Here is a 115,343-nt window from a genome sequence, read left to right as displayed (position 1 = left end):
GCCAGCGGATCCTCGAGGCGACGGAGCGGCTCCTGCGCCGGTACGGGCCGGCCAAGACGACCGTCGCCGACATCGCGCGCGAGGCCGAGATCGCGGTCGGCGCCGTGTACCTGGAGTTCGCCTCGAAGGACGCCATCGTCGAGGAGCTCTCCAGCGGGCAGCACCGCGCCGTCATGGCCGCCATGCGCGCCGCGGCCGCCGAGGACCTGCCCTTCTGCGACCGGCTGCGCGCGGTGTTCGACGCCCGCGCGCGCGCCTTCCTGGAGCTCGCCGGCTCCGGCGCGCACGCGTGCGATCTCGTGCATTGCCAGAGCCGCGCCGTGAAGGCGGCGCACGCCCGCTTCCTCGACGAGGAGCGCGCGCTCCTCCGCGATCTCATCGAGCGCGGCGCCCGCGCGGGCGAGCTCGACGCCGCCGACCCCGAGCTCGCCGCGCGCGCGCTCCTCACGGCCTACGCGAGCTTCTCTCCACCATGGCTGTTCCAGATCTCCCGCGAGGAGGTGGCGGCGGTGCTGTCCGCGGTCCACCAGATCGTCCTTTACGGCCTCGCCGGCCGCGATCCCGCGCGCAAGCCGGCGCGCTGACCCCTCGCCGGCGCGACCCCACCTGCGCGGCCGGCCCGCCTGTCGTCGCCGCGCGCCGCGCACCGCGCCCGACATCCCCCCTCGCCGCCAGCGGCCGATCGCGCCGGCGAGGCGCTCTGACGAGCTGCGTTGAGCGCCGACACGGCACGATCGCGCCTCCTGTCGTCCGGGCCTCAACCGCGCACGGCCCGCGCGCCGAGAGGCGTGTTGCGCGCGATCGTCTCGTTGGATGATCTCGATCGCACAGGCGCTGATCTGCCCGGACTCCGGACAATTTCTGTGACACGGACGGATCGCTCGCTTACGATGCGTCGCCTTACCGGGGGCCACTCGGCGCCTCGCCAGAACGGAGCAGAGCCTTGCAAGTAGCGGTGGGCTATCGCAGCGAAGAGGTGCTGCAAACGACGAACGATCGCTGGAGCATCGTGCGCGCCGTGCGCGAGAGCGACGCGCGGCGCGTGCTGCTCAAGGCTCACCTCGACTCACCTCGTCATACGACTGCTCCCGCCGCGGGCGCGCTGCTCAACGAGTTCGAGATCACCCGCTCTCTCGACGCCGCGCAGGTGCTGAGCCCCACGCTGATGGAGCGCTGCGGCGAGGCGCCGGTCCTCGTGTTCGAGGACGAGGATCTCGTGCCCCTCGACTGGCTCCTCGCGCGCTCGCCGCTCCCGATCGACCAGCTCCTCGCGTGGGCCGCGGGCATGGCCGACGCGCTCGCCGAGGTGCACCGCCGCGGCGTCATTCACAAGCACATCCAGCCGCAGAGCTTCTTCGTCGACCCGGAGGCCGGCGCCGTCCGGCTGACCCATTTCATGTTCTCGACGCGGCTCCGGAAGGAGCACCCGCAGGTGCAGAGCACGGTCGAGGAGGGCAGGTTGCCCTACATGTCTCCGGAGCAGACCGGCCGGATGAACCGCGCCCTCGACTGGCGCACAGACCTCTACTCGCTCGGGGTCGTGCTCTACGTGATGCTCGCGGGGCGACTGCCGTTCGACGCCTCGGGGCCGCTCGAGTGGATGCACTCCCACCTCGCCCGACCCCCCGCGCCCCTGCCGGAGGACTCCGTGCCTCCCGCCGTGTCCGCCATCGTCATGAAGCTCCTCGCGAAGGACGCGGAGGAGCGCTACCAGAGCGCAGAAGGTTTGTCGAAAGACCTCCTCAGGTGTCGACGAGCCCTCCTCGAGACAGGGCGAATCGACCCGTTCCCGCTCGGCGAGCACGACGTCTCCGGGCAGTTCCGCATCCCGCACCGCCTCTACGGGCGCGAGGGGGAGGCGCACCAGTACCTGTCGATCTTCGAGCGCGTGCTCGCCGGCAGCCGCGAGATGATCCTGGTCACGGGGTATTCCGGGATCGGCAAGACGTCGCTCGTGCACGAGATCTACAAGCCGCTCACCCGCGAGCACGGCCATTTCATCTCGGGCAAGTTCGACCGGCTCCACCGCGGGATCCCGTACTCCGCCGTGATCCAGGCGCTCCGCGGCCTGCTCCAGCAGGTGCTGGCGGAGAGCGCCGAGCGCGTCGAGGAGGCGCGGCGCTCGCTGCAGAAGCAGCTCGGCAGGAACGCGTCGCTCCTCGTCGACGTGCTGCCCGAGATCGGGATCGTCCTTGGCGCGGGCAACATCCCGCCCGCGCCGCCGGAGCTCGGCCCGGCCGAGGCGCAGCACCGCCTCCTGCTCGCCTTCCGCGGCGTCCTCCGGGCGTTCTGCGGCCGCGGGCGGCCGCTCGTCCTCTTCCTCGACGACCTGCAGTGGGCCGACGCGGGCACGCTCTGGCTCATCGAGGGGCTCCTCGGGGCCGAGGATCTCGGGCCCTTCCTCCTCGTCGGCGCCTACCGCGACAACGAGGTGGACGAGAGCCACCCCCTGCTCATGACGCTGCGGTCGGCGCAGGCGAGCGCCGTGAAGGTGACCACCATCCAGCTCTTCCCGCTCGCGTTCGCGTCGCTGATCCGGCTGGTGGCCGACACCCTGCGGCAGGACCCGTACGCGGTGGAGCCGCTCGCGCGGCTCGTCATGCACAAGACCGAGGGGAACCCGTTCTTCGCGCGGCAGTTCCTCCAGGCGCTCGACGCCGACGGGCTCGTCTACTTCTCCCCGGAGGAGCGCCGCTTCCGCTGGGACCTCGACCGGATCGAGGCGCGCGGGTTCACCGAGAACGTCGTCGAGCTGATGAGCGGCCGGGTGCGCAGCCTCGACGCCGCGACGGTCGAGCTCCTGACGCTGGCCGCGTGCATCGGGAGCACCTTCGATCTGGAGACGCTCGCGGTCATCGCCGGCCTCGACAGGATCGAGGCCGCGCGCCGCCTCGAGCCGGCGATCCGCGACGAGTACGTCCTCGCGAGCGCGGGCGCGCTCGCGGGCGCGCCCGGCGAGGCGGCCGCCGCGACCCGCTTCCGCTTCCTCCACGACCGCGTGCAGCAGGCGGTCTACGGCCTCATCGACGGGCCCCAGCGCGAGGCGGTCCACCTGCGCATCGGCCGCCGGCTCCTCGCGGGCGCGACGCCCGAGGAGCGCGCCGAGCGCGTCTTCGAGATCGTCGAGCAGCTCGATCAGGGGCTCGGCCTCGTGCGCGACGGCGACGAGCGGCTCGCGATCGCGGAGCTCAACCTGGAGGCGGCCGTCCGGGCGAAGCACGCGACCGCCTACGCCGCGGCCCGGCGCTACCTCGAGGCGGGCCGCCGCCTGCTCCCGGCCGGCGCGTTCGCGTCGCGCTACGCGCTCGCGTTCGCCCTGCTGCGGCAGCTCGCCGAGGTGGAGTACCTGCTCGGCGCGATGGACGCCGCCGAGGCGCTCGTCACCGAGGCGCTCGGCCACGCGAGGACCCCGGTCGAGAAGGCCGACCTCCTGAAGCTCCGGATGGTGCAGTACACGATGCGCGGCCGCTTCACCGACACGGTGGAGGCCGGGCGGGAGGCGCTCGCGCTGATCGGCGTCGCGCTGCCTTCCCGCGCGGGTGAGGCGGAGCTCGCGACGCTCGTCGAGGCCGAGGCGGCGCGCGTGCAGCAGCTCCTCGCGGGCCGGGCGCCCGCCTCGCTGATCGACGCACCGGAGATCGCCGACGAGGGCCAGCGGCTCGCCGTCGGCGTGCTCAACGAGCTGATGGCGCCGCTCTACATGCTCAAGCTCGAGAAGCTGAACTTCTTCGCGTGCTGCAGCATCGTGCGGATCTCGCTCGAGCACGGCCTCACCCCCGAGGCGTCCTACGGCTTCGCCATGTACGGCGGCCTGATCGGCCACTTCCACGGCGACTACCGCCAGGGCTACGCGTTCGGGCGGCTGGCCGCCGACATCGGCCTCCGGTTCCGCATGCAGGGCGACTTCTGCCGCGCCTGTTACATCCTCGGCAACAACATCCAGTCGTGGGTGAGGCCGCTCTCGGAGACGGACGCGCTGTTCCGGGACGGCTACCGCGCCGGCCTCGACGCGGGCGATCTCCAGTTCGCGGGCTACTTCCTCATCTACCTGCTCCTCAACCCGCTCTTCCGCGGCGAGAGCGCGCGCGGGCTGCTCGACGAGCTGCCCGGCTCCCTCCGCTTCGCCAAGCGGACCCGGCACACCGTCGCCACGCACAGCCTCCTCGGCCTCCTGCTCGCGCTGCGGGACCTCACCGGCGACGGCGCGGCGGTGCCCGAGGAGTCGCTGACGGAGGAGCAGTTCCTGAAGGACTGCGAGGCGCACCAGACGCGCTACGCGCTCTGCCACTACCAGATCCTCAAGGCGATGTGCCTGTACCTGCACGGCCTCCCCGCGGACGCGGTGCGGGTCGCCGACGAGGCCGAGGAGAACCTCGGCTTCCTCGCCGGGAAGTTCCAGACCGCGGCGCTCCGGTTCTACCGCGCGCTCGCGATCGCCGCGCTCCTGCCCGGCGCGGAGGAGGGCGAGCGGGCGCGGCTGCGGGCCGATCTCGACGCGTGCCGCGAGCGGCTGCGCGGCTGGACCGAGGGCTGCGCGGAGAACTTCTCTCACAAGCACCAGCTCGTCGAGGCGGAGGCGGCGCGCCTCGACGGTCGGCTCGACGACGCGGCCAGGGCCTACGACGAGGCGATCGCGCTCGCGCGCCAGCACGCCTTCCCCAACATCGAGGCCATCGCGTGCGAGCTCGCGGGCCGCTTCTGGATGTCGCGCGGCAGGACGCGCGTCGCGCTCGATTTCCTCACGGACGCGGTCCAGGCCTACAGCCGCTGGGGCGTGGACCGCAAGATCGCGCGGCTCACCGAGGAGTTCCCGCTCATCCGGCCGGGGCGCGACCGGCCCGCGCCGGGGGTCGTGCGGGCGGACGCCTTCGACGTGGAGACGCTGCTCAAGGCGGCGCGCGTCCTCTCCCAGGAGCTCGTGGTCGAGCGGCTGCTCGGCAGCATGGTGCAGGTGCTCGTCGAGAACGCCGGCGCCGAGCGGGGGACGCTGCTCCTCGTCCGCGGCGACGGCCTCGTGCTCGTCGCGCAGGGCGCGGCGCACCCGCCCGAGCCGCGCGCGCTGCCCTCGATCCCGCTCGGCGACGAGAGCGACGAGGTCTGCGCCTCCGTGGTGCGGCTCGCCGTGCGCACGTGCCAGAGCGTGATCTACGCGGACGCCTCCCGGGATCCCGCCCTGCGGGACGACCCCTACGTGAGCTCCCGCAAGGTCCGGTCGATGCTCTGCGCGCCGCTGCTGCTCAAGGGGCAGGTGCTCGGCGCCATCTACCTGGAGAACAACCTGTTCGAGGGGCTCTTCGGGCCCGAGCGCCTCGAGATCCTGCACCTGCTCGCCGCGCAGGCGGCCGTCTCGTTCAACAACGCGCTCGTCTACGAGAACCTCGAGCGCATGGTGGAGGAGCGCACGCACGAGCTCCGGAGCACGCAGCAGAAGCTCGTGGACGCCGCGCGCAGGGCGGGGATGGCCGAGGTCGCGGACAGCGCCATGCACAACGTGGGCAACGCGCTGAACAGCGTCATGGTGCTGCGGATGCAGCTCTCGGAGCGGGTCGCTGGCTCGCGCGTCTCGCGGCTCGCCCAGGTGGCGCAGCTCCTCGAGGCGCACCGGGGCGACCTCGGCGCGTTCCTCACGAGCGACCCGCGGGGCCAGCGGCTCATCGAGTACATCGACGAGCTCGCGCGGCACCTCGCCGCCGAGCAGGAGACCGCGGCCTCCGAGCTCCTGGAGCTCGGCGAGTGCGTGAGCCGCATCCGCGACATCGTCTCCGATCAGCTCCGGAACGCCGGGATGAGAGTCATCGTCGAGCCGGTCTCGGTCGCCTCCGTGATCGAGGACGCCCTGCGCGTCGGGCTGAACCGCGCCGAGCGCGCGCACCACGGCATCGACGTGGTCTGCGAGCTCTCGGACGAGGCGCGGGTCGAGACGGACCGGCACCGGCTGCTCCAGATCGTCACCAACCTCATCACCAACGCGCGGCGCGCTGTGTGCCACGCGGTGGGCCCGGAACGCCGCGTCGTCGTCCGGTGCGCGCCGATCGAGGCCGGCGGCTGCTCCGTGGAGATCGAGGACACCGGCGTGGGCATCGCCTCGGAGCACCTGGCGCGGCTGTTCCAGCAGGGGTTCACGACGTGGCCCGAGGGCACGGGGCTCGGGCTGCACTCGAGCGTGCTGGAGGCCCGCGTCCTCGGCGCGGCGCTCCGCGCGGAGAGCAAGGGCCCCGGCCAGGGCGCGAAGTTCACGCTCGAGCTCCCGGCCGCGGCGCCCCGCAGCGGGCGGATCCGCCGCGCGGCGGTCGACTGAGGGCGGCCCCGCCGACGAGGAGCCGTGCTCTGCCGCGCGTTGCAGCCCCGGCCCGGCCAGAGGATAGGACCGGCGCTGGCCGAGGGTGAGATGAGCAAAGCGAGCGCGCTCCACAAGGCGAGGATCCTTGTCGTCGACGACAACGCCTCGATCCACGGTGATTTCCAGAGGATCCTGAGGGCGGCTCCCGCCAGGACCTCGCTCGATGAGCACGAGGCCGAGCTCTTCGGCGACATCGACGCGCCGAGGACCGCCCCGGCGGTGGAGCTCGACGTGGAGCTCACGCTGGCGCACCAGGGCGAGGAGGGGGTCGAACTCGTGCGGCAGGCGCGGGCGCGCGGGGAGCCGTACGCCGTGGCGTTCGTCGACTTCCGGATGCCTCCCGGGATCGACGGGGTGGAGACGATCCACCGGATCTTCGCCGAGGATCCCGACGTTCAGGCCGTGTTCTGCACCGCGTACACCGACCTGTCGTGGAAGGAGATCGCGAACCGGCTCTCGCACGTGGACCGGTACCTGATCCTCAAGAAGCCGTTCGAGCCGATGGAGGTGCGGCAGATGGCGGCGGCGCTGAGCGCGAAATGGCGGCACGAGCGGGAGCGCGCGAGGGCGCACGCCGCGCTGCTCGACCGCGAGGCGCACCTCCGGGCGCTCCTCGACGCCTGGCCGCAGGAGCTCGTGCGGGTCGATCGGCACGGGCGGTGCCGCCCGGTCCGGCCCCCGCAGGGCATCGCCGCCGTCGCGGTCCCGTCCTCGCTCGAGGAGCTCGTGCCGCCGGCCGAGGTGGCGCGGGCGCTCGATCTGGTGCGGCGCTCGATCGACCAGGGGGCGTCGCAGCGGATGGAGTTCTCCGTGGACGGCGCCGGGGGGCGCCGGCACGTCGACGTGCGCATCACGGCCCTGGGCGGCGAGCGCCCCGAGGCGATCGTCTCGCTGACGGACGTCACCGAGCTCCGGCAGCGCCAGGAGGAGGAGGGCCTGCTGCGGGAGCGGTAGATCGCGCAGCAGGTAGTCCTGCGCCCCGGAGGTTCCGGCTCCGTGATGGAGAAGAATTGGAACCACAGAGGGCACAGAGGGCACAGAGGGAGAGAGAAGAGATGATTTTTTTTCTCTCTCCCTCTGTGCCCTCTGTGCCTCTGTGGTTCCTTCTCTCTGTGACTCCTTATCTCATGAACCAGGCTGGCGGCTCAGGTGCAGGCGCCTTCCACGCACGCGCTGCCGCTCGGGCAGTCGCAGTCCACCTCGCAGGAGATGGCCGGCTCGGGCGGCGGCTCGCAATACCCGCCCTCGCACGACTCGCCCTCTGCGCAGTCGCAAGAGGCCGCGCAGGGCACCTTGCAGGCCCCCTCGACACACTCGTTGCCGCTCGGGCAGTCGCAGTCCGCCTCGCACGCGGCCGTCTCCCCCCCCGCGCCGGAGCTGCTGTTGCCGCCGTCGCCGTCCTCGTTGCGGTCCGGGCGCCCGATACCGGGCGCGTCGGGCGCGTCCGGGGCATCGGGCGCGTCGGGCGCGTCCGGGGCATCGGGCACATCGGGCGCGTCGGGCGCGTCGTGCCCGTCGTCCCAGAAACACTCCTCGTCGTCGTCCCAGTCGCAGTCTCGGTCGGTCTCGATGTAGCAGCCGACCATCGTGGTGGAGAAGACGCACAGAGAGAGGCCAAGGGCCCATTCGAAGGCCGTACGCGTGTTCATGTTCATCGCTCCTGATCCGGGAGGTGGACTCATGGCAGCGGCGCCGACCGTCACCGCGGCGCCCTCTGCCCACCCGATGCTGCGTGCCCGGGGCCACGCGGTCCGTTCAACCGCCCGCGCGCCTCCGCACGATCCCGACGCTTGCCCGCCCCGCACCCCCCGCCGGCGGCCGGATCGACCCCCGCCTGTCGGTCCCGTCCGATTTCGCCCTCCGACGTTGAACGTTCCCGGCCCCCCCGGGCACGAATCGGACGCGCAGCCATGAACGACCCCCTCCATGCCGGGCACGAATCCGCGTGCCTCCCGTCGCCCTGGGCCCTCCGGCGCTCGCTCACCGCAAACGGGCCGCGCCGCGGGGCGCGTTCGGATGTAACCATGATGACGCAGGAATGGACCGAGACGGGACAGAGCAGGCCGCGGGCTTCCCGCGGGGCGAGCCGGAGGGCGCCGTCGACCCGCCGCGCGCGCCGCACGTCGAGGAGCGGAGGGGGCCGATGAGGGCCATCGCGCTCGTCATGCCGTTCCTCTTCTCCCGCGGCGCCGAGCGCGCGCAGGACCCGGAGGAGGCCCTCGTCGAGCGGCTCCGGCGCGGGGAGGCCGCGGCGATCGGCGAGGCGTACGACAGGCACTACGAGGCGGTGCGCGGGTTCGCCCGGCGCCTCACCGGCGACGACGCCGCCGCCGAGGACCTGGCGCACGACGTCTTCGTCAGCCTGCCGCAGGCCGCGCAGCGCTTCCGCGGCGGCTCGTCGCTGAAGACCTTCCTCATCGCGATCGCGGTCAACCACGCCCGCCACCACCTCCGCGCCGCGGCGCGCCGCCGCGCGGCCATGGAGCGCCTCGCCCTCGAGCCGGACGACGACAAGCCGGATAACCCCGAGCGGGCGGCCGGCCGCGCCGACCTCGCCCAGGCCCTGAACCGCGCCCTCGACGCGCTCCCGGACGCGCAGCGCGCGACGTTCGTGCTCTGCGAGGTCGAGGAGCGCAGCGCGCGCGAGGTGTCCGAGATCCTCGGCGTGCCCGAGGCGACGGTGCGCACGCGGCTGTTCCACGCCAAACAGAAGCTCCGCACGCTGCTGGAAGGGAGGACCCCATGAAGGACGACGTGCTCCGCGAGGCCGCGCGCGCGCTGCGCGAGGAGGCCGACGCGTCGCGCGCCCGCCGCGACGAGACGCGCGCCCGCGTGATGAGGAGCATCAAGGCGCAGCGCGCCCGCCGGCTCACCACCGTCCGCGTCGCCGTCCCGCTGGCCGCCGTGCTCGTCGGCTCGGCCGCGTGGGCCTCGGCCGCGCGCTGGTTCCCGGACGCGTGGACCGACATCGCCTCCCAGCTCGGCCTGAGCGTGGCCGATCCGCCCGACGCGCCGCCCGCGCCGCCCACGTCGCGCGCGCTCCGCTCGCCGCGCCGCGCGTCCGACGCCGACCCGCCCGCGCCGCCCGCGCCCGAGGTCGACCCGGCCGCGCCACCGCAGCCCGAGCCCAGCCTCGCCGAGCTCGCCCCGCAGCCGCCGCTCCCCGCGCCCCCGCTGGCCCCCACCGCACCTCCCGAGGTCGCTCCGGCCCCGCGGCGCGCGCCGGTCGTGGCGGTCGCGCCGCCCGCGCGGCCGGCCGTCGCGCCGAGCGCCGCGAGCTCCACGAAGGCCTCGCGTCCGCCGGCGGACGATCCGCAGGCCATCCAGCGCCCGCCCGCCGGGCCCGACGCCGACGCGCTCTACCAGGCCGCGCACCGCGCGCACTTCGTCGATCGCAGCCCCGCCGCGGCGCTCGCCGCCTGGAACGACTACCTCGCCGCCGCGCCGCGCGGCCGCTTCGCGGTCGAGGCGCAGTACAACCGCGCCCTCTGCCTGGTGCGCCTCGGCCGCACCGACGAGGCGCGGCGCGCGCTCGAGCCGTTCGCGCAGGGCGCCTTCGGCGGCTACCGTCAGACCGAGTCGCGCTCGTTGCTCGATGCGATGAGCAGCGCGAGCGAGTGATCGTCTCGCTGGGCGCGCGTGAACGAACGCGCCTCGAGCGGGCACTGCACGGTCGATGAACACACCCGACACCGCTCCTCACCTCGCATCTCGGGGCGGCCTCCCGCGCGCCCTTCGGAAGGCCTCCACGCGCGGCGCCGTCCTCGGCGCGGGCTTCGTCCTGCTGCGCGCGCTCGCGGCCGCGGGCGTGTTCGCCGCGGCCACCGCGCTCCCCGCGGGCGCCCTCGCCGCCGCGCCGAGCGCCGCGGGCGTCGATCTCGTCGTCGACGGCGCCGGGTGGACGCTGGATCCCGAGGCGGTGCGCGCGGCGCTCGGGCGCGAGCTCGGCGGCCCCGTCACGGTGGTCGACGCGGCGGCCGCCGCGCGCCCCACGCTGGTCCTCCGCGGCGAGGCCGACGGCCGCGTCACGCTGACGTACAGCGCCGGCGACGGCCGCCACATCGGGCGCACGATCGACGTCCCCGAGGATCCCGATCGCGCCGCCGAGGCGATCGCGCTGCTCGCGGGCAACCTCGTCCGCGACGAGGCCGCGGAGCTCGCCGCCGCGCTGGGCAAGCGCCCGTCCGACGGGCCGGCCGCGGCGCCGCCGGCGCCCCCCGCAGCACCTGCCGCGGGCAACGCGAGCCCGCCGTCGCGGCCCGCGCGCTCCGCGCCGGAGCCTCCTCCCTGCGCCCTCCCCGGCGCGGAGACCGTCCTCCTCGGCGGCGACGTCGTGCCCTTGGTCGGATCCTCCACGGTCACCGGCACCAACGTCGTCCGCCGCTACTCGCTGAACCTCGTGGGCAGCTACACGGCGGGCGTCACGGGCGTGGAGCTCGCCGCGGGTGTCAACATCCTCTCGTCCTTCCTGTGCGGCGTGCAGTTCTCCTCCGCCGCCAACGTCGTGCTCGGCCCCGCGCGCGGCGTGCAGATCACCGGCGGGCTCAACCTCGCCACGTCGCTGCGCGGCGCGCAGATCGGCTCGTTCAACCTCGCCACCGGTCCGGTCACGGGCGTGCAGGGCGGCGTGCTGAGCGTCGCCCTCGGCGCCGTGGACGGCGCGCAGCTCGGGGTGGCCAACGCCGCCGTGGGCGAGTCGACCGACGTGCAGGTCGGCCTCGCCAACGTCGCCGTGAGCCCGTCGACCGACGTGCAGGTCGGCCTGGCCAACGTCGCCGTGGGCGAGTCGACCGACGTCCAGATCGGCCTCGCCGACGTCGCCGCGGGCAAGACGAGCGACCTTCAGATCAGCCTCGCCAACCTCGCCGCCGGCGAGTCGACCGGCGTGCAGATCGGGATCCTCAACGTGTCCACCGGCAAGGTGCGCGGCGCGCAGATCGGCCTCGTCAACTACGCCGACGATTCGCCGCTCTCGCTCGGGCTCCTCACCATCGTCCGCAACGGCCGCCTCCACATCGACGCCTGGGGCACCGAGTCCGGCCTCGCGATGGCCGGCATCAAGCACGGCAGCGATCACTTTCACAACATCTACGGCATCGGCGTCCGCCTCTCCGGCGACCGCCCCCTCCTCGCATACTCGCTCGGCCTGGGCGGCCGCATCACCCTCGGCAAGCGCACATACCTCGACCTGGACGTGCTCGGGTACTCGCTCCACGAGCCCGCGGCGCTCAAGCCCACGGCCGTGCTGACGCAGGCGCGCGCGCTCCTTGGCCTCCGTCTCCTCCCCGGGTTCGCGGTCTTCGGCGGCCCCAGCTACAACGTCGCGTTCGGCGAGACCCCCGAGGACGCCGGCCTGAGCCCCTACGGCAGCATCCCGCTCCGCATCGACGGCTCCTTCACCCAGCGCGGCTGGCCCGGCGTCGTGCTCGGCGTGCAGGTGCTCTGACCCGGGCGCCGCGCCTTCCGCGCCGACGCTCCGGCCCAGCGCACCGTGCTCGTCGGTGGCGGGTTGACGGACGCATGAACGAATTTACTTTTCGTTCATCGATTCATGGAGCTCGCCCGAGCGGTCGCTCGCGGCGGTCTACGTGAGCCTCCCATCCGCGCGCCGCGCGCCGCCCTGACCGGCGGAGGCGCGGCGCACCTCATCCACCAACCGTCCATCGATTCCGGCAGGGATGGCGCGAGCCGACCGCTGCCACAGGAGTCTGCATGAGCCAGCTTCGCAGCGGCGCCAGCGCGCCTCGCTCTCCATTTCCCCTGCTCCCGCTCCGCACGGGCGTGCTCTTCCCCGGCACCGTGCTCACGCTCCCGGTGGGCCGCGCCCGCTCGGTGGCGCTGCTCAACGGCGTGCACGCCGGCGACGTGATCGGCGTCATCGCGCAGCGCGACCCGAAGCGCGAGGATCCCCGGCGCGAGGACCTCCACGACATCGGCACGTTCGCCCGGGTCGTCGACGTCACGCGCGTCTCGAACGGCTTCCGCCTGGTGATCGAGGGGCTCGATCGCTTCGCGCTCACCGCCCTGGTCGAGACCGAGCCCACCTGGCGGGCCGAGGGCGCCGTCGCGCCCGAGTTCCTCGGCGACGCCGAGGAGGCGCGCCTGCTCGCCGCGTCGCTGCGCGAGCGCGCCCGCGAGATCGGCCCGAAGCTCGCGACCAACCTCGCCGAGATCGCCGCCACGAGCCGCGCCGAGCCCGGCCTCCTCGCCGACCAGATCGCCGGCGCGCTCGGCCTCCCGACCGACAAGGAGATGGAGGTGCTCGCCGAGCTCCGCGTCGCGCCGCGGCTCCAGAAGGTCGCCGCCCTGCTCTCCGAGGCGGCCGCCCTCGCCGATCTGAAGAAGAAGATCGACAGCGACGTGCGGCGCGAGCTCGGCAAGGGGCAGCGCGAGGCGATCCTCCGCGAGCAGCTCCGCGCCATCCAGAAGGAGCTCGCGGGCGGCGAGGAGGGCGAGGACGAGCTGTCGACGCTCCGCCGGCGCCTCGACGAGGCCGGCCTCCCCGAGGAGGCGCGCGCGGTCGCCGATCGGGAGCTCCGCCGGCTCGAGTCGGTCGGCCCGCAGAGCGCCGAGCACAGCGTGATCCGCACCTACCTCGAGTGGATCGCCGACCTGCCGTGGAGCGCGCGGGCGGCGGTGAAGGACGACCTCGACGCCGTCCAGGCGAAGCTCGACGAGGACCACCGCGGACTCGACGACGTGAAGCGCCGCATCCTGGAGCACATGGCGGTGCTCAAGCTGACCGGCCAGCCCCGCGCGACGATCCTCTGCTTCGCGGGCCCGCCCGGCGTGGGCAAGACGTCGCTCGGCCAGTCGATCGCGGACGCCACCGGCCGCCCGTTCGTGCGCATCTCCCTCGGCGGCGTGCACGACGAGGCGGAGCTGCGCGGCCACCGGAGGACGTACGTCGGCGCGCTGCCCGGGCGCATCGTGCACGCGCTGAAGAAGGCGAAGGTGAAGAACCCGGTCGTGCTCCTCGACGAGGTCGACAAGCTCGGCGCCGGCTGGCGCGGCTCGCCCGAGGCGGCGCTCCTGGAGGTGCTCGATCCCGAGCAGAACCGGACGTTCGTCGACCACTACATGGAGCTCCCGTTCGATCTGTCCGAGGTCGTCTTCCTCTGCACGGTGAACGATCTCGGCGCGCTCTCCGCGCCGCTCCGGGACCGGCTCGAGGTCATCGAGCTGTCCGGGTACACGCCGGACGAGAAGATCGCGATCGCGCGGTCGCACCTCGCCCCGAAGCAGCTCAAGGAGCACGCGATCGATCCGGCGCTGCTCACGATCACGGACGACGCGCTCGCCGCGATCGTGCGCGACTACACGCGGGAGGCCGGGGTGCGGCAGCTCGGCCGCGAGATCAAGAAGCTGTGCCGGGCGGTCGCGCTCGAGGTCGCCCGCGCCGCGGACGGCAAGGCCCAGCGCCTGGTCGTCGAGGCGCACGATCTCGGCAAGTACCTCGGCAAGGTCCGGTTCTTCAGCGACGTCGCCGAGCGCACGAGCGTGCCTGGCGTCGCGACGGGGCTGGCCTGGACGCCGGTGGGCGGGGACATCCTGTTCATCGAGACCTCGCGGATGCCGGGGAAGGGGAGGGTCGAGATCACGGGTCAGCTCGGCGACGTGATGAAGGAGTCGGCGAGGGCGGCGCTCTCCTACGTGCGGAGCCACGCTGGCGAGCTCGGCGTCGACACGGCGAAGCTCGAGGCGGAGGACCTGCACATCCACGTCCCGGCGGGCGGCGTGCCCAAGGACGGGCCTTCCGCGGGCGTGACGATGTTCACGGCGCTGACGTCGCTCCTCTCCGGGCGGCGGGTGCGGTCCGACACGGCGATGACGGGTGAGTGCACGCTGCGCGGCCGGGTGCTCCCTGTCGGCGGCATCAAGTCCAAGGTGCTCGCGGCGCACCGCGCCGGCATCACGCGGGTCGTGCTGCCGCAGAAGAACGCGCGCGACGCCGAGGAGATCCCGAAGGAGGTGCGCGCCGAGCTCGAGCTCATCTTCGTCGAGGACATGAGCCAGGTCCTCGCGGCCGCGCTGGAGGAGGCGCCGCTCGAGGCCGCCGCCGCGCCCGCGGCGTCGGGCGTCCCCGCGGCGGAGCCGGCGGCCGCCGCGTAGGCCGAGCCGACGGCCGCCGCGCACGGGGAGGGGGGACATGCCGAGGCGGCCGCGCCGGCGGGGGGCTGTGCGCGGCGGCGCGCGGGCGGGCGCTCGGCCATCCGCCAAGACGGGGGCCGGGGAGCTTGCGCATGCAACACCACCCGGCATGTCTCCCTTCGGGCCATGCCACCTGAAACGTCTCGTTGCGCGCCACACAAGGCGCGCCTGAGACGTAAAGCCTCCTGATACCTCATGGCACCTCGGTCGGTGCTCGCCGCGCCCGCCCGCGCGCCGCCGCGCACAGCCCCCCGCCGGCGCTCACGTCGTCTTGTGGAGCCGGTAAAGCGGTTTGTGGGAGCCGGTAAAGCGGTCGGGCGGAGATCGGGCGGAGCTCACGGTCGCGGGCGCCTTCTCCACAGCGTGCGGGAACCCTGCGCTGCGCTTGTGTGCCGCAGGACGTTCTGTTCCAATGCTCCGAATTTTTTGAAGGCGGCAGGGTGTTCCGCCTGGAGGGGACTATGTCACATCGTCGACTTGCTTCGATCGCTTCGGTGGCCCTGGTGCTCGGCGCCAGCGCGCTCGCCGCGGCCGGGGACCCGAGCCCGGCCGCGCCCGCGGCGCCCGCAGCCCGAGCGGCTGGCGCCGCGCCCGAGGGGGCCGCGCAGCCGGCTGCGGCGGCGCCGTCCGGCGACGCAGAGCGGGAGCCGACGGCGGAGGAGATCGCCGCGGCGATGCAGAAGTTCGATGCCGGGCTGAACCTCCAGAGCGGGAAGGTCACGGTCGGTGACAACCTCGCCGAGCTCGACGTCCCGGAGGCGTTCCGCTTCACGGGCCCGGAGGGCGCCAGGAAAGTGCTCCAGGCCTGGGGCAATCCCCCGGGGTCCGAGGCGCTCGGCATGCTGTTCCCGGCCGGCGTGAGCCCGATCGCGGACGACTCGTGGGGTATCGTGATCAGCTACGTGGAGGAGGGCCACGTCGACGACGACGACGCGAAGGACATCGATTTCGGCGAGCTCCTGTCCGAAATGCAGAAGGATACCAGCGAGAACAACCCGGAGCGCCAGAAGGCGGGCTTCCCCGCCGTGCGCCTGATCGGCTGGGCCGAGCCGCCTCACTACGACCCCGCGTCGAAGAAGCTCTACTGGGCGAAGACGCTCGAGTTCGACGGCAACAAGGACCGCACGCTCAACTACTCGATCCGCGTGCTCGGGCGCAAAGGCGTGCTCGAGCTGAACGCCGTCTCGGGCATGAACCAGCTCGCGACCGTGCGGAGCGAGATGCAGAGCGTGCTGAAGTTCGTCGAGTTCAAGCCCGGCAACCGTTACGAGGACTTCGACGAGAACATCGACCAGGTGGCCGCGTACGGCATCGGCGCCCTGGTCGCGGGCAAGGTGGCGGCCAAGGCGGGGCTGTTCAAGGGATTGCTCGCCGTGCTGCTCGCCAGCAAGAAGCTCGTCGTCGCCGGCCTGGTGGCTGTCGCGGGCGGCGCCAAGGTGTTCTGGGACCGGGTCCGCGGGCGCGCCTGACCAGGCGGTCATCCCCGCCCGGGGTAAGAAGAGTCAATATCGGCCCGAGCAACCTTTGCTTCGTGGCCTGTTCGTCACCCTTGACGTGCTCTTCCATGAAGGCCGAGTGCATCGGCAGGCTGTAAAGCGTCACCAGGGCGGGGAAGTTCCAGACGACGCGGAAGCTCATCCGTCCTGCTCGCGGGCCAGCTCCTCCAGGGCCTGCGGGAGTTCCTCGTGCGCGACGAGGCGCGCTCGGCCCGCCGCCATGTCGGCGAGGTCTTGCTCGAGCTCGGCACACTGCTCTGGCGTGAGCCTGTGCACCCGCGGCGCGCGGTCGATCGTCGCGAGGATGGGGTCGCTCGGCGAGGTATCGGGGCGGGTGGGCATGAATGCGGCGTGAATCGGAAGGGGGCAGAGGAGCAAGGGCACGCGTCGGGGACGACGTCAAAGCGCCGCCGTCCCCACCCGGCGGCCGTCCTGCCTGGCCCCCGGCCGGCCCCGCGTTCCCGCTCTAGAAGAGCTCGCCGATCCGCCGCAGCCAGCTCCCGCTCGAGTAGAGCGCGCGCAGCCCGCGCTTGAACCAGCCGTACGACGCCTCGGTGTACGGGAACCAGATCGGGTCCTTCGACCCCAGCGAGACGCGGTCCGCGTTGATGTGCTTGACGTCGCACATCTGCCGCAGCCCGTCCTCGCCCATCACCCGGCCGAAGCCGCTCTGCTTCACGCCGCCGAACGGCGCGTCGGGGAGGGCGCCGTTCATGAGCACGTCGTTCACCAGCACGCTGCCCGCCTGCAGGCGCTCGGCGAGCCGGCGCGCGTGGTCGGTGTCCTCCGAGAAGACGTACGCGTTCAGGCCGAGGTGCGACTCGTTCGCGAGGCGGATCGCCTCCTCCTCGGTGGCGACCTGCATGAACGGCACGACCGGCCCGAAGATCTCCTCCTTCATCACCGTCATCGCGTGGTCGCAGCCCGCGAGGATCGTCGGCTCGAAGAACTGGCCCTGCCCCTGCGCCCGCTTGCCGCCCACCTTCACGCTGGCGCCCTTCTCGACCGCGTCCTTGATGTGCCGCTCGGCCACCTCGATCTGCGGCGCGAAGATGATCGCCCCCACGTCGACGAACTCCTTGCCCGGATCGCCCTGGTTCAGCCCCCGCGTGATCTCGACGGTGCGCTCGAGCAGCTTGTCGTGGATCTCGCGGTGCGCGTAGACCCGCTCCACCGAGAGGCAGACCTGCCCCGCGTTCGCGAACCCGCCGAACACGATCGCCTGCGCCGTGCGCTCGACGTCGGCGTCCGCGCAGGCGATGAGCGGCGCCTTGCCGCCGAGCTCCATCACGCACGGGATGAGGCGCTCCCCGCAGGCCGCGGCGACCCGCTTGCCGGTGCTGACGCTGCCCGTGAACACGAGCATCTGGATCCCGCTGTCGATCAGCGCCGCGCCGGTCGGCCCGTAGCCGGTGACGACCTGGAAGAGATCCTCCGGCATGCCCGCGCCGTCCCAGATCTCCTTCTGCTTGAGGGCGATGAGCGGCGTCACCTCGCTCGGCTTGAGCACGGCGGCGTTGCCCGCCACGATCGCCGCGAGCACGTCGCGCAGCGCGAGCTGGAACGGGAAGTTCCACGGCGAGATCACGCCGACCACGCCGCGCGGGGCGTAGTGGACCCAGCTGCGCCGGTGCTTGAAGAGGTGGAGCTTGATCTCGCGCGGCTCGAGCGCCTTCGGCGCGATGTCCGCGAAGTACGTCGCCATGTCCGCCGCGACCAGCACCTCGTGGAGGAGCGCCTCGTGGCGCGGCTTGCCGCACTCGCGCGAGAGCAGGTCGACGATCTCGTCGGCGCGATCGACGATGGCGTCGCGGAAGCGGAGGACGCGCTGGCAGCGCTCCTCGACGGGCAGCGCGCCCCAGGCCTCCTGCGCGCGCCGCGCCCGGGCGACCGCGGCCCGCACGTCCTCGGCGCTCGTGTTCGGGACCTCGCCGAGGAGCTCCCCGGTCGCCGGCGCGTAGCTGCGGATCGCCTCGCCCCCGTGCCCGTTCACCCCCGGACCGCTGCCGTTGCCCCCGATCGCGCGTTCGCTCACCACCTGACCCATGATCGATCCCTCCGCCTTTCGAGCCCCGCGTTCTTGCCGGACGGCCCCCGCGGCTCGCTGCTCGGCGCCGGGACCCTACCCCTCTTGCGAAGGTACAGCAAATGAGCATTCGCCCTGTTTCTCGGCCGCTCTGCGCCCGATCGGCCCCCGACGTCCGATGTTGCACCGCGGACAAATGGTGAGCACACCGCGGCCGCGCCAGGGGGGACCTGCGGGCCGGGGCGACGGCGGTACGTCGGGGCGAGCCTGGTTGGCGTCTCGGGCGGACTCTCGACATGACGTCGGCGAGAGGAGCCGGTATAGGCAGACCCCGACATGTTGGAACAACGAGAAGTCGATCTCATCGCCGCTGTAGAGCACCCGGATCCCCACCATGTGCTCGGCCCGCACGAAGAGGAAGACGACCTGGTGGTCCGCGTCTTTCGTCCGGACGCCACCGAGATCACGGTGCTCCCGGCCGATCCGTCGCTGCCGAAGCTGCCGATGGAGCGCGTGCACCCCGCGGGCCTCTTCGAGGCGCGCTTCCCCGGCGTGTCCTACCCGGAGGAGGGCCGCTTCCTTTACCAGCTCGACCTGCGCTATCCGGACGGGAACGCCTCCGTGGAGCTCGATCCGTACGCCATGCGGCCCACGCTCGGCGACATCGATCTTCACCTCCTCGCGGAGGGGAGGCACTGGGAGCTCTACCGCGTCCTCGGCGCGCACGTGCGCGAGGTCGACGGCGTCTCCGGGACGGCGTTCGCGGTCTGGGCCCCGAACGCGCGGCGCGTCAGCGTCATCGGCGACTTCAACTGCTGGGACGGCCGCCGCCACGCCATGCGCCGGATGGGCGAGGGCTTCTGGGAGATCTTCGTCCCCGGCCTCGGCGACGGCGCGCTCTACAAGTACGAGATCAAGACCCCGGCGGGGCACGTCACGGTGAAGAGCGACCCGCTCGGGCAGGCGATGGAGCTCAGGCCCGCCACCGCCTCGCGGGTCACCACGAGCCGCTACACGTTCCAGGACGGCGCGTGGATGCGGGAGCGCGGCCAGCTCGACTCGCGCAAGAAGCCGATCGCGATCTACGAGGTCCACCCCGGCTCCTGGCGGCGCGTGCCGGGCGAGGGCCCGCCGTACGAGCACGGGATGCGCTGGATGACCTACCGCGAGCTCGCCGACCACCTCGTCGAGTACGTGGCCGAGCTCGGCTTCACGCACATCGAGCTGATGCCGGTCATGGAGCACCCCTTCGACGGCTCGTGGGGCTACCAGGTGGCGGGCTACTACGCCCCGACCAGCCGCTACGGCGACCCCGACGACTTCCGCTACTTCGTCGACCGGTGTCACCAGAAGGGCATCGGCGTGATCCTCGACTGGACCCCGGCGCATTTCCCGAAGGACGCGTGGGCGCTCGGCCGCTTCGACGGCACGGCGCTCTACGAGCACCTCGACCCGCGGCTCGGCGAGCACCGCGAGTGGAACACCTACATCTTCAACTACGGCCGGCACGAGGTGCGGAACTTCCTTGTCGCCAACGCCCTCTACTGGCTCGACGAGTTCCACATCGACGGCCTGCGCGTCGACGCGGTCGCCTCGATGCTCTACCTCGACTACGCCGCGCAGGGCGGCGACTGGGTGCCGAACCGGTACGGCGGCCGCGAGAACATCGAGGCCATCGACTTCATCCGCGAGCTGTCGAACCGGGTGCACGAGCGCTGCCCGGGCGCGATCCTGTGCGCCGAGGAGTCCACGGCCTGGCCGTCGGTGACGCACGCGACGTACGTCGGCGGGCTCGGGTTCGACTTCAAGTGGAACATGGGGTGGATGCACGACACGCTCGACTTCTTCAAGCACGAGCCCATCCACCGCGCGTTCCACTATCACCAGCTCACGTTCGGGCTCATCTACGCCTTCTCCGAGAAGTTCCTCCTGCCGCTGAGCCACGACGAGGTCGTCCACCTCAAGAAGGCGCTGCTCTCGAAGATGCCCGGGGATTACTGGCAGATGCTCGCGAACCTGCGCGTGCTCTACGGCTACATGTGGGCGCACCCGGGCAAGAAGCTGCTCTTCATGGGCGGCGAGTTCGGCCAGTTCGCCGAGTGGAGCGAGAAGACGGAGCTCGACTGGGGCCTGCTCAACGTCCCGCAGCACGCCGGGCTGAAGAAGCTGCTCACGGACATCAACGCGCTCTACAAGAAGTACCCGGCGATGTACGAGCTCGACGACGAGCACCACGGCTTCCGGTGGATCGACTGCACCGACACCATGCAGACCGTGATCTCGTTCATCCGCTACGGGGATGGCGCGGGAGATCAGATGTCGCCCTCGGGCGTGCACGTGGTGTTCATCGGCAACTTCACGCCGGTCCCGCGCCACAACTACCGCATCGGCGTCCCGCGCCGCGGCGCCTATCTCGAGGTGCTCAACACCGACGCGACCGAGTACGGCGGCAGCGGCGTGGGCAACATGGGCCGTGTCGAGGTCGAGGACGTCCCCTGTCACGGGTTCCCGCAGTCCATCGTCCTGACGCTCCCGCCCCTCGCGGTGCTCTGGCTCGCCCCCGAGCGCGACGCGTAACCCTGAGCCCCGGTCCTGCGCGCCGTGGAGCACGGCGCGGCGAGGAAGCGCCGCGCTCCTCGGCCAGCCCCCCTGCCGGGCGCCCGTTCATCCCACCTCCTCAGACCTGCTCGCCGCCGCGGCGACGAGGTGCGCCCTCATCCGTTCGGGTCGGAGTATCCGTCTCTCGGGCCAGATCGCAGCGCCCTGTTTCCGTTCAAGTCGAAGAATCACGCCCGCTGATACAGCGCGCGTCGTCTCCTTGTTCAATTGTTCAACATGGCACCACGCGTGCTCGGGGCTTCATGCGTCCGGCCGACTGGAGCGTTCGAAACATACTTGCTTTGAAATAAAAAGTTCTTTACTAAAAGGGTCTTCTCGATGGCTTTGGCGCTGTCGCTCGTCGGAGCGGCTGCGTTCTGAAGGGGGTGGGACTTGTCCAGGCGGCGCCGTTTCACTGTCTGCGATCGGGACGCGAGCGATCTGGAGTCCTCGGTTGCGTCCGGGGCCACGACATCCTGATGAGCAGCCACGACAAGCTCCTCGGTCAGATGAAGGCGACGGTCACCCGGGGGGGCCCGTCGCGCTTCCTGTCGCCGCCGCCCCCCGCCCCCTGGACGGGGCCCGACTCCACGCAAGGAAGCGATGTCCGCAGGGTCCTTGTCATCGACGACAACCCGGCCATTCATCGTGACTTCCAGAAGCTCCTCTGTCCGGACTCCGGGGCGGCGTCGGACCTCGACGCGCTCGACGCGGCGATCTTCGGGGCGCCGGCGCCCGTCGCGAGGACCACGTTCCTGGTGGACGGCGCTTGCCAGGGCCAGGAGGGCTTCGAGAAGGCCAGGCGGATGCAGCGGAGCGGCCGCCCCTATGCGCTGATGTTCGTGGACATGCGGATGCCGCCGGGCTGGGACGGCGTCGAGACGATCGAGCGGATCTGGTGCGAATGTCCGGACATCGAGGCCGTGATCTGCAGCGCTTACTCGGACTATTCGTGGCACGACGTGATCCGGCGCCTCAGGCGGCCCGAGCTGCGGCTCCTGCGCAAGCCGTTCGAGAGCAAGGACGCGCTGGAGCTCGCCTGGTCGCTCACGTCCCGCTGGCTCAAGCGGGGCGCGCGGCGGTGGAAACCACCCAGCTGACGCCCTGCTCAACCTGGTTTGCGAACGATCTCTGGAGCACGGCAAGCGCGATGTCGCGCGTGCTCGACGCCGCCTGGCGCTGGCCAGCCCAGGCTGCGGCTCCCCGGGCCTGGTAGGCGCGCGGCGCGCTCTACGCTGCGTCCGCGGGCGGCGCCGCGTCGCCCCGCCGCGACCGCCTCGGCAGCCACATGTCCACGGTCGAGACGACGGCCATCGCGCCGAGCGACAGCAGCATCGCCACGCCGGAGACCGGCATCAGCGCCGCCGCGCCGGGCGCGCCCCGGACGAGCCACGGCGCCGCCATGTGCAGCCCGCTCGCGACGACCGCGGCCACGACACCCGCGGTGTGCAGCCACGACGGCAGCCTCGCGAGCAGCCAGAGGTGCGCGAGGATCAGCACGTAGACGGGCACGGAGAAGAGGTGGAAGTGGGTCACCTCGAGCAGCTTCCGCTCGGAGATCTGCTCCACGAGGACCCGCGGCGCCTCCGGCGTCGCGGGGAGCTCGAGCTCCGGGCCGAGGTCGAGCGCCGGCCCCTCGGCCGGCGCGGCCGTCTGCGTCGGGGCGGGCGCCGGCGCGACCACCGCCGCGCCCGCATAGTACCCGGCGGAGCCTGCGTCCTGGACCATCGCCCCGTAGAGGCGCCACGACACGAGCAGGCCGATGACGGACGCGACGGTGAACGCCGTGTACAGGAGCTTCGCGCCCAGCGAGAGCGACCTGAGCCGCCCCGCTGCCGCGGCGAAGTCCCTCACAGCCCGCCGCGCTTCAGCGCGAGCTGGAGGACGAGCGTGTCGCGCTTGACGCCGAGCGCCACGGAGCGGGACGAGATCGATGCGCCCGACACGATGTCGATGTCCTTGCCCGCCGTGATCGGGTCGTTCGCGGTCTTGCCGTGGAACTGGGCGCGGAAGCGATCGCCGCGGACCTCGTCGCCGTAGGCCTCGCGGTACTCCAGGATCTCGATCCGCTCCACCGCGCCGGCCGTCGAGAACTTCACGGCGAAGTCGATCGGCTCGTGCATCCCCTTCTCTTCGTCCTTCATCGCGTAGCCGTCGGTCTTGCCGTCCGACTCCGCGACGTACACCACCCACTCGCGCTTGACCGGCGCCCCGAGCTTCTTGCCGATCTCCTGCGCCTCGGTGTCGCTGAGGACGACCTTGCGGTACCCGACCTTCTTCGAGCTCGCGAAGAAGCTCTTCAGGACGGCCGGGACCGTCCAGTACGTCGCGCCGTGGGCGGGGAGCGCCGCGAGCAGGAGCGCGAACGCCGCGGCGGCGGTGAAGTGGCCAGTACGGGAAGGACGCATCAAAGCTCTGACGAACCTGTCACTCGTGAAAGTCAAAGTCAACAGCGTTCAGGCGGTGAATCCCGGGGTTTCCGCGGCCTGGGTGCCTCAATCGCGCACCTGAACGTCGAGGTAGCGCTCCGCGTTCAACACCCACGCTTCCGGGCTCTGGCCGGCCTCGACGTGCGCCACCGCGTCGGCCGCGATGGCGGCGCAGTGGTCCAGGTTGCAGTGCAGGAACAGCGCCTGCCGCCCGAACGGGAGCGCGCCGAGCGCGGCGGCGCTGCGCATCGCCGCGCGCCAGTCCTGAAGCCAGCCGCGCCGGTAGAGCGGGTACACGTTCGGCACGAAGCGCTGCCGGGCCTCGATCGGCGCGACCCCGCGCGGGGCGATGCCCGCGCGGACGAGCTGGTCGAGCAGCGCCTCCAGCGGCCGGCCCGCGGCGAAGTCGCGCCCGCGCCCCCAGGCCCCCTCCGGGATCTCCACGCACAGCACCGTCTCGCCGGGGCGGCGCAGATCGGGCGCGTAGTTCTGCAGCTCGGAGACGCGGCCGAACCAGAAGCGCGGGTCGGGGCAGTAGTACGTCTCCGGCGCGCCTACCCGCGCGCGCGGGTAGGCGAGGTAGACGAGGTAGAGCCCGCGGTGCTCGAGGCGCGCGTCGGGCACGAGGTCCGCGAGGTCGCCCGCGAAGAGGACCGGCGCCGCGCCCGCGCCCGCGCCCGCGCCCAGCGCGGCGAGGTCGAAGGCGGCGCCGCACTCGGCCCGGACGCCGGCCTCCGCGAGCCGCACCTCGAGGTACCCGATGATCGACGAGATGCCGCCCGGCGGGTAGACGAACCGCGCGAGGTCCGCCGCGGCGCCGCCGCGCGCGCGGGCGAGCTCCTTGAAGAGCGCGAGCGGGGTGGTCGTGCTGATCCGCTTCTTCGCGACCGTCTGGGAGAGCTCGGCCGGCGGGATGCCCCAGACCTTCTCGGCGTAGGGCCTGTAGAACGAGGCGTACGCCGCCGCCCCGACGCGATCGCGCACGAACCGCTCGAAGCCGACGTCCTCGCCCGCGCTCGCGCGGTCGTGCTCCCACCGGGCGAAGGCCGCGCGGCGGCCGCGCTGCGCCACGAAGCCGAGGCCCATCGCGGCGCCGGCGCGGAGGCCGAGCGCGCGGAGCATCGAGGGCGCGCTCGGAGGGTAGGGGACATGGCGCTCGCCGAGCACGAGCACCCCGCGCCGCGGGCGCGTGAGGAACGGCGCGCGCGCGTGCACCTCGCGGAAGAGCGGCTGCTCGAGCGCGGCCGGGTGGAGCCGGTGCGAGCCGAGATCGCACGGCAGCCCGCGGAACACCTCGGCGCCCGCGAGCCCGCCGGGGCGCGCCGCGCGCTCGAGGAGGCGCACGCGCCGGCCGGCGCGCGCGAGCAGCAGCGCGGCGTACAGGCCGGAGATGCCGGCGCCGACGACGAGGCGCTCGGGCCCCGCGTCGTCTGGGCGGAGTGACATGGCGTGCCCTCGGCCCGTGCGCTCAGTACATGAACCCGAGCCCGACGTTGAGCTGCGTCTGGTCGAACCCCAGCGTGCGGTCGCGCAGCTGGTAGTCGGCCTTCAGCACGACGCCCTGGGTCGGCCGGTACGAGGCCCCGAGCGTGAGCTCGCGGACGCCGTACGACGCGTTCGCCGCGAAGCCCTCGGGGACCGCGGACTGCGTGTCGTACGCCTCGAGGCGCGCGAACGGCAGCAGCTCGTGGCCGAGGCCGAGCGGGCGGAGCACGTCGTAGGCGGCCTCGACGTAGCCGCCGCGGATCCGGCTGCCGATGGGGCTCGTGGGGTCGATGAAGCTGGGCGCGCCGCTCGCGTTGAACGAGACCATGAGGGCGCGCGCCTCGGGGATGTGCCACTGGGCGAACAGGGCCCGCGCCTCGATGCCGCTCCTGCGCCAACGCGCGTCGAGCGACCAGCCGACGACCGGGATCGTGAGGTCGACCGGTGTGCCGTCACGAAGGAAGAATTTGCCGTCGCCGTTCGGTCCTGCGTCGCTCGCGTACACGGAGGCGCCGGCGATCACGCCGAGCAGCGGCTCGGCCTCGACGCGGGCGACGCCTGCCCACGCGTTGGCGCGGGCGAGCCCGCCGCTCTGCCGCCCGCCGGCGAGGCCGCCGGCGCGGAAGCCGAGCGGATCGAGGCCGGTCATCGCGTAGGCCTCGAAGCGCAGCCAGTCGAGCGGCTGGCCGAAGGCGCCGATCGCGATCTCGCGCCACGTCGAGGGGATGACGACGGTCTCCACCTTGGGCCGGACCACGCCGTGGAACACGGGCGGCTCGTGCCACTGGTTGATGATCCCCATCGGGACGAGCACGAGGCCCGCGCGCAGCCCGAGGGCGCGGCCGGCGACGTTCCACTCGAGGTAGGCCTGCTCGAGCTCCGCGGCGCCGGGGCAGCTCGCGCACGACAGCGAGTGCTCCACCTCGAGCTCGACGTAGGACCGGATGTCGCTCGTGAACTCGTGCGCCACGAAGAGCACGAGCCGGGGGATGTCGGCGACCCACGCGCGCTCGCCCTCGCGGCCCGTCGTGGTGCCGCGGACCTGCACCTCGCCGTAGCCGCCGATGGACGTGCTGCTGGTGCTCGCCGCGGCGCTCCGGAACCGCTGCTCGGTCAGGCCGCGCGCGAGCTCGTGCTCCGGCGCCCGTCCGGCGCCCAGGCCGACGGCGGGCTTCGGCGCCTCGGGCGGCGGCGTGGCGTCCTCGGGGGGGAGATCGAGGACCGGGCCATCCGCAGCGGGCTGAGGGGCGGTGGCGGGCTGAGGTGCCGCGGGCTGAGGTGCCGCGGGTTCCGGGGCCGCCGCGGCCTGCGGGGTCGCTGCGGGCTGAGGTTCCGACGTGGGCGGCGGTGCCGCCGCGGGCGGCGGTGCCGCGGGCTGAGGTGCCGCCGCAGGCTGCGCGGCGGCTGGCGTGGCGGCGGCAAGGGACAGCAGCAGCGCGCTGAGGGCGACACCCGCAGGGCGAGGCCGCAAGGACGAGGTCGCTTTCATGGACGAGGACCGGTCGCCCGACGAGGCGCTCGGCAGGGCGCGAGTCTTCGCGCCCCTGAAAACGGAGGTCAACCTCGTTCTCAGCGCGCGGTCGCGGCGCGCGGCGGACGCGGCTGCGCCTGATCGGCCGGAGGCGCCGAGGGCGCCGCCTCGAGCAGGGCGAGATCGCTCCAGAGCGCGTCGACGTAGCGCGAGCGCGGGCGCGCGAAGCGGATCGAGATCGCGTAGCCGCGGCCGGCGAGCGCGTCGCGCGCCTCCCGGGAGAGCGCCTCGCTGGTGATGAGCGCGCCGGCGGGGCCGGCTTGCTCGACGGCACGGACCAGCGCGGCGTCGCTGCGGACGCGCACCGGCCGCCGGCCCGGCGCGCCCTCCAGGATCATCCGGTCGAGGTCGCGCGTGAGCACGGGCCGCTGCTCGGCGTCGGCGTCGCGCAGGATGCCCACGATCGCGGCCGCCGGTGAGGGCGCCTGGTGCTGGCGCGCGAGGGAGAGCCCGTCCGCGAACCACTGCGCCGCGAGCGCCGCGACGACGACGGCGGGCGCAGCGGCGCGGATCGCGAGCAGGCGCGCCGCGCGCGCCGCGGCCGGGGCGGCAGGTACGAGCGACGCCGCGCCGGCGGCGAGCGCGACGAGGAGGAGCGGGACGAGCGGCAGCCAGTGCCGCGGCTTGTAGGCGATGTTCTGCCCGAGGAGCGCCCACACGAAGTAGGCGAGCGCGGAGGCCCAGATCTCGGGCTGATCGCGCGCCGCGCGCGCCGCGCGGCGGAGGGGCGCGGCGCGGCGCGCCGCAGCGACGAGGAGCGCGATCAGGAGCGGCGCGCCGAGCCACCGCGCCGCCGGGGCGTCCGGCCACGCTCCGCCGAGGCCGTTGGCCCAGAGGCCCCAGACCACGCCGTGGAGGCGATCGAGCGGCGACGAGACGGTGATCGCCGTGCCTCCCCAGCGGGTGAAGTGCCCGAGCCCCTGGACCCACGTCGTCGCGACGAGGTCGCGCGGCGTCGCGATCAGCACGAGCGGCACGAGCCACAGGAGCACGCCGGTCGCGAGGTCGCGGCCGCGCGCGAGCCAGGCGGCGCGGCCGCCCTCGGCGCGGGCGATGGCGGCGAGGCAGGCGAGCGCGAACGGGAAGTACGAGAGCCGCACGCCGAGCCCCACGCCGAGCAGCACGAGCGCGCCCGTGCGCAGACGCGCGGCGCGCGCGTGGAACGGCTCGGCCCCGGGCTGCGCGTCGGGCGGCTCGGCCGAGGGCTGCGCGTCAGGCGGCTCGGCCCCGGGCGGCGCGGCGGACGTGGCGCCCGCTGTGCGGCCGAGGCGCCGGGAGCGCGCGCAGAGCCAGAGCGCCGCGGTCGTCACCGCGGCGCCGGTCATGTCGCTGAGGAGCTTCTCGGAAGAGAGCCACAGGAACGGCGAGGCGAGCGCGAGCACGCCGGCGAACACCGCGGCGCGCCGCCCGGCGACGGCGCGCGCGAGCAGCGCCGTGGAGGCGACGGTGGCCGCGCCCGACACGGCGCTGACGAGGCTCAGCGCGGCGCGCGGCGTCGCGCCGAGCAGCGCGGCCCCCTTCGCCGCCGCGATGAACGCGGGGTAGTACGGCGCGTGCGGGCGGAGCTCGGCCACGTCGAAGCGCTCCACGCCGAGCGCGAACCGGAGCGCGTCGATGTCCTCGTCGTGGTCGATGCGGAACAGCAGGCGTGAGGCGAGCGCGGCGGCGGTGAGCGCGGCGAGGGCGACCGCGTCGCGCCGCTCCTCCCTCACGAGCCCGAGCCGGAGCCCGATCCGGGCGCGTGCGTCGGCGCGCCGCAGTCCGGTTGATCCGCGCCGGGCGCGCCTGCGTCGACGATCGCGCCCGACCCGGATCCCGAGCCGGGCAGCGGCGCCGCGGGCGTGTCGCACTGATCGAACAGCTCCTCGCCCGCGTAGTCGAGGCACGCGGTCGCGAGCGACACGAACACGAACGTGACGCCCGCCACCACGAAGGCGGTGCGCGCGGTGCGAAGCGATGCCCAGGACCCCACGTCGGCCACGCAAGCACCGTGCCGCCAGCGCACATGACTGTCAAGCGCCCGCGCTCCACGGGCCGCGGCCGCGTCGCGGCGCCGGGCGTCGCGCGTTTTTTGCTCCTTCGGGCGCCGGGCGCGTAGGGTCGCGCGCATGAAGTGGCTCGAGTCGATGCACCGCATCCGCGCGCTCAAGCTGGAGCTCGCGCGGATGGATCCGCGGCGGGGGATGCCGATCGCGCCGCCGGCGGGAGCGTCCGAAGCGGCGATCGCCGGCGTCGAGCGTCGCCTCGGGATGCCGCTGCCGCCGAGCTACAGGGAGCTGCTCGCGCGCCACGACGGCTGGCCGCAGCTCTTCGAGGGCGCCAGCTTGCTCGGGGTGCGCGCGCTCGCGCGCGGCTCGTACATGGATGTCGGCCGGATGGTGCTCGAGCACTGCGAGAGCGAGGAGGCGCGCGGCGCAGGCGGTCGCGACGCCGCGCCGACGACGGTGCGCGGCCGCTACGGCGCGCGGAGCGCGCTCGTCCCGTTCGGGATCGACGCGGCGGCCGAGACCGTGTTCGCCTGGGATCCGGAGGCGAAGGCGCCTGACGGGGAGCTCGAGGTGATCCTCTGGACGAACGACGTCGGGCTGCGCCTCTCGGGCCTCCCGGAGCTGCTCGACATGGTGAAGGACATGCTCGCCGCGGAGCTCGACGATCGCCGCCAGCGCGCCGCCGCGCAGCTCGATCTGACGCCGCGCCAGCGCGCCCTCGTCGCGCCGAGGAGCCGCCCGCGCGCCGTGGCGGTGCCGCTCACGCCTGCGCCTCGCTCGTTCGCGAGGAGCGCGCTCACGGGCTGAGCCCGCGCCGCGTCCGGACGCCCGCCCTCGTCGCTGCCCGCGTCGAGAGCGCGTCCTCTGGACCTCGCGCGCGCTCGTGACAGAGCGCACGCCTGCGCGTCGCGCGCAGGGCGCCGGGAGGAAGAGCCGGTTGTTTCCGCGCACAGCGTGGGACGTGATGTACTAGGCGGAGCATGACGGAAGCCCACCAGCAGCAGCGCTATCGGGTCGTCGAGCGGCTCGCTTCGGGCGGCATGGCCGAGGTATTCCTCGCGGAGAGCGCGGGGATCGAGGGGTTCAAGAAGCAGGTCGCGATCAAGCGCGTGCTCCCGCACCTCAGCGAGAAGAAGCGCTTCATCGCGATGTTCCTCGACGAGGCGCGGCTGTCTGCGCACCTCTCCCACTCCAACGTCGCGCAGGTGTTCGACATCGGCGTCGGCGACAACGCGTACTTCATCGTGATGGAGTACGTGGACGGCGCCGACCTGAAGGCCGTCCTCGAGTCGATGCGCAAGGCGGGCCGCACGCTCCCGGTCGAGTCCGCGGTGTTCATCACGGCGAAGCTCTGCGAGGGGCTCACGTACGCCCACGAGCTCAAGGCGGCCGACGGGCACCCGCTCAAGATCGTGCACCGGGACATGTCGCCCCCGAACGTGCTCATCACGAAATACGGCGAGGTGAAGATCGTCGACTTCGGCCTCGCCAAGGCGACGAGCCAGCTCGAGAAGAGCGAGGCGGGGATCATCAAGGGCAAATTCAGCTACCTCTCGCCCGAGGCAGCGCAGGGCCTGGAGGTCGATCACCGCACCGACATCTTCGCGGTGGGCGCCATCCTCTGGGAGATGCTCGCCGGGAAGCGGCTCTTCCTCGGCGACACCGACTACCAGACCGTCAAGCTCGTGCAGCAGGCGCAGATCCCGCCGCTCTCCACGATCAACAAGGCCGTTCCCCCCGAGCTCGATCGCATCATCGCCCGCTCGCTCGCCCGCGAGCCGGGCGAGCGCTACGCCTCCGCGCGCGAGTTCGGCCGCGATCTAACGAACTTCCTCTACAGATTCGGCCGGCCGGTCAGCGCCTACGACATCGCCGAGCACGTCCGCAGCGCCATGGCGCTCCGCAGGCGCGCCCCCGCGTCGGAGAAGGCGTCGTTCATCGACAGGCTCATCGAAGAGACCCTGCTCGAGTTCACGTCGCTCCCGGACGACAAGGCGGCGCCGAGCACCGCGCGGCTGAACGAGCCGCTCAAGATCTCGGCCTTCGAGGACATCGGGAAGTGGGCCGACGAGATCAAGATCTCGGCGCCCGGAGAGGACCTCATGCGGCGGTCCCTGGCCGCGGTGTCGGTCGAGGCGGGCAACCTGGCCGCGCTCGAGGAGCCCGAGCTGCTCGCCCCGCCCCCGACGCTGCCGGCAGCTCCTCCGCCCAGGCCCGCGGAGCCGCCGCCGTTCGCGCTCACGCCGCCGCCGCTCACGCCGCCGCCGCTCACGCCGCCGCCGCTCACGCCGCCGCCGCTCGCCGAGCAGCCCTTCGTGAGGAAGCCCGAGACGACCCTGGCCTCCCCGCAGCACGCGCCCGGGCTCCAGCGCGCTGCGCCGCCCTCGCCGGCGCTGGCGCCGCTCGCCGTGGCGCCCCCGCGCGACCTCGACCCGGGGCCGCTCCCCCCGGCAGGGGGCGGCGCCGTGAAGGCCGTGCTGATCCTCGCCGCGCTGGCGGTCCTCGCCGCGGGCGCGTGGTTCGGCGGTCTGATCCCGCACTGACGCCGCGGCGGGCGCGCACCGACGCCGTGACGGGCGCGCGCTGACGCCGCGGCGGGCGCGCTGACGCCCGCGCCGCGCTGCAGGCGCCGCAAGCGTCGTGGCGCGCTCTCGCCGGGCGCTTTACGCGTTCCCCTCGGCCTCGTCGTCGTCGTCGTCGTCGTCCTGCTCCTCGAGCTGCCTCTCGAGCTTCTCGATCTCCTCGTCCTCCGCGTCGTCCGTCGACGGAGCGGCGCGTCCTTCCTGGAGCGCCTTCTGACGGGCCTTCTCGGCGGCGGCGCGGGCCTGCGCGACCTTCTGCAGGATGGCGGGCTTGGGCGCCATCATCAGCGTCATCGTGCGCTGCTCCATCATCGGGCGCACCTCGACGTTCGCGATCTCCTCGCAGTGCTGGACGATCCAGTCGAGCTGCTCCTGCGCCTTCTCCGGGTGCGTGATCTCGCGGCCGCGGAAGCGCACGGTGAACTTCACCTTGTGACCGGCGCCGAGGAACCGGTGCGCAGCCCTGGTCTTGAACTCGAGATCGTGATCGTCCGTCTTGGGACGGAGCTTGATCTCCTTGATCTCCACCACACTCTGCTTGCGCTTCGCCTCGCGGGCCTTCTTCTTCTCGTCGTACTTGTACTTGCCGAAGTCGAGGATCTTGCAGACCGGAGGATCCGCCTTCGGGTTGACCTCGACGAGATCCAGCCCCTTCTCCTGTGCCCGGCGCAGCGCCTCGTGGGTCTGCATGATGCCGAGCATCTCGCCGTCATCGCCGATGACGCGGATCTCCGGGACGCGGATGCGCTGGTTGATGCGGATCTGCGGCCCCCGCTGGGCCTGCCGGGGGTCGAAGCGTCTCATCGCCATGTGATATTTCCCTGCCTCCTTGTGTTCTGTGATCCTGAAAGCGACGGACCGCCGCTGCGCGACCGAACCCGGTCGCGGCGACCATCACCACGCCAATGTCGCCTGACTCCGCGCCGCAGGCAACGGCAGCAAGCACGACAGCCGCTGCGGCGCACGGGCGTTCCGAGCCCGGGGCTACCGGGCTCGACGGGGGTGGGGGAGGGGCCTGCCGGCGGGAGGATCCGGACGGAACGGCAGGTCACGAACTCGATGAGCTCACGGCGAGGCGAGGGGGCCTCGACTCCGCGGCGAGCCGGTCGGCGAACTCCTCGAGCGGCATCGCCCCGAGGTCCTTGTTCAGGTCGCGCGACCGGGGGGCGACCTTGCGGCCCTCGGCCTCCTTGTCGCCGACGACGACCACGTACGGGACGCGCGTCAGCCGCGCCGCCCGGATCTTTGCGCCGAGCTTGTCGGAGCTGAGGTCGGCCCTCGCCCGGAGCCCGCGGCTCCGGAGATGGGCGACCACCTCCTCGGCGTAGGCGGCCTGCTTCTCGCTGACCGTCACGATGATCGCCTGCTCCGGGGCGAGCCAGGCCGGGAAAGCGCCCCCGATGTGCTCGAGGTACACCGAGAAGAACCGCTCGAGCGAGCCGAGGATCGCCCGGTGGAGCATCACGGGGCGATGGGCGGCCCCGTCGGCGCCGGTGTACTCGAGCTCGAACCGGTCGGGCAGCGCGTAGTCCACCTGGATGGTGCCGAGCTGCCAGCTCCGGCGCAGCGCGTCCTCGACGTGGAACTCGAGCTTCGGACCGTAGAACGCGCCCTCCTCGGGCGCGATCTCGAAGGGGAGGCTGGCCTGCTTCAGCGCGTCCGCGAGCGCCCCCTCGGCGGCGTCCCACTGCGCGTCGGTGCCGATGCGCTTCTTGGGCCGGGTCGCGAGCTTGATGTCGATCCTGGCGAACCGGAACGCCGCGTACACCTCGAGCAGGAGCCGCAGGAACGCCTGGATCTCGCCCTGCATCTGCTCCGGTGCGCAGAAGATGTGGGCGTCGTCCTGGCAGAAGCTCCGCACCCGGGCGAGCCCGTGGACGACGCCGCCGCGCTCGTACCGGTGGAGCCGCCCGAAATCGGCGAGCCGCCACGGCAGCTCGCGGTAGCTGCGCCGCCGCTGCCCGAAGATGAGGCAGTGGCTCGGGCAGTTCATCGGCTTCTGCGCGAGCCGCTCGAGCTCCGCGAGCTGCTCCAGGACGGCCGCGTCGCGCTTCGTGTCGGCCTCCTTGTAGCTCGCCGCGTCTGCCTCCCCCGGGGAGACGCCGAGCCGGAGCGAGAGCCGCGCCGCATCCAGGTGCTCCGCCGTGACCGGCAGGTACATGTTCTCGCGGTAGTTCGGCAGGTGGCCGCTCGTATCGAACAGCCGCTTGTCGAAGATCTGCGGGGTGATGACCTCCTCGTAGCCGTAGTCGACGTAGAGGTCGCGCATGTACTGGACGAGCGCGTTGTAGACGTGTGCGCCGCGCGGCAGGAGGAACGGCATCGCCGGCGCGTACTCGTGGAACATGAAGAGCTCGAGCTCTTTCCCGAGCTTCCTGTGGTCGCGTTCCTTCGCCTCCGCGAGGAGCTTGAGGTGCTCGTCGAGCGCCGCCTGGCTCGGGAACGCCGTGCCGTAGATGCGCTGGAGCATCGGATTGCGCTCGTCGCCGCGCCAGTACGCGCCCGCCACGCTGACGAGCTTGATGGCCTGCAGCACCGAGGCGTCCGGCACGTGCGGCCCCTCGCAGAGGTCGACCCACTCGCGCTCGCCGTCGCTGTGCCGGTAGAGCGAGACGTCCTCGCCCGGCGGGATCGCGTCGATGAGCTCGCGCTTGTACGTCTCGCCCATCTGCGCGAAGAGCGCGTGCGCCGCCTCGCGGTTCACCACGTCGCGCCGGAACGGGCGGCCCGCGGCGATGATCTCGCGCATCTTCGCCTCGATCTTGGCGAGATCCTCGTCCGTGAAGGGGCCGCTCGGCTTGTCGAAGTCGTAATAGAAGCCCGCCTCGATGGCGGGCCCGATCGTGACCTTCGTGCCCGGAAACAGGCGCTGCACGGCGTCGGCCATGATGTGCGCCGTCGAGTGCCGGATGATGCGCAGGCCGTCCGGATCGGTCGTCCGGACCGGCTCGATCCGGGTCGCCTCGTCGCGGAGGATGGGAGTGTGGAGATCGAGGAGGCGCCCGTTGACGCGGGCGCCGATGACAGTGCGGTCCTTGGCGATGTCGTCGGCGAGAGCCTCGCGCACCGTGGTGCGGGCCGCCGAGGCGGCCTGGGCTGTCTGATCGAGGGCCATGAAACCTCGCAGGCTAAGTCTCCTGCTGATTTGTAGGCGCGGCCGGTTTCGAACCGGCGACCCCTACCGTGTCAAGGTAGTGCTCTACCACTGAGCTACGCGCCTATGTCCCGCTCGCTCGGCACGAGGCCGACGAAACGGAGAGCGCCTCCTATCAAGGGCGTACGACTCCGTCAAGCGATCATTTTCCGGCGACCGCGTTTTGGGCGCGGAGGCACGCGCGGCGGCAGCCGTCGGTGCGGCCGGTACGGCGCCCTCGCCGGTGCTGCCCGACGTCCCCGTCTGGGACACCCGAGCTCGAGCGAGCGGTCGCTCGGGGCCATGCGGTCGCTCGGGGCCATGGGAGAGTGCTGCGCGCGGCGCCAGCCGACCGCCCTGCGCTGCGCGCCGTCGCCGAGCGCGGCGCAGGGCCGTTCAAGCGCACCTCTCGGGTTGCCTGAGCCACGCTGAACCACCGATTCACGCCGATGCCCCTTACGTCCAGAGACGGGCGTCGCGATCGCCGCGTCACTCCAGGCCGGTCGTCACGCGCGATCCGATCGCGCTCGCGCTTGACCTCGGATGCGGCTCGGGTGACGAACGGCTGGATGGCAGGACCTGACGGTCTGGGCTCGCCGCCGGATCCGGCGGCGGTGATCGCGGTGGTCGAGGTGGCCGCGGGGGGCGCGCTCTTTGCCGCCCACGCGGCGGTGCCAGGCGATCTGCCGATCGAGCGCGCCGCGAGCGCCACCGAGGCCATCCGCGGCGCCGCGGCGCGCACCCGCGCCGGGCAGCGGGCGAGCGTCGTGCTGGGCGCTCACGAGCTCGTGGGGGCCCTCGCCGCGCTCGGCGAGGCGGCGGCGGTGCGGACGCCGCTCACCGTGCACGTCATCGAGCGGCGCGGCGGGCTCGCCGTGGGGCGCGACGAGCTCGCGCCGGCGCTCGACGTCGGCGCGGGGGTGCTGGTCACGTGGAGCAACCAGGAGGCCGCCGACATGGCGCTCGTGGCGCGGCGCGCCGCCGAGGACAGCGAGACGCCGTTCCTGCACCTGGTCGACGCGCTGCCGTCGTACGTGTCCGGCCTCGGCGGCGCGCGGGAGCTCGCCGCCCGCTTCCTCGGCGCGGAGCGGACCGCGCCGACCTTCACCGACGCGGCGCCCGGCGAGAGCGACGGCGACGGGGGCCCTCGCCCGCAGGGCCGCGGCGTCGTGCGCAAGCGGGCCGAGCGGAGCTTCTGCGCGCGCGTGCCGTTCGCGCTCACCAGCGCCATGAGGGAGCTCTGCGAGCTGACCGGCAGGCCGCTCGGCGTCATCGAGCGCGTCGACACCGCCGACGCGGAGGAGATCATGGTCGTGGTGGGCTGCGCCTTCCCGGCGGCCCGCGAGGTCGTGCGCAGCCTGCGCGCGCAGGGCCGGCGCGTCGGCCTCGTGGGCGTGCGCGCGCTCCGCCCGTTCTTCGGCGCGGAGGTGGTGAAGACCCTCGGGCGGGCGAGGGCCGTCGTGGTGCTCGAGCCGCTCGACGTGCCGCTCGCCCCGTACGGGCCTGTCGCCGCCGGGGTGAAGGCCGCGTTCGCGGACGCGCTCACGTGGGCCCCTGGCTTCCCCGGCGTCGGGCGCATCCCGCCGATCATCTCCGCGACGTTCGCGACGATCGACGGCACGATCACCGAGCGCGACGTGCGCCTCTCGCTCGCGGAGATCGCGAGCGGCGAGCGGGCCCGCCGGCACATGGTCTTCGGCAGCGACGGCTGACGCCGCGCCGCGGCGCTCCCTCGCTGAACCCGCGGCGCTCCGGCGGCGCAGGGCGCGACGGAGCAGGAGCGGAAAAGCCCACAACGCTGGATTCCTGTCGTGCCCGGGTGAGGCTGCCCGCCTAGCTCCTTGCGCGACCCTTGGATCCTGGGTATGGAGGCGGGCCCCGGGGGGTTGGGAGAGGCCCGCAATTTGCGGGCGAGCCCCGTCGGGTCCCGGAGAGACGCGTCACCTTGGCAAGCTCAAACTGGTTCCAGCCGAACGCCGCCCCCGGGCGCGCGGGCAACGCGCCCGCAGCGCCGGTCGAAGGTCAACCGCCGCCGCCGTCCGGAGGGGAGGCGCCGCCTGGGCCGTTCGGCGGGGGGGCCTTCTCGTTCCTCATCCTGGCGCTGCCGCTGCTGCTCATCTTCGTGATGACGCGGAGCCAGAACAAGAAGCAGAAGCAGCTCGAATCGAACCTCAAGGTGGGCGACCGGGTCTACACCCAGTCCGGGATCCTCGGCAGGATCACCGACCTCAGCCCGAACTCACCGAGGGTCAAGCTCGAGATCGCCCCCGGCGTGAACGTGCAGATCCTGAAGAGCGCGATCCAGGGCCCGGACCCGGGCGAGGTCGCGGCGGCAGACGCCAAGGTCGCCGACAAGGCGAAGGAACCGGCGAAGGACAAGAAGTCGTAGGCCGGCGCTCGGCCCAACAGGAAGCTTTTTACCGCCCCCCGCGGCGCCACACTCCATGCTCCTAAACATCTTCCAGTACGGGTTCGCCGGCGTCGCCGGCCTGTGCCTCCTCGGCGCGTGGCTCAGCCGTCCGCGGCGCGGCGTCTTCACCTGGGCGGCGCTCGCCGCGGGCGCCGCCGCGATCGCGGCCCACTACCACGTGTTCTGGGCCCTCGCGACGTTCGGGCTAATGGTGCCGTGGGCGCTGTTCTGCGCCGGCCCGTGGATCGACTTCGCGTGGCGGGCGAAGACCGGCTTCGTGCTGTTCCTCGCGCTCGGCTCGGCGCTCTGCATCTACCCGACCTACCACGACGAGCGGCACGGCCGCCCCGACCACTCGGGCCTGTCGTCCGAGGAGCTGTCGGAGCAGCAGACCAAGGCGCAGCGCGGGGAGCTCGGCTTCAGCCGCTTCCTCACCTCGAACATCCCGTTCCGCCTGGTGCGCGGGCTCGACCTGAAGGGCGGCCTCCGGCTCGTCTACACGGTCGACGTCGACGAGGCGATCAGCGACAAGCGCGACCGGTACTACGACGACCTGCGCGGGGCGCTCGCGAGGTCGTTCGGGTTCACCCAGGGCGACAAGCCGCCGACGATCGAGGAGATGCAGAAGCTCCAGACGAAGCTCCGCATCGAGAAGTCGCGCGAGCAGACCGACACGATCGTCATCACCTTCAACGACCCGGCGGACTCCGCGAAGATCAACGACGAGTTCCTCTCGAAGTTCCTGAGCGAGCTGCAGCTCCAGCGGTCGGCGGACCGCAACGTCGCGCGGTTCCGGATCCGCGACGAGGTGTCGAGCGGCATCCGCGAGCGGGCGGTGACGCAGGCCAAGGAGACGGTGCTCCGCCGCGTCGACGGCCTCGGCCTCAAGGAGGCGAGCGTCTCGACGCGCGACGAGGACGTCATCATCGAGGTCCCCGGCGACGACGAGAACGCCTTCAACACGATCCGCGAGATCATCAGCCAGACGGCGCGCCTCGAGTTCAAGATGGTCGACGACGACCAGGACTTCTTCGAGCCGATCGCCAGGAGCGCCAAGGAGGAGGACCTCCCGAAGGGGCTGACGTTCTCGATCGAGAACGCGCCGGTCGGCCCCGGGAAGACCAAGCCGGTCCACTTCGCCCGCATGGTCCGCGCAGAGCACGAGGAGCTGCGCGACACCCTGAAGCGGCTGCGCGAGTGGGTCGGGACGCTCCAGGTCCCGCCGGACAACGAGGTCGGCTACGGCAAGCTGTACGAGTACAACGAGGAGAAGGACGTCATCGAGGAGATCGGCTGGCGGACGTACTTCCTCTTCAGCAAGGCCGAGATCACGGGCGACATGGTGCGCGACGCCCAGGCGCTGCCCGACCAGAGCGAAGGCGGCCTCGGCGGCTGGTACGTGTCGATGGAGTTCACCCCGCTCGGCGCCGACCGGTTCGAGGACATCACCGGCAGGAACATCAAGCGGCGGTTCGCGATCATCCTCGACGAGAAGGTCGAGAGCGCGCCGGTGATCCAGACGAAGATCGGCGGCGGCCGCGCGCAGATCACGATGGGCTCGCAGAACCCGGATCAGCAGCTCCAGGACGCGCGCAAGCTCGAGCTGGTGCTCCGGTCGGGCGCGCTGCCGGCCCCGATCTCCCCGTCGAACGAGCAGCGCATCGGCCCGTCGCTGGGCAAGGACGCCATCCAGCAGAGCATGAAGGGCGCGATCGCGAGCGGGGTGCTCGTGGTCGTGTTCATGGTGGTGATCTACAGCCGCGCCGGGCTCATCGCGGACGTCGCCGTCATCTTCAACCTCATCCTGCAGATCGCCGTGCTCGCGATGTTCGGCGCCTCGATGACGCTCCCCGGCATCGCCGGCCTGGTGCTCACCATGGGCATCGCGGTCGACGCCAACGTGCTGATCAACGAGCGCATCCGCGAGGAGCTCCGGAACGGCAAGAGCCCCCGGGCGGCGGTCGACGTCGGCTACGACAAGGCGTTCAGCGCCATCCTCGACGGCCACGTGACGACGCTGATCTCGGGGCTCATCCTCGCGCAGTACGGCACGGGCCCGATCAAGGGCTTCGCGATCACGCTGATCGTCGGGATCGCCATCAGCCTGTTCACGGGTGTCGTGTGCACCCGCCTGATGTTCGACTGGGCGGTCCGCGGCCGGAAGGTCAAGACGCTCTCGCTCGGCTGAGGTAGACGCGGGCGCGGGGATCCGCGTCCTGAGGGAGGCCGCGAGCGCGGATCTCCGGCTTTCTGAGGGAGACCGCGGGCGCGGCGCTCCGAGAGTGGGACACGACGATGGAACTCATCAAACCTGGCCGTCAGTTCGACTTCATGAGCAAGCGCTGGCTCTTCATCGGGCTCAGCGGCGTGCTGCTCATCCTGTCGATCATCTCGTTCATCGTGCCGGGGCCGAAGCTCGGGACCGATTTCAAGGGGGGCACCGAGGTCGAGGTGGCCTTCAAGAGCGCGGTCTCGAGCGCCGAGGTCCGCGAGGCCGTCACCAAGTCGGGCTTCGACTCGCCGGACGTCGTGTCCGTCGCGGATCAGGCCAACGCGAACCGCTACCTCATCCGGGTGCACGAGGTCTCTGCCCTGTCGGAGCAGCAGAAGGCGACGCTGCGCGATCGGATGTGCCTGCCGCCCGAGAACGTCCCCGTCCCGGAGGATCGCTGCCCGCCGGCGGTGCGCGCGACCGAGGTCAAGGTCAGCCCCGGCGGCGACAAGATCTCCGCCCGCTATGACGCCGCGCCCGACCTGGAGGGGATCAAGAAGCAGCTCGAGGGCATCGAGGGGGTCGACATCAGGCCCGGCGCGAACAACCCGCTGATCGTCAGCGAGCGCGACCACAAGGTCGAGATCCACCTGAAGTCCAAGGGCGACCAGCTCATGGACGGCCTCCGGCAGCACCTCGGCGCGGACAAGGTGCCGGACCAGGCGCTCCGGGTCGAGTGGATCGGACCGAAGGCGGGCGCGCAGCTCCGCGACGCGGCCATCAAGAGCGTCCTCATCACGATCTTCTTCATCATGGCGTACATCGCGTTCCGGTTCGACATCCGGTTCGCGCCGGGCGGCATTCTCGCGCTGGTCCACGACGTGGGCATCGCGCTCGGCGCCATGGTGATCACGCAGCGCGAAATCACGCTCTCCACTGTCGCCGCGCTGCTCACGATCGTCGGCTACTCGATCACGGACACGGTCGTCGTCTACGACCGTATCCGCGAGAACCTGGCGAAGCACCGCGACATGAGCTTCGCGGCGGTCATCAACTACTCGCTCTCCGAGATGCTCGGCCGCACGATCCTCGTGTCGTTCACGACGTTTCTGTCGCTCGTCATGTTCCTCTTCTACGGGACGGGCGTGATCCGGGACTTCGCCTTCACGCTCGTGGTCGGCATCGTCGTCGGCACGTACTCCTCCATCTACGTCGCCGCGCCGCTCACCGAGTGGATCGATCGCCGGTTCTTCGGCTCGAACGGCGCCAAGCGCAAGAAGGTGAGCCGCGTGCGCGCGCAGAAGCGCGCCGACGCGGTCGTCTGAGCGCCTCGCCCGGCGTCGTTGTCGCGCTCGCTCGCGATGCCCGACCCCAGGCCGTAGACGCCTCCGTGGCGTCGGTGTACCCGTTCCTGCGATGACGAGCACGGCCACGGAGGCCTGGAAAGAGCTCGCCGAGCGCGAGGCGCCGACGCCCGCCGCGCGAGGCGGCGCGGGCGCGCCCTGCGCCGAGCGCATCGCCGATCCGGGCGAGGCGTCGGCCGAGGCGCTCGCGATGGCCCGCGAGCTCGGCCTCTCGATCACGGTGGCGGACATCCTGCACCGGGCCGGCCGCGCTCCGGACGACGCGACCCGGCGCTTCCTCGACCCTCGGCTCTCGCACCTCACCTCTCCCGACGCGATGGCCGACCGCGAGGCGAGCGCCGAGCGGATCGCGCGCGCCGTGCGCGCCGGCGAGCGGATCGCGGTCTTCGGCGACTACGACTGCGACGGGATCACCGCGACGGCGATCATGACCGGCGCGCTGCGCGCCATGTCCGGCCAGGTCGTGCCGCTCCTCGCGACGCGCGCCGAGGGCAGCTACGGCCTCTCGGCGCCCGCGCTGGAGCGCGTGATGCGCGCCTGCCCCACGCTGCTCATCACGTGCGACTGCGGCTCCAGCGACCACGAGCGGCTCGCCGCCGCGCGCGCCGCCGGCATCGACTGCGTCGTCATCGACCACCACCTCGTGCCGGCCGATCCGCTCCCTGCGATCGCGTTCCTGAACCCGCACCGCGCCGACTGCGGCTTCCCGTACAAGGGGCTCGCGTCGTGCGGGCTCGCGCTCTCGTTGCTGGCCGCCGTGCGCAAGAAGCTCGGCTCGTCGCTCGACCTCCGCCCCTACCTCGACCTCGTGGCCATCGGCACCGTCGCCGACGTCGCGCCGCTGACCGGCGACAACCGCGCGCTCGTGCGCGCCGGCCTCGGCGTGCTCCAGACCGGGCCCCGTCCCGGGCTCCGCGCGCTCGCGGCTCTCGCCAACCTCGATCTCGGGCGCGGCGCCTCCGCCGAGGACGTCGCTTTCCGCATCGCGCCGCGCCTCAACGCGCCCGGTCGGCTCGGCGACCCCGACATCTCGCTGGAGCTCCTGCTCGCGCAGGACAGCGTGACCGCCTCGGCGCTCGCGGCGACGGTCGAGCAGGCGCAGATGAAGCGGCGGGCCATCCAGGACGAGATGCTCGCGTCCGCGCTCGCCGAGATCGAGCGCGCCGGCTTCGATCGCGACCCGGCGATCGTCATCGCGCGGCAGGGCTTCCACCCCGGCGTGGTCGGCATCGTCGCGGGCAGGCTCACGGCGCGCTTCGGCAAGCCGACGATCGTCATCGCCCTCGAGGGCGCAAAGGGGCGCGGCTCCGTGCGCGGACCGTCCGGCGCGCGGCTCCACGACGCGCTCGTCCGCTGCAGCGCCGAGCTCGTCGGCTTCGGCGGCCACCAGGCGGCGGCCGGCGTCGAGGTGCGCGCCGACCGCGTCGAGGCGCTCCGGGCGGCGTGGTGCGACGCCTTCCGCGAGCTGGACCTCCCGGGCGCCGCGGGGCTCGCGACCGCCCACGCCCGGCTCGACGACCGCGACGACCCGGCGGCCGTGGCGCGCGACCTGGAGCGGCTCGAGCCGTGCGGCGAGGGGAACCGCGCCGCCCACGTCCTCGTGGCGGGCGCGGCCGTACGCTCGGCGAGGAACCTGAAGGGCCACCTCAAGCTGGAGCTCACCGTCGCCCGCCGCGAGATCGCGTGCTTCGGGTTCGAGCTGGGCGAGCTCGCGTCCCGGTTCGCCGGCGGGCGCGTCGATGTGGTGGGCCGCCTCCGGCGCGACGCGTGGCGGGGCGGGGACGCCGTCGAGATCAGGATCGAGCACATCGCGGCGGCCGACTGAGCGTTCGCGGCGGGCCCGGACGGCGTGCTAGCGTTCGCGCGTGGCTGAGCCGCTGATCCGGTTCTCGCATGTGCGCAAGGCCTTCGGGCCGAAGGTCATCTACCGCGACCTGAACCTCGAGGTGTATCCGGGCGAGACGATCACCGTCATGGGTGGTTCGGGCGTCGGCAAGAGCGTCATGCTCAAGCTGCTGATCCGCCTGCTTGACGCTGACGATGGAAGTATCCAGTTCCATGGTGAAGAGATCACGACCGTGAGCGAGGCGCGCATCGCCGGGGTGCGTCAACGCATCGCGATGCTCTTCCAGGGTGGCGCCCTGTTCGACTCGACCTCGGTCGGCGAGAACGTGGCCTACGGCCTTCACGAGCACTACCGCAAGGAGATGACCGAGGCGCAGATCGCCGAGCGGGTGCACTGGGCGCTGTCGCTCGTCGGCCTGCCTGGCATCGAGCAGATGCGCCCGGGAGACCTCTCCGGCGGCATGAAGAAGCGCGTCGGCCTCGCCCGCGCCATCGCCGTGCAGCCCGAGGTGATCCTCTACGATGAGCCGACGACCGGCCTCGATCCGATCAACACCGAGCGCATCAACCACCTCATCAAGGGGCTCAAGGGGGCGCTCAACGTCACCAGCATCGTGGTGACGCACGACATGAAGAGCGCGTTCTCGATCTCGGATCGGATGGCGATGATCTACCGAGGCGAGGTCATCGCGACGGGCACGCCGGAGGACTTCCGCGCGTCCAAAGATCCTCGTGTCGCCGATTTCATTACCGGGACCGCCCCGGTGAACGAAGACGTCCAGACGCTTCTCGGCGCGTGACGATCCCCCCGAGATAGCGCAAGATGCCGTTCTGCATGGGCAGAGCGCGCGATCTGAAGGTCGGACTCTTTGTGCTGGCGGGGCTTGTACTTTCCGCCGTAGTCATTTTCCTGATAGGCGATGAGCGACGGCTCTTCGACTCCTCGGTCGAGTTCGGGACGAGCTTCGCCGACGTGCAGGGGCTGAAGCCGGGCGCGCCCATCCGGATGGGGGGCATCGATATCGGCCATGTCGCCGAGGTCGGCTACGGCCCCGACCCGAAGGACACGAAGATCTACGTGAAGCTCGAGGTCGTGGAGAGCGAGGCGAGCCGGATCCGGACCGACAGCAGGGCCCAGATCGCGAACAAGGGCCTGCTCGGCGACAAGATGCTCGAGATCACGAAGGGGGAGAGCCAGGATTCGGCCCCCCCGGGCAGCCACATCCCGGGCGAGGTGCCGACCGACGTGATGGGTAAGGTGACCGGCATGGCCGAGAAGGCCGAGGCGACGCTGGACAACATCCAGAAGGTCTCGGAGAATATCGCCGACGAGAAGCTGCACAAGGATCTCCGCGAGACGGTCGCCTCGGCGAACACGCTGATGAAGCAGGTGACGGAGGGGGAGGGCTACCCGCACCGCTTCCTGACCGACCCCGAGGAGGCCGAGCGCATCTCGCGCACCCTGGCGAGCCTCGACCGCGTGAGCACGGAGCTCGCGGGCACGCTGCGCGAGGTGCGGGGGGTCGTCTCCCGCGTCAAGGAGGGGCCGGGGTTCGCGCACGACGTCATCTATGGCGACGGCCCGCAGAAGCAGATCCAGCAGTTCGGGAACGCCGCGGATGAGGTCGCCCTGACGCTGCGTGGCATCCGCGAGAGCGACAGCCTCGCGCACGACGCCCTCTACGGGGGCAAGGGCGACGGCGCCGAGGCGCTCGCCAACGTGACGGCGATGACGGGCGATCTTCGGGCGATCGTGCACGACATGAGGGCGGGCAAGGGGACGCTCGGCGCGCTCCTGGTCGATCCGTCGATCTACGAGGACATGAAGAGCCTGCTCGGAAACGTGCAGCGCAACGACGTGCTCCGCGCGCTGGTGCGCTACTCGATCAAGCAGGACGAGCAGAAGCCCGCGGTCCAGGTCGGCGGCGCGACGCAGTCGCCCTCGCCCTAGAGCGCGGGCCGGCTCCGGAGCGCCGGGCTGGCCGGCGGCGAGCGCCGCGCTCGTCCCATGGCTCTCGGATGACCGAGGCGCAGGGCAGCGGCGCGCGCGGGGCAAGGCACATCCGGGCCGCTTGCGCAACCGCGGGGCGCTAGTGCCTTGCGTCGTCCCGGGCCCCCCTTTATTCCTCGTTGTCTCGATGCCCAGGAAGCTCGCTGACCGTCTCTCGGCCGTCGCGCCGAGCGCAACGCTCGCCATGGCGGCGAGGGCTTCGCGTCTGCGCGCCGAGGGGCACCAGGTCTACTCCTTCAGCGTGGGCGAGCCGGACTTCGACACGCCCGAGCATATCCGCAGCGCGGCGAAGGCGGCGCTGGACGCGGGCGCCACCCATTACACGGCCGTGTCCGGCACACCCGAGCTGAAGTCGGCGATCTGCGCGTCGACGGAGCAGCACCGCGGCTGGCGCCCGCTGCCGAGCCAGATCACCGTGAGCTGCGGCGCGAAGCACGCGCTGTTCAACCTCGCCGCCGCGCTGTTCGAGCCGGGCGACGAGGTCGTGATTCCTGCGCCGTACTGGGTGAGCTACCCCGAGCAGGTGCGCCTGGTCGGCGCCACGCCGGTCATCGTCGAGACCACCGAGGAGGCGGGCTTCCGGCTCACGGCGGAGGCGCTGCAGGCCGCGCTGTCTCCACGGGTGAAGGCGATCGTCCTGTGCACGCCCTCGAACCCGACCGGCTCGGCCTACGCGGAGGAGCACCTGCGCCCGCTCCTCGGCGTGCTGCGGCGCCACGACTGCTGGATCATCGTGGACGAGATCTATGCCGACCTTACCTACGACGGGTTCCGGCACGCGTCGCTCCCGGCCCTCGCCGAGGACCTCGCGCCGCGCGTGATCGTCGTCGACGGCGTCAGCAAGACGTTCGCGATGACGGGCTGGCGCATCGGCTGGAGCATCGCGCCGACCGAGGTCGCGCGGGCGCTCGACGTGGTCCAGGGGCAGAGCACCACGAACGCTGCGGCCGTCTCGCAGGCCGCCGCCGTCGCGGCGCTGAACGGGCCTCGCGACGCGGTGTTCGCGATGCGCGCGGCCTTCGCCCGGCGGCGCTCGCTGATGGTCGAGGGGCTCAACGCGATCCCGGGGATACGTTGCCGGATGCCGGAGGGCGCCTTCTACGCGTTCGCGGACGTGCGCGGCCTCTGCGGCCGCGCGTTCCAGGGGAAGACGCTCGCGGGCGACGAGGACGTGGCGACCTGGATGCTGGAGCAGGCGCACGTGGCGTCGGTCGCTGGCACCCCCTTCGGGGCGCCTGGCTACCTCCGGTTTTCCTATGCGTGCGACGAGGACCACATCGAAGCGGGCCTCGCCGCGCTCCAGCGGGCCGTCGCGTCGCTGGACTGACGGGCTGCGTCACCGGCCTGCCCGCTCGACGTCGCGACCGGGACGTGCGCGACGTGGTCGCCTGTTTCATCCAGCGCTTCCAGGGGCGGGGGCGCGAGGTCGCCCGGGCGTTCGAGCCTCGGGCGGAGGCGGTCAGACCGGCCTGCAGGGCTCACGGCGGCCCGGTTTTCTGGGGCCTCATGAAGAATTCGACATCGACAGCGACTTGTTCTTGTCGAACGCCGATCTCTGGGTTAAAAGCGCCACGTCTTTCCGAAACGGCCGGGTGACAACCGGCTGGAATCGGGCGCATAACTCAGCGGTAGAGTGCGTCCTTCACACGGACGAAGTCGCAGGTTCAAGTCCTGCTGCGCCCACCCCGATTCCCGTTCCTGGCGAGCTGATCCGTTGCCTCGTGCCACCTGCATGGCCGTGCCGGTGCCGTCAGACGTTGCGCAGCTGCGTCGACGCCTGAAGTCGTGTTCGGGCGCGACGGCGCCATGCACGCCGCCGCACGACGTGCGGCGGTTCCGGGGCCGTGAGAGCGGAGGCCAGGCCAGCGTCGAGGTGGCCGTGTGCAGCGACGAGGCGAGGTCCGCGCCTCACGCGGCGGCGGAAGCGGGCTTGCTGCCGAGGGGGAACCTCAGGGCGCAGCGCTCGCCGCAGGCGGGGCTGCTGCCGGCTTCTCGTTCTTGCGCTTCTCGATGACGCTGGCCGCCGCGCGCAGCTCCTTGGCGACGGAGCCGCATTTGAGGCAGCGACGCCGGGACCCGCAGCGTTGCGGGGTGAGATAGTACTTGATGTAGTGCAGCGAGCGGACATCGCCCTCCTCGCGCGCCCTGGCGATCAGCGCCCTGGTGGGGCAGTCCGTGAGCCGGCGCAGATCGTCGGCGACGAGCAGCGCGGGCGTCGCGAGCTGCCGCACGCTGCTGTCGAGCATCAGCCTGCTCGCGTTGTCCCTGATCCAATCGCCGAACTTCGGCGCGGTCATCACCTCGTAGAGCAGGTCGGGACCGCGGCTCCCCATGTGCTTGGCCATCAGGTCGAGCGCCGTGAGGGCGACGTCCGGGGGGCCGTTGGCGACCCTCAGGAGGAGCTGCTTGAGCTCGTCATTCCCGGTCTCCTCGGGAGCGATCTCGAACAGCCGCTTCGCCGTGACCAGCGCGGCCGCCACCGCCTTCTCGCGCCCCTGCGCGAGCGTGAGCGCCCGCAGGACCGCCGGATCCTCCGGATACCGCTGCGCGAGCGCGCCGAGCGCGGCGCTGCCCGCGGCCTGGGCGCCCTCGATCTCCTCGGGCTGCGCGCGGGCAGGCTCCGCCTTGGCGGGGACCTCGGGCTCCGCGGACGCGGTCGTCGTGGGCTCGGGTGACGGCGGCTTGACGCGCTCTCCGCTGCTCAGCGCGGCGGGCGCCGCAGGCCTCCGCGTCACGACGGCGCCCCTCTCGAGCGTCGCCACGTCCGCGGGGTTCCGCAGCGCGACCGCGCCGCAGACGAGGGCCGTCGCGGCCAGCAGGCCGAGCGCGGCCAGCGAGGCGGCCGTCTTGGGGCGGTTCAACCCTGACTCACCGGCGTGACTTCCCGAGCCGCTCATCGCAGCGACCTCTCCCGCTGGGAACGTGTGCCCTGGCCATCAACCGTAGGGATCGTCGTTCTTCGGCGGCCTGGGGGCCGCCGGCCTCGGCCTCGGCGTCGCCGGCTTGGGCGCTGCCGGCTCGGCCGTCGCCTTGGGCGCTGCCGGCTCGGCCGTCGCCTTCGGCGCTGCGGGCTCCGCCGTCGCCGTGGGCGCTGCGGGCTCCGCCGTCGCCGTGGTGGGCGCCACGGGCTCGGCCGTCGCCTTCGGTGCCTCGACGGTCGCGGTCGCGGTCGCCGGGGCCGTCGCTGTCGGGGCCGGAGGGGCCGTGTCCGTTGCCGCGGGCGCGGTCTGGGTCGGCTGAGGCTTCTCCTCCGGCGCCGCCACGGGCTGCTCCGGCGTGGTCGGCGCGGCCGGCGTGGGCGCGGCCGGCTTGGGGTCGCTCTGCCCGAAGACGAGCCAGAGCGCACCGCAGAGCGCCGCCGCGACCAGCAGGATCGTGAGCAGCCGCCCGGTGCCGCTGCTCTCCTCTTCCTGCGCGAGCGGGGCCTTGCCCGTGGCTGCTGCCTTCGCGGCGACCGCCTTCTCTTCTTTCGGCTTCGCCGCGGCCGCCGCCGGCTTCGCCTTGGCCGGCTCCTCGACCGCCCTGGCTTCCTGGCGCGCGGGCCTGGCGGGCGGCTCCTCGACGGGCGCCGCCTCCGCCTGCCTCTTGGCTGCCGCGACCTTCGCCGGCCTCGCCTCGGCTGCGGGCACGTCATCCCGCGCTTCCCGCTCGTTCGCCAGCTGGGCGACCGCCGCGACCGGCATGGCCGCCGGCTCGGCCAGCGGCTTCACCCGCTCCTCCTTCGGCGCCGGCGCGGGCTCGGGTTCGACCTTCTTCGGCGGCGTGGCGATGAGCGGCTCCTTGGACGCGCCGATCTCTTCCAGCGACCCGCCGGCCTCCGCGAGCGCCTGCTTCAGCAGCTCGGCCGCCTGCTTCATCATCGTCCGCTCGTCGGGCGGCGGCATCTCCTTCTCGGGGTTCGTCTGCGGGAAGAAGCTGCCTCCTGCCTCGACGAGGTCGCCCTTCTTCATCGCCTCGCTCTTGCCCGCGTCGCCCTTCGGGCTCGCCCCGATCGCGCCAAGCCCGAGCATCGTCGACGCCCGCTTCACCTGCGCGGCCTTTGCGGCCGCGGGCTCCGCCTGCGGTGCGGGCGCGGGGGCGGGCGCCGCCACGGGCTCCTGCGCCTCGTCGCCCAGATCGGTGCGGTCGGTGATGCCCGCCTCGAACGCCGACCCGGCGCCCTGCTGCGCGTCGACGAGCCGGGTGATCACGGCCTTGGACTTTTCATCGATCTTGATGAACTTCACGCCCATGCCGGACGGGTGCACGTCGCTCGCCTGCGCGGGCTCGCGCTTCCACACGACGCGACCGACGCCGGCGATGACGGCCTGCTCGTCCTGCAGCCGGATCTCGAACTTGAGCAGCGTGCCAGCGGGGAAGGGCGACGGCGTCTTGATGAAGATGCCGCCCCGGCTCACGTCATGCGAGTGGTGCTCGATGAACTCGTCGACCGTGGCGCTCTTGTAGCGCACGGTCATCTGCAGCACTCTCGCTCGCGGATCTTTGCGTGTGTCCTGGGCCATCAGGGTAGAACTCCGGTCTACTTCGCGACTCGCTCCTGCGGATGTGGTCCGCATGTTACCCAAGGTTCGCCGCGAAGCCCAAAGGGTAACACGTGACGGTCGCTTTACCGAACGCAGCCTTGGGCTTCACCGGGCGAGCACGCTGTTCGTGCGCGAGCGCTCGCGCACGAGCGCGCACGCGTCCCGCGATGCAGGGCGCGGTGATACGAGCTTCCGCGCGCGTCTGTCGTGATATGTTCGCGCCGACTGGAGAATGCGCCGGGATGGCTGTCCGGGACCACTTTCGCGTTCACGCGAGGCGACGCGTCGATCTTGGGGCGACGCTGCGCGATCGGCAGTCGATCGAGGAGCACGGGGTGCGCATCCGCGATCTCGGTCTCGGCGGCGCCGGCATCGAGCTGTCCGAGGCTCAGCTCGCGTCGGAGCTCCTCGATCGCGAGGCGCCCGTGACGCTCGAGGTCGCCACGCCGAACCTGTGGGATCCGCTGAGCCTCCGCGGCCGCATCGCCTGGATCCGCCGCGGGGCGGCGGGGCGGCCAGCGCGCGCGGGCGTCCGCTTCGAGCACCACGACGCCGGCGCGCTCTACGCGCTCTACCAGTTGCTCGGCTCCGAACGCTTCGACCTCTAGCGCGAGGCGCGCCCGCTGCGGATACGGGCCCATCTCGGCGTTTTCGGTGCTCGGCGTACGGGAGTACGCCTCCGCGCCGAAAACGCCGATCTGGGCCCGTCTCCTGTGCGGGCGCGCCTCGCGCTGCCGACCGCTGGAAGGAAGGCGGCGGCGGAGATGGGGGGACGGGCGCGCTCGACGGCCGTGCGCGTCGAGCGCGCCGAACAGGGCACGTCTCCTGCGCGGGGGCGCGTCGCGCTGCCGCGGGAGCGGGGGCCGGGCGTGCTGGAGGGGGACCCGGGGGCTAGAGGGCGAAGACGGGGCCGATGGTCGGTGCGAAGACGAGGCCCAGGGTGGGCCACATCAGCATGACCTTCACCTCGGCAGACACACCCAGGTTCGGGGTGATGCCGTAGACCACACCAGCGCCGAAGCCCGAGAAGTTCCGACCCGTGATCTGGAAGGCGTCGAGGTCCTCGACGAAACGCGTGTCCGTCGGGCACCGGTTGCTGCCGTTGCCGTCCTGCAGCGATCCGTCCTCGTTGCGGCGATCGCACACGTCCACCGGCACCGAGGCGTTCACCTGGGCAAGGCCGATCGGCGACAGGAAGGCATAGGGGCGAAATCCGCCTTTCTCGACAATGCGATCTCCCAGGAAGAAATACGTGGCGCGAAGCTCCCCGTGGATCGGAAGGAAGCTGAGCGCCTGGAGATGCGGGTTCTGCTTCTCGTCTCCCGTCCACGCCGGCGGCTCGTTCGTGGACGAAGGTGAGCCGCCGAAGGCGAACCCGAGCCGTGCTCCCACGAGCAACGGCAGATCCGCGAAGATCTGGCGGTCGTACGACAGCATCACGCGGCCGCCCGCGGGGCTCAGACCCCCCTTGACCCCATTCGTGCCCGGGAGATCGGCCGGCTCGCCGTAGAACTGCTTGCCGTCGGTGCCCGGATAGAAGCAGGCGTAGGCGGCGTCGCTGCCAGAGCACACGTAATCCGTGCCGCGCACGAGGAGCAGGTCGAGCTCCCCCCAGAGGCCGATCACGTTGCGATTGCCCTTGCCCGACCCCGCCGAGGCGCCACCGCCCTCGTCGCCCTGCTCGCAGGTCCCGTTCATGCAGACGAGCCCGGACTGGCACTCCACCGTCTCCTCGCAGGTCGAGCCCCAGCCCTTGTCCCCGCGCTTGCCACCGGCCTCGGGGCAGCCCGGCAGGCCAGGCGGGCAGTCCTCCTTTGCGGCGCACCGCTGCGGCGGCTCCTGGCCGGGCAACGAGGGCGCCGTCTCGATCTCGTTTCTGATCGGCACCCGGTGAGGCGCCTGCATCGAGCCGGCCGTGCCCACCGGATCGCCCGCCTCATCCCTCAGGATCACGAAATACCGTACGTCGCCGGTCGTCGTGACATCCTCGCACGGGATCTCGGCGCCGAAGCCGTCCCCGTGGCGCGGCATCTCCAGCGACTTCCACTTTGGCGAGCCGAACGGCCTGTACCGCAGCGTCGCCTTGGCCGCGTCGATCTCCTCCGGGATCTCGACGTAGACCGGCACCGGCGTGTTCACCGCCTGCTCGGCCACCGGCGTGTGCGGGACGTCGCCCGCCGCCTGCTTGGCCGGCTTCCCGCCGCTCGCGCCGGGCGTGTCCTCCGCGGCCGGCTTCCCGGCGCCGGACTGCACGTCCTTCTGGGCCTCCTTGAACGCCTGGGCCAGCTCGGTCGTCGTCAGGGCGTCGATGAGCGCCGCCTTCGGATCGGCCTGGAGCGCCAGCACGAACTCCGCTCTCGCCTGGTCGAGCTTGCCGCCGCCGCCGTAGACCGTGCCGAGCGCGATGTGCAGCTTGCCGATCACCGGCCTCGTGCACGCGTTCTTCTCGCACCGCTTCAGGGCGTCTCTGAGCTTCTTCTCCGCCTTGTCGAACTCGACGGAGAGATAGTCCTCGTCCATCGCCTGGTTGTGCAGCTTCATCGCCTCCGCGTCCTTTTCGCCGGCGGCGCTGGCCGCGGCCGGCGCGCCGAGGACGAACAGCGACGTCAGAGCGAAGGCGAGATGAGCGCGGCGTGAACGGCGAAACAACACGGGTTCAGACCTCCAGGAAGTGCTGGGGACGGGCTCTTGCTGTCAGGAGCGGAGCCGCGGGCGGCTCCAGGACTGCGCGGTCGAGATCGGGCGTACCGAGGCACGCCCGAGCGGCCTGTTCGCGGATGCTTGACTACTGCGCGGGGGCCGGGGCCGCCTCCGTGCGGACGAACTGCACGCGCCGGTTCAGAGCGCGGTTCTGATCGGACGTGTTCGGCACGATCGGCCGCTCCATCCCGTACCCAATCGACGTCAGCCGGGACTCTTCGATCCCCTTCGCCACCAGGTACTTCTTCACCGACGCAGCGCGCCGATCCGACAGCTTCTTGTTGTACGCCGCGGCGCCCTTGTTGTCCGTGTGCCCCTGGATCTCGATCTTGATCTTCGGGTTCTGCTGGAGGACCTCCACCACGGCGTCGAGGATCGGGAAGCTCTCGGGCCGGATCTTGTCCCTGTCGAACTCGAAGTGGATCTGCTGGGTGATCTTGATCTCCTTCTCGGTGACGATGACCAGGCTCGGCTTCTTCGGGCAGCCCGGCTTGTCCCCGCCGACGACGCCCGGCTCGTTCGGGCACTGGTCCTCGAGATCGACCACCGTGTCCTGGTCGTTGTCCGGCTCGGGGCAGCCGTCGGCGTCCTCGTAGCCGTCCGGATCCTCCGGATCGTTCGCGCAGTTCTTGCCCGTGCTGTCCTTGTCGTTCAGGTCCGCGACGGTATCGAGATCGTTGTCGAGCTCGGGGCAGCCGTCCTCGTCGAGGTAGCCGTCCTTGTCCTCCGGCAGGAGCACGCAGCTGTCCTTGCCGTCGGTGAGGCCGTCGCCGTCCGTGTCCGGGTCGTCCGGGCAGCCGTCGTCGTCCTGGAAGCCGTTCCAGGTCTCGGCGTCGCAGGGGCACTTCTTGTCCTGCGGATCGAGCAGCCCGTCGCCATCGCAGTCGCCGGGCTTGGGCGGCGGCGCCTCCTCGATGAACCCGCGCTCGGCGCACTTCTGCGGCGGCGACAGGTCGTACGCGGCGTGCGTGTTCGCCTTCGCGATGTCGAGGTGCTCCTTCGCGCGGGCGAAGAAGCCCTGGTCGAGCTCGACCGTGGCGAACGAGAGGTGCGACTTCGCCATCGCGAGCTCACGCGGCGCGCAGCGGAGCGCGCCGTTGCGCTCCGCCTGCTTCGCGATGGTGCTCAGCGCCTCGATGTCGCCGCGCATCACCGGCACCTGCGCGCACGAGAGGGCGGACCCCGCGAACGCCACGACGGCGACGAGGCCGGCGCGACGAGCGCGGCGCGAGGAACGGCGCGTCATTCGAATGCTCATCGACCCGCGCCCTCGTGCGCCTGCTTCGACAGGGTGATCGCCTTGTCCGCGTACTCCTCCGCGACGTCAGCGAAGTCGATCGCGTCGCCGTAGTCGGCGGCCGCGGCCTCCTCGCGCGCTTTCCAGAGGTGCTCTCGCGCGGTGTAGTACTCGTACGGCGCGTACTTCGCCGCGCCGAGCGCCTCCGCCGTCTCGAGCTTGCTCGAGGCCGAGTTCGCGGTGAACGCGTAGATGGCACCGCCGCAGCCGCTCGTGAGAGCCGCCGCGAGCACCATGCCCGCGCCTGAAATCCATGTCCCGAATCGCCGCCCGTGCGTCGTCACGATCGCAGTTCTTTCTGGAGCGGGCCCCTTGGACCGTCTGCCCGGTCGTCGCGACGCTACCAAGGGCGCTCGGCGCGCGTCAACCGGCTCGGGGAAGGGAAACGGAGGTTAGAGCTTCCGGTAGACGCCGACGACGACGCCGAGGAGCATCGCCGGCTTGAAGTCGCTAGCCCGGACCAGGATCGGCGCCATCGCCGCGTTCGCGGGCTGGAAGCGCACGTAGTCCTTCTCGGGGAAGAAGTACTTCACGGTCGCCTCGTCGCCGATCAGCGCCACCACGATGTCGCCGCGCTGCGCGGTCAGCTGCCGGCGCACGAAGATGTAGTCGCCGCTGAAGATGCCCGCCTCGATCATCGAGTCGCCCGTGACGCGGAGGCCGAACACCTCGCGCCCGCCGCGCACGAGCGTCCGCTCGATCCGGACCGTATCGAGGACGTGCTCCTCGGCCAGGATCGGCAGACCCGCGGCGATGCGGCCGACGACGGCGATCTCGACGAGGTCGTCCTCCTGGTCGTTCGCAGGCGCGTCGTTGCCGCCGCCCACGAGCGCGCTGCGGAGCTCGGCGCCGCCGTTCGCGCCGCCGCCGTCCAGGTCGCGCGGGCGGAGGGCGCGCGACTTCATGTCCTCGCGCGTGAGGTAGCCCTTGCGCTCGAGCGCCCGGAGGTGATCGTTCACCCCGTTCGTCGAACGGATCCCCATATGCGCGCCGATCTCGCGCAGCGTCGGCGGGTACCCGCGCTCGCTGATCGACTGCCGGATATAGTGAAGCACCTGCTGTTGTCGCTCGGTGAGCCCCTGCATCGGGCGGAACCTACTGAACGGTTGGGTAGATGTCAAAAAAGTGTGGAGCCCCCTCTCCACAGGCCCAATTTCGCTGGGGTTTTCCGGGCACCTGTGCGGGCTCTGCGGTCGCTCGCGCCGTCCGGGGGCGGCGCGCGGTGAGCCCCGGGGCGGGTCGAGCGTGCAGGGTGAACCGAAGGGCAGGGGCCTCGATCAGGGCTGCTTCGCGAGGTTGCTCCGCGAGCTCATCGCCTGGCGGGGCTCGAGCATCGCCCGGATCTCGTCTCCGTCCGCGGCGGCGGCGAACGCCTCCTCCAGCGTGATCATCCGGCGCTGGTAGAGCGACACGAGCGACTGGGCCATCGTCTGCATCCCGCTGCCGGCCTGGCCCATCTGCATCTGCGAGTAGACCTGGTGGAGCTTGTCCTCGCGGATGAGGTTCCGGATCGCCGCGTTCGGGATCATGACCTCCATCGCCATGACGCGCCCCGGGCCGTTCGCGCGGGGCAGGAGGAGCTGCGTCATCACGGCGACGAGCGTGAACGAGAGCTGCTGGCGCACCTGCGACTGCTGGTGCGGCGGAAAGACGTCGATGATGCGGTTGATCGTCGAGATCGCCGAGTTCGTGTGGAGCGTGGCGAACACGAGGTGGCCGGTCTCGGCGATCGTCAGCGCCGACTCGACGGTCTCGAGGTCGCGCATCTCGCCGACCAGCACCACGTCCGGATCCTGACGCAGGGCGTAGCGCAGGGCGTCCTTGAACGACGCGGTGTCGGAGCCGATCTCGCGCTGGTTCACCAGCGAGAGCTTGTGCGGGTGCAGGTACTCGATCGGATCCTCGATCGTGAGGATGTGGAGCCGCTGCTCGGAGTTGATCTTGTCGATGATGCTCGCGAGCGTCGTCGTCTTGCCCGAGCCGGTCGGGCCGGTCACGAGCACGAGGCCGCGGGGCTTGGAGGCGATGTCGAGCACGATCGGCGGCAGGCCGAGCTCGTCGAAGTTCATGATCCGGAAGGGGATCTGCCGGAAGGCGGCCGCCACGGCGCCGCGCTGCATGTAGATGTTGGCGCGGAAGCGGGCGAGCCCCTTCATGCCGAACGATAGATCGAGCTCGTTGCGCTGCTCGAACTGCGCGACCTGCTCCTCGCTCAGCACCGAGTAGCAGAGCTGCTTCGTGTCGCTCGGCATGAGCGGCGGGAGCTTCAGCGGCACCACGGTGCCGTCGATGCGCAGGAGCGGCGGCGTGCCGCTCGTGATGTGCATGTCGCTCGCGCCCTTCTCCACCATCGCGCGGAGGAGCTGCTGGAGCGTGTACCGGAGGCCCTCCTGCTGTCCGACGAGCTCGGTCGTCATGCGCTCAGTCCCCCATCGTCACGCGGCCGACCTCCTCGGTCGTGGTGACGCCCGCGAGCACCTTCTCGATCCCGCTCATCCGGAGGGTCAGCATCCCGCCCTTGATGGCCGCGGCCTTGAGCTCGGCCGTGGACGCGCCCTGGAGGACCATCTCCTTCAGCGCGTCCGTGAAGCGCATGACCTCGTAGAGCGCGACGCGGCCCTTGTAGCCCGAGCCGTTGCACGTCTTGCAGCCCGCGCCGCGCACGAGATCCGCGCGCGCCACCTGCTGCTCGGTGAAGCCGAAGTCGAGGAGCACCCTCGCGTCCACGCGCAGCGGGACGCGGCAGTCGGGGCAGATCTTGCGCGCGAGGCGCTGGGCGAGCACGAGGTTCACGCTGGCCGTGATGAGGAACGGCTCCACGCCCATGTTGAGGAGGCGCGAGATCGTCGACGGCGCGTCGTTCGTGTGCAGCGTCGAGAGCACGAGGTGGCCGGTGAGCGCCGCCTTGACGGCGATCTCGGCCGTCTCGAAGTCGCGGATCTCGCCGACCATGATGATGTCCGGGTCCTGCCGGAGGAAGGACCGCAGCGACATCGCGAAGTTCAGCCCGATCTCGTCGTGCATCTGCACCTGGTTGATGCCGTGCAGGTTGTACTCGACGGGATCCTCGGCGGTGCTGATGTTCGAGCCGATCTGGTTGAGGTCCGAGAGCGCCGAGTAGAGCGTCGTCGTCTTGCCGGAGCCGGTCGGGCCGGTGACGAGGACCATGCCCCACGGCTGGCCGATCGCCCACTTGAAGTCCGCGAGCGGCTTCGGGTCGAAGCCGAGCTTCGCCATGTCGAGCTGGAGGTTCGACTTGTCGAGCAGGCGGAGGACGATCTTCTCGCCCCAGATCGTCGGCAGCACGGAGACGCGGAAGTCCATCTCCCGGCCCCTGCCCATCTTCAGCTTGATCCGGCCGTCCTGCGGGAGCCGCCGCTCGGCGATGTCGAGCGAGCTCATGATCTTGAGGCGGCTCGCGATCGCGTTCTTCAGCTTGATCGGCGGCTGCATCTCCTCCATCAGCACGCCGTCGATGCGGTAGCGCACGCGGAGCTTCTTCTCGTACGGCTCGACGTGGATGTCGCTCGCGCCCTTCTTGATGGCGTTCAGGAGGATCGCGTTGACGAGCCGGACCACGGGCGCGCCCTCGGCGGCCTTCTCCAGCTCGAGGACGTTCACGTCGTCGGCCTCGACCTGGAAGCCGACCTCCTCCTCGCCGAACTCGCTCAGCACCTCGTCGTACGAGGGGCCGACGTTGTAGGCGCGCTCGATCGCCTCGGTGATGCCCGTCTCCGACGCGACGACGGGCTCGACGTTGAAGCCCGTGAGGAACTTGATGTCGTCGATGGCGTGCAGGTTCGTCGGATCGGCCATCGCGACGACGAGCGCCGTCCCCGAGCGGGAGATCGGGATGATCTTGTGCTTCTCGCAGACCTCCCGCGAGACGAGGCGCGAGACCTCCGCGTCGATCTCGTACTCGTCGAGGGCGACGGCCGGGACGCGGTACTGCGTCGAGAGGAAGCTCGTGATCTCCCCGTCGGAGATGTACCCGAGCTTGGCGAGCGCGTAGCCGAGGTTCTGACCGGTCTTGCGCTGCTCTTCTTGGGCTTGCCTGAGCTGCTGGAGGCTGATGAGCTTTTCGCGGACGAGCAGCTCGCCGAGGCGGTTGGTGGTCGACATCGAGGCCGCAAATCCTGCGGGCGGCGAGGAGGAGAGTCAACGCTGGCGGTTGGGGCGGACGCGCATCAAGGGTAGGATGTCGGATGGTGAGGATGGCGCTGCGTGAGTCTCTTTGAGTGGTTCGGGCTCAGGCGGGGGGACAGCCGACGCAGGGCGGCAGAGGCCAAGGAGCTCGCCGGCGACCTCGCGGGGGCAGTGGAGCTGTACGTCGAGGCGGGGATGCCCGACGACGCGGCCCGGGTCCTCCTCCTCCGCGCCGACGCCGAGCGGAGCGTCGAGAAGCGGATCGCCTTCTGCGCCACGGCTTCCCGGACGGCGGAGAGCCCCGAGCTCCGGCGGGCGGCGCTCGGGCGCAAGGCGCTGCTCGCGTTCGACCTGGTGCGCGCCCGGGGCGCGAGCGCCATGCGGAGCGAGGTGCTCGCGGTCGCGCGCGAGCTCGAGACGGCGGGCGAGCTCGAGCGCGCGGCGGACGCGTACGCCCTGGTCGGCGACAGCGAGTCGGAGACGCGCGTCCTGGCCGCCGCGGGCGCGATCGACCGGCTCGAGGAGCGTCTCCGCGTCTCGATGACGGCCGAGCGGGACCAGCGCGAGCTCGCCGCGGCGCTGCGGAAGATCGCCGACCTCGACCGGGTGGCGGAGCGCCGTGAGGCGATCGCGGTGGCCGAGGCGTGGCTCGGGGGCAGCCGCGACGGCGAGCGGGTGACGGACGCGCTGCGCGCGATCCGCGCGCGGCTCCTCACGGGGCCGCTCCTCACGATCGAGCTCGGCGGCGCCCTCCTGCGCTGCGCGCTCGGCGACGAGGTCACGATCGGCCGCGGCGAGGCGACCCTCGTGGTCGCGTCCCGCGCGGTCAGCAGGACGCACGCGCGGATCCGGCGCGGCCCGTCCGGCATCGAGGTCGAGGATCTCGGGACGCGCAACGGCACGACGCTCGCGGGCGCGCGGCTCACCGCGGCGCTGCCGGTGGGCCGCGGGGTGCGGATCCTGCTCGGCGGCGAGGTGCCGTGCGCGGTCGCGCCCGGGACCGGGCAGGGCTGCGTGGTGGAGCTCGCGGGCGAGCGCTTCGTGGTGCCGCTCGGCGACCTGCCGGTCGGGCCGTGGCGGATCCGGCACGAGCGGGCCGGCGCCTCGGCGTTCGTCGCGCTGAAGACGCCGCCGGGGGCGCCGCCGCCGTTCCTCGGCGACTACCAGCTCGCCCCGTCGGTCGAGCTCTGCGCCGGCGACGCGATCGCCGCGTCGCGCGGCGGGACGCCGGTGTTCCGGATCCCCGCCGGGGGCCAGACGCCGGCGGCGCGGCGCGACGGCGGCGCGGAGGGCGGGCCGGCGTGAGCCTGTGGCGGCGGCTCAAGGAGCGGCTCGGCGTCGCCACGCCCGGCGGCGGCGCGGCGGCGGACGCCGGCGGCGGGGCGGCGCCGGGCTCACCGGACGCGGACGAGCGCGCGGACCCGGCGCGGGCGACGAGGGGGTCGGCGCCGCCGCGCGCGGCGGCGCGCCCGGCGCGCAAGGACGGCGTCGATGACATCGCGCGCCTCCGGAGCGCCGGGGCGCGGGACGGACCCTCGACGGACGAGGTGATCGCGGTCCTCCGGCGCGCGCGCGGCACGCTGCGGGAAGCCGAGGCGGTGGCGCACCTCGTCGCGGCGATGGAGGAGCGGGTGCTCCCGGATCCAGTCCGGGTGGCGTGCGCCGATCTCCTCGCGGCCCGGGGCGACGAGCTGGGCGCGCTCTCGGTGCTCGAGGGCGCGGCGGCGTCACGGGAGCGCGGGAGCGCGTCGCGCGCGCGGCCGGTGTCCTCGACCGAAGGGCTCGTCCTCGCGGCCGACCTGTACGCCTCGCTGGGGCAGCTCCCGCGCGCGATCGGCGCGGTCGAGCGGGTGCTCGTCCGGGAGATCGGCGCGCCCGGCGCGCGCGAGCGCCACCAGCGCTGGCGCGCGGCGCTCGGCGCGGAGCGGCCCGCGGCGGCGCGCGTGGAGGACGTGACGGTCGTCGCGCCCTCGGCGGCCAGGACCCCGTTCCGCCTGCTCCGCGAGGTGGCGCGCGGCGGCGCCGGGGTCGTCTACGAGGCCGAGGACGAGGTGCTCGGCCGGCGCATCGGGTTCAAGGTCTACCACGCGCGCGGCGGGGACCGGACGCACGTCACCCGCGAGGCGCGGCTCGCCACGGCGCTCGCGGGCCCCGGCATCGTGCGGGTGTTCGACGCGGACCCCGACGAGGGGTGGATCGCGCTCGAGTGGCTCGCGCGCGGCTCGGTCCGGGACGTGCTCCGCGCCGGGGACGCGGCGGCGCTCGCGCCGGTCGCGCGCTGGGCGCGGCCGCTCGCGCGCGCGCTCGCCCGCATCCACGAGCGCGGCTACGTCCACGCCGACGTCAAGCCGGCCAACGTGCTCCTGCGCAACCTCGGCGAGCCCGTGCTCAGCGATTTCGGTCTGGCCAGGCCCCGCGGCGCGCCGTCGGCCGGCGGCAGCCCGGGCTACGTCTCCCCGGAGCGGCTGGCCGGCCGCGCGAGCGACCCGCGCGACGACGTCTACGGCTACGGCCGCGTGCTCGAGGACGTCCTCGTGCGCCTCGAGGCGCTCGGGGTCGAGGGGCTCGCCGCCTGGAAGGAGCTGTCGCTGCGGTGCATCGGGCCTGACGACGAGCGGCCGGCCGACGGCGCCGCGCTCGTCCGGGCCGCCTGCTGAGCGCCGCGGCGGCTCAGCACGCGTCGAGGCAGCGCATGTACTCCTCGAACGCGGCCGCGTCCGTCCCGTCGAACGCGCCGCAGGGCACCTCCGCGGCGCACTCCGAGGCGCACCGGACGTCGCCCTCGCACGACGCCTCGCTCGAGACGCCGCCGCCCTGGTAGCCGCACTCCTCCGTGTGTTCAGCGGCCTCATCGCACACGCTGCCGCAGCCCGACGCGAACGCGAACGCGAGCGCGAGCCACGCGGCGCGCGCTCTTCCGGAGCTGCCGGGCGCTTCCGTCCACCAACGACCCCTGCCTTTGCTCATGGGTGCTCTCTCCCGGAGTGATGTCTCTGCGGGGGACCTTACTGCGGCGGAGTTGCGCGCAGGATGGCAACTCGCTTCGCTTCGGGCGCGGCCCTGGGTAGATTGCTCGCCTACATGCGCGCACGCAACGAGGAGAGGGCGGGCTGATGCGCCTGGCGATCGTCGCCACGCCGAGCTTGCACCGCGATCAGCGACCGGCGCCCGGCTCGCTCGACGGTGATCTCATCCGGGCCCGCCTCTCGCTGGACGACGCGGGCTTCCGGGTGATCGACGTGGACCCTGGGCGGGATCTCGCCGAGCAGCTCGACGCGATGTTCGACGAGCTCACGGCGACGAGGCAGACCCTTGTCGACGCCGACGAGGCCGCGCGCGACGAGGCGTCCACCTTGCTCCTCTTCTACGCCTCGAGCGCGGTCGGGCTGTCGCCGGACGGGGAGCTCTTCCTCTGCCTCGACCCCGAGAACCCGGGCGTGGGCGACGCGCTGAGCGACGTCGCCGCGGTGTTCCGCGATCGCGCGCGCGGCGAGGTGCTCTTCGTCATCGAGTGCCATCACGCCCCCGGCGCGACCTCTCGCGCCGTCGTCGCCGCGGCGGAGCGGGCGGCGGCGTCCGCCGAGACGGGCATCGAGCTGCTCGTCGCGGCCCACCCGATCGGCTCGCTCGACGCGGACCTGCCGTCGGTGCTCACCCGCGCCTTCGTCGAGCACCTCGACGAGGCCGAGCCGGAGCGCGGCCTGACCGCCCGCGCGATCGCTCGCCGCGTCCAGGAGAACCCCGAGCTCGCCGGCGCCATCCCGTGCTTCGCGCGCGGCCAGGGGCGGGGCTCCTTCTTCGTGCTCGTCCCGCGCGGCGGCGTCCCGGGCGAGGTCCCGGCGGAGGACCCCGCGGCCGCGCCGCCCGACGCCGCGGGCGGGGAGCACGCCGCCACCACGCCCGCGCCGGCGCCGGACGACCCGGTCGACCAGTACCTCGCGGTCGGCGACACGCTCATCGCCGCGTCGGACCTGGAGGGGGCGCTCTCGGCCTACAAGAAGGCGCTCGCGCTCGTGGGCACCGCGCAGCGGGACGCGCGCGCGGCGGTGTACGCGCGCATCGCGCACGTGAGGTGGCGCCAGGAGCGGCACCGCGAGGCGATCGAGGGCTTCGGGAAGGCGCTCGCGCTCGCGCCCGAGCACCGCCCTTCCCTCGAGGCGCTGGTCGAGGTGCACCTCGCCGCGCGCGACTTCGCCGGGCTGCGCACCGCCGAGGAGCGGCTCCTCTCGCGGATCGAGGGGGACGCCGACCGGTTCGGGCTGCTCGTCCAGTCCGCCGAGCGCTGGGAGATCATCGCCGGTGACGCGGACCGGGCGCGGGAGCTCCTGGAGCGGGCGCGGGAGCTCCGCCCCGGCGAGCCCTCCGTCCTGCGCAGCCTGGGCCGGCTCTACGAGGAGGCCGGCGACGTCCAGGCGTCGATCGACGCGCGCCGCGATCTCATCGAGCTCGTGGACGATCCGCGGCAGCGGGCGGTCTCGCTCCTGGAGCTCGCGCGCGCGGCGATCCAGGGCGAGGCCCGCGCGACGTTGACCGAGGTCACGCGAGAGCAGGCCGGCATCGATCTGCTGGAGCGCGCGCTCGACGCCGATCCCACGCTGCTCGATCCGCTCGCGCTCATCGCGATCCTCCTCTCGGCGCGGCAGGAGTGGGGCGAGCTGGAGCTCGCGTACCGGCGCATGCTCGACCGCGCGCAGCGCATCGCCGACCCGCGCACGCGCAGCGACGTCGTCTGGGAGCTGTGCCGCCGCCTCGGCCTGCTCTTCCGCGATCACCTCGAGGATCCCGGCTCCGCGCTCGATGCGTTCGAGGGCGCGGTGGCCGAGCGGCCGGACGACGTCGCTGGGCGGCTCAGCGCGGCGTCGCTCGCGCGCAGCGCTGGCCGGTTCGAGCGCGCGGCGGCGCACCTCCAGGCGGCGGCGGTGCTCGATCCGGGGAACGTTCAGGTGTTCCACGACCTGTTCGACACGTTCCAGAAGCTGCGGCGCACCGATCAGGCCTGGGCCGCGGCGAGCGTGGCCGTGTACCTGGGCGCCGCGGAGGCGCGGGAGCGCTTCCTCTTCGAGGAGCACCGGCCGGCGGGCCTGGTCCAGCCCGAACGCGGCTTGAGCGCCGGGGCGTGGGAGCTCCTGCGCGCGGCCGATCGCGATCGCGCGCTCGAGGAGGTGCTCGCGTCGGTCGCCGACGCGGCGATCCGCGCCCGGCTCGCGCAGCGGGCGCGGGAGAAGAAGCTCCCCCGTCTCGATCCGGCCGCGCGCGCCGACGCGGAGCGGAGCGCGGCGGGCGTGGTGCGCCTGTTCGCGTGGGCGAGCCGGTGTCTCGGGATCACCACGCCGGCGATCTACTTCCTCAAGGACGCGCAGATCGGGGTCGCCGCGGTGCCGGTGGGCGAGCCGAGCGTCCTCGTCGGCGGCGAGGCGCTCCGCGGGCGGACGGCCGCCGAGCTCGCGTTCCTGGTGGGCAGCCACGTCGCGTACCACGTCGGCCCGCACCGGCTGCTCCTCCATTTCCCGTCGCTCGAGGAGCTCGGCGTCTGCCTGGCTGCGGCCGTCAAGCTGACGCGCCCCTCGGAGCCGGTCCCTGCCGAGCTCGAGGCCGCGGTGCTCTCGTTGATGCCCCTGCTCGACCAGGAGCTCACGGAGCCCGAGCGTGACGCGCTGGAGGCGGCGGTGTTCGAGCTCTACGAGATCCGCGCGCCGCTCGACCTCGCGCACTGGGCTGGCTCGGTGGAGCGCTGCGCTGCCCGCGTCGGCTACCTCTTGACCGGCGAGCTCTCGGTCGCGGCGTCGTCGCTGTCGCGCGCGGACGCGCCGGGCGTGCTGACGGCGGAGGAGAAGATCGGCGACCTGCTCTCGTTCACCGTCTCGGACGCCCACCACGCCCTGCGCGAGGAGCTCGGCGTCGCCGTCCAGCCCTAGCGCTCGCCGCGCGGGCCAGCCGTGGCGCCCGCCGCGCGCTCAGCGCCGGCGCGCCGCGCGTCCTCGCGCGCTCAGCGCTTGCCCTGCAGGTAGGCGAGGTACGCGTCGTGGTTCGGCGGGCGTCCGAGGAAGCGGGCGACGAGATCTCCTGCTTCGACGCCGCCCCCCTTGGCGAGCACCTCGTCGCGGAAGGCCCGCGCGACCGCGGGGTTCAGCAGGCCCTCCTGCTGGAAGCGGGTGAGCACGTCGCGCGAGAGCGAGAGCGCCCACTGGTAGCCGTAGTACCCCGCGTCGTACGTGATGAGGTGCCCGAAGCTCGACTGCAGGTGCGTCCCCTTCACGAAGGCGAACGACTCGTTCGCGCGCTGCGCTCGCTCGACGACCACGGTCGTGTCGAAGCCCGGGTCGCGCGCGTGGAGCTCCAGATCGATCGACGCGAGGGTGAGCTGCCGCTGCGTCGCGAGCGCTCGCCCGAAGCCCCGCGCGCGCGTCATGGCCTGGAACAGATCGTCCGGGATCTTCTCGCCGGTCGTGTGGTGCTTCGCGAACAGATCGAGCACGTCGCGCGACCACGCCCACTCCTCGAACATCTGGCTCGGCGCCTCCACGAAATCGCGCACGGTCGCCGTCCCCGAGTAGGAGGCGAGCTCCGAGCGGGTCAGCAGGTGGTGCAGCACGTGCCCGAACTCGTGGAAGAACGTCACCACGTCCTCGTGGGACATGAGCGCCGGCTGCGCCCCCGGCTTCGGGAAGTTGCACTCGAGCGCCGCGATCGGGGTCTGCCACGACCCGTCGTCGAGCAGCTTCGCCGTACGCACCGAGAACATCGCCGCGTGCTTGTACTTGTCGGGCCTGCTGTAGAGGTCGAGGTAGAACTTTCCGATCACCTTGCCGTCGGAGCGCACCTCGTACGCGGTCACGTCGGGGTGCCAGGCGTTCGCGGGGACCTCCCTGTACTCCAGGCCGTACATCCGCGCGGTGATGTCCATGAGCCCCTGCTTCACCGCGCCGATCTCGAGGTAGTCCGAGAGCGCCTGCGAGTTGAACTGGTACCTGGACGCGCGGACCCTGTCTTCGAGGAAGTAGCGCTCCGAGGGCGGTAGCTTGTCGCGCAGCTTGCCCCCGAGCCGCGCGTGCTCCTTCATGAGCTCGGCGAACTCGGCCTTGGCGGGCTCCTTCAGCGCGGCCCGGACCTGGTCGAGGAAGCCGCGCACGGCGCCGCTCGTCTTCGCCATCCGCGGCTCGATGGCGTAGTCGGCCCAGCTCTTGTAGCCGAGCATCTTCGCCTTCTCCGAGCGGAGCGCGAGCAGGCGCTCGAGCAGCTTCACGTTCTTCTCGCCGCCGCGGTTCGTGAACAGCACGTAAAGGTCGAGCGCGGCCTTGCGGTCCTTCGCGTAGGTCACGAACGGGAAGAAGTCGGGGTAGTCGGTGGTGATCTCGACCTTGCCGTTCGCCTTGGGCGGGTGCTTCGCCACGTACTCCTTGGGCAATCCGTCGAGCGAGGCGGGCGCGATCTCGATCGAGCCGAGCGACGCGGACAGGTTCGACATGAACTCCTGTCCGATCCGGGTGATCTGCTCGTTCACGTCGCGGAGGCGTTGCTGCCGGTCTTTCGGCAGCGACAGCCCGTTGCGGCGGAAGTCGCGCAGCACGTCGGAGAGGAGCCGGGCCCGCTCCCCCTGGAGCGTCTCGCGCGTCTCGCTCTTCTCGGCGTACGCCTTGATGACGCCGGCGAGATCGGCGTCCAGCCACATCGCGGTCGTGAACCTGTCCACCTTCGGCTCGCAGAGCCTGGCGGCCTCTCGCACGGCGGCGTCCGGGTGCGCGACCCCCATCAGGTAGGGGAAGTCGCCCGCGCTGTTCACCTCGAGCGCCGCGCCGTCGAACCGCCCGAGCGTCGCGGCGTACGTGAGCTTCTCCGGCGGCGCCTCCTTGAGCGCCCTGATCGCGTCGAGGTGCGCCTCTGCCGCGCGCAGGCGGTCATCGCAGAGCTGCTTCACCCCGTCCACGGTGATCCCCAGCGCCACGGGGTCGAACTCGGCGCGCGCCGGCGCCTCGGGCGGCGCCGTCGTCGCCGCGGGCGAGGTCGTCCCCGGCGCCGCGCTGCCAGGCCCGGGCGGCGAGGGCACCACGGCGGTCCGTGGACCGGCGCTGCAGGCGACGAGCAGGAGGATCGAGAGGAGCGCGCCGCGCGCGGGCGAGTTACCGGCCTTCATGCGGTCCGGCTATATCATGGGTGGTCGGCGGGCTCGGCGCGCCGCCGGTGGAACCGGCGGGGCGGGCTGAAGCAGACCGCCGGCGGTGCGTAGGCCGGGGCGCGGCGGCGCCGGCTCCGGAAGGGAGCGCGGCGCCGCGAGCGTCGGAGCCTCAGTTGGCGCCCGGGATGAAGCCAAAGACGCAGTCGTAGCTGCGGCTCGTCACGTCGGCGGCGGGCGTGCCGGCCGACACCAGGGCGATCAACCGGCTCTCCGCGGGGCTCGCCGGGAGATCGACCCCCACGATCTCCAGGTCCGCCGTCTCGCTCTCGGTGGCCGTGTAGTCGCTGCCGATCTCCGTGCCATCGCCGTTCAGCAGCGTCACCGTGAACTCCCGCAGCCCGGAGCCGTGGCGCTGCGCTCCGCAGAACGCGGATACCTTCCAGGTCTCGTCCGCGCCCTCGGGCACCGGGAGCGCATAATGGTCGGCGTCCGGGGTGACCCCCTCAGAAAGCTCGCCGTCCACGGTGTAGACGAGTCCGCCCCCGCCGAGCTCGAAGGAGTACAGTTCGCCCTCCGGCGTCGTGGCGAGGTTGTTGGTCAAGTCCTCGGCCTCGCGACCGGAGATATCCAATCGATTGTGAAGGAGGACATAGAAGTCGTTCGCCCCCACCTCTCCCTGCGGGCGCTTGACGAAGACCAGGTACTCGGCCTCCTCGCCGGCCTTGACGGGAACCTCGATGCTGCCGCCCTTCGACGGGTCGATCTTCGCGTAAGGGGTGGTCAGATCCGCCGCGTCGAACACGGTGATCTCACTGACGTCCACCGTCGAGCCGCTGCCATCGGCTCCGGGCGGGGCCGAGAGGACGAACGTCGCCTTGAGCCCGTGCTCGGAGGCTGGCGTCTCCGGCAGCGTGAACGAGTAGACGTCGACGTCCGTCGCGCTCTCGAAATCGCCGATCAGGAACGTCGTGTAGTATCCGGTGTCGTCGTCCAGCGCCTCGTAGTGGAGCGGCAGGGCCTGCGCTTCCTCGTCGTTCGGCTCCTTGTCCTCGATGAGGCTGTCGTCGTCCGCGGCGGCGGGGTCGAGCGACGAGATGCCGATTGCGTAATCGAAATTCTCGATCTCGTCAGCGGGCGCGCAGCTGCTCGCGCCCAGCGCGGACGTGCACTCCTCGACGAGGAGGTAGTAGTCGCCGTCAGCGGGCAGGACGGTGATCAGCCGGCTGTCGTTGCCGCCCTGAGGCGGATCGTCGTTCCGGGCGATCTGCTCGCCTTGCGCGTCGAGCAGCGAGACGACCAGATCGGGATACCTCGGGTCGGTCTCGTCGGCTTCCGGCTTCGCATCGGTCAGGATGTACAGGACCTGCCCCTTGGTCCCGGTGAAGCGGTAGAAGTCCTGGTCTGCGTCGACCGGATCGAGCGTCTCCTGCACCGCGTCGGCGTCGATCTCGATCGACTCGGCCGTCTCGATGCTGTCGTTCTGATCCCCTTCCTCGCCTCCGGTACCCGTGGTGACGCTGCTACTCGTCGAGCTCGACGTCGTGGAGCTCGTGGCTCCTCCTGCTCCTCCGGTACCGCCCTCGCCACCGACGCCGTCGTCATCGCCGCCGCATCCCGCGGCGGTCGCCGCGATCGTGCCGAGCACGAAGCAACCCAGGACATAAATCGATCTCATGGCACCTCCAGCGTCTGCTGTTCTACAGCAGTGTCTGCTGTGTTCTTGTAGGAATAGTGCACCTACACTGCAGACGGCCCCACGTGCCATGAAAGCGCAAGGTTTCGTCGGTCGGAACTCTGGAGCATCGGAAAGGATGAATGCTGTTCCACAACCGCATCTCGTGGCCATGGAAACGGGCTGTAGAGTCCGGTGAGCAGCGCCTGAATTGATGATCGTTCCAGGCCTGACGGCCTAAGGAGATTCCCAGTCTTGACTCGCGAGTTCAACGATGCCGGCGCACCATGGCTGTTGCGGATGGCTCCGCGGCTCGATCCCTCGCCAGCGCTGCGCGCTCCCCTCCTGGCGTCCGGTCGCGCCGCCGACGCGCGGTCGCCCTGCTGCTCGCCGCTCGCCGCCGGCTCCGCAGCGTGCTCCGATGGCGGCCGGAGCTTCCCCGCCATGCATCGTCCCGCGCTCTTCTTCGCCCTGCTGTTCTCCTCCTTCGCCGCCGGTTGCGCGGGCAGCGACCCCTGCGAGGTCGTCTGCGCCAAGAACGCCGAGTGCCAGCCCGATGGCCCGGGGAAAGAGACCTGCACCGCCCTGTGCGTGGAGCTGTCCGACCGCGCGTCCTATGCGGACGCGATCGAACACCAGGCCGCGTGCTACGAGGAGGAGGACTGGGCCTGCGATGCGCTCGCGAGCGGCGCCTGCGACTACTCGCCCGAGGATTGATCGGCGAGGCGCTCCGCCCCGCTGACGCGCGCCGCGCGTCCTACTCCGCTGTCATGAACGGGTAGGCGACCGCGCGCGCCGGGGCGAACGTCTCCTTCACGACCCGCGGCGATACCCAGCGGAGCAGGTTGAACAGGCTGCCCGCCTTGTCGTTCGTGCCGGAGGCGCGCGCGCCGCCGAACGGCTGCTGCCCGACGACGGCGCCCGTGGGCTTGTCGTTGATGTAGAAGTTGCCCGCGGCGAAGCGGAGCGCGTCGCTCGCCCTCTCGATGAACGCCCGGTCCCGCGCGAACACCGCGCCGGTGAGGCCGTACGGCGACGTCTCGTCGCAGAGCGCGAGCGCGGTTGCCTCCTCGCCGTCGGGGTAGATCCAGGCCGTCAGCACCGGCCCGAACAGCTCGTCCGTCATCAGCGCGTGGCGCGGGTCCGTGGTCTCGACGAGCGTCGGTTCGACGAACCAGCCGTCGCTGCCGTCGTGCGCGCGCGCGCCGCCACCGCACACGAGCGAGCACGCTGGATCCTTCTTCGCCGCGGCGATCCGCTCGGTGAGCCGCGCGTGCGCGCGCCCGTCGATCACCGCGCCCATGAAGTTGCGGAAGTCGGCGACGTCGCCCATGCGGATCGCCTGGACGTGGCCGACGATCCGGTCCTTGAGGGCCGGCCAGAGCGAGCGGGGGATGTACGCGCGCGACGCGGCCGAGCACTTCTGCCCCTGGTACTCGTACGCCCCCCGGACGAGCGCCACCGCGAGCGCGTCGACGTCGGCGCTCGCGTGCGCGAAGACGAAGTCCTTGCCGCCGGTCTCGCCCACGATGCGCGGGTAGCTGCGGTAGCGCCCGATGTTCTCCCCGATGCGGCGCCAGATCGACTGGAAGACCGCGGTCGATCCGGTGAAGTGGATGCCGGCGAAGTCAGGGTGGTCGAGGCAGGGGTTCGAGACGAGCTCGGGCGGACCCATGACGAGGTTGATGACGCCGGGCGGGAGCCCCGCCTCGATCAGGAGCTCCATCACGAAATGCGCCGAGTAAAGCGCGTTCGCCGACGGCTTCCAGACCACGGTGTTGCCCATCAACGCCGGGGCCGCGCTCAGGTTGCCCGCGATGGCGGTGAAGTTGAACGGCGTCGCCGCGAAGACGAAGCCCTCGAGCGGGCGAGGCTCGGCGAAGTTCCAGTTGCCGGGCGCGCTCGACGGCTGCTCTGAAGCGATCCGGTGGGCGAAGTGGACGTTGTAGCGGAAGAAATCGATGAGCTCGCACGCCGAGTCGATCTCCGCCTGGTACGCCGTCTTGCTCTGCCCGAGCATCGTCGCCGCGTTGAGCAGGGGGCGGTATCTGGTCGCGAGCAGCTCGGCCGCCTTGAGGAACACCGCGGCGCGCGCCGTCCATGGCGTCCTCGACCAGGCGGGGTGCGCACGCCTGGCGGCCTCGATCGCGCGCGCAACGTGCTCGGCGCCGCCCTGGTGGGCGCGGGCGAGCAGCAGATCGCGCCGGTGCGGCGCGCGGACCTCGTCGAGCGCGCCGGTCCGGACCGCCTCGCCGCCGATGACCATCGGGATCTCGATCGTCTCCCGCGCCCTGCGATCGAGCTCGGCCTTGAGGGCCGCGCGCTCCGGGCTGCCAGGGGCGTACGCGAGGACGGGCTCGTTCTGGGGGATCGGGGGCGCGGTGATGGCGTCGATCATGACGCGAGTCTAGCGGGGGAGCCGCGGGCGCGCAGCGCTCCGGCGCCGCCGCGCGTCGTCATCGACCGTCGCGGCGTGAGCCGGATGGCCGTGCAGGCGAGCGCTCGCCGCATTTCACGGATGCCATGTTTCAGGAGTCGCCTGCCTTGGGCAGCGTCCGCGCCGCCGCTACGATCGCGGGATGCGCGAGCTCCACACGCCGCCCGATGCGATCCTCGACCCGATCACGGGAGCGGCGCGCGTCGGCTCCTACCGGGGCGATCTCCCTCGCGTCGATCTGACGCCGCTGGCGCTGCGGAGGCGCGACCGGCTGCTCAAGCACAAGCGGTGGACCTACGTGGCGATCGTGTCGGACGAGGTCTTCATCGCCGCCGCGGTCGTGCACCTCGGCTACCTCGCGAACGCGTTCGGCGTCGTCTTCGACAAGGTGGGCCGGAGGCTGCTCGTGGACCGCTCGACGTTCGGCCCCCCCTTCGCGGCGAGCGTGGGCGACGTGGGCGGCGAGGGCAGCTCCGCGCGCGCGTGGATGCCGCGCGGGCGCGTGCGGATCGAGCGCCCGCGCGGCGAGGCGAGGATCACGGTCGCCGCCGCGTTTCGTGGCATCGATCTGCGCGCGCGGCTCGACACCAGCGCGGCGCCGCCGGCGATCTCTGTCGTCGCGCAGACGCCGGGCGGCGTGCTGATCGCGACCGAGAAGCGGCAGCTCCTCCGCGTCGAAGGCGAGGCGTCGGTGCTCGGCCGCAGGATCTCGCTCGACGGCGCGCTCGCCAGCTACGACTACACGAGCGGGCTCTTGCCGCGCCGCACGACGTGGCGCTGGGCGCTCGCGATGGGGCGCGCGCAGAGCGGCGAGCGCGTCGGGCTGAACCTGGGCGAAGGGTTCGTCGGCGACGCCGAGTGCGCGCTCTGGGTCGAGGGCGATCTCATCCCGCTCGCCGAGGGCCGGTTCACCTTCGACCCGGCGCGGCCGCTCGACCCGTGGCACGTCCGGACCGCGGACGGCTCCGTGGATCTCCGGTTCGTCCCCGGCGCGGCGCACTCGAACCACACGAACCTCGGCTGGCTCACGTCCGAGTTCCTGCAGCCGATCTGCCTCTGTTCGGGCACTGTCCGCCTCCCGAGCGGGAGGGTCCTCGAGCTCCGGGACGTCTCCGGCGTCACCGAGGACCAGGCCATCTCCTGGTGACCCCGGAGGTCCGGTCCCCTCAGCCGCCGCGGCGCTCGGCGATGAGCGTGTCGAGGTCGTCCTCGGTGATGAGCTTCGTGCCGTACTTGCGCGCCTTCACCGCCTTGCTCGACGCGGACGCCACGTCGGCGAGGACGAGGTAGTTGAGCTCCTTCGTGACGCTGTTCAGCACCCGGCCGCCGTTCGACTCGACGAGGTGCGTGAGCTCGCCGCGGGGGCGCGCCGCCGCGCCGGTGAAGCAGAACGTGAGGCCCGCGAGCGGACCTTCCGCCTCGGGGGCGACCGGGACGATGCCGCCGGCGATCAGCCGCGCGATCTCGTCGCTGCGGGCGCGCAGGCCGCGGACGATGCTCGCGGCCTTGATCGCGCCGAGCCCCGGGATGCCGGCGAGCTCGTCCTCGCCAGCGGCGAGCAGCTTCTCGATCGTGGTGTACCCGGCCGACACGAGGAGCCGCGCGGTCTGGATCGCGAACCCCTCGATGCCGAGCGCCGCGAGGAAGACCGGCAGGGTGAGCGGGAGCCGGCTCCGGAGCTGATCGAGGCACTTCGTGGCGCTCTTCTCGCCGCGGCGATCGAGCTCGGCGATGTCCTTGACCGTGAGCTTGTAGAGGTCGAGCGGCTCTCGCACGAGGCCCGCCGCCACCACCTGCTCGATCAGCTTGTCGCCCCACTCGAGCGCGCCGATGGCGTCGATCCAGTTGTGGATGCGCCCCTCGATGAGGGCGCGGCACCCGGCGTTCCGGCAGAGGAGGTACTCTCCCTCGACGACGAGCGGCGCGCTGCAGACCGGGCAGGTCGACGGAGGCACCGCGACAGGTCCGCGCTTCTCGACGACCTCCTCGACGTACGGGATGACGTCGTTGCGGCGCGAGACGAGCACCTCGTCGCCCACGCCGATGCCGAGGCTCCGCACGTTGGCCGCGTTGTGCAGCGAGGCGCGCCGGACGTTGGCGCCGGCGAGCTCCACCGGCTCGACGATCGCCACCGGGGTGACGCGCCCGCTCGGACCGGTGTCCCACTGGATCGCCACGACCGTCGTCACCTTGGCGGGCGAGGCGAACTTGAACGCGACCGCGCCGCGAGGCCGCCGGTTGACGTCGCCGAGCAGGCCCTGGAGGTGGAGCGAATTCACGTAGACGACGAGCCCGTCGATCTCGTAGTCGAGGCCCGCGCGGAGCTCGCTCGAGTAGCGCCGGTAGAGCTTCACGACGTCCTCGACGCTGCCGTGGGCGGTCTGCGGCGTCGCGAAGCCGAGATCGCGCAGCCAGGAGAAGCGCGCCTGGCACGTCGGGATCTCGAGGTGCTCGGCGACGTCGTAGAAGAGCACGGTGCAGTGCTCTGCCCCCTGGCCGTCGAACCGCTTGGCCGCGCCCGCGGCCATGTTGCGCGGGCTGGTGACGCCGGGGAAATAGCGCTTCATGTCCGAGAGGCGGAGGATGATCTCGCCGCGCACGGACAGCCGGCCCTTCTCCCGGATCCTCGAGGGAACCCCCTTCATCCTCGCGACGTTCGCGGTGATCCGCTCGCCCCACTCGCCGTCGCCTCGGGTGATGGCGTCGACGAGCTTGCCGCCCTTGTAGATGACCTCGATGGAGATGCCGTCGAGCTTCTCCGCCACGAAGAGATCGTTCGCGACGCTCGCGACGGCGGGGTCCGCCGGCTGCCCGCCTTCGCCGCCCGCGCCGTGCCCGTCCTTGACGAGGATCTCGTCGCAGCGGGCGACCCAGCCCTTGAGCTCGTCCTCGGAGACGACCTTGTTGAGCGAGCCCATCGGGATCTCGTGCCGCGCCTTCTCCCACTCGGTGATCAGCGAGGCCGAGCCGACCCGCGCGAGCACCGGGTGCGCGGGATCGAGGGCGCGGAGCTCGTCCTCGAGCGCGTCGAACGCCGCGTCCGAGATCTCGGGGTGCCCGGCGTAGTAGCTCGCCCTGTACTTCTCGATGCGCTCGGCGAGCTCGTCGATCCTCGCCTTGTGCTTCGGATCGGTCGTGAGCCCGCCCTGCAGCGCGCTCCGCGCGCCGGTCTCGTCGTGATGTGCCTGCGTCATCGCTTGCCTCGGCTCACTCGAGCTCCGTGTCGCCGGCGCGCCGGGCGGCGGCGAGGAGATCCCCCATGCCCATCGCGAGCTCGGCCGGGAGCTCGTCTTCCCGGAAGAGCCTGACCTCGCGGATCTCGAGCGGGTTCTGCGGAGGGCGCGTCGGCGCGCCGATCCGGGCCGTGACGACGACCGTCACGGCGTGGAACCGGATGTCGCGATCGGGGCGCGAGTACACGCCCACGACCCGCCCGACCTCGACCTCGGTGACGCCAGCCTCCTCCGCGAGCTCCCGGACCACGGTGTCGCGGAGCGTCTCGCCCCACTCCAGGGTCCCTCCCGGGAGCGCCCATGTGCCGGTGTCGCTGCGGCGGATGAGCAGCCACCGGCCGTCTGCGGTCTGCGCGGCGGCGGCGATGCCGACGACGGGTCGTCGGAGCAGCGCGCGCGCGATCTCCTTGGCCAGGGCGAGCACGGAGCGCGGTAACAACGAGAGGGGAGCGATTTTCATGAGAATTTTCGTGATCTGTCGGCAAAGCATAGAAGCGATCGGCGGCCGCCGGGAGAGGGTTCCGCTCGACCTTGATCGTTCGTGCAAACGGCCGGGAGCCGCGTGGCTCGAGGCTCGGCCCGGGGGGAGAGGCAGGCTACGCTCGTCCCATCATGTCATTCGTGCCGAGGGCGACGCGCGCTCCTGTCAGGTGGTACCGACGCGCTGTCCTCTGCGTCGTGGCGGCGTGGGGCGCGGTCCTCGCGGTCGCGTCGCTCGCGAGCTGTACCGAGGAGCGGCTCCCGCCCCCGCGCCCCCATGCCGGCTCGTCCACCAGCGTTGGAGCGGCGGGGGGCGCGCCGCCCGACGCCGGCATCGACGAGGGGCCTGGCCCGGAGAACCTCTGCGAGTGCGTCGCGGCGTACGGCGGTGAAGCCGGGCGCTGCGGTGACTGCTTCAACGAGCACGCCGCCCGCGGCGCGCGCTGCGAGGCACAGCTCTCGGCGTGCGACGGGGAGCCCGGGTGCAGGCAGATCAGCCTGTGCCTCGACGAATGCGGTCGCGACAAGGCTTGCCAGGCGGCGTGCGTGTTCCCTGAGGACGCGGGCGCCGCCCAGCGCGCATTCCAGCAGGTGCTCGCCTGCGTGTGCGTCGCGTGCGGCGCGAGGTGCGCGTACCACAGCGCGCCGCTCGAGTGCGCGGAGCCTGGCCTCGATCTCGACGGCGGCGATGGGACCGCCGGCGCAGGCGGGGCCGGTGGGGCTGCGGGCTCGGGCGGGGCTGCGGGCGCGGGCGGGGCTGCGGGTGCGGGCGGAACCGCGGGCGCGAGCGGGTCCTCGGGCGGAACCGCAGGGACCGGCGGAGCGCCGGGCTCGGGCGGGGCTGCGGGCGCAGACGGAACCGCGGGCGGGGCCGCGGCCGCGGCCGGAGGTCGCAGAACCCGGTGAGCGCCGCGAGCTCCTCGGCGCGCGGTCCACTCCGGTCGTTCGTGCGGTAGGCTTGCCGCATGCAGAAACCGGTCATCTGGGCGGCCCTCCAGCTCACCAGCCAGGAGAACGTGAGCGAGAACCTGGCGCGGGTGGAGGCGCGTGTCGCAGAGGCGGCGCGCCGTGGGGCGACGACGGTCGTGCTGCCCGAGAACTTCGCGTACATGGGCAGCGAGGAGGGGAAGCGCAACATCGCGGAGGACCTCGACGCCGGCGGCGGCCCGATCGCGCAGCGGCTCGCCGACGCAGCGCGATCCGCCCGCGTGACGATCGTGGCCGGCGGTTTCCCCGAGCGCGCGCACGACCCGGCGCGGCCGTACAACACCTGCGCGGTCTTCGCCCCCGACGGCCGGCTCACCGCCCGCTACCGGAAGATCCACCTCTTCGACGTCGAGATCGCCGACGGGACGAAGTACCGCGAGTCCGCGTCGACGACCGCCGGCGAGGGCCCGGTCGTCACCGAGATCGACGGCGTGAAGCTCGGGCTGTCGATCTGCTACGACGTCCGGTTCCCGGAGCTCTACCGCGCGCTCTCGTCGGCGGGCGCAGAGGCCATCGTCGTCCCCGCTGCATTCACGCTGCTCACCGGCAAGGACCACTGGATGGTCCTGCTCCGCGCGCGGGCCATCGAGGCCCAGGCCTACGTGGTGGCCGCGGCGCAGTGGGGCAAGCACCCCGGCGGGCGAGCGACGTTCGGGAAGTCGTGCGTGATCGATCCGTGGGGCGAGGTGATCGCCCAGGCCTCCGAAGGGGAGGGGATCGCGATGGCGATGCTCGATCCCGCCTATCTCGATCGGGTCAGGGCGAACCTACCCTCGCTTAAGCACAGGCGACTCTGATCTCGATGTCATGGGGGCAGGGAATTTGTCCCCGCCTCGTGGGGGGGTTGCGGCGCCGACGCATCGCACGACCGGCGCCTCTTGTCAGATCACTCGGCCGAGGCGTCGCTCGCCTCCGCCTCGCCGGCCGGGGGCAGCGCGCCGCCGCGCTTGGACAGGAGCGCCCGGAGCTCCGCAGGCCTGCGGAAGCCGATGCGACGGGCGACCTCCCCCTCGGTGAGCCCATCGCGTAACAGCGCACGGGCGCGCTCCGCGCGCACCTCGTCGTAATAGACGTGCGGCGATAGCCCGAAGGCGGCGCGGAAGAGCCGAGCGAAGTGAAACTCGGACAGATCGAGATCCAGTGCGACCTCGTAGGAACGGATCCTCTGGCCCGCTTCCGCGGCGCTGCGGATGCGGTCGCGGCCGAGGAGGAGCCGCTCCGAGGTGCTGCGCGGGAGCGGGGTTGCCGGGCGCGGCGGCGGCGTGGAGCGCGAGACCGCGGTCGCTGCGGCGCGCTCGCGCGGCGGCAGCACGCCGTAGCTCGGCGCTGCGGCGCGAGGCGCCGCGAGCGACGTGGGCCGCACGGCCGGCGCGCCGCCGGCGATCGCGGTCGGAACGGCCGGGACCGACAGGGCGCGTGCGGCCGGCGTGTTGTGGGACGAGGAGGGTGCGATCGGAGTCGAGATGGGAAGCGCAGTCGTCACGAGTACCTCTCCAGGTGAAAGGGCGGTGTGCCGCGGTCATCGCGGCCACCGGTGGGGCGTATTGCAACCGGTAGGCCGCAAGCGGACGCAGCGCTTCTGGCTCACGTGATCCGGCATCCCGCACCACAAAACCCTGGGATTCCTCGTCAACCTGCTCGCGATGTCATAGAGGGTGTGGCCTGCCGTTCACGCGACACAGACGCCCGGGATCACTTGTGCCTGGCACAGCGTGCCTCGCGCACGGCGCACGCCGTCGAGAGGGCGTGTCACCAGGCCTCCTCGCGGCGTTGTCGATGATGTCAGGTGATGAATGAACGCCCGCGGCTCGGCATCCAATGCGGCGAGCGCGCGGCGTGTCTCAACGATCTCGGGATCGAGGCGTCGAGGATCAGACGTCGATCTCGGCGTTCGGCGCGCGCTCCATGATGAAGCGGAAGCGCGCCTGAGCGTCCTTGCCCATCAGCTCGTTCAGGATGCGATCGGTCTCGATCTCTCCCTCGATCACGATGCGCAGCGCGCGCCGGCGGCGGATGTCGAGCGTCGTCGCCTTGAGGTCCTCCGCGGGCATCTCGCCCAACCCTTTGAACCTGGAAATGTCCGCCTTGGCTGTCTTCGGGAGCTTCGCGAGGATCCGGTCGCGCTCTGCGTCGTCCAGCGCCCAGTGCGTCTCCTTGCCCACGTCGATCCGGTAGAGCGGCGGCTGCGCGAGGAACACGTGGCCGCCGCGGAGCAGGCCGGGCAGGTGCCGGTAGAAGAACGTCAGCAGCAGCGTCGCGATGTGCTGGCCGTCGCTGTCGGCGTCCATGAGTAGAAAAATCCTGCCGTAGCGCAGCTTGGAGGCGTCGAAGTCATTTCCGAAGCCGCAGCCCAGCGCGCTCACGATGTCCTGGAGCTCCTTGTTGCCGAGCACCTTCGAGGTCGAGGCCTGCTCCGCGTTGAGCACCTTGCCGCGCAGCGGGAGGATCGCCTGGGTCCGGCGATCCCGCCCCTGCTTGGCGGAGCCGCCGGCGCTGTCTCCCTCGACGATGAAGAGCTCGCTCTCGCTGGGATCGGTCGAGGCGCAGTCGGCGAGCTTGCCCGGCAGGTTGAGCCGGTGCGACACGGGCGTCTTGCGCAGGACCTGCTGGGTGGCCTCGCGCCGCGCCTCCCTCGCGCGCGCCGCCAGGATCGCGCGGGCCACGATCGACTCGCCCGCCGTGCCGTTGTGGAGCAGCCACTGCTCGAGCGCGGGCCGGACCATGCCCTCGACCGCCGGACCTGCCTCCGGGTTGTTGAGTCGATCCTTCGTCTGCCCCTGGAACTGGGGCTCCTGGATGTAGATGGACAGGACGCCCACGATCCCCTCGCGGATGTCGTCAGCCGTCAGCGTCACCCCCTTCGGCTGGATCTTCTTCGCGTCCATGAAGGCGCGGACCGCCTTCACGATCGCGGCGCCAAAGCCGGACTCGTGCGAGCCGCCCGCGTGGGTGGGGATGCCGTTGACGTACGACTTCACGTAGTCGTCGGTCGACTCGGTCCACTGGAGCGCGGCCTCGAGCCGGATCTCGCCCTCGCGCGCGACGTAGAAGATGGACGGGTGCGTCACCGCCTTGCCGCGCTGGGCGACCATCTTGGGGAGGAAGTCCGCGATGCCGTTCGGGTGGAGGAGCTCGATCGACTCGCCGGACGAGAGATCGCGGAACGCGATCGCGAGCCCGCCGTGCAGGTACGCCTTCGCCTCCAGGCGCTCACGGATGGTCTCGGGGTCGAACTTCCGGCCCTGCCCGAAGATCTCCGGGTCCGGCCGGAAGTGGATGCTCGTGCCGTGCTTGCGGGTGGGCGCGCCCTTCTTGAGCTTGCTGATGGGCGCGCCGCGCGAGAACGTCTGCTGGTGCTCGAACCCGTCGCGCAGCACGCGGACCTCGACGAGCTCGGAGAGCGCGTTCACCACGCTCGAGCCGACGCCGTGGAGCCCGCCCGAGACCTTGTAGTTGTCGCTCCCGAACTTCCCGCCCGCGTGCAGCGTGCAGAGGATGAGCTCGAGCGCGGGGCGCTTGTACCGGGGGTGGACGTCCACGGGCATGCCGCGCCCGTCGTCGGTCACGGTCACCCCCTGAAGGTCGGCGTCGAGCGTCACCTCGATCCGCTTCGCGTGGCCGTTGATCGCCTCGTCGACGGCGTTGTCGACGATCTCCCAGAGCAGGTGGTGGTAGCCCCTGACATCGGTGCCGCCGATGTACATGGCGGGGCGCTTGCGGACGGGCTCGAGGCCCTCGAGCACCTCGATGTCGGCAGCCGTGTAACGTGCGCCGGACGCGGCGCGGACCGGGGGATTCGTGGCGGCCATGTCAGCTCACCTCCAGCGTCGGTACGACGACGGCCGGCGGCACCACGCGGGCGAAGCGGTCGCGTCGCGCGACCGGCTCGCCCTGGGTTCCGCGCGGGCCGGCGATCTTGTTCGCGGCGATCTCGAGCGCCTTGCCCTTCTCCGTCTCGACCGTGATCGTGTCGCGCGGGCCGAGGGCGAGCGCGGCGCCGACGAGGCGCTCGCCCTCGGCGACCCGCATCACGACCGAGCCCTTGCCCGGGCCGGAGAGCAGCGCGAGCTCCTCCACGGCCACGCTGAGCGCCCACGCGTCGCTCGAGGCGCAGAGCACCCTGTCGGCGCCGTCCACGGCGTGGACGAAGAGCACCTCGTCGCCCTCGTTCAGCTTGGCGAAGCGGCGCCCGGAGCGCGTCGAGGGATCGCGGTGCGGGCGCAGCGAGAACCGGAAGCCCAGGCCCCCGCGCGTGATCGCGAGCGCGAAGGGCGGCTCCGGCTCGGCGGCGTCCGGGGTCGCCGCCGGCACGTCGAGCGCCCGCGGATCGAAGGAGAGCATCGCGATCAGCCGCTCGCCGTCGGCCAGCTTGAACAGCTTCTGCACGGGGTCGCCGTAGCCGGTCGACTGCGGGACGTCGTGGATGCGGCACACGTAGCAGGCGCCGAGGTTCGAGAAGAACGCGACGGTCGACCGCGTCGAGCCGGCGACGGCCGCGAGCACGCTGTCGCCCTCGCGGACGCGCGTCGAGGAGAGATCCCTCACCTCGCGGACGCGCTTCACCCAGCCCTGCGCCGAGAGGATGACGTTCGCGTCCTCGGCCACGATGAAGTCCTCGGCCTGGTACTCGGGCTCGTCGATCGAGCCGACCACCTTGGTGCGGCGCTTCTCGCCGTAGGAGCCCTTGATCTCGATGAGCTCGTCGCGGACGATCCCCCAGCGCTTCGCGTCGCTCTTGAGCAGCCCGTCGATCCGCTTCGCCTCGGCGCGCTTCTCGGCGAGGTCCTTCTGCACGAGCAGGATCTCGAGCCGCGCCAGCCGGTAGAGCTTGAGCTCGAGGATCGCGTCCGTCTGCTCCTCGTTCAGGGTGAAGCGCTTGATCAGCTTCTCGGCCGCGTCCGCCTTGCCCTCGCTCTTGCGGATGATCCGGATCACCTCGTCGAGGGCGTCGAAGATCTTCTCGAAGCCCTCGAGGATCGTGATCCGCCGCCTCAGCTCGCCGAGCTGGAACTCGAGCCGCCGCGTCACGGTCGCGTAGCGGAAGTCGAGGAACTTCGTCAGGATCTCGTGCAGGCCGAGCCGCCGCGGCGCGGCGACCTCCGCGTTGTCAGTGGGCACGAGGCAGGTGAGGTTCACCTGCACGTTGATCGCGAGCGGCGTCTGTTTGTAGAGGTACGCCATCACGAGCTGCGCGTCGGCGCCGCGCTTGAGCTCCATCACGATGCGCACCTCGCCCGTGGACTCGTCGCGCACGTCCACGAGCGTCGGCAGCTTCTTCGAGATGATCACCTCGGCGATCTTCTCGACGATCGCCTTCCGCTCGACCCCGTACGGGATCGAGGTGATCACGATCTGCGGCGCGGCGCCGCGCTTGCCGTCGCCCTCTTCCAGCTTCCACTCGCCGCGGAGCTTCAGCGAGCCCTGGCCGGACGTGTAGACGACCTCGAGCTCCTTCTTCGTCGCGTGGAGCTGGCCGCCGGTCGGGAAGTCGGGCCCCTTCACATACGACAGCAGCTTCTGCGTCGTGAGCTCGCGGCTCTCGATCAGCGCGACGCACGCGTCGATCACCTCGCCGAGGTTGTGCGGCGGGATGCTCGTCGCCATCCCGACCGCGATCCCCTGCGAGCCGTTCACGAGGAGGTTGGGGAAGCGCGACGGCAGGACGATCGGCTCGAAGCGCGTCCCGTCGTAGTTGGGCCGGAAATCCACGGTGCGCTGGCCGAGCTCGCCGAGCAGCTCCAGCGCGAGGGGGCGGAGCTTCGCCTCCGTGTAGCGCATGGCCGCCGGCGCATCGCCGTCCACGGATCCGAAGTTCCCGTGGCCCGCGATGAGCGGCGCCCGCATCACGAAGTCCTGCGCGAGCCGGACCATCGCGTCGTAGATCGCGACGTCGCCGTGCGGGTGGTACTTGCCCATCACGTCGCCGACGACCGCGGCGCTCTTCCGGAACTTCGCGTCCGGCCCGAGGTGCAGGTCGTGCAGCATCGCGTAGAGGATGCGGCGCTGCACCGGCTTCAGCCCATCGCGCACGTCGGGGAGCGCGCGCGACGTGATGACGCTGAGCGCGTAGTTCAGGTACCGGCGCTGCGCTTCGTCGGCGAGCGAGGTGTCGGGCGCCGGGGGCGGCGGCGGCTCGTCGTCGCCGGGCCGGCCACCGCGGCGGCCCCTGCGGGGCGCCTCACCGTCGGGCGGAAGGGAGGGGGTTCGAGACACGCGTTACTCCAGGGAGTTCGCGGGCACCGGTTGAGCAGTGCTCCGATGTTCAGGTGAACGCTGGCGAGCCTCGGCAATTACCCAGGGCCTCGCGCTCGGTCAAGGCTACCTCGCGGGAATTTCTGGCGGCGAGTGCTCGCCTGCGCTCGTTCGGGCCCTGGCATAGCGTCAGATGGCCCGGAGATCGACCCGAACGCCGGGTTCGCAGCGCGACCCGTCGGCCACGCCCTGTTTTCACCGTCCGCCCTTGAGACTCACGGCGCACTGGGCTACGGGGTGGCGCCTTGTACGCGACAGGCACCCGTCCAATGCTTCGCCTCCCCGGCCGCTGGCTGCGGCTCGTCTGGCTCGGCCTCTTCCTGGTGTTCGTTGCGGCAGTGGCTCTACCGCCCCGGCTCGCGGCAGCGCAGGCGCCCGGAGGTGCTCCGGGTGCCCAGCCGCCCGGGGGTGGCGCCACGCCGTCTCCCGCTCCGGCCGGCGTCGCTGCGCCGCCGGATCCGGCCAGCCCGGCCGGGGGCGCGCAGCCCGGCGCCGCCGGTACACCTGTGCAGGGCGCCGCCGACGCCGCCGAACCGACGATCGACCTGGCGCCCACCGAGGCCGAGCTCGCCCGCGGGCAGCCGGTCGTCCAGGTCACCGTCGCCGGCAACCGGCGGGTCTCGACGGAGGACGTGCTCGTCTACCTGGGGCAGACGCGGGTCGGCAGGCCGTTCACCCCGGAGGGGCTGGCGCGCGACGTACGCGAGCTCTGGGACTCCGGCCTGTTCGATGACGTCGAGGTCGACCTCACCCGCCGCGACGACGGCGTGAGCCTGCGCGTGCTCGTCCGCGAGCGGCCGAGCATCAAGGCCATCGAGTTCTCCGGCAACAACGAGATCAACAGCGAGGATCTCACCGAGGCGCTCTCGGTCGAGGTCAAGCCGGGCACGATCCTGAGCTACGCGGCGATCCGGCGCGGCGTGCAGAAGCTCCGCGACAAGTACGCCGAGGAGGGCTACTTCCTCGCGGAGGTCAGCTACGAGGTCAAGCCCGAGCGGGAGAACCAGGTCACCCTCAAGTTCACGATCAAGGAGCACGCGCCGGTCACGGTCCGGCGCATCACCTTCATCGGCAACCACAGCATCCCGGACGAGGAGCTCCGGGAGGTGATGATCACGGGGCAGGGGGGCTTCTTCGCCTTCGGCACCGGCGGCCCGTTCCGCCAGGACGCGTTCGAGCGCGACGTGCTCGTGATCAACGCGCTCTACTACGATCGCGGCTTCCTGGCGGTGCAGGTCGCGACGCCCAGGGTGATGCTCACGCCGGACCGCACCGGCATCGAGGTCACGCTGACGATCAACGAGGGGCCGCGGTTCCGCATCCGCTCGCTCCGCGTGTACGAGCGTGACGCGGACGGCCGCGAGATCGAGCCGCTCGGCGGGCGCCGGGCGCTGCGCGAGATGGTGCGGGCCAAGTCGGGGGACTGGTTCAACCGCGCCGAGCTGGCCAAGGATCTCAGCGCGATCCAGACGCTGTACCGCGACGCCGGCTACGCCAACGTCGAGGCGTCGCCTGACACCCAGCTCGACCCCGACCGTCGTGAGGTCGACATCACCGTCGGCATCCGCAGAAACCAGCTCGTTTATTTCGGGCGCATCGAGATCCGCGGCAACACGAAGACGCGGGACAAGGTGATCCGCCGCGAGATGGAGGTGGAGGAGCGGAAGCTGTTCAGCGAGACGAAGCTGGAGCGCTCGAAGCAGCGGATCACCGCGCTCGGCTACTTCGAGCGGGTCGACATCTCCACCGAGCAGGGCGAGGACGCCCAGCACATCAACGTCAACGTCGACATCGGCGAGAAGCCGACGGGCACCTTCCAGATCGGCGCCGGCTTCTCGAGCGTCGAGAGCTTCATCGCGACGGCGCAGGTCCAGCAGGCGAACCTGCTCGGAAGCGGCCAGTCGCTCTCCCTGCAGGCGCAGATCTCGGGGCTGCGGCGGCTCATCGACCTCCGCTTCTTCGAGCCGTACCTGCTCGACAGCCCGTTCTCCGCGGCGGTGAGCGTCTACAACCAGCTACGGGCCTACAAGGAGTTCTCGCAGACCTCCACGGGCGGCTCGCTCACGCTCGGATACCCGCTCATCGAGCCGGAGCTCCGCGCGCAGCTCACCTACACGCTGGAGAAGGACGAGATCTCGTCGTCCACGACGACCGGCCTCGGCACGGCGGACGCGCGGTCCACGTTCCAGCGGCTCCCGCTCTACAACCTCTTCAACGACGGGATCACGTCCAGCATCCGCCCTGCGCTCACCTACGACACGCGCAACAACCAGCTCTTCCCGACGTCCGGCATTTACCTGCAGGGCTCGGTGGAGCTCGCGCACAGCGCGTTCGGCAGCCAGAACGAGTTCCTGCGGTACCGCGCCACGGGGCGGTTCTACTACCCCATCACGGACAGCCTGGTCCTCAAGCTGAACACCGAGGCCGGCATGGTGACGAGCCCCAACCCGGAGGGCGTGCCGATCTTCGCCCGCTTCTTCCTGGGCGGTATCCTCGACGTGCGCGGCTTCGAGATCCGGGACATCGGTCCGCGGCTGCCGCTGCGCGACTCCCTGGATCCGAACTCTGCGCCGATCGCGAACGGCGCGAACATCGGCGGCAACCTGATGTACTACCAGAACCTCGAGCTGGAGTTCCCGCTCATCGAGGCCGTGCAGATCAAGGGCGTCGTCTTCACCGACCTGGGCAACGCCTGGAACCTCGAGAAGCTCTACTGCAACGCCGCCCCTGCCTCGCCGAACGACGTCACGAACCCGTGCTTCTCGCTCCAGCGCCTCCTCGACGTCCGCACGTCGTGGGGGTTCGGGCTCCGGTGGTTCTCGCCGCTCGGACCGCTGCGCTTCGAGTGGGGCTTCCCGTTCAAGCGGCTGTCCTATGAAGAGACGTACAAGTTCGAGTTCAACATCGGAAACTTCTTCTGAGCCGCCGCCCTGCGGGGCAGCAGGGAACCCGGGGAGGTGGGACCAGGGGGCGAGCCGCTGGCGCGCCGCCCCGACCTGCCGGGGGCTGCCGGGCGGCCCCTGCCCCGGAGCGTCCTGGCTGGCGTGAGGCGGCGTTGGGCGGGGCGCGCGGGCGCTGACAGGGGGCGCATCGCGGCAAAGTGCGGGGGCAGCGGTTGCCCGGCGGGGGCGCGGCTGTTAGGTGGAAAGCATGCGCCCGGAGCACGGCTCAATGGGGTTCCCCAGGCCAGGCAAGGCCCTGCTGGGGATGATGATCGCGATCGGCTGTATCTGGGTGATGTTCACCCTGGGTCTGAACTGGGGAGGCGCCGGGGAAGGAGTCCTGGAGCCGTTCCTCGGCATCAGCGACCGGGTGCTCCACGGCCAGGTGTGGCGGCTGCTCACCGCGCCGCTCGTCCACAGCCCGAGCGACCCCTGGCACTTCGTCACGACGCTCCTCGGCCTGTACTTCCTCGGCACCTCGCTCGAGGAGCGCTGGGGCGCCCGCCGCATGGTGGCGTTCCTGTTCGGCTCCGCGGCCTTCGCGTTCGCGCTCCAGGTGGCGATCGGCGCGCTGTTCCCGAAGGTGGCGCAGTCCGTGTTTTACGGCGGGCTCGGCATGATCGAGGCGGTCGCCGTCGCGTGGGCGCTCGCGCACCGCCACGCCACGGTCCGCCTCTTCTTCGTCCTCCCCGTGACGGGCACCATGCTGCTCGTCTTCATCTTCGCCATCTCGGTGCTCAACGTCATCGCGATGCGCGCGCCCCCCGAGGGCTTGATCACGCCGTTCGGCGGCATGCTCGCGGGCTACCTGTTCGGTGACTACTCTCCGCTGCGCCGCTTCTACCTCCGGATGCGCTTCCGCCAGCTCCAGGCGCAGTCCGCCGCGCTCCGCCGCGTCCCCGCGGCGCGCGGCCGCTCCGGCGGCGTCCCGCTCCGGGTCATCCCCGGCGGTCAGAAAGACCCGAAGGACAAGCGCTACCTGAACTGAGCCTGCGCTGAGCCGCAGCAGCGCGCCCCTCGGGCGCGCCTGCAGGCGTTCATCACGGCGCGCCGCACCGGCGGAGCTCTTCGAGCGTCTTCGCGCGCGTGAGGCAGTCGATCTCGCCCGGGTCCACCTCGCTCCCGGCGAGCTCCCGCCTGCAGTCCGACGTCCACTCCGACGAGAGCCGCTCGCCCTCGCTCGCGAGCACCACCGAGGCTTTCCCCGAGACCTGCGGATCCGGGGGCCCGACCCGCTTCACCTCTGCCGCCCAGGCGGCGCGCATGGCCTCGCCGACCGTGCGGCAGTCGTCCTCGGACATGGTCTTCTTGCACCCGGCGCCGAGGAGCGCGCCCGCGACCACGAGGAGGGCCACGACCACGGCGCGCCGCTCGAAAAGCGAGCTCCTCCCCCCGCGAGCGCGCGGCTCGCAGGGCAGAGGACGGCAGCGCGGCCTGCGCGCAGGGGCTGCCTTCGGTCGCCGAGCAGGACAGCCCACGGGCTAGCTGTCGATGAAGCTCTTGAGCTGCTTCGACCGGCTGGGATGCCGGAGCTTGCGGAGCGCCTTCGCCTCGATCTGGCGGATGCGCTCGCGGGTGACCTCGAAGTCCTGGCCGACCTCTTCGAGCGTGTGGTCGCTCTTCTCGCCGATGCCGAAGCGCATCCGGAGCACCTTCTCCTCGCGCGGGGTCAGCGTCTTCAGGACCTTACGGGTCTGCTCGGCGAGGTTCATGTTGATCACGGCCTCAGCGGGCGAGATCACGCTCTTGTCCTCGATGAAGTCGCCGAGATGCGAGTCCTCCTCCTCGCCGATGGGGGTCTCGAGCGAGATCGGCTCCTTCGCGATCTTCAGGACCTTCCGCACCTTGTCGAGCGGGAGCTCCATCTTCTCGGCGATCTCCTCGGGGGTCGGCTCGCGGCCGTACTCCTGCACGAGGTAGCGCGAGGTGCGGATCAGCTTGTTGATCGTCTCGATCATGTGGACCGGGATGCGGATCGTCCGCGCCTGGTCCGCGATCGCGCGGGTGATCGCCTGCCTGATCCACCACGTCGCGTACGTCGAGAACTTGTAGCCGCGCTTGTACTCGAACTTGTCGACGGCCTTCATGAGGCCGATGTTCCCTTCCTGGATGAGGTCCAGGAACTGGAGGCCGCGGTTCGTGTACTTCTTCGCGATGGAGACCACGAGGCGGAGGTTCGCCTCGACCAGCTCCGCCTTGGCGCGCTCCGCCATCCGCTCGCCTTCGCGGATGTTCTCGTAGGTCTCGCGGATCGCCGCGACGTCGATGTTGAGCTCTTCCTCGACCTTCTTGAGGCCCTTCTGGGCGTTCTTGATGGTCGACTCGAAGTCATTGAGCTCTTCGCGGTTGACGTTGAGCTTCCTGGCGAGTCGCCCCTCGAGGGCGCGGTTGCCCTTCACCTTGATGAGCTCGCGCTTCAGCTCGCCCTTCGAGAGCCCCGTGCGCCGCTCCAGCTCCGTCGCGCCGGCCTCCGCCTTCTCGACCTTCGAGATGAGGCTCTTCAGCTTCTGGACGATCTTGTCGATCGTCCGCTTGTTGAGGCGCATCTCCTCGAGCGTCGTCACGAGCTCGGCCGTCGCCTGCGTCACCTCGACGTCGATCTGCTTGCGGCGGACCTCCGTCTTCACGTCCTTGCGCTCCTCGAGGAGCTCTGCCTTCTTCTTGTCGACGCGCTTCACCTTGTCGATGAGGCGGATGATGCGCCGATCGGCCTCCTCCTCATCGAACTCCTGGTCGTCGTTCTCGGCGTCCTTGATGAGCTCCTTCACCCGGATCTTGTGCTTCCGGAGCTTCTCGCCGAGATCGATGATCTCGCGGACGGCGATGGGCGAATCGAGGATGGCAGCGTTGACCTTCTGCTCGCCGATCTCGATCCGCTTCGCGATCTCGACCTCGCCCTCGCGGGTGAGCAGCGAGACGCTGCCCATCTTGCGAAGGTACATCCGGACGGGATCGTTCGACTTCGAGTAGTAGTCGACGTCCTCTTCCTCGCGGTCGGGCGTGACGACGAGCTTCTTCTCGCCCGCCTCCTCGTCCGCGATGCGCTTCGGCGCGATCTTCACCTGGGTCGCGCCGTCGACGATCTCGATGTCCTCGTCGCCGAGGGCCCCCACCACGTCGTCGAGCTGATCGGGCGCGACGTCCGCGGGGAGCGCGTCATTCACCTCGTCATAGGTGAGGAAGCCTTTGCTCTTGCCGGTCTCTACGAGTTTTTCCAGCGTCTTCCGGTCCTTCTCTGACCGCTCGGCTCGGATGCCCGCGTCTCCTTTGTTGCTTGGGCGTGCCCCTGCCTCAGCGTGCCCGCGTGTCGAAGCGTGCCGCGCGCCGTTCAGCGCGCCGCCCCCCGCCGCCCTCGCGACCCCGCCTGCCCGACCGGAAGATTGCTTGGCCTTGCTCGCCATTACCTCATGCTCCACTTACGGCGATCAGCTCGCCGCGACCGACAAGACACCAAATGATTCCGACAAACTTTAGGGATCACGCACCTCGGGGCGCCACGTCGGAGCGACCCGGAACGCATCAAGGAAGACCGAGCCCCCCCGCTCTCCGCTGGAATAGCTCACGCAGCAAAGCGTTTTCAGCATCGGCGTCCACCGTGCTCTTCTGAAGCTGGCTCATCACGGCGGCCTTCTGTCGCGCCAGGGCTTGCCTGCTCAACTTTTTCGAGTTTTCCAAGAGCGTCGCCTTGGCCGTTGAGGCCGCTTCGAAGACAGGCGAGACCAGCCGTCCAGCCGCGAATGAATGGATCGGAGCCGGGACTTGCGCAAGAAATTCGCCGGCGGCAAGTCCCATTTCAAATGTGAAATTTTGACGCGCTGTGACAATTGCAAGAGCGACGTCGCCTTCCAGGCATTCCAGCGCGGCCTGCACCTCGTCGTCGGCCAGGAGCTCGGGGAAATCGAGGACCGACCCCAGGATCTCGAGGCTGATCTCCTGGATCTGCGCGCGCGACCGGGCGTTCTCCCAGGTCTCGGTCGACTGTCCGGAGGGGGTCACCTCGCGGGCGGGCTGGCTTCGCGGTCGGGAGAGCGACTCCTCGACGACGCGCTCGAGCTGCCGGAGGTCGTCGGGCGAGCGACCGCCGATCACGAGCTTCGAGGAGACGCGGTCGGCGTAGAGCTTCGCCATCATGCGGAGGTTGGGGTCGTCCTCCTCCGCGAGCAGCGAGGTCACGGCGCGCACGCGGGCGAACTGCTCGGGGAGCGAAGAACCGCCGAAGCTGTCGCCGTCGAGCGCCTCGTCGATGAGGTGCTCGAGCAGGCCGCGCGCCCCCTTGAGGATGCGCGCGACCGCGTCGGGGCCGTGCTTGCGCGCGAGGTCGTCGGGATCGAGGCCGGCGGGCAGCACGGCGACGCGGGCGCTGAGCCCCGCCTCGCGGCAGGGGGCGCGCGCCGCGCGCGTGGCCTTCTTGCCGGCCGCGTCGCCGTCGAAGAGCAGGACGACCGCGGGCGCGAACCGCTTGATGAGCTTCGCCTGTGCGGGCGTGAACGCGGTGCCGAGCGGCGCGATCGCCTGGCCGATGCCGCGCGCGTGCAGCGCGACGACGTCGAAGTTGCCCTCCACGAGGATCGCCTCGCCGTGCCGCCGGATCGCCTGGCGCGCCTGGTACAGGCCGAAGAGGTGCTCGCCCTTCGTGTAGATCGGCGATTCGGGGCTGTTGATGTACTTCGCCGGCGCGCTGTCGGCCTGCGGCGCAGGGCCGGTGAGGCCGAGCGACGAGAGCTCCGCGGGGCTCGGATCCGGCAGCGCGCGCCCGCTGAACGCGATCACGCGGCCCATCACGTCGGTCACGGCGAACATGAGCCGGTGCCGGAAGCGGTCGTAGTGGCCGCTCCCCGACGAGCGCGGCACGAGGAGCCCTACGCGCTCGCCGAGGACCGGGGAGACGCCTTGTTGCCGCAGGAAGTTGGCGAGCCCGTCCCAGCCGAACGGGGCGTAGCCGATGCGGAACGCCTGGAGGGCGTCGGAGATCGGGTCGACGGATCCATCGCCGTCGCGGAGGGGCAGACCGCGACGCTGGAGCTCTTCGTGGGCGTAGCGCGCGAGCGGGTGCGCGCTGGTGCCAGGACCGCCGCGGAGGCTGTGCTCGAAGAACGTCGCGGCGAGGTGGTTGACGGCGTAGAGGTCGTCCTTCGACTTGCGCGCCGCGTGCGCCTCGCGTCGCTCGGCCTCGGTCATCGCGTCCGCCACCTCGACGCCGGCGCGCTCGGCGAGCGCGCGCACCGCCTCGGCGAACGTCCGGCCTTCGAGCTTCATCACGAAGTCGATGGCGCTGCCGGTCTCCTTGCAGCCGAAGCAGTGATAGAACCCGCGGTTCGGGTTCACGTGGAAGCTCGGCGTCTTTTCCTTGTGGAAGGGGCAGAGCCCGGTGAAGGAGTGTCCGCGGCGCGTGAGGCGCACGCTTTCGCCGATGAGCGCTACGAGATCCGTGCGCTCTTTCACGAGCGCGATCGTCTCCGGAGAGATCATGGGCTGCCTTGAGGGCCCCGTGCGCGCGGGGCCCGCAGATCGTCACGGGTGAACCCGAACGGCGTGGCGGCGTTCGCGCCAGCGCCTGGGCGGTGCGGGCAGCTCGCGAAGCGGGAAATTCCCCAGACCTCCGCGGCCAGTGTGAAGAGCAGTGTCCTGTGCGGCGGCCGCACGCGCAAGGCGGTTGCCGCCAGGTACGTCACTTCGGATCGGGGAACGGAGACCCGGGCTTCTTGTGGTCTGTGAGGCTCTCGTCGGGGTGGGAAGCCTCGACCATCTCTTCGACAGAGGGCGCCTCGGCGTGGTCGGCGAGGAACCGCGTGTCCTCGCGGACCATCGGCGGCGGCGGATCACCGATGAGCTCGAGCTCGGTTGCGAGCCACTGCTCCTCTTCGATGAGCTCGCGGCGGCGCGGATCAGTCAGGTCGCCCTGCCAGTGGTCGAGCTCAGCGTCGACCTCCTTGAGCCGGAGGCGCACCCTCACGACGTCGACATCGTCCTTTTTCGCGAAGCGCTCGGTGAGCAGCAGCGCGGTGTCGTTGGCGACCTCGACGAAGCCGTGATGGACGGCCAGGCGGTGCTCCTGGCCGTTCTGATGGTAGGTCACGAGGCCGGTCCGGAGGGCGGCGAGCAGCGGGAGGTGCCCCGGGAGCACGCCGAATTCGCCGGCGACGCTCGGCGCGGTCACGTCCGTGACCTGCTCGCGCAGCGCGACGCCGGTCGGCGTCACGATTTCGAGGAGGATTGTTTCGGCCATGGCTTCTTCAAGCCGCCTTCTGCGAGGCCCGAGCCTTCACCTCGTCGATGCCGCCCACCATGTAGAAGTCCTGCTCGGCGACATGGTCGAGCTTGCCGTCGAGGATCTCCTCGAACCCCGCGATCGTGTCCTTGAGCGCCACGAGCTTGCCCTCGAGTCCGGTGAACTGGGCCGCGACGAAGAACGGCTGCGACAGGAACTTCTGCATCTTGCGGGCGCGCGACACGACGAGCTTGTCGTCCTCGCTGAGCTCGTCCATGCCGAGGATGGCGATGATGTCCTGGAGGTCCTTGTAGCGCTGCAGCGTCTGCTGCACGCGCCGCGCGACGGAGTAGTGTTTCTCGCCGACGATCTGGGGATCGAGCATCGTCGAGTTCGAGTCGAGCGGATCGACGGCCGGGTAGATGCCGAGCTCCGAGATCGCGCGCGACAGCACGGTGGTGGCGTCGAGGTGGGCGAACGCCGTGGCCGGGGCGGGATCGGTCAGGTCGTCCGCAGGGACGTAGATCGCCTGCACGCTGGTGACGGAGCCCTTGGTCGTCGAGGTGATGCGCTCCTGGAAGGCGCCCATCTCCGTCGAGAGGGTCGGCTGATAGCCGACGGCGCTCGGAATACGCCCGAGGAGCGCGCTCACCTCGGAGCCCGCCTGGGTGAACCGGAAGATGTTGTCGACGAACAGGAGCACGTCCTGGCCCTCCTCGTCGCGGAAGTGCTCGGCCACGGCGAGCGCCGAGAGCGCGACGCGGGCGCGGGCCCCCGGGGGCTCGTTCATCTGGCCGTAGATCAGCGCGGCCTTGGAGATGACAGGGCTGCCGTCCGCGAGCTTCGACTCGCTCATCTCGAGGAAGAGGTCGTTGCCCTCGCGCGTCCGCTCACCGACGCCGGCGAAGACGGACACGCCGCCGTGCGCCTTCGCGACGTTGTTGATGAGCTCCAGGATGAGCACCGTCTTGCCGACGCCGGCGCCGCCGAAGAGGCCGATCTTGCCGCCCTTGCGGTAGGGGGCGATCAGGTCGATGACCTTGATGCCCGTCTCGAAGACCTCGACCTTGGTCGACTGCTCGATGAACGGGGGAGGCTCCCTGTGGATCGGCGCCAGCTTCTTGGCGTGCACGGGGCCGGCCTCGTCGATCGGCACGCCGACGACGTTCAGGATCCGGCCGAGGCACTCGTTGCCCACCGGCACCATGATCGGCTTGCCGGTGTCGCGGACTTCCATGCCGCGCACGAGGCCATCGGTGGAGTCCATCGCGATGGTGCGCACCGTCGACTCGCCGAGGTGCTGGGCGACCTCGAGCACGAGGTTGTCAGGCTCAGCCGAGATGCTCGGGTTGCTCAACTTGAGCGCGTTCAGAATCCTGGGCAGCTGGCCCGACGGAAAATCGACGTCGACAACCGGTCCGATGACCTGAGTGATCTTTCCAACAACCATGGAGCGGGAGCCCTCCTCGTACGAGCTTTGACGAGTCGGGCGGCGCACTAGCACGGACCTGCGCGTCCGACTAGGGGTTCCGAGGCCCGCTCCCGCAAGAGAACGCCCGCGCGGGGGCGGCGTCGGCGCTCGCGCGGGACCGCGGTCAGCGGCCCTTGGCGGCGGCGATCCGCGCGAACGCCTCCACGCTGAGCGTCTCGCCGCGCGCGTCGAGCGAGATACCGGCGTCCTTCGCGCGGCGTTCGAGCTCCTCGGGCGACCAGCCGTAGAGGTTCCTCCAGGCGTTGCGGAGCGTCTTGCGGCGGGCCGAGAAGGCGGCGCGCACCGCGGCGCGGAAGGCGTCCGTCTCCTCGGCGCGCCGCGGGCGCCACGGCGTCAGGACGACGACGGCCGAGTCGACCTCGGGCCTCGGATAGAACGCGCCCGCGCGCGCGACCAGGAGGCGGCGCACGTCGAACGCGGCCTGCACGAAGACCGAGAGCGCGCCGTAGTCGCCGGTGCCAGGGGCGGCGGTGAGGCGCTCGGCGACCTCGAGCTGCACCATGAACACCGCGCGGTCGATCTCGTGCGCGATCGTGGTCGCCTGCTCGAGGAGCCGGCCCGTGAGCTGGTACGGGAGGTTGCCGGCCACCGCGCGCGGGGGCGGCTTCCCGGCGAGCGAGGCGACCCAGTCGACCTGCGCGGCGTCGGCCTCGAGCAGCGTCAGCCGGCCTTCCTCGATCGGGCCAGCGAGCTGCTCGCGGAGGATCGGGACGAGGTCGCGGTCGCGCTCGATCGCGACGACGTGCGCGGCGCGGTCGAGGAGCGGCCGCGTGAGCGCGCCGAGCCCCGCCCCGATCTCGACCACCGCGCCGCCCGTGGGCGTGGTGGCCGCCTCGGCGATCCGGCGCGCCGCCTCGACATCAACGAGGAAGTTCTGACCGAACCCTTTCTTCGGAGAGAGCCCGCGCGCGCGCAGGAGCTCGGAGATGGACATCGCTCGTCCTAGGTCTGAGGTGGGGGGGGCCCGTCGTGGGGCGCGGCCGCGGTCGCGCTCGGGGCGGCGGCGGTCGTCGCGCGAAGCCGTACCACGCGCACGCCCGCCTTGCGGAGCACAGCTTCACGGCGGGTTTGCGCCACCCGCGCGCGGATGAGCACGGCCTCCGCCGCGATCGGCGCGAGCTCCTGGAAGGCCTTGTCGGCCGGCGTGAGCGCCCGCTGCTCCTCGTCTCCGTCGCCCTCCGGCGGTCGCGGCGCCTCCCACGGAGGGCTGAGCCCCGGCTCGAGCTCGGGGAGCGTCCACATCACCTGGACGGCCTTCCGCGAGAGCCGCCGCACCGCCTCCGAGAGCCGGCCGAGCTGCGCGTCGGCGGGGGGCGGCGCGAGGACGTAGACCATGCTCGCCCGCGGCTTGGTGCGCGCGACGTGCGTGAGCGACTCCGCGATCGTCACGGCCGGATCACGCCGATCCGTCTCGGACCGCGCGGGCGATTCGATGCCATAACTGGCGAGGTAGCGGCGCAGGGTGCGCTCGCGCTGCGAGCGCCCGAGCGGCGCCGGCGCCGAGAACGGCGCGCGCGGCCGCATCGACTCGGCGCGGGCGGCCAGCCGGTCGAGGTCGCCGCGGCGCAGGTCGTCGAGGCCGCGCGCGTCGAGCGGCCTGAGGTGCTCGAGGACGCGCGCCGCGACGTCCGCCTCGTCGAGCTCGCTCCGATCCGCGTCATACGTTCCGCACCCGACCGTGAGCGCGTGCGCGATCTTCTGGCCGTGCCCGGGGCCGTGGTCGGGCGAGATCGTCACGCGCGGGCCAGGGGCGAGGATGATGAGCCCGACGCGATCGCCGCGCCCGAGGTGCCTCGTGGCGATGGCCGAGGCCTCGTCGATCATGAGGTCGAGCGGGGCGCGGCCGAGCGGGCCCGCCCAGAGATCCACGGCCGCGTCGACCAGGATCCAGACCACGTCGCGCTCCTCGCGCTCGAACTCCCTCACGAGCAGCGTGCCCCGGCGCGCGCTCGCCTTCCACGCGATCTTCCGGAACGGGTCCCCCGGCTGGTGCTCTCGCAGCTCGCGCAGATCATCTCCCTCGCCGCGCACGCGGCCGGGCCTGCCCGAGGCCGCGAGGAGGTGGCTCCGCCCTCCGCGCGGCTGCGTCAGGTACGCCATGAAGGGCCGCGGGAGCACCTCGATCCCGTACGGGTTCGCGAAGGTGAGCGGCACCTCGAAGAGGCCCGGTGCGCCGTGCACCTCGAGCGCGAGCCCGTGGAGCCCGTGCTGGCCGACGCGCGGCGTCCGCACGACGACCTTCACCTTGAGCCGTCCCGAGGCGGAGACCTCCCCGCGGTTCGGCTCGATGCGCACGTCGAGCTGCGACGAGGCGATCGCGCGCAGCTTCACGTAGCGCGCCGCGAGCGTGTCGCGGTTCCGCACCTCCGCCTCGATCTCCACGGTGCCGCCCCGCGCGGACCGCAGGACCCGCTTCGAGCCGCCCCAGAGCATCTCGAACCCGGCCGCGCGGATGCGCGCCACCGACACCAGCGTCACGCCGCGGGCGAGCGCGATCGCGACCAGGATCGCCCCGCCCCAGCCGACGATCGCCGGCTCCCGCGCGATGAGCCCGGCGCCCATGACCGCGACGCCGGCGATGGCCAGGTGGGCGGCGGTGCGCGTGGGGTAGAGCTGCATGGGGCGACCTACGCCGGCCGCGCAGCGCGCCGGTAGCCCACGCGCTGGACCGCCTCCTCGACGATCGCGTCGCGCGCCTTCGGGTCCACGTCGGCCTCGGGCACGAGCACCAGGCGGTGCGCGAGCGTCGCGGGCGCCATGCCGCGCACGTCGTCCGGCGTCACGAACGGGCGCCCGCCGATCACCGCCGCCGCCTTCGCCGCCTGGATGAGCGCGAGCGTGGCTCGCGGGGAGGCGCCGAGCAGGACGCGGGGATGCGTGCGCGTGAACGCCGTGAGGTTCACCGCGTACTCGTACAGATCCTCCTCGACGTGGATCCGCCGCGCGACGCCCTGGAGCATGAGGAGGTCCTGGACGGCGAGCGTCGCCCGCGCGCGCGGCGGCTCGACGTTGTGCGCGCGGAGCATCGCCACCTCGTCCTTGTGCTGCGGGTACCCGAGGCTCACCCGGATGAGGAACCTGTCGATCTGCGCCTCCGGCAGCGGGTAGGTCCCCTCGAGATCGATCGGGTTCTGCGTCGCGAGCACCATGAAGGGCGACGGCAGCTCGAAGCGATCGCCCTCGATCGTCACCTGCCGCTCCTGCATGGCCTCGAGCAGGGCGGACTGGGTCTTCGCCGGGGCGCGGTTGATCTCGTCGGCGAGCACGAGGTTCGCGAAGATCGGACCAGGGCGCAGCGTGAACGTCCCCTCCTTGGGCGACAGGACGTACGTCCCCGTGATGTCGGCCGGCAGGAGGTCGGGCGTGAACTGGATCCGCCGCACGGACGCGCCCAGCGCGGCCGCGAACGCCTTGACCAGCGTGGTCTTTGCGACGCCAGGGACGCCTTCCAGCAGCACGTGCCCCTGCGCGAGCAGGGCGGTGAGCATCAGATCGATCGCGCGCGACGATCCGATGTAAACGCGCGTGATCTCCCGCCGGACCGCCTCGATCCGCTCCTTGGCAGCGGAGATTTCATCGACGGCGACGGCTTGAACCTGGTTCATCGAGCGCCTTTGTCAGAGGGTGGTGGTGCGAGCTTCGCGTCGCCCTGCGAGGGCCGCGCCTCCGGCGGCGCCGCCGGGCGGCCTTCGGGCGCGCCGGGATGAGGCCCCCGCGGCGGCTTCCGGCCGTCGGCGCCGCAGGCGGCGAGGACCTTCCGCACGACGTCGGCGGCGTGCAAGAGCGCGGGCCTGGACACGTTCGCCGGCTTGCCGGCGACGACGGACGCTTCGACTCGGTACATGGTGCCCAGGACCTCCTTGAATGCCGAGAGGGCGCGCTCGTCAAGAGATCCCTCTCGGGCCACGAGCCGCGTGACCGTCTCCTGCGCCGGGTTGGCCTCGAGGCCGAAGCGCACGGACAGGGCCTCGAACAGCGCGCTCTTCAGTTCGAGGAACGCGAGCCCGCGGGGTGACGACGGGGCCGCGAGCACGGCGAAGCGCCCAGCGGCGCCGCCCTGCGAGACGAGCGGCGTCGGGCGGGCGTATCGAGGGAGGGGGCTCCGGTAAGGCCGCGCCGAGGCGCGCGCGGTCCAGAGCGCGAGCCCGAGGCCGGCCAGCGCTGCGAGGGCGAGGAGCGCGCCGCCGGGCAGGCCGTCCCGGCGGGCGTCCTCGACGGCGCTCGCGAGGGTCTTGAGCTGCTCGTCGAAGTCCTTGCGCAGCGACGTCTCGCCGCCGAACGAGCTCTCCTCGTCGAAGCGGTTCGCGACGATGTAGAGCCGTCCCCGGCGCGGCTGAGCCCCGTCCTCATCGACGAGGTAGCGGGTCAGGCCCGAGGCGAACGCGCGGTTACCCGGATACCGGAGCATCATGTTCATCAGCGCGGACGGGTCGCCCATCGCGAAGAGCCGACCCTTGCCGACCTGCCCGGCGACGGCGACGATCACGTCGGGCTCGCTGACGGCGCGGATCCGCAGCACGGGCGAGAGGTTCGGGTGCCTCAGGCCGGTCGCGTGGTTCGTCACGAGCCGCTGCACATGGCTGACGACGGGGTGCGGGCCGATGGCGTGGCCGCCGACGACGTCGACGACCGGCTCCGCGACGGCGAGGGCGGGGCGGTTCCGGAGCGCGGCGACCGGCCGGGCTGGCGTCGGGATGCGCTCGATCTGGAACCGCCGGAGCGTGTCGTCGCCGCGGCCGAAGTCGTCGACGATCGCGAGCCGCCCGCCGGCCTTCATGAACGAGGTGGTGTCGTCCGCGTCGAGCGCCTGCAGCGGGTGGAGCACGAGGATTCCGTCCTCCGGGCCGACCTGGCTCCAGTCGAGCACAGCGACGGCGTGGACCCTGGCGACCCCGAGCTCCGCGCGCGCGATCTCGAGAAACTCCGAGCAACCCTCCCAGCTCGGGTCGTTGACGTCGAAGGCAGCGGCCGCTGCTCGGGCGGGCGCAAGCAGCGCCATCAGCGCGGCCAGCGCGACCACGAGGGAGCGGCATGTCGCCCGCCGGCGCACCTGCGGACGCCGATCATCCCAGTGAAACTCGAAGGATGCGTGCGTAGGCCACGCGCCGTGCCGCGTCATGAGCGCCGCGAACATACCACCGTCGGCCCGAGCGATAACCTTGACCCGCCATCCCACATTGCTAGATTCGCTTCTAAGAGCGGGGTGCTTTCTCCCAGACCTCGTTCCACCAATTCAGCCGAGTACTCTACGAGGTGGAGGGGTTAGTCGATGCTTCCTCCGTTCATCATCGAGCAAATACGGCAGCGCGAAGAAGAGAAGGATCGGTCCAGAAGAGAAGAAATTCGACCGCGCCTTGAGCTGCCGATCGAACGCTACCCCGCACCTCGTCGTCTTCCGGACGCGGAAGAGGACGATCCCAACCGGGGCGTCATCATCCTCGACCTGGGCTGACGCCACGTGTAGCACGCAGGCCCCTTCTCTGATTCCCGCGGGAACGCCAGCCGAGCGGTTCCCCTGAGCGGTCCCCCCGAACGCTCTCCGCTTTCCCCGCAACTCCCAAATTTTTCGGCGCCGAGCATCCTCCCGTGCGTTTGCTGAGCTCGGTCACCCGCCTGTACCAGGGTTCAGCGAAGCTCGTCTGGTCGGAACGGCCGGTCACAACGAGACGACGCGGGCACGAGCGGGGCATGCGCATGCGGGAGGGGGAAAAAGTTGCCCTTCGCAGGGCTCGCCACGCTTGTGCGGGGTTGACCACCGGCGGGATCTTCGCCTAGGTTGCGCCCCCACTTCTGGCGCCGGGCACTGAACGAGCTACGCTCCGGCGCCTCAGAGCAGGCCGTGCACAACGTGCGCACGGGCTCTTCCATATCGATCGAGGTTCTACAGATGGCCGTTCATATTCGCCTCGCCCGCGCGGGCACCAAGAAGACGCCCTTCTACCGCATCGTCGTCGCCGACCAGCGCAGCCCGCGCGGCGGCAGGTTCATCGAGCGGCTGGGCACGTACGACCCGCGCAGGACGGAGATCCGCCTCGACGTGCCCCGCGTGAGGCACTGGATCTCGAACGGCGCCCAGCCGACGCACACGGTGGCGCTGCTTCTGAAGCATCCTGGGCTTGCCCAGGCGGCCGCTCCGGCGGACGCCGCGAAGTAGCATGGCCTCCTCGACGTCTCCGCTGGTCGATCTCGTCGTGCTCGTCGCTCGAGCGCTCGTCGATCACCCGGACCGGGTCGTGGTGCGCGAGGTCGCGGGCGACCGCTTCCCGCGGATCGAGCTGACGGTCGCGCGAGAGGACATCGGCAAGGTGATCGGCAAGGACGGGCGCACCGCGCAGTCGATCAGGACGCTGCTGAGCGCCGCTGCGAGCAAGTCGGGGCGGCGCGCGCACCTCGACATCCTCGACTGAGACGGGCCCGACGTGGAGCGACGTTACGTTCCCGTCGCGGAGGTCGCCCGCCCGCACGGCGTGCAGGGCGAGCTGCGGCTGCGGCTCTACAACGAGGCGTCCGACCTGCTCGTCGCGCGGCTCGCGGTCAAGCTGCGCCTCGCGGACGGGCCCGAGCGGGACGTGAAGATCGTCGCGACGCGGCCCGCCGACAAGGCGCTGCTCGTACGGCTCGCGGGCGTCGACGATCGGGACGCGGCCGAGGCGTTGCGCGGCGCGCAGGTGTGCGTGCCGCGCGACGCGTTCGCGCCGCTCTCCGAGGGCGAGTTCTACGCATGCGATATCGAGGGGGCGCGCGTGATGACGCCCGAGGGCACGGTGCTCGGGCACGTGAAGTCGCTCCAGTCGTACCCGACCTGCGACGTCCTCGTCGTGGAGCGGCGCGGCGCAGACTCGATCGAGATCCCGCTGACCGAGGGCTTCGTCAGCAGCGTGGACGTGGAACAGCACTCGGTCCAGCTCGTCACGCTGGAAGGCCTCGTCTGATCCGCCGTTCGGCGCGAGGCACCCCGCCGCGGCAGGTTCAATGCGCATCGCTGTAGTCACCCTGTTTCCAGAGCTCTTCCAGGGCTTTCTGGCGATCGGCATGGTCGGGCGCGCGCTCGCTTCGGGCGCGGTCACCGTGCAGATGCGCAGCCCACGCGAGTTCGGCCTCGGCCGGCACCGAAGCGTGGACGACACGCCCTATGGCGGTGGCTCGGGCATGGTGATGCGCGTCGACTGCATCGTCCGCTGCATGGAGGCGCTCGACGAGGCTGCCGGCGAGGGCGAGCCGGCGATCGCGCCTCCAGCGGGCGAAGTGGAGGCGCCGCCCGGCCTGGCTCGGCGGGCGCATCGGATCCTGCTCACGCCGCAGGGACAGCCCTTCCGCCAGGAGAAGGCGATCGAGCTCGCGGCGCGCCCCTCCATCGCGCTCGTGTGCGGCCGGTACGAAGGGTTCGACGAGCGGGTCCGCGCCTTCGTCGACGAGGAGATCTCGCTCGGCGACTTCGTGATGACCGGCGGCGAGGTGGCGGCCATGGCGGTGATCGACGCGTGCGTGCGCCTGCTGCCAGGGGTGCTGGGCAACGCGGGATCGGCGGAGCACGAGTCCCACAGCCCCGCGCTGTCCGGGCTCCTGGAGTACCCGCAGTACACGCGCCCCGTGGAGTTCCGCGGGCACAGGGTGCCCGAGGTGCTGCAGCAGGGGAACCACGCCGCGATCGCCCGATGGCGACAGGCGCAGGCAGAGCTGCGCACGGCAGAGCGCCGGCCCGACCTGTGGCGCAAGGCGCGAGGGGGAGACGCTCCGCCGGACGAGCGCGGCGAGGTGCGGCGATGAGGCTCGCGCTCGCGCTCGTTCACTACCCGGTGCTCGATCGCTCCGGCGAGACGGTGACCACGGCGATCACGAACCTCGACCTGCACGACATGGCGCGAAGCGCGCGCACGTACGGGGCCGAGCGGCTCTTCGTCGTGCACCCGGTCGCAGCCCAGCGCGCCCTGGCAGAGCGGATCAGGGAGCACTGGGTCGTCGGATCAGGCAAGCGCCGGATCCCGGATCGCGCCGTCGCGCTGGACGTGCTCAGCGTGGTCTCGAGCCTGGAGGAAGCGTACGGCGCGCTGAGCAGCGCGGGGCGAGAGGGCGTCGAGGTCTGGACGACCGCGGCCGCTTCGCGGGGGCTGCCGGTGACGAGCTATGCGGAGAGCCGCGCGCGCCTCGCGCAGGCGACCCGGCCGGTGCTGATCACGTTCGGCACGGGCTGGGGTCTCGCGCCGGAGCTCATCGCCAACGCCGACGTCAGGATCGAGCCCATCCGCGCGGCCGCGAACACCGGCTACAATCATCTCAGCGTGCGCGCGGCGTGCGCGATCACGCTCGATCGGCTGCTCGGCGAGCAGACCGCCGGGTGAGCCCGCGAGGTCGCCGCGCGTGAAGCCGGCGCCCACGTCCGTACGGCTGCCATCGACGTCATGAACAAGCGCGATGCCCATCGTCCCGCAGGGGAGGCGAGCGCGGAGCGACCGACGGTCGATCGCCTCGTCCGCGAGCAGGCGTTCGCGCTCGGGTTCGACGTCGTCGGGGTCGCGCGCGCGGACGAGCCGATCGGGATCGAGCACGCCCGGTACCTCGAGTTCATCGAGCGCGGCATGCACGGGGAGATGGGCTACCTCGCGGAGTACGCGGAGCAGCGGCGACGGCTGGACACCGGCGCGATCCTCGAGGGCGCGCGCTCGGTCGTGTGCGTCGGCCGCAGGTACGCCCGCCCCAGGGAGAGCGAGGGGCGCGACCCCGCGCTCGCGCAGAGCGTCGCGCGGTACGCGCGGGGGCAGGACTATCACAACCACCTGAAGCGCCGGCTGCGGCGGCTCGCGTCCTTCATCCGGTCGCTCGGGCCGTCGGTCGCCGCGCGGCCGCTCTGCGACGTCGAGCCGGTGATGGAGCGCGTCTGGGCGGCGCGCGCGGGCATCGGCTTCGTCGGCAAGAACGGGCTCCTCATCACGCCGGGGCAGGGGAGCTACCAGCTCCTCGGCGAGGTGGTGACCACGCTGGCGCTCGTCCCCGACGTTCCCATCGCCGAGCGCTGCGGATCGTGCACGCGCTGCCTCGACGCGTGCCCGACGCAGGCGTTCGACGCGCCCTTCGTGCTCGATCCGCGGCGCTGCGTCGCGTACCTGACGATCGAGCAGCGGAGCGCGCCGGCCGAGGGGCTGCGGACCGGCATCGGAGAGCACCTCTTCGGCTGCGATGTCTGCCAGGAGGTCTGCCCGTTCAACAAGACCGCGCCGCCGCCGCTCGAGCGCACCGCGCCGTTCCATCCGCTGGCGCGATGGGAAGCGCGTGACGTCGACGACCTCGCGTCGCTGGGCGAGCAAGAGTTCGACGCGCTGACGGTCGGGACGCCGCTCCGGCGCGCGCGGCGCGGCGGGCTCGCCAGGAACGCGACCATCGTCGCTGCAAACCGGCTCGCGCGCGGCGCAGAAGGCGCGGCCGCGTCCAGCGCGAGGCGCGCGCTCGCCGCGGCGCTCACCCACGAGGATCCCTCGGTGCGCGCCGTCGCTGCGTGGGCGGTGCGCCGCGCCGGGGGCGCCGAGCCGTCGAGCCCGGCCGCGCCCGGATCCGCCGAGCCGCCCGAGGATCCCGGCGCAGGCTGAGGCGCGCAGCGCGCCTACACGGCCCCTCGGGCCGCGGCGCGGCGGTGCTCCGGCGCTCTTCGCGGACGCCTCGCGATCCGCTACGGTGTCCGCCTGCAAGACGCCGCGCGCACGAGCACGAACGTGGATCTCCCTTCCAGGCTCCGAGCGCTCCTCGACGATCTGCGCCACCACGACTCCGTGCTCTGGCGGCGCGCGGTCGACGCTGGGGTGACCTACGGCCCAGACCTCGTCGTCCGCCACAGCCCTGCGCTGTTCGGACTCTTCTTCGGCGCGGTGTTGCCAGAGCAGCGCAAGGCCGTGCTCCGGAACCTGCGGCTGGCGCTCGGCGAGCGGGGGGCGCTCGACGAGTACCGGGACGTCGCCCGGGTGTTCATCAACTTCGCCAACTGCCTCACCGACGCGTTCATCGCGGGTAGCAGCCGGTCCGAGCGGCTCACCGGCCTGTGCGTGAACGACGAGCATTTCACGAACGCGTTCCGGCGCGGCCACGGGGTTATCGTCGTCACGGCGCACACCGGCGGCTGGCAGGCCGCCGCGCCGCTGCTGCGCTCGGTGCATGCCGCCGACGTGCTCGTCGTGATGCAGCGCGAGCGCGACAGCCGTGCGCAGGCCATCCAGGACGGCACGCGCGATCGGGTCGGCGTGCGGATGCAGCACGTGGAGGATGATCCGCTCGCGGTGCTCCCGCTGCTCGCGCACCTGCGTCGAAAGGGCGTCGTGGCCATCCAGATCGACCGGCTGCCGTCCGGGATGCGCGGGCGCGACGTCGAGCTCTTCGGGATGCCCTGGCGCGTGCCGGAGGGGCCGCTCCAGCTCGCCGCTGTGAGCGGCGCGCCCATCGTCCCGGTGTTCACCCGACGGACCGGGTTCATGCAGTACGAGATCTGCATCGCGCCGCCGATCTCGCTGCCCCGCAGGCCAGGACCGTCCGAGCTCGACGTCGCGGCGCGGCAGATCACCGCGGAGATGGAGCGGTTCCTCCGGGAGAACCCGACGCAGTGGTTCCACTTCGAATAATCAAGGATTTTGAGCCTCGCGCGAGAAATCGCGCCGCCGTCGGCCATGCGCTGCATCGGCGCGCAAGGTGGGTTAAGAGTCCGCGCTGATGGCCCGCCTCCTCGTCGGACTGCCCTCGTTCAAGGGGGATATCCAGAAGTACAAAGATCGCTTCGATCTGGTCGAGCTCCGCCCGGTCGACTCGTCGCTGCCCCGCGTGACGACGCTGCGCAAATGGCGCAAGGCGGTCCCGCCGGGCTTCGTCTTCAGCGTCGTGCTGCCGCGCGTGGTCGGCGAGCTCGCGTCCGGGAGCGAGCTCGACGAGGCGCTCTCGACCTCGCTCGAGGTGGCGGCCGTGCTGGAGGCGCGGTGCATCGTGCTCCAGACGCCGGCGTCGCTCCGACCGACGGCGAGCAACCGCAAGAAGCTCGCCGCGCTGTTCGAGCGCCTGCCCGCGGAAGGGGTCGTGCGCTGCTGGGAGCCCTCCGGGATCTGGGAGCGCGACGACATCGTCGCGACCGCGCGCGCCGCGAAGGTCATCCCGGTGCTCGACGTCGCACGGGACGCCCCCCCGCCCGGGCCGATCGTCTACACCCGGCTGCGCGCGCTCGGAAAATCCTCGTCGCTCGGAGCGGCCGCGCTCGAGCGCGTCGCCGACCGCCTGCGCGGGCGGCGCGAGGTGTTCCTGGTCGTCGAGGGAGACCGCGCGGTCCAGATCAAGTCGCAGCTCGCGGCGTCGCTCGCGCGCAAGCCCGATCGCTCAACGGCTTCGGCTGTGGTAAGGCCGACCATGCCCATGCCGAACACCCTCGTCGCCGAGGACGAGGAGCAGTGATCCGCGGCGCCGCGGCCACGGCGAGCGACGCCTCTGCGGCCTCGGCCGCTCGGGCCGCGCTCGAGTCGTCCGGCAGCGCGATCGACGCGATCGTCGCCGGCTTCTTCGCCGCCGCAGGCGCGCAGCCCGACGTGCTGCTGGCGCCCGCGGTGGCGCTCGCGGCCGGCGTCGGCGTCGGCGCGCGGGCGTTCGATGGACGGGCGATCCAGCCCGGCCGCGGCGCGCCGCGGCCGCGCGGGTTCGTCGACGGGCAGAGCGTTCCGGAGGCCGCGCGCGTCGCGGTCCCGCGATCGCTCGGCATGCTGGTCCTGCTGCACGGCTACCTCGGGCGCGCGCGGCTCCGCGAGCTGGTGCGCGCCGGCGTGGCCGCGGCCGAGCGCGCGGGCGCGAGCGGGCGCGCGGCGCTGCTCCGCGAGGTCGGCTCGCTCGGCGCCGTGGCGCTCCGGGCGCGCGACGTGGAGCGGGCGCTGCTCGCCGTGGGCGGGCCGGTCGCCGGCGGGACGCTGACCGCCGAGGACATCGCCGAGGCCGTCCCGGCCGAGGTCGAAGCCGCGTCGACGCCGATCGCGGAGGGGGCCACAGCGCTCCAGGCGCCGTGGCCGGTCGCGGAGCAGGCGCGGCCCGCGGACGCCATCGTCGCCTGCGACGGCTGGGGCACGGTCGCGGCGCTTGCCTACGCACGCACCGACGACGGGATCGCCGTGCCCGAGCTCGAGATCGCGCTCGGCCGCGATGCCGTCCCGGTGCGCCGCGGCATCACGCGCCTCGCGCCGGGCACGCCGCTCCCAGCGGCGGCGCCGATCGCGATTCTCCAGCGCAGCACCCTCGCGGCGGCCGTCGCGCTGACCGGCAAGCCCAGCCTCGACGTGAACGCCCTCGGCGCGCTCCTTCATGGCACCGCGCTCGAGGCCGCCCTTCACGACGTCCGCACGCAGTTGAGCGCCGAGGGCGCCCTCGCCGTACTGCGCGACGACCGCGACGCGCGCGCGGTCCACCTGGCGCCCGGCTTCATGGCGGGACCTGGGACGCGTCCAGCAGGCGATTGAGACGAAGCTGGCGCGGACTGGCCGACGCTGTGCGCGTCAGCGCGTCCATCGAGCGGCTCGGCCGACGCCACGCTGGCTCTGGCCGAGAGGGAGCCAGCCGCCGCCCTGCGGGCGGCTGGCCGACGCCACGCTGGCTGGCCGAGCCGGAGCTAGCCGCCGCCCTGCGGGCGGCTGGCCGACGCCCCTGCCGTCGAGGGCTCCGGGGAACCGTTGGGGCGCGCAGCGAGCCGCCGCGACCGCGGACGTTCGCGGTGAAGCATCGGCCGACGCTTCGCAGCCGCACAGAGTGCCTGCCGCAGGATGCTGGGGCTACGTGTGGAGCGGGGCGGGGCCCCGGGAGGAATCAGAAGGAGAGCGCTGCGCGCATGCAGCCGCGAAGCGGCTGCATGACGCTGCCTGTCGCGCCGGCGCAGCGCCTAGAGCGCGACGCCGTGGCGCTTCGCGTACGCGACGACGCCGATCTTGTCGATCGTGCGGATGTCGCGCGTCGTGAGGTTGAGCTTCACGAAGCGGTTGAGCTCGGGGACCCAGACGCGCCGGGTCTGGATGTTGACGAGCTGCCAGCGCTTCGTCTTGATGTTGGAGTGGGAGACATTCTGCGCCAGAAGCTTCCGCTTCCCAGTGATGTCGCTCTTCGCCATGACGTCCTCGGTTGGAAGGAGCACCGCCCTCGGTGCCCCGACCTGTATCGATAAAACTGGCCGGGCACACGCCCTGCGCGGGGGAGCAGGGGGGCTCGGGAGCGCGGGAAAGTGAAGGAAGCCGGGGGACATGTCAAGCGTCCACCCGCGCTCGTCGCGCATCTTTAACGTTTGCGCCGTTCGCGCCGTTCGCGCAGCACGGCGCAGCCCCCGGAGCGCGCCCAGCTTCTTTTGCGTGCTTCTGACGCAGGAGCCTAGGTCAACCACTCGCCGCCGGAGGGCGGACGCCGGTCGGGGCCATCCTTGTCGCTCGGGCGCGAGTGCAGGTCGATGCGCCGAGCGTCGGCGGCCAGACGCCAGGCCAGGATCTGGAACAGGCCCAGGCTCGTGAGGGCGGACGTGGCGGCGAACGCCACGCCCGCGGAGAGCACACCGACGAGCTCGCCCGGGGAGAAGGCGCCGAGCTGCGCGAGCCTGCCGACGACAAGGTCAGCCGTGAAGGCGAGCACCACCGCGACGGCAAGGAACGTCCCGGCGCCCGTCGTCTCGGACCCCATGAAGCCGGTGAGGCTGGACAGCACCGCCAGGATCACCATCACGGCGCCGAGCTGGCCCAGGTGCGGATCGACAAGGGCGAGCTGCGCGACGGCCTGTCCGAAAGACGGGAGCGCGACGAGGAAAGCGGCCACGAGCAGCCAGCGCGCGCCGCTGTACGCCCGGTAGCGCGACCGGAAGACGAGCGCCGCCGGGAGCGCTATCGCCGCCACCGCCCGGGCGGCTCCCCAGCCGAACGCCGTCCCGGAGCTCTGCAGGCCGATGACGGTCGCGATCGCCCCCAGCACCACCATGGCCACGGCGCGCTGCCGGTAGCTCACCGACGTGAGCGCGGTGAACAGCGCGACGATCCCGAGCACGAACGCGGGCGGCCCGGCGACCACGCCCTCCGGACGGAGCCCCGCGAGCGACAGGCCCCCGAGGAGGAGAAACCCCACGCCCACGGCGGCGCACCAGATCCGCGCCGCGTCCTGCGCCGGACGCATCGGCGCGAGGTCCTCCATGAGCGCCTCGGACGCGAGCAGCGGCTTGGTGACGCGCTCGCGCGCGCTCGGGGGCGCCTCCTCGATCGTGATGACCGGGCTCGCCCCGAGCTGCCGCTCGGCCGGCGCCGCGCTGTTCGACGCCGCAGCGGGCGTCTCCTCCGCGGGGCGGATGGCCGGGGCGTCGTCGGCTGTGGCGCCCTCCGGCGGGGCTGGTGCTGCCTTTTCCCGTTCGGCGGTCGCGCGACGGCTTGCTGGGGGGCGGTCGCGATTCGCCTCTCCGCAAGGCTTTTCCATCGATGGGGCTGGATCAGATCTCACGGGCGTCGAGGGGGTTGCGGCGAAGCTGACCGAGCAGCTCGGCCGAGGTGAGCCGCGCGACCAGGGTGCGCCCGAAGTCTCGCACGGTAGTGAATCCTTGCCCATCCATCGCGAGGGATTGCTCGTCCATGTACAGCCGGCGTGCAATCTCGATCTGCACGGCGTGGACGGCACGGTGCGGCTGGCCGTAGTGCCCTGTGCTGAAACCTCCTTTGTAGGGGTCGTCGTGGCGCACGGAGAAGCCGCAGGCGCGCGCGTGCTGGTCGACCACGTCGATCACCGGGCTGGCGGCGGTCGTCCGCCCGCGCGTCCCGGGGACGATGTCGGCGCGGCCGACGGCGCCCTCCGCGCCGCGGCGGCTCTGGCTCGGCATCGAGTGCGCGCACAGGAGGATCGCGAAGCCGAAGCGCTCGCGCTTGCGGGCAAGGATGGCGCTCAGGCTGCGGTGGTAGGGGCGATAGAACCGGTCGAGCCGGCGCTCCACCTCGCGCCGCGGGAGGCGCGAGGTGAGGATGGGCTCGCCGTCCGTGGTCACACGCCAGATGAGCCCCCTCGGGTAGGGCGCCCGGCCGCCCCCCTCGACCGCGTCGCCGTCGCAGTCGGCCTCGCTCCGGTTGAGATCGACGACCAGGCGGCTCATCCGGGAGAACAGGAGCGTCGCGCCCTCGGCCGGCGCGTCCTGGAAGAGCGCGTCGACGTAGAGATCGGCGTCGCGCCCGATGCTGCGCGCAGGGGCGATGGTCCACGACAGCGACTCGGGATCCATGTGGACGCCCGCGTGCGGTACCTCGACGAGGACCGGGCTTTCCGCTCCGCGGGGCTCGACGACCTCGAAGGGTGACAGCACGGCGACACTGTGACGCATTCCGCGCCCGGCTGGAACCGGGACGGGCGCGGATCAGGCTGGAACGCAGGAAGAGCTACGGCCGTCCGGGGTGCACCTGCCCCGCTTTCTGGCGCACTTTGCCGCTTTCGCAGTAGCGTTGGGCGTGGACCTCGCGACCTGGGTGGACGCGTACCTCGATCACCTGCGCGTCGAGCGGGCTCTGGCGCCCCTGACGCTCGAGGCGTACGGCCACGACCTCGCCAAGCTCGTCGCGCACGCGGAGGCGGCCGGGATCACGACCGTCGAGGGGCTCGACCAGGCGCTGATCGGCACCTACCTGGTCGCGCTCGGCCAGGCGGGCATCAGCGCGAGCTCGGCCGCTCGCCACCTCTCCGCGGTCCGCGGGTTCATCCGCTTCCTGCTGCGCGAGCGCCGGATCGAGCGGGATCCGTGCGCGCTCGTCGAGCGACCCCGGGTCGGGCGGCGGCTGCCCAAGGTGCTCTCGTTCGACGAGATCGCGCTCCTCATCGAGGCGCCCGAGCAGGGGACCTTCAGGGGCCTGCGCGATCGCGCGATGCTCCACGTGATGTACGCGGCCGGCCTGCGCGTGAGCGAGGTGGTGCGCCTCAAGCTCGCGGACATCGAGCGGCGCAAGGGGATCGTGATGGCGCTCGGCAAGGGCGGGAAGCGACGGCTCGTGCCGCTCGGGGAGCCGGCGCTCGCCGCGATCGACGCCTACCTGGAGGCGCGCGCCGCGCACCCGCGCAGCGCGTCGACGCAGGTGCTGTTCCTCTCGCCGCGCGGCGGGGCGCTCACCCGGCAGGCGGTGTGGAAGCTCCTCGGGGGATACGCCCGCGCCGTCGGCATCGACAAGCCGAGCTCGCCGCACAAGCTCCGCCACTCGTTCGCGACACACCTGCTCGAGGGGGGCGCCGATCTCCGGAGCGTCCAGGCGCTCCTCGGTCACGCGAACGTCGTGACGACCGAGATCTACACGCACCTCGCCGACGACCACGTGCGCGCCGCGTACAGGCGGGCGCACCCGCGCGCGTGAGCGTACGTCCCGTGGCTAGTTGCAGCGCTTGAGGAATTTTCCGCAGGGCTTCTTCGTGGCCTGCCCCGCCGGCTTGGCGGGCGCCGGGGGGATCTCGGTCAGCTGAAACTCCTGCACGAGCGGCGTGCCGGCCTTGGCGACGACCTTCAGGCTCCGCGGGAAATAACCGGCGCGCTTCACGGCGATCTGGTGCACCCCCGGCGTGAGCTCGAGGTCGACCTCCGGGGCCTGCGTCGCCTTGCCGTCGACCGTGATCTCCTCGCAGGTGACGGGCTTGCACGAGATCTTCACCGGCACCAGCGCGCTGGCCGCAGCGCCGGCGTCGGTCGGGGCGCCTGCGTCTACAGGGGGCTGGGCGGTCGCGGCGCCGGCGTCGGGCGCCGGCGCGGTGGCGGCGGGCTCGGGCGGCGGGGGCACGGCCGACGGCAAGGGCGGCACGACGGAGGCCGACGTCGAGGCGCTGGGGCTCGGCTGCGCCTGGTCCTTGCGGTCCAGGACGTACCACGCGGCGGCCGTGCCCCCGACGAGCAGCACCGCGGCGATGCCGACCGCCAGGGACGCCGCCTTGCCCCAGGGCGACCGCGGCGAGGGGCTGACCGCGGTCAGCGCGGTGCCGGCGGTCCGAGCGGGCGCTGCGGGGCTCTCGGGCGGAGGCGAAGGCGCCTCCGTGAGGGTCACGTCGGGGAGCGTCGGCTGCGGTGATAGCGACGGCTGCAGCGCGGGTCCGAAGGGCGGCGACGGCGCATGCGGCGGCGACGCCGCAGGGGAGAACGGCGCGAACGGCGACGGCGCGAGCTGCGTGGCGTCGCCCAGCGGCAGCGGCGCGGGCGCGGCCGCCGCGGGGACGGCGTGAGGCGGCGGCGCAGGGACGACCGCCTCGCTCGCCGATGGGGACAGGGCGAGCGTGGAGCCCACCTCGATGGCGGCCGCCGAGAAGCCGCTGAGCATGGCGGCGAGCTCGCTCGCGGAGCGGAAGCGCTCGCGGGGATCGTGCGCGAGCGCGCGCGCGAAGGCGGCGTCGAGCGCCGGGCTCAGAGGGACGCCGAGCTCCGCGGCGCGCGCGGAGGCGGCGAGGCGCGGCCCCATGAGCTCGCGCTGCCAGCCGGGCACGTCGACCTGACCCTGGCAGGACCGCCAGTACGAGCGACCGGTGAGCGCGAAGAAGGCGACGAGCGCCGCGGAGAAGATGTCGGCCGCGGCGCCCGCAGGGACCCCCGGCTGCACCTGCTCGGGCGCGAGCCACGGCGCGGACTGGACGTAGCCTTCCGGCGTCGGCAGCAGGCTCCGCGCGACCGACGGCCCGAAATCGGTGACCTTCACGTTGCCCGGAGCGCCCGGATCGATGAACAGGTTCGTCGGCTTGAGGCCGTGATGCGGGACCTCGCGCGCGTGCGCCGCGTCGAGCACCGCCGCGAGCGAGCGGAGCATCGACCCGACCTCCTCGAAGCCCAGCGGACGGCGCCGCGCGATCTCGGCGAGCGACGGGACATGGATCATGTCCGTCACCGTGAAGGGCGCGGCCGTCCCCTGGTCGTAGCCAGCCTCGAGGACGTGCGCGGCGAACTCCTGCGGCAGCCTGTTCGTCTCGGCCACGTACCGCTGCAGGTGCTGCATCGCGTCCGGGCGCTGACCGATCACCGGCGAGTACAGCTTGAGGGCGACGTCGCGCGCCTGCGCCGTCGCTGCGCGGAAGGTGGCCGTCGCACCCCCGTAGCCGAGCAGCGCGCGGACAGAGAACCTCCCCGCGATGACGCTGCCCGGCGCGACGTTCGGTGCCGTCACGAGATCACTCCCCCGCGACCGAGATCGACTCGATCGATTGCAGGATGGTCGCGTCGGCGCCGGAGCTGTCGTCGTCCGGCACGAAGCCGAGCCCGAGGAGGATCTCGCCCTCCTTGCCGGTGTCGGCGAAGATCAGCAGCGGTCCCTTCTTGGACCCGCGCGCGGCGCCCTCGCTCTGCCAGAGGCCGATCTTCCTCCCGGCGATGTCCTTGGTCTCGAGGGGCTTCTTCCAGTTCACCTTCTTCTTGGGCAGCGTCACGTTGATCTCGCGCGCCAGCGCGTCGAGCGCGGCGTCGCGCTTCTCCGCCGCCTGCTTGCCCTCGCCCACGTCGACCTGCGCCGTCGCGAGGGCCGGGCCCTCGGCCGCGGCCTGCGCGATCGTCGCGCTCTCTGCCTGGGCGTAGGTCCAGCCCTTCACGGGCGTGAGGACGAAGGAGCTCCGGGCGATCTTGGCCCGGGTCGACTCCTCGGCCTGGCACGCCTCGTCGAGCGCCTTGCAAGGCTTCGGCGCGGGCGGGGGCGGAGGTTCGGGCGCCGCGGTCACGGGGGGCTCGGGCGCTGCGGGTTGGGGTGGAGGCGGCGAGCTGCACGCCGCGGCGAGCGCCGCCGCAGCGCTCAGCGCCAGGGTGGGCCATCGTCGAAAGAACATTGCGCCCGAGCGTTGCAGGACCGGGCCCGGTACGGCAAGTAAAGAGCGATCCGGGGGACCGCTTGCGCCGGGGGACGCGGCAGGCGCCGCATGGAAGGCCGAGCGCGCCGGGGGGGAATGCGCCGGCGCGCTGGCGAGGTGCAGGGGCTACTTGACGAGGGCGCTGACGTCCTGCTCGACCTGCTCGGCGAGGCCCGGGGGCACCTTGCCGTGGAGGCGGGTGCGCTCCGTGACCAGGAAGTAGTCAGGCTTGCCGCTCGCCCCGGGAGGCCCCTTCACGAGCTCGAGGAAGCCGATGTCGCCCGAGGGGCCGGTGTACTCGACCCGCACCACGACCTGCGTCTGCTCCGGGGCCGCGGCCACGTACTCCGTGGGACGCAGGCGGTCGAGCTTGCTGATCCAGTTGCCGACGGTCTCGTCCTTCTGATCGGGGCTCGCCGGATCGGCCCAGAACTTCTTGCCCTCGTCGCCGCTGCGCACGAGCTCGCGGCGCTTGTCGCCGGCGATGACGCGCGCCCGGGTGAGATCGACGTCCTTCCACTCGTGCAGATCCCGCTCCATGAGCCGCGACTCGGCGGTGTCGAGGTCGCGGTAGATGTCGCCCTTGATGGCGTACACCTCGCCCGTGGCCTCGTCGCGCGCGTAGCGGTCGGCGCCGCCCGGCGTCATGCCGCCGATGACGAGCTTCTTCTCGGCGCCGCGCAGCTTGACGGTCAGCGTGCCCTCCGGCTCGGCGAGCCCGAACTCGCTGGCGCGGTCGTCCGCGACGCGGCCGACGGCGCGCAGCGCCTTGAGCGGGGCCAGCACCTCGGCGAGCTTGTTGCCGGCGCCCACCGAGACGAACGTCGACGTCTTGACCTTCGGCTCGGTATCCGCGGGCTCATCGTCGTGCGCGTCGTCGCCGTGAGGGTCGTGCGGGTTCTCCTTCTTCTCGGGCGGGGGCGTCGTGCGCTCCATCGTGCCGACGAAGTAACGGCCCTCCTTGTCCTTCTTCGCCTCGAGGGCGACCTTCCTCGATTTGCCCTCGAAGGCGATGTGCTCGACGTCCTCGGCGCGGCCGGTCCAGACGGTCACGTCCATGGTCGAGAGCGCGGCCGCCGTCTTGTCGCGCGTCCAGACGAGGACGGCGAACACGGCCGCGACCCCGAGAAGGCCGAGGTGCACGAAAAAGCTGCGATCCAACCTCATGCGCGCCTCCCGCTCGCGCGCCGCCCGCGGCGCGTGATGAAGAGCCCGAGACCCAGCACCATGGCCGGCGCCACGAGGATCGTGGCCCAGAACCAGACCTGGTCCTTCTCCTTCGTGTGCTCGATCCGGACGTCCTCGTTCGTGGTGATCTCTCCGGCGAAGCTCTCCTCGCCGCCGAGCCACCGGAACGCGTCGAGCGCGAGCACGATGTTGGGTTCGTTCCTGAACGTCGCGTCGGTGAGCGCGTCGGCGTCCGCGAGCACGAACGCGCGCAGCTCCTGCTTCTCCTTGCCGTCACCGCCGGGCGCGATCTCCTTGGAGACCGCGGCGGCGAGGTTGTAGGCGTTGCGCTGCTCGCTCCCCTGGTCGAACTTGAAGTCGCCGTTCGTGTCGGCGAACGTCTCGCCCAGCGTGCGGACGACGAAGTCGGCCTTCACGTCGACGCCCTCGACCTTGTCGAGCGACGACGCGCCCGGGAAGATCGTCGGCGCCTGCTGCGCGTGGCGGCTCAGGGTCGAGACCGAGGCGTGCGAGGAGTACCGCGTCGTGACCAGCATCCCCTGGTCCGACTCGTTGAAGCGCCGCCGCACGTAGACCCGATCGTTCGCGAGGGTCACGGGCTTCCACGTGAGGCCCACGACGCGGGCGAGCGGATCCAGATCGACCTTGGCCTCCGGATCGAGCGCGAGCAGGAGGTGCCCGCCGCCGTCGGCGTACCGCTGGAGCGCCGCGACCTCCTCCGGCAGGAACTCCTTCTGCGGGCCGAGCACGATGACGACGCCCGCGTCCTTCGGGATCTCGCTGCCGAGCCCCTGGGCGAGGCCGAGGTCCTTGATGACGTAGTTCTGGGACTCGAGCAGCTTGCGGAGGTTCTTCGTCGTCCGCCCCTCGGCCGAGCTGGCCGTCTCGTTCAGCTCGCCGTGGCCGACCGTCATGTACGCGATGCGCTGCGCGCGGATGACCTTGAGCAGGACCTTCTGGAAGTCGGCGTCGAGGCTCTTCAGCTTCGCGCCCGCCGTCTTCATGTCGGCGCCGACGATGAGCACCTCGCGCGAGGTGTCGCGCGTGAGCACGATGACGCCGTCCTGCGTGACCTTGGCCTCCTTGGCGAGCGCGGGGACGAGCAGGCGGTCCTGCATCTCCACCGTGATCTGCGGAGACGCCGCCTTCACCTCGCGGAGGTAGCCCTCCACCTCGGCGCCGACGTCGTTGAGCTGCGGGAAGAACGCCGTGATCTTGAGGGGCTCGGTCAGGCTCTCGGCGACGCGCTTCGTGGACTCGCCCGGACGGGCGGTGCGGTAGTACGAGAAGTCCGCCTTGAGATCGAGCTGGCCGGCGGCGTACACGAACAGCGCGGAGTACACCGCCGCGAACGCGAGCGTCACGCCCGAGAGCGTCGCCGCGCGGACGCGCCGGACCTCGATGCGCTCGGCGCGCCGCATCGGCGCGAGCGCCGCCTCGCCGAAGAACAGCGGCACCGTCGCGATGACGAGCAGCGCGATCCAGCCGACCGTGGTCGCCGCGTCGATGCGCGCGCGCAGCTCGGGCGCGGCGCGGGACACGCCGAGCATGGCCCGGCCCGCGTCGGTCGTCGTGAAGTAGGCCGCCACCGCGACGACGCCGAGCGCCGACAGGATCGCGAGCGCGCGCTCGACCGCGCGGCGCTCGCCCGTCTCGCGGACGGCGGTCGCGAAGCGCAGCGCGGTGACGAGGACCAGGGTCAAGAACCCGAGCCCCGACAGCGCGTAGCGGAGCCCCTCGATCGTGGGGACCACGCGCTCGCCCAGGAAGATGGCGAGGAGGGCGCCCGCGTACGCCGGCACCATCCACGCCCCGGGGCGGATCGCGGGCCCGCCGCGCGGCGCAGGCGCCGGCCGCTCGGCCGGGGGTTCCTGCGGCGCCGCGCCGGGCGTAGCGCCCTCCGCGCGCTGCGCGGCGGCCGCTTCCTTGCCGCTCACATCGGCCTCGTCGGCCTGAGCTCTCTGGTCCTTCACCGCCACCTCCGTGCCCTCAGGGTGTGGGTCGCGGCGAGCAGGAAGAAGTACGCGACCGCGACGTAATACAGGACGTTCTCCAGCCGGAGCACGCCGTTCAGGAACGGCTTCTGGTTGTTCGGGTAGAGGTTCAGCGCGCTCACGAAGTCGTTGAGCGGCGGCTCCGTCACGCGGGCGACGAGGAACAGGAAGCCGAGCGTCCCGATGATCGCTGCGCCGAGGATGACCGCGATGACCTGGGTCGCCGCCAGCGTCGAGGCGAAGAGCCCGATCGCGAGCGACGCGGCGCCGAGCAGCAGCACCCCGGAGTAGCCGACCAGGATGTGCCCGACGGACACCTTGCCGTTCACGAAGATGAGCGCCGGCATGTAGATCGTGACCGCCGTCATCAGGGTGACCAGCGCGAGCGCGGCGAGGAACTTGCCGACGATGATCTCGCCGTCGCGCACGGGCGCCGTCTTGAGCAGGATGAGCGTGCCGCCCTCGCGCTCGCCGGCGATGAGCCGCATCGAGAGGATGAGCGCCGCGACCATCGTGATGAACGCCGTGCCGTCGAAGAACTTGAGCAGCACCTCCGCCGAGAGCCGCGCGCCCGAGCCGAGCGCCGCGACCTGGAAGTAGATGCCGTCGATGAGCAACGCCGCGGCGGCGACGACGTACCCGAGCGGTGACCTCAGGTACGCGGACAGCTCCCGCCGCGCGACGAGCAATGTCCCTCTCATGCTTCGCCTTCGCCTTCCTCCGCCTGCTCCTCCGCAGGGGTCTTCGTCGCCTCGCCGCCGGACCTCGCCTTCGCGGCCGCGGCGGCCCTGTCCTTCGTCGCCGGCGTCGCGCGCGTGGCGAGCCGCAAGAACACCGACTCGAGCTCGCGCTCGCTCCGCTTCACCTCGAGGATGCCGATCCCCGCCTGCACGAGCTCGGCGCAGAGCGCCGCCCGCACGTCGCGGTCGGCCTCGACCGCGAAGCTCACGACGTCGCTGCCCGGCTCGGCCGTGGCGAGCTGCTCGACCGACGTGACCCCCTCGACCTCGCGCGCGATCTCGAGCGCCCGCGCCGCCTCGCCGCGCGTGACGCGGTAGCCGGCGCCCTCGGCCGCGGGGCCGCGCACCGTGAGCTCGACCCGGACGCCGTGGAGGAGCTTCGCCGAGAGCTCCTGCTCGGTGCCCTGCGCGCCGATCTCGCCGTCCCGGATCACGAGGATGCGGTCGCACGTCTCGCTGATCTCGGAGAGGATGTGGCTGGAGAGCAGGATGGTGTGCTCGCCGCGCAGGCTCCGGAGCAGCGCGCGCATCTCGACGATCTGCACCGGGTCGAGGCCGCTGATCGGCTCGTCGAGGACGAGCAGCCGCGGCTTGTGCACGATCGCCTGGGCGATGCCGACGCGCTGCTTGTAGCCGTGCGACAGCGCGCTGATCGGGTCGGACGCGACGTCGTCGAGCTGCGTCACCGCGAGCGCCTCGGCCACGCGCTTGTCGGCGGCGCCGGCGTCGACGCCGCGCAGGCGCGCGGCGAAGTGGAGAAAGGCGCGCACGCTCATCTCCTCGTAGAGCGGCGGCCTGTCCGGGAGGTACCCGATGCGCGACCGCACCTCGTGCGGGTGGTCGACGACATCCAGCCCGTCCACGAGGACCCGCCCCGCGGATGGGAGCAGGTCGCAGGCGAGGATCCGGAGCGTCGTCGTCTTGCCCGCGCCGTTCAGGCCGAGCAGGCCGACGATCTCCCCCGCCTCGATCGAGAACGACAGGGGCCCGATGGCCTTCCGGTCACCGTAATATTTATAAAGGTCGCTGATTTCGATCACGGCCGTGCACCCCTCCGCGAAGGGAAGAAGGTCTCGCGCCGGCGAAGCGGATGCCGCGCAGCGCGGCGGTCCAGGCGCCAGCGGCCCCTTACAACAGCGGGGGGCGGAAATCATTCCCGACCGGGCGCGCGCCGGGCCGCCCTGCGGAGGGCGACCACCGCCTCCGGACGTGGACGACCGGGACACGCGGTCGGTGCGGTGAGCGTAGCGACCGGGACGTGATGGATGTCAGCGTCGGGCGTGAGCGGGCGGGGGAGGGGAGGCGATCCGGGGGGGACGCTCGCCCCGCCGTCAGCAATGCTCGGCGATGATCGCCCAGCAGGCGTCCGCGAACTCCCTGTAGGTCGAGCGGTCGAGCGTCGTCTGCGTCGCCGGCATCACGTCCTGGTGCTCCGCGAGCATCGGGCGCAGCGCGCCCTCGATGTCCGCGCTCGTCTCGATCCACAGGAACTCCTCGATGCCGTCGGTGATCTGGCCCCGGATGAGCTTCGGCACCTCGCTGAGCCGGACCTTCTTCGGGCTCCGCCGGGCGATCGACGACGCGATCTGCTCGGCGTGCGCGGGCCACCGCTTGAGCGCCCGGTGGAACGTCGAGCCGACGAGCCGCAGGATCTGCTGCGCGAGCTTCGCGACCCGCGGGCGCTGCACCCGCTCCTCGTTCTCCGCGACCATCGCGAGGTAGTCGTCGGTCATGAGCCTGCGGAGGTCGCTCGTCAGGATCTGCTGCGACTCCGGCGTCATCCGCAGCTCCGCGATGTGCGCGAGGAAGATGTCCCGGAGCATGGTGAGCCGCGCCGTGACCGAGCCGGTCGGGGTCGTGTCGAGGATCTCGGCGAGCGGGTCGATCAGGCGGCGCCCGAACGTGGTGAGGATGTGATCGAGGATGCGCTTCTGATGCTGCTCGTGGCCGAGCACGTACAGCGCGCGCGCGATGTGCGCCTTGCTCGGCGCGTCCACGAGGATCTCGAGGGGCTGGTCCTGCTGCTTCCCCTCGTACATCCGCAGCGACGCGAACATCTCGCGGAAGGCGTCAGCCGCGGCCGGGCCCTCGCCCGACTCCCCGTAGACCCGGATGACGAGCCCCGAGTCGGGGCCGGCGTCGAACAGCCGGCGGAGCTCTTCCCGGATGTCCTCGTCGGTGACGAGCGGCGCCGGGGGGAGCGACTTCCCGCGTGGATCCATGGATCTCCAGCCTACGGCAAAGTGCGGCCTACCTGAACCTCTGCGCCCGAGATTGCGCGAGCATGGTGAGCCTTCGGGGGCCAGTGAGGATGCGCCTGCGGCGATGTCGTACCCAGGCGGGACGAGCCGCCAGGCTGCCGCGGACCGGTGTCGGCCTGGGCTGCGGGTCATCGTCCTCTCCGCCGCGCGCGCGTCTCGTCGTCCTCGCCGTGAGGCGCCGCACTGACCTTGTGGTGCGCTCGCTTCGCCGGGTACCATCGGCCGGTCGGTCCCGTCGCGTTCCGTGCGCGAGGAGCGGGCATGGGAGCATGTATGGACGGTGCG

General features: G+C 71.9%; 89 protein-coding genes and 2 tRNA genes (2 of these 91 cut by a window edge). 43 read left to right on the top strand and 48 right to left on the bottom strand.

The features are described 5' to 3' along the window. The 3 genes from WME76_RS20090 to WME76_RS20080 all read left to right on the top strand — a co-directional run. Positions 1–584, top strand: partial view of a TetR/AcrR family transcriptional regulator gene (locus tag WME76_RS20090; RefSeq protein WP_437961685.1) — the 3' portion only. 37 nt of this gene lie to the left of the window's left edge; 584 of the gene's 621 nt are visible here — the last part of the coding sequence; its start codon lies beyond the left edge, outside the window; it ends in the stop codon at positions 582–584. A gap of 359 nt (positions 585–943) precedes the next feature. Then, the gene (locus WME76_RS20085; protein ID WP_437961684.1) at positions 944–6,298 is read left to right on the top strand and encodes an AAA family ATPase; all 5,355 of its coding nucleotides are present in this window, start codon (positions 944–946) and stop codon (positions 6,296–6,298) included. A gap of 90 nt (positions 6,299–6,388) precedes the next feature. Beyond that, positions 6,389–7,294 carry a response regulator gene (locus WME76_RS20080; protein WP_437961683.1) on the top strand — a complete coding sequence of 302 codons (906 nt, stop codon included), beginning with the start codon at positions 6,389–6,391 and terminating at the stop codon, positions 7,292–7,294. A 191-nt stretch (positions 7,295–7,485) separates the two neighbouring features. Here the strand turns inward: WME76_RS20080 and WME76_RS20075 are convergent, their stop codons facing one another. After that, positions 7,486–7,989 (bottom strand): hypothetical protein, encoded by a 504-nt coding sequence (locus WME76_RS20075; protein WP_437961682.1) that lies wholly within the window; start codon positions 7,987–7,989, stop codon positions 7,486–7,488. Positions 7,990–8,378: 389 nt separating this feature from the next. On the opposite strand from WME76_RS20075, the gene WME76_RS20070 reads away from it, so the two are divergent. From WME76_RS20070 to WME76_RS20050, 5 genes are all read left to right on the top strand, one after another. Beyond that, on the top strand, positions 8,379–9,086 hold the full coding sequence (locus tag WME76_RS20070; RefSeq protein ID WP_437961681.1) for an RNA polymerase sigma factor: 708 nt from the start codon (positions 8,379–8,381) through the stop codon (positions 9,084–9,086). Then, complete coding sequence (locus WME76_RS20065; protein ID WP_437961680.1) at positions 9,083–9,961, top strand: tetratricopeptide repeat protein; 879 nt, start codon at positions 9,083–9,085, stop codon at positions 9,959–9,961. The genes WME76_RS20070 and WME76_RS20065 overlap by 4 nt, the downstream gene beginning before the upstream one ends. Before the next feature lie 55 nt (positions 9,962–10,016). Beyond that, on the top strand, positions 10,017–11,786 hold the full coding sequence (locus WME76_RS20060) for an LA_2272 family surface repeat-containing protein (protein WP_437961679.1): 1,770 nt from the start codon (positions 10,017–10,019) through the stop codon (positions 11,784–11,786). Between the two features lie 266 nt (positions 11,787–12,052). Next, the gene (lon, locus tag WME76_RS20055; RefSeq protein WP_437961678.1) at positions 12,053–14,452 is read left to right on the top strand and encodes an endopeptidase La; all 2,400 of its coding nucleotides are present in this window, start codon (positions 12,053–12,055) and stop codon (positions 14,450–14,452) included. 533 nt (positions 14,453–14,985) lie between these two features. Beyond that, the gene (locus WME76_RS20050; protein ID WP_437961677.1) at positions 14,986–15,960 is read left to right on the top strand and encodes a DUF2167 domain-containing protein; all 975 of its coding nucleotides are present in this window, start codon (positions 14,986–14,988) and stop codon (positions 15,958–15,960) included. Between the two features lie 165 nt (positions 15,961–16,125). Here the strand turns inward: WME76_RS20050 and WME76_RS20045 are convergent, their stop codons facing one another. Both WME76_RS20045 and WME76_RS20040 read right to left on the bottom strand, forming a co-directional pair. Then, entirely contained in the window at positions 16,126–16,329 is a 204-nt protein-coding gene (locus tag WME76_RS20045) for a hypothetical protein (RefSeq protein ID WP_437961676.1), read from the bottom strand. Between the two features lie 124 nt (positions 16,330–16,453). Next, positions 16,454–18,034, bottom strand: a complete 1,581-nt coding sequence (locus tag WME76_RS20040; protein WP_437961675.1) for an aldehyde dehydrogenase family protein — start codon at positions 18,032–18,034, stop codon at positions 16,454–16,456. A gap of 315 nt (positions 18,035–18,349) precedes the next feature. Here WME76_RS20040 and glgB point away from each other — a divergent pair, with 315 nt between their 5' ends. Together glgB and WME76_RS20030 are read left to right on the top strand one after the other, a co-directional pair. Next, positions 18,350–20,590, top strand: a complete 2,241-nt coding sequence (glgB, locus tag WME76_RS20035) for a 1,4-alpha-glucan branching protein GlgB (RefSeq protein WP_437961674.1) — start codon at positions 18,350–18,352, stop codon at positions 20,588–20,590. 500 nt (positions 20,591–21,090) lie between these two features. Next, the gene (locus WME76_RS20030) at positions 21,091–21,711 is read left to right on the top strand and encodes a response regulator transcription factor (RefSeq protein WP_437961673.1); all 621 of its coding nucleotides are present in this window, start codon (positions 21,091–21,093) and stop codon (positions 21,709–21,711) included. Positions 21,712–21,841: 130 nt separating this feature from the next. Here the strand turns inward: WME76_RS20030 and WME76_RS20025 are convergent, their stop codons facing one another. The 6 genes from WME76_RS20025 to WME76_RS20000 form a co-directional block, all read right to left on the bottom strand. Then, positions 21,842–22,465: a hypothetical protein gene (locus tag WME76_RS20025; RefSeq protein ID WP_437961672.1), complete on the bottom strand. Its 624-nt coding sequence runs from the start codon at positions 22,463–22,465 to the stop codon at positions 21,842–21,844. Continuing rightward, positions 22,462–23,019 (bottom strand): FMN-binding protein, encoded by a 558-nt coding sequence (locus WME76_RS20020; protein WP_437961671.1) that lies wholly within the window; start codon positions 23,017–23,019, stop codon positions 22,462–22,464. The genes WME76_RS20025 and WME76_RS20020 overlap by 4 nt, the downstream gene beginning before the upstream one ends. Before the next feature lie 87 nt (positions 23,020–23,106). Beyond that, positions 23,107–24,486, bottom strand: a complete 1,380-nt coding sequence (locus tag WME76_RS20015) for a protoporphyrinogen/coproporphyrinogen oxidase (RefSeq protein WP_437961670.1) — start codon at positions 24,484–24,486, stop codon at positions 23,107–23,109. 22 nt (positions 24,487–24,508) lie between these two features. Beyond that, on the bottom strand, positions 24,509–25,996 hold the full coding sequence (locus tag WME76_RS20010; RefSeq protein WP_437961669.1) for a hypothetical protein: 1,488 nt from the start codon (positions 25,994–25,996) through the stop codon (positions 24,509–24,511). 98 nt (positions 25,997–26,094) lie between these two features. Beyond that, complete coding sequence (locus WME76_RS20005; protein ID WP_437961668.1) at positions 26,095–27,768, bottom strand: hypothetical protein; 1,674 nt, start codon at positions 27,766–27,768, stop codon at positions 26,095–26,097. Next, entirely contained in the window at positions 27,765–28,037 is a 273-nt protein-coding gene (locus tag WME76_RS20000; protein WP_061617970.1) for a hypothetical protein, read from the bottom strand. Before WME76_RS20000 ends, WME76_RS20005 begins: the two co-directional genes overlap by 4 nt. A 127-nt stretch (positions 28,038–28,164) precedes the next feature. On the opposite strand from WME76_RS20000, the gene WME76_RS19995 reads away from it, so the two are divergent. After that, a complete protein-coding gene (locus tag WME76_RS19995) occupies positions 28,165–28,851 on the top strand; it encodes an SMI1/KNR4 family protein (RefSeq protein ID WP_437961667.1) in 687 nt (228 codons plus the stop codon). 173 nt (positions 28,852–29,024) lie between these two features. Further along, positions 29,025–30,587 (top strand): serine/threonine protein kinase, encoded by a 1,563-nt coding sequence (locus WME76_RS19990; protein ID WP_437961666.1) that lies wholly within the window; start codon positions 29,025–29,027, stop codon positions 30,585–30,587. Between the two features lie 120 nt (positions 30,588–30,707). Here WME76_RS19990 and infC read toward each other — a convergent pair whose 3' ends face one another. The 3 genes from infC to WME76_RS19975 form a co-directional block, all read right to left on the bottom strand. After that, complete coding sequence (gene infC, locus WME76_RS19985) at positions 30,708–31,430, bottom strand: translation initiation factor IF-3 (protein ID WP_437961665.1); 723 nt, start codon at positions 31,428–31,430, stop codon at positions 30,708–30,710. Between the two features lie 244 nt (positions 31,431–31,674). Continuing rightward, entirely contained in the window at positions 31,675–33,741 is a 2,067-nt protein-coding gene (thrS, locus tag WME76_RS19980; RefSeq protein WP_437961664.1) for a threonine--tRNA ligase, read from the bottom strand. A gap of 33 nt (positions 33,742–33,774) precedes the next feature. Further along, positions 33,775–33,846, bottom strand: a tRNA-Val gene (locus WME76_RS19975). 482 nt (positions 33,847–34,328) lie between these two features. Between WME76_RS19975 and WME76_RS19970 the strand changes: the two genes are divergently transcribed. The 9 genes from WME76_RS19970 (at position 34,329) to WME76_RS19930 (ending at position 45,284) form a co-directional block, all read left to right on the top strand. Continuing rightward, entirely contained in the window at positions 34,329–35,471 is a 1,143-nt protein-coding gene (locus WME76_RS19970; RefSeq protein WP_437961663.1) for a transketolase, read from the top strand. A gap of 233 nt (positions 35,472–35,704) precedes the next feature. Beyond that, complete coding sequence (gene yajC / locus WME76_RS19965; protein ID WP_437961662.1) at positions 35,705–36,148, top strand: preprotein translocase subunit YajC; 444 nt, start codon at positions 35,705–35,707, stop codon at positions 36,146–36,148. A 55-nt stretch (positions 36,149–36,203) separates the two neighbouring features. After that, entirely contained in the window at positions 36,204–38,357 is a 2,154-nt protein-coding gene (gene secD, locus WME76_RS19960) for a protein translocase subunit SecD (protein ID WP_437961661.1), read from the top strand. 107 nt (positions 38,358–38,464) lie between these two features. Next, a complete protein-coding gene (secF, locus tag WME76_RS19955; RefSeq protein ID WP_437961660.1) occupies positions 38,465–39,706 on the top strand; it encodes a protein translocase subunit SecF in 1,242 nt (413 codons plus the stop codon). 91 nt (positions 39,707–39,797) lie between these two features. Beyond that, positions 39,798–41,570 (top strand): single-stranded-DNA-specific exonuclease RecJ, encoded by a 1,773-nt coding sequence (gene recJ, locus WME76_RS19950; RefSeq protein WP_437961659.1) that lies wholly within the window; start codon positions 39,798–39,800, stop codon positions 41,568–41,570. A gap of 40 nt (positions 41,571–41,610) precedes the next feature. Next, positions 41,611–42,390 (top strand): ABC transporter ATP-binding protein, encoded by a 780-nt coding sequence (locus WME76_RS19945; RefSeq protein ID WP_433926047.1) that lies wholly within the window; start codon positions 41,611–41,613, stop codon positions 42,388–42,390. Between the two features lie 35 nt (positions 42,391–42,425). Beyond that, positions 42,426–43,541, top strand: coding sequence for an MlaD family protein (locus WME76_RS19940; RefSeq protein ID WP_437961658.1), 1,116 nt, complete (start codon positions 42,426–42,428; stop codon positions 43,539–43,541). A gap of 244 nt (positions 43,542–43,785) precedes the next feature. Then, complete coding sequence (locus tag WME76_RS19935) at positions 43,786–44,928, top strand: pyridoxal phosphate-dependent aminotransferase (protein WP_437961657.1); 1,143 nt, start codon at positions 43,786–43,788, stop codon at positions 44,926–44,928. 284 nt (positions 44,929–45,212) lie between these two features. Next, positions 45,213–45,284: transfer RNA gene (locus WME76_RS19930), tRNA-Val, on the top strand. A gap of 266 nt (positions 45,285–45,550) precedes the next feature. Here the strand turns inward: WME76_RS19930 and WME76_RS19925 are convergent. Both WME76_RS19925 and WME76_RS19920 read right to left on the bottom strand, forming a co-directional pair. Continuing rightward, positions 45,551–46,462, bottom strand: coding sequence for a hypothetical protein (locus WME76_RS19925; protein ID WP_437961656.1), 912 nt, complete (start codon positions 46,460–46,462; stop codon positions 45,551–45,553). 75 nt (positions 46,463–46,537) lie between these two features. Further along, complete coding sequence (locus WME76_RS19920; protein WP_437961655.1) at positions 46,538–48,103, bottom strand: TIGR02266 family protein; 1,566 nt, start codon at positions 48,101–48,103, stop codon at positions 46,538–46,540. A 263-nt stretch (positions 48,104–48,366) separates the two neighbouring features. On the opposite strand from WME76_RS19920, the gene WME76_RS19915 reads away from it, so the two are divergent. Continuing rightward, the gene (locus tag WME76_RS19915) at positions 48,367–48,732 is read left to right on the top strand and encodes a PilZ domain-containing protein (RefSeq protein ID WP_061614800.1); all 366 of its coding nucleotides are present in this window, start codon (positions 48,367–48,369) and stop codon (positions 48,730–48,732) included. Between the two features lie 283 nt (positions 48,733–49,015). Here the strand turns inward: WME76_RS19915 and WME76_RS19910 are convergent, their stop codons facing one another. The 6 genes from WME76_RS19910 to pilB all read right to left on the bottom strand — a co-directional run bounded on the left by WME76_RS19910 (position 49,016) and on the right by pilB (position 56,243). Then, positions 49,016–50,776: a tetratricopeptide repeat protein gene (locus tag WME76_RS19910; protein WP_437961654.1), complete on the bottom strand. Its 1,761-nt coding sequence runs from the start codon at positions 50,774–50,776 to the stop codon at positions 49,016–49,018. A 133-nt stretch (positions 50,777–50,909) separates the two neighbouring features. Continuing rightward, the gene (locus tag WME76_RS19905; protein ID WP_437961653.1) at positions 50,910–52,070 is read right to left on the bottom strand and encodes an OmpA family protein; all 1,161 of its coding nucleotides are present in this window, start codon (positions 52,068–52,070) and stop codon (positions 50,910–50,912) included. A gap of 8 nt (positions 52,071–52,078) precedes the next feature. Next, positions 52,079–52,405: a DUF4398 domain-containing protein gene (locus WME76_RS19900; protein ID WP_433926040.1), complete on the bottom strand. Its 327-nt coding sequence runs from the start codon at positions 52,403–52,405 to the stop codon at positions 52,079–52,081. A 108-nt stretch (positions 52,406–52,513) separates the two neighbouring features. Beyond that, positions 52,514–53,206 carry a transcriptional repressor LexA gene (lexA, locus tag WME76_RS19895; RefSeq protein ID WP_061614804.1) on the bottom strand — a complete coding sequence of 231 codons (693 nt, stop codon included), beginning with the start codon at positions 53,204–53,206 and terminating at the stop codon, positions 52,514–52,516. A gap of 192 nt (positions 53,207–53,398) precedes the next feature. Further along, complete coding sequence (locus tag WME76_RS19890) at positions 53,399–54,538, bottom strand: type IV pilus twitching motility protein PilT (RefSeq protein WP_437961652.1); 1,140 nt, start codon at positions 54,536–54,538, stop codon at positions 53,399–53,401. Between the two features lie 4 nt (positions 54,539–54,542). Next, complete coding sequence (pilB, locus tag WME76_RS19885) at positions 54,543–56,243, bottom strand: type IV-A pilus assembly ATPase PilB (protein WP_437961651.1); 1,701 nt, start codon at positions 56,241–56,243, stop codon at positions 54,543–54,545. A gap of 102 nt (positions 56,244–56,345) precedes the next feature. Between pilB and WME76_RS19880 the strand changes: the two genes are divergently transcribed. Together WME76_RS19880 and WME76_RS19875 are read left to right on the top strand one after the other, a co-directional pair. Further along, a complete protein-coding gene (locus tag WME76_RS19880) occupies positions 56,346–57,572 on the top strand; it encodes an FHA domain-containing protein (protein WP_437961650.1) in 1,227 nt (408 codons plus the stop codon). Beyond that, entirely contained in the window at positions 57,569–58,924 is a 1,356-nt protein-coding gene (locus WME76_RS19875) for a protein kinase domain-containing protein (protein WP_437961649.1), read from the top strand. Before WME76_RS19880 ends, WME76_RS19875 begins: the two co-directional genes overlap by 4 nt. 13 nt (positions 58,925–58,937) lie before the next feature. On the opposite strand, the gene WME76_RS19870 is transcribed toward WME76_RS19875, so the two are convergent. Then, positions 58,938–59,234 (bottom strand): hypothetical protein, encoded by a 297-nt coding sequence (locus tag WME76_RS19870; protein WP_437961648.1) that lies wholly within the window; start codon positions 59,232–59,234, stop codon positions 58,938–58,940. 146 nt (positions 59,235–59,380) lie between these two features. On the opposite strand from WME76_RS19870, the gene WME76_RS19865 reads away from it, so the two are divergent. Next, a complete protein-coding gene (locus WME76_RS19865) occupies positions 59,381–62,182 on the top strand; it encodes a tetratricopeptide repeat protein (protein ID WP_437961647.1) in 2,802 nt (933 codons plus the stop codon). Between the two features lie 71 nt (positions 62,183–62,253). On the opposite strand, the gene WME76_RS19860 is transcribed toward WME76_RS19865, so the two are convergent. Continuing rightward, a complete protein-coding gene (locus tag WME76_RS19860; RefSeq protein ID WP_437961646.1) occupies positions 62,254–64,398 on the bottom strand; it encodes a M3 family metallopeptidase in 2,145 nt (714 codons plus the stop codon). A gap of 151 nt (positions 64,399–64,549) precedes the next feature. Next, positions 64,550–66,055 (bottom strand): pre-peptidase C-terminal domain-containing protein, encoded by a 1,506-nt coding sequence (locus WME76_RS19855; protein WP_437961645.1) that lies wholly within the window; start codon positions 66,053–66,055, stop codon positions 64,550–64,552. Between the two features lie 441 nt (positions 66,056–66,496). Between WME76_RS19855 and WME76_RS19850 the strand changes: the two genes are divergently transcribed. Beyond that, positions 66,497–66,769 (top strand): hypothetical protein, encoded by a 273-nt coding sequence (locus WME76_RS19850; protein WP_437961644.1) that lies wholly within the window; start codon positions 66,497–66,499, stop codon positions 66,767–66,769. 40 nt (positions 66,770–66,809) lie between these two features. Here the strand turns inward: WME76_RS19850 and pruA are convergent, their stop codons facing one another. Continuing rightward, positions 66,810–68,450 carry an L-glutamate gamma-semialdehyde dehydrogenase gene (gene pruA / locus WME76_RS19845; protein WP_437961643.1) on the bottom strand — a complete coding sequence of 547 codons (1,641 nt, stop codon included), beginning with the start codon at positions 68,448–68,450 and terminating at the stop codon, positions 66,810–66,812. 181 nt (positions 68,451–68,631) lie between these two features. On the opposite strand from pruA, the gene WME76_RS19840 reads away from it, so the two are divergent. After that, a complete protein-coding gene (locus tag WME76_RS19840) occupies positions 68,632–69,636 on the top strand; it encodes a DUF2804 domain-containing protein (protein ID WP_437961642.1) in 1,005 nt (334 codons plus the stop codon). Between the two features lie 19 nt (positions 69,637–69,655). Here the strand turns inward: WME76_RS19840 and ligA are convergent, their stop codons facing one another. Together ligA and WME76_RS19830 are read right to left on the bottom strand one after the other, a co-directional pair. After that, on the bottom strand, positions 69,656–71,683 hold the full coding sequence (ligA, locus tag WME76_RS19835; RefSeq protein ID WP_437961641.1) for an NAD-dependent DNA ligase LigA: 2,028 nt from the start codon (positions 71,681–71,683) through the stop codon (positions 69,656–69,658). Between the two features lie 13 nt (positions 71,684–71,696). Next, entirely contained in the window at positions 71,697–72,146 is a 450-nt protein-coding gene (locus WME76_RS19830) for an NUDIX hydrolase (RefSeq protein ID WP_437961640.1), read from the bottom strand. A 188-nt stretch (positions 72,147–72,334) separates the two neighbouring features. Here WME76_RS19830 and WME76_RS19825 point away from each other — a divergent pair, with 188 nt between their 5' ends. Then, the gene (locus WME76_RS19825) at positions 72,335–73,108 is read left to right on the top strand and encodes a hypothetical protein (RefSeq protein ID WP_437961639.1); all 774 of its coding nucleotides are present in this window, start codon (positions 72,335–72,337) and stop codon (positions 73,106–73,108) included. A 59-nt stretch (positions 73,109–73,167) separates the two neighbouring features. Next, positions 73,168–73,986 carry a carbon-nitrogen hydrolase family protein gene (locus WME76_RS19820; RefSeq protein ID WP_437961638.1) on the top strand — a complete coding sequence of 273 codons (819 nt, stop codon included), beginning with the start codon at positions 73,168–73,170 and terminating at the stop codon, positions 73,984–73,986. Positions 73,987–74,075: 89 nt separating this feature from the next. Here the strand turns inward: WME76_RS19820 and WME76_RS19815 are convergent, their stop codons facing one another. From WME76_RS19815 to WME76_RS19805, 3 genes are all read right to left on the bottom strand, one after another. After that, positions 74,076–74,672 carry a helix-turn-helix domain-containing protein gene (locus tag WME76_RS19815; protein ID WP_433926024.1) on the bottom strand — a complete coding sequence of 199 codons (597 nt, stop codon included), beginning with the start codon at positions 74,670–74,672 and terminating at the stop codon, positions 74,076–74,078. Between the two features lie 388 nt (positions 74,673–75,060). Then, on the bottom strand, positions 75,061–76,998 hold the full coding sequence (locus WME76_RS19810; RefSeq protein ID WP_437961637.1) for a DNA gyrase/topoisomerase IV subunit B: 1,938 nt from the start codon (positions 76,996–76,998) through the stop codon (positions 75,061–75,063). Between the two features lies 1 nt (position 76,999). Further along, a complete protein-coding gene (locus WME76_RS19805; protein ID WP_437961636.1) occupies positions 77,000–79,402 on the bottom strand; it encodes a DNA gyrase/topoisomerase IV subunit A in 2,403 nt (800 codons plus the stop codon). 308 nt (positions 79,403–79,710) lie between these two features. Here WME76_RS19805 and bamA point away from each other — a divergent pair, with 308 nt between their 5' ends. After that, positions 79,711–82,362 carry an outer membrane protein assembly factor BamA gene (bamA, locus tag WME76_RS19800; RefSeq protein ID WP_437961635.1) on the top strand — a complete coding sequence of 884 codons (2,652 nt, stop codon included), beginning with the start codon at positions 79,711–79,713 and terminating at the stop codon, positions 82,360–82,362. A gap of 229 nt (positions 82,363–82,591) precedes the next feature. Beyond that, on the top strand, positions 82,592–83,371 hold the full coding sequence (locus WME76_RS19795) for a rhomboid family intramembrane serine protease (protein ID WP_437961634.1): 780 nt from the start codon (positions 82,592–82,594) through the stop codon (positions 83,369–83,371). A gap of 52 nt (positions 83,372–83,423) precedes the next feature. Here the strand turns inward: WME76_RS19795 and WME76_RS19790 are convergent, their stop codons facing one another. The 9 genes from WME76_RS19790 to WME76_RS19750 all read right to left on the bottom strand — a co-directional run bounded on the left by WME76_RS19790 (position 83,424) and on the right by WME76_RS19750 (position 95,103). Then, positions 83,424–83,744 (bottom strand): hypothetical protein, encoded by a 321-nt coding sequence (locus WME76_RS19790; RefSeq protein ID WP_437961633.1) that lies wholly within the window; start codon positions 83,742–83,744, stop codon positions 83,424–83,426. A 120-nt stretch (positions 83,745–83,864) separates the two neighbouring features. Then, positions 83,865–85,784 carry an RNA polymerase sigma factor RpoD gene (gene rpoD, locus WME76_RS19785; protein WP_061618644.1) on the bottom strand — a complete coding sequence of 640 codons (1,920 nt, stop codon included), beginning with the start codon at positions 85,782–85,784 and terminating at the stop codon, positions 83,865–83,867. Between the two features lie 118 nt (positions 85,785–85,902). Further along, on the bottom strand, positions 85,903–87,852 hold the full coding sequence (gene dnaG / locus WME76_RS19780; RefSeq protein WP_437961632.1) for a DNA primase: 1,950 nt from the start codon (positions 87,850–87,852) through the stop codon (positions 85,903–85,905). 199 nt (positions 87,853–88,051) lie between these two features. Next, on the bottom strand, positions 88,052–88,609 hold the full coding sequence (gene atpC, locus WME76_RS19775) for an ATP synthase F1 subunit epsilon (protein WP_437961631.1): 558 nt from the start codon (positions 88,607–88,609) through the stop codon (positions 88,052–88,054). 7 nt (positions 88,610–88,616) lie between these two features. Beyond that, a complete protein-coding gene (gene atpD / locus WME76_RS19770) occupies positions 88,617–90,041 on the bottom strand; it encodes a F0F1 ATP synthase subunit beta (protein ID WP_437961630.1) in 1,425 nt (474 codons plus the stop codon). Between the two features lie 145 nt (positions 90,042–90,186). Then, on the bottom strand, positions 90,187–91,017 hold the full coding sequence (gene rsmA / locus WME76_RS19765; protein WP_437961629.1) for a 16S rRNA (adenine(1518)-N(6)/adenine(1519)-N(6))-dimethyltransferase RsmA: 831 nt from the start codon (positions 91,015–91,017) through the stop codon (positions 90,187–90,189). A gap of 8 nt (positions 91,018–91,025) precedes the next feature. Continuing rightward, positions 91,026–92,702: a DUF58 domain-containing protein gene (locus WME76_RS19760; protein ID WP_437961628.1), complete on the bottom strand. Its 1,677-nt coding sequence runs from the start codon at positions 92,700–92,702 to the stop codon at positions 91,026–91,028. 8 nt (positions 92,703–92,710) lie between these two features. Further along, a complete protein-coding gene (locus tag WME76_RS19755) occupies positions 92,711–93,688 on the bottom strand; it encodes an AAA family ATPase (RefSeq protein ID WP_437961627.1) in 978 nt (325 codons plus the stop codon). Beyond that, positions 93,685–95,103: a DUF4350 domain-containing protein gene (locus tag WME76_RS19750; RefSeq protein ID WP_437961626.1), complete on the bottom strand. Its 1,419-nt coding sequence runs from the start codon at positions 95,101–95,103 to the stop codon at positions 93,685–93,687. The genes WME76_RS19755 and WME76_RS19750 overlap by 4 nt, the downstream gene beginning before the upstream one ends. Positions 95,104–95,352: 249 nt before the next feature. Here WME76_RS19750 and WME76_RS19745 point away from each other — a divergent pair, with 249 nt between their 5' ends. From WME76_RS19745 to WME76_RS19700, 10 genes are all read left to right on the top strand, one after another. Further along, on the top strand, positions 95,353–95,535 hold the full coding sequence (locus WME76_RS19745; RefSeq protein WP_104982642.1) for a hypothetical protein: 183 nt from the start codon (positions 95,353–95,355) through the stop codon (positions 95,533–95,535). Between the two features lie 435 nt (positions 95,536–95,970). Then, complete coding sequence (gene rpsP / locus WME76_RS19740) at positions 95,971–96,237, top strand: 30S ribosomal protein S16 (protein WP_012237071.1); 267 nt, start codon at positions 95,971–95,973, stop codon at positions 96,235–96,237. Position 96,238: 1 nt separating this feature from the next. Beyond that, entirely contained in the window at positions 96,239–96,490 is a 252-nt protein-coding gene (locus WME76_RS19735) for a KH domain-containing protein (RefSeq protein WP_437961625.1), read from the top strand. A 12-nt stretch (positions 96,491–96,502) separates the two neighbouring features. Further along, positions 96,503–97,015 (top strand): ribosome maturation factor RimM, encoded by a 513-nt coding sequence (gene rimM, locus WME76_RS19730; protein WP_437961624.1) that lies wholly within the window; start codon positions 96,503–96,505, stop codon positions 97,013–97,015. A gap of 40 nt (positions 97,016–97,055) precedes the next feature. Beyond that, on the top strand, positions 97,056–97,850 hold the full coding sequence (trmD, locus tag WME76_RS19725) for a tRNA (guanosine(37)-N1)-methyltransferase TrmD (RefSeq protein WP_437961623.1): 795 nt from the start codon (positions 97,056–97,058) through the stop codon (positions 97,848–97,850). Then, positions 97,847–98,422 carry an RNA methyltransferase gene (locus tag WME76_RS19720; RefSeq protein WP_437961622.1) on the top strand — a complete coding sequence of 192 codons (576 nt, stop codon included), beginning with the start codon at positions 97,847–97,849 and terminating at the stop codon, positions 98,420–98,422. Before trmD ends, WME76_RS19720 begins: the two co-directional genes overlap by 4 nt. Positions 98,423–98,482: 60 nt before the next feature. Continuing rightward, on the top strand, positions 98,483–99,664 hold the full coding sequence (queG, locus tag WME76_RS19715; protein WP_437961621.1) for a tRNA epoxyqueuosine(34) reductase QueG: 1,182 nt from the start codon (positions 98,483–98,485) through the stop codon (positions 99,662–99,664). 123 nt (positions 99,665–99,787) lie between these two features. Next, a complete protein-coding gene (locus WME76_RS19710; protein WP_437961620.1) occupies positions 99,788–100,684 on the top strand; it encodes a lysophospholipid acyltransferase family protein in 897 nt (298 codons plus the stop codon). An 88-nt stretch (positions 100,685–100,772) separates the two neighbouring features. Then, complete coding sequence (locus WME76_RS19705; RefSeq protein ID WP_437961619.1) at positions 100,773–101,498, top strand: DUF72 domain-containing protein; 726 nt, start codon at positions 100,773–100,775, stop codon at positions 101,496–101,498. Then, positions 101,495–102,544, top strand: coding sequence for a hypothetical protein (locus WME76_RS19700; protein ID WP_437292254.1), 1,050 nt, complete (start codon positions 101,495–101,497; stop codon positions 102,542–102,544). The genes WME76_RS19705 and WME76_RS19700 overlap by 4 nt, the downstream gene beginning before the upstream one ends. Positions 102,545–102,960: 416 nt before the next feature. Here WME76_RS19700 and rpmB read toward each other — a convergent pair whose 3' ends face one another. From rpmB to WME76_RS19685, 3 genes are all read right to left on the bottom strand, one after another. Next, complete coding sequence (rpmB, locus tag WME76_RS19695; protein WP_061608570.1) at positions 102,961–103,185, bottom strand: 50S ribosomal protein L28; 225 nt, start codon at positions 103,183–103,185, stop codon at positions 102,961–102,963. Between the two features lie 254 nt (positions 103,186–103,439). After that, the gene (locus tag WME76_RS19690) at positions 103,440–104,519 is read right to left on the bottom strand and encodes a hypothetical protein (protein ID WP_437961618.1); all 1,080 of its coding nucleotides are present in this window, start codon (positions 104,517–104,519) and stop codon (positions 103,440–103,442) included. A 13-nt stretch (positions 104,520–104,532) separates the two neighbouring features. Then, the gene (locus tag WME76_RS19685; protein WP_437961617.1) at positions 104,533–105,390 is read right to left on the bottom strand and encodes an N-formylglutamate amidohydrolase; all 858 of its coding nucleotides are present in this window, start codon (positions 105,388–105,390) and stop codon (positions 104,533–104,535) included. 142 nt (positions 105,391–105,532) lie between these two features. On the opposite strand from WME76_RS19685, the gene xerD reads away from it, so the two are divergent. Continuing rightward, positions 105,533–106,423 (top strand): site-specific tyrosine recombinase XerD, encoded by an 891-nt coding sequence (gene xerD / locus WME76_RS19680; RefSeq protein ID WP_433937688.1) that lies wholly within the window; start codon positions 105,533–105,535, stop codon positions 106,421–106,423. A gap of 15 nt (positions 106,424–106,438) precedes the next feature. On the opposite strand, the gene WME76_RS19675 is transcribed toward xerD, so the two are convergent. The 7 genes from WME76_RS19675 to WME76_RS19645 form a co-directional block, all read right to left on the bottom strand. After that, positions 106,439–108,205: a serine/threonine protein kinase gene (locus tag WME76_RS19675; RefSeq protein ID WP_437961616.1), complete on the bottom strand. Its 1,767-nt coding sequence runs from the start codon at positions 108,203–108,205 to the stop codon at positions 106,439–106,441. A 4-nt stretch (positions 108,206–108,209) separates the two neighbouring features. Then, positions 108,210–108,854 carry a hypothetical protein gene (locus WME76_RS19670; protein WP_433937686.1) on the bottom strand — a complete coding sequence of 215 codons (645 nt, stop codon included), beginning with the start codon at positions 108,852–108,854 and terminating at the stop codon, positions 108,210–108,212. 147 nt (positions 108,855–109,001) lie between these two features. Further along, positions 109,002–110,042, bottom strand: coding sequence for a DUF4340 domain-containing protein (locus WME76_RS19665; protein ID WP_437961615.1), 1,041 nt, complete (start codon positions 110,040–110,042; stop codon positions 109,002–109,004). Further along, entirely contained in the window at positions 110,039–112,036 is a 1,998-nt protein-coding gene (locus WME76_RS19660; RefSeq protein WP_437961614.1) for a Gldg family protein, read from the bottom strand. The genes WME76_RS19665 and WME76_RS19660 overlap by 4 nt, the downstream gene beginning before the upstream one ends. Then, entirely contained in the window at positions 112,033–112,758 is a 726-nt protein-coding gene (locus WME76_RS19655; protein ID WP_061616889.1) for an ABC transporter permease, read from the bottom strand. Before WME76_RS19655 ends, WME76_RS19660 begins: the two co-directional genes overlap by 4 nt. Further along, positions 112,755–113,837, bottom strand: coding sequence for an ABC transporter ATP-binding protein (locus tag WME76_RS19650; RefSeq protein WP_437961613.1), 1,083 nt, complete (start codon positions 113,835–113,837; stop codon positions 112,755–112,757). The genes WME76_RS19655 and WME76_RS19650 overlap by 4 nt, the downstream gene beginning before the upstream one ends. Before the next feature lie 291 nt (positions 113,838–114,128). Continuing rightward, positions 114,129–115,019, bottom strand: a complete 891-nt coding sequence (locus WME76_RS19645; protein ID WP_437961612.1) for a hypothetical protein — start codon at positions 115,017–115,019, stop codon at positions 114,129–114,131. Between the two features lie 312 nt (positions 115,020–115,331). Here WME76_RS19645 and WME76_RS19640 point away from each other — a divergent pair, with 312 nt between their 5' ends. Then, positions 115,332–115,343, top strand: the 5' end (the start) of a protein-coding gene (locus tag WME76_RS19640) for a type VI secretion system Vgr family protein (RefSeq protein WP_437961611.1). Its footprint extends 1,914 nt past the window's final position; 12 of the gene's 1,926 nt are visible here — the first part of the coding sequence; it begins with the start codon at positions 115,332–115,334; its stop codon lies beyond the right edge, outside the window.

It is taken from the genome of Sorangium sp. So ce119 (assembly GCF_051524405.1).
GTDB classification, from domain to species: Bacteria; Myxococcota_A; Polyangia; order Polyangiales; family Polyangiaceae; genus Sorangium; species Sorangium cellulosum_G.
The sequence above is the reverse complement of the archived record's forward strand: the minus strand, read 5'-3'. Positions and strand labels throughout refer to the sequence as shown.

Excerpts from the sequence above, each read along its gene's own strand:
- WME76_RS20080 (WP_437961683.1), top strand. The coding sequence starts at position 6,389 with ATGAGCAAAGCGAGCGCGCTCCACAAGGCGAGGATCCTTGTCGTCGAC.
- WME76_RS20075 (WP_437961682.1), bottom strand. The coding sequence starts at position 7,989 with ATGAACACGCGTACGGCCTTCGAATGGGCCCTTGGCCTCTCTCTGTGC.
- WME76_RS20070 (WP_437961681.1), top strand. The coding sequence starts at position 8,379 with ATGGACCGAGACGGGACAGAGCAGGCCGCGGGCTTCCCGCGGGGCGAG.
- WME76_RS20065 (WP_437961680.1), top strand. The coding sequence starts at position 9,083 with ATGAAGGACGACGTGCTCCGCGAGGCCGCGCGCGCGCTGCGCGAGGAG.
- WME76_RS20060 (WP_437961679.1), top strand. The coding sequence starts at position 10,017 with ATGAACACACCCGACACCGCTCCTCACCTCGCATCTCGGGGCGGCCTC.
- lon (WP_437961678.1), top strand. The coding sequence starts at position 12,053 with ATGAGCCAGCTTCGCAGCGGCGCCAGCGCGCCTCGCTCTCCATTTCCC.
- WME76_RS20045 (WP_437961676.1), bottom strand. The coding sequence starts at position 16,329 with ATGCCCACCCGCCCCGATACCTCGCCGAGCGACCCCATCCTCGCGACG.
- WME76_RS20040 (WP_437961675.1), bottom strand. The coding sequence starts at position 18,034 with ATGGGTCAGGTGGTGAGCGAACGCGCGATCGGGGGCAACGGCAGCGGT.
- glgB (WP_437961674.1), top strand. The coding sequence starts at position 18,350 with ATGTTGGAACAACGAGAAGTCGATCTCATCGCCGCTGTAGAGCACCCG.
- WME76_RS20030 (WP_437961673.1), top strand. The coding sequence starts at position 21,091 with ATGAGCAGCCACGACAAGCTCCTCGGTCAGATGAAGGCGACGGTCACC.
- WME76_RS20020 (WP_437961671.1), bottom strand. The coding sequence starts at position 23,019 with ATGCGTCCTTCCCGTACTGGCCACTTCACCGCCGCCGCGGCGTTCGCG.
- WME76_RS20015 (WP_437961670.1), bottom strand. The coding sequence starts at position 24,486 with ATGTCACTCCGCCCAGACGACGCGGGGCCCGAGCGCCTCGTCGTCGGC.
- WME76_RS19995 (WP_437961667.1), top strand. The coding sequence starts at position 28,165 with ATGAAGTGGCTCGAGTCGATGCACCGCATCCGCGCGCTCAAGCTGGAG.
- WME76_RS19990 (WP_437961666.1), top strand. The coding sequence starts at position 29,025 with ATGACGGAAGCCCACCAGCAGCAGCGCTATCGGGTCGTCGAGCGGCTC.
- infC (WP_437961665.1), bottom strand. The coding sequence starts at position 31,430 with ATGAGACGCTTCGACCCCCGGCAGGCCCAGCGGGGGCCGCAGATCCGC.
- thrS (WP_437961664.1), bottom strand. The coding sequence starts at position 33,741 with ATGGCCCTCGATCAGACAGCCCAGGCCGCCTCGGCGGCCCGCACCACG.
- WME76_RS19970 (WP_437961663.1), top strand. The coding sequence starts at position 34,329 with ATGGCAGGACCTGACGGTCTGGGCTCGCCGCCGGATCCGGCGGCGGTG.
- secD (WP_437961661.1), top strand. The coding sequence starts at position 36,204 with ATGCTCCTAAACATCTTCCAGTACGGGTTCGCCGGCGTCGCCGGCCTG.
- secF (WP_437961660.1), top strand. The coding sequence starts at position 38,465 with ATGGAACTCATCAAACCTGGCCGTCAGTTCGACTTCATGAGCAAGCGC.
- recJ (WP_437961659.1), top strand. The coding sequence starts at position 39,798 with ATGACGAGCACGGCCACGGAGGCCTGGAAAGAGCTCGCCGAGCGCGAG.
- WME76_RS19940 (WP_437961658.1), top strand. The coding sequence starts at position 42,426 with ATGGGCAGAGCGCGCGATCTGAAGGTCGGACTCTTTGTGCTGGCGGGG.
- WME76_RS19935 (WP_437961657.1), top strand. The coding sequence starts at position 43,786 with ATGGCGGCGAGGGCTTCGCGTCTGCGCGCCGAGGGGCACCAGGTCTAC.
- WME76_RS19920 (WP_437961655.1), bottom strand. The coding sequence starts at position 48,103 with ATGGCCCAGGACACACGCAAAGATCCGCGAGCGAGAGTGCTGCAGATG.
- WME76_RS19915 (WP_061614800.1), top strand. The coding sequence starts at position 48,367 with ATGGCTGTCCGGGACCACTTTCGCGTTCACGCGAGGCGACGCGTCGAT.
- WME76_RS19905 (WP_437961653.1), bottom strand. The coding sequence starts at position 52,070 with ATGACGCGCCGTTCCTCGCGCCGCGCTCGTCGCGCCGGCCTCGTCGCC.
- lexA (WP_061614804.1), bottom strand. The coding sequence starts at position 53,206 with ATGCAGGGGCTCACCGAGCGACAACAGCAGGTGCTTCACTATATCCGG.
- WME76_RS19890 (WP_437961652.1), bottom strand. The coding sequence starts at position 54,538 with ATGACGACCGAGCTCGTCGGACAGCAGGAGGGCCTCCGGTACACGCTC.
- pilB (WP_437961651.1), bottom strand. The coding sequence starts at position 56,243 with ATGTCGACCACCAACCGCCTCGGCGAGCTGCTCGTCCGCGAAAAGCTC.
- WME76_RS19870 (WP_437961648.1), bottom strand. The coding sequence starts at position 59,234 with ATGAGCAAAGGCAGGGGTCGTTGGTGGACGGAAGCGCCCGGCAGCTCC.
- WME76_RS19865 (WP_437961647.1), top strand. The coding sequence starts at position 59,381 with ATGCGCCTGGCGATCGTCGCCACGCCGAGCTTGCACCGCGATCAGCGA.
- WME76_RS19860 (WP_437961646.1), bottom strand. The coding sequence starts at position 64,398 with ATGAAGGCCGGTAACTCGCCCGCGCGCGGCGCGCTCCTCTCGATCCTC.
- WME76_RS19855 (WP_437961645.1), bottom strand. The coding sequence starts at position 66,055 with ATGAGATCGATTTATGTCCTGGGTTGCTTCGTGCTCGGCACGATCGCG.
- WME76_RS19850 (WP_437961644.1), top strand. The coding sequence starts at position 66,497 with ATGCATCGTCCCGCGCTCTTCTTCGCCCTGCTGTTCTCCTCCTTCGCC.
- pruA (WP_437961643.1), bottom strand. The coding sequence starts at position 68,450 with ATGATCGACGCCATCACCGCGCCCCCGATCCCCCAGAACGAGCCCGTC.
- WME76_RS19840 (WP_437961642.1), top strand. The coding sequence starts at position 68,632 with ATGCGCGAGCTCCACACGCCGCCCGATGCGATCCTCGACCCGATCACG.
- ligA (WP_437961641.1), bottom strand. The coding sequence starts at position 71,683 with ATGACGCAGGCACATCACGACGAGACCGGCGCGCGGAGCGCGCTGCAG.
- WME76_RS19825 (WP_437961639.1), top strand. The coding sequence starts at position 72,335 with ATGTCATTCGTGCCGAGGGCGACGCGCGCTCCTGTCAGGTGGTACCGA.
- WME76_RS19820 (WP_437961638.1), top strand. The coding sequence starts at position 73,168 with ATGCAGAAACCGGTCATCTGGGCGGCCCTCCAGCTCACCAGCCAGGAG.
- WME76_RS19810 (WP_437961637.1), bottom strand. The coding sequence starts at position 76,998 with ATGGCCGCCACGAATCCCCCGGTCCGCGCCGCGTCCGGCGCACGTTAC.
- bamA (WP_437961635.1), top strand. The coding sequence starts at position 79,711 with ATGCTTCGCCTCCCCGGCCGCTGGCTGCGGCTCGTCTGGCTCGGCCTC.
- WME76_RS19795 (WP_437961634.1), top strand. The coding sequence starts at position 82,592 with ATGCGCCCGGAGCACGGCTCAATGGGGTTCCCCAGGCCAGGCAAGGCC.
- rpoD (WP_061618644.1), bottom strand. The coding sequence starts at position 85,784 with ATGGCGAGCAAGGCCAAGCAATCTTCCGGTCGGGCAGGCGGGGTCGCG.
- dnaG (WP_437961632.1), bottom strand. The coding sequence starts at position 87,852 with ATGATCTCTCCGGAGACGATCGCGCTCGTGAAAGAGCGCACGGATCTC.
- atpC (WP_437961631.1), bottom strand. The coding sequence starts at position 88,609 with ATGGCCGAAACAATCCTCCTCGAAATCGTGACGCCGACCGGCGTCGCG.
- atpD (WP_437961630.1), bottom strand. The coding sequence starts at position 90,041 with ATGGTTGTTGGAAAGATCACTCAGGTCATCGGACCGGTTGTCGACGTC.
- rsmA (WP_437961629.1), bottom strand. The coding sequence starts at position 91,017 with ATGTCCATCTCCGAGCTCCTGCGCGCGCGCGGGCTCTCTCCGAAGAAA.
- WME76_RS19760 (WP_437961628.1), bottom strand. The coding sequence starts at position 92,702 with ATGCAGCTCTACCCCACGCGCACCGCCGCCCACCTGGCCATCGCCGGC.
- WME76_RS19755 (WP_437961627.1), bottom strand. The coding sequence starts at position 93,688 with ATGAACCAGGTTCAAGCCGTCGCCGTCGATGAAATCTCCGCTGCCAAG.
- WME76_RS19745 (WP_104982642.1), top strand. The coding sequence starts at position 95,353 with ATGCTTCCTCCGTTCATCATCGAGCAAATACGGCAGCGCGAAGAAGAG.
- rpsP (WP_012237071.1), top strand. The coding sequence starts at position 95,971 with ATGGCCGTTCATATTCGCCTCGCCCGCGCGGGCACCAAGAAGACGCCC.
- WME76_RS19735 (WP_437961625.1), top strand. The coding sequence starts at position 96,239 with ATGGCCTCCTCGACGTCTCCGCTGGTCGATCTCGTCGTGCTCGTCGCT.
- trmD (WP_437961623.1), top strand. The coding sequence starts at position 97,056 with ATGCGCATCGCTGTAGTCACCCTGTTTCCAGAGCTCTTCCAGGGCTTT.
- WME76_RS19720 (WP_437961622.1), top strand. The coding sequence starts at position 97,847 with ATGAGGCTCGCGCTCGCGCTCGTTCACTACCCGGTGCTCGATCGCTCC.
- queG (WP_437961621.1), top strand. The coding sequence starts at position 98,483 with ATGAACAAGCGCGATGCCCATCGTCCCGCAGGGGAGGCGAGCGCGGAG.
- WME76_RS19705 (WP_437961619.1), top strand. The coding sequence starts at position 100,773 with ATGGCCCGCCTCCTCGTCGGACTGCCCTCGTTCAAGGGGGATATCCAG.
- rpmB (WP_061608570.1), bottom strand. The coding sequence starts at position 103,185 with ATGGCGAAGAGCGACATCACTGGGAAGCGGAAGCTTCTGGCGCAGAAT.
- WME76_RS19690 (WP_437961618.1), bottom strand. The coding sequence starts at position 104,519 with ATGGAAAAGCCTTGCGGAGAGGCGAATCGCGACCGCCCCCCAGCAAGC.
- WME76_RS19670 (WP_433937686.1), bottom strand. The coding sequence starts at position 108,854 with ATGTTCTTTCGACGATGGCCCACCCTGGCGCTGAGCGCTGCGGCGGCG.
- WME76_RS19665 (WP_437961615.1), bottom strand. The coding sequence starts at position 110,042 with ATGAGGTTGGATCGCAGCTTTTTCGTGCACCTCGGCCTTCTCGGGGTC.
- WME76_RS19655 (WP_061616889.1), bottom strand. The coding sequence starts at position 112,758 with ATGAGAGGGACATTGCTCGTCGCGCGGCGGGAGCTGTCCGCGTACCTG.
- WME76_RS19645 (WP_437961612.1), bottom strand. The coding sequence starts at position 115,019 with ATGGATCCACGCGGGAAGTCGCTCCCCCCGGCGCCGCTCGTCACCGAC.